Origin of the sequence: Mesorhizobium tianshanense, from assembly GCF_007830515.1 — a bacterium.
Lineage (GTDB): Bacteria > Pseudomonadota > Alphaproteobacteria > Rhizobiales > Rhizobiaceae > Mesorhizobium > Mesorhizobium tianshanense.
Genome location: NZ_VLKT01000013.1, coordinates 54,963 through 146,420, shown reverse-complemented (window position 1 = coordinate 146,420; position 91,458 = coordinate 54,963). Strand labels below are relative to the sequence as shown.

Below are 91,458 nucleotides of genomic sequence, written 5' to 3'. Positions count from 1 at the left end.
TGACCCTCGACCGTCTACTCGCGCGCATCCGGACCGACCGCCAAAGCTTCCTGAAGATCCTCCAACGCCCGGACATTCCGCTCCACACCAATGGCTCGGAGAACGATATCCGCAGCGTGGTGACCCGGCGCAAGATCAGCGGCGGAACCCACAGCAACCAGGGCCGTGCCGCCCGCGACACCATGCTCAGCATGATGAAGACCTGCAACAAGCTCGGTGTCAGCTTCTGGGATTATCTCGGCGACCGCCTCGGCATCCCTGGCAGCAAGATCCTACCGCTTCCCGTTCTCCTCGCCGCGCGCTGAACCCCAACAGCAGATCGACGCGCCCAAACGCCGCCGCTTTTGCCCCGGTTACCATGTTTTAGTGGGTGTGGCAGTCTGAAGCGAACGGGTCTCTCGCCGAGCTTCCCTGATAAGGCAAAAAAACAGGGAATTTTCGCGCAAACCGTCGATATTGGCGGTCCTCACGCCATTATTGTTACGCAATTTCAGTTGTTTAGGGCAGAAATTCCCTTATGCCTTTATCAGGGAATTCGTTTGGACGAGCAGGGAAACATTCCCGCATCGCAGTGATTGGATCAGGCGGGCAATGGCGAGTATCTGCCCTTGGTCGGTGACTTTATGAGCTTCAACGAAATCATCGAAACGTTGAATCGAGAGGGACATGAATTCTCATTCAAGCAAGTCCCCAAGGACGTCTTCGCTACGCTCTTTCCCGGGGCCGCCGAGGTGGCAGAGACGTTTAGCTACTTCGAAGCTCGCAAACAAAATAGCAGGAAAGCAGGTTCGCGACGTGGGCTCAAGAGAATTTCCTGGCCCAAAAGACGGACGCCGAGAGCGGCGTGGCGGCCTGATCGTGGCCCTTGCTGGGAGCCAGAGATGGCCCAGCGGTCAGTCCCGCGCCTCAGCCGTTTGGCGGCTCTCATGTGTGGTATCATTCGGCAGGGCGTCCAGCACCCTCGAGGAGACAAAAGTCATGGATTCCTAAGGGATGGCTCAGATGTCCTCCGTCGATTCTCTCGCAGCGAGTTTATTGTCGGCAACATTGATGTTCGATCGGGCGTCGTTGCTGGCGCTCGAGGCTTTAGCTGCCGAATCCGACCGTCGGGTCCTGAGACGCGGTGAGGTTCTGGTTCGCGAAGGCGATGCGTCGGACAGGTTTTTCATCGTGCTGTCTGGACGCTTTACGGTACACAAAGGAGATTCGACTGGCTCGGTCGCCGAGATCGCACAGGGTGAACTCATCGGTGAAACCGGTTTCTTCGCGGGACTACCCCGCACGGCCACTGTCCTTGCAGCGCGCGATTCGATCGTCCTTGAAATCGGTCGCAATCATTTCGAGAAGGCGGCCGAGACATTGCCGAGCCTGAGAGAGGCGGTCACGGTATTTCTGGCGCGTCGGTTTGCCACCCAATCTCCGAGTTCGTCGCGTATCAAGGAACCTGCCAAGATCCGAACGCTTGCGATCATTGCAGCCGGCGGAAGTCGCATCTCACCGGTGCTCATCCAGCACCTACGGCAAGCGTTCGACGCGGCCACGCGCGCTCGGTTCGTTTCCCGGCTTGACATCCAAGCGAAGTTCCCAGGTCTTCCGATCGACGACCAGCCGATCCTTAACTGGTTGAACGAACTGGAGGCGGAAGCCCAATTCATCGTCTATGTTGCCGATGAGGAACCTAATGAATGGACCCAAATCTGCATTCGCCAGGCCGATACCGTCCTGTTGCTGGCCAACGCGTCCTGCTCGCCTCGCCTGAACCCGTCTGAGGAACTGACGCTATCGGTCCATCCGCCATCGACCAGTCGGCTTGTCCTAATTCACGACAGTCGCTCGGCTGCGGTCTCCGGTACCTCTGCATGGCTCGATGAGCGACCCTATGTTGACCAGCATCATCACGTTGCGCTGGACGACGGGTCTGATTTCCAGCGCCTGGTCCGATTTATTTCGGGCAAGGCACTGGGCTTCGTGGCGGCAGGAGGTGGGTCCCTCGGCAGCGCTCATTTAGGCGTCTACAAGGCTTTCGTTGAGGCGGGCGCTTGCTTCGACTATCTCGGCGGGACAAGTTCCGGAGCGGCGATGATGGCCGGCTTCGCAAGAGGCTTGGATGCCGAGCAGATCGACCGAGGTACCCACAACATATTTATCAAGAGCCGGGCGTTTCGCCGTCCCACCTTGCCGCATTTCGCGCTTCTGGATCACAAAGCGTTTGATCGGGCCCTTCGGCTGGAATACGGCGACGTTCTGATCGAGGATCTTTGGCTTCCGTTCTTTGCGCTTTCGACCAATCTGAGCAGCCGTCAGCCCCATGTCCACCGTCGTGGAAAGCTCTGGCACGCCGTTCGGGCGTCCGGCTCCATCCCGGGTGTCCTGCCGCCGTTCTTTACAGATGACGGCGACATGCTGGTGGACGGCGCTATCATGAACAATTTGCCGCTGGAGCAGATGAAGGAGCTCAAGACCGGACCCAATGTCATCGTTACCTTCGGGTCGAGTGCACCGCAAAAATACGACATAGACTATGACCGCATCCCCGGAGCTTCCGAACTGGCATTGGCCTTGCTGAACCCTTTCGGTCGTGCCCGCTTGCCTCGGGTTCCCAGCATGCTTCAGGTCATTGCCTTGAGCATGCTGGCACACCGGCCGCAGGACATTGCCGTCGGCGAAGAGGATATCTTGGTCTGTCCGGAGGTTTCCAACACGATCAGCTTCATGGATTGGAGTCGGCATTCCGGGTTGTTTTCGGATGCCTACGACCGCACGACCCGATGGATCGAGGAACATCTCCGCCAGAACGACTCAGGGCTCCGAGCGGTGCTCGGCACCGCGCACGATTAGCATGGCTTATAGTCCAGACCCTTAGCGGCGGCGGCGACGAGCCGCTCCGCTGCCGAAGTAGACGCCGAAAAAGTATGGCCGAGGTTGGCTCTAGCAATGTCGTTGCGAGAGTCGAACAACTGAATTTCAAATCGACCGGTCAGTCCACGCGGCTGTTGCGGGGTGGCGCGATCGCCCTCAATCTGCTTTTGGCGTTTCGACGTTTAGCCTGACTAGCACAATTGTAACCTTCGTGCTACATATTGACGTAATCTGTAGTGCGAAGGCGTCAAAATGCCAACTCCCCACAATCCTCCAGCCGCCGTAAGACGCGCCCTACGCAAGCTGGGGGCGGATATTCACGACGCCCGGCGGCGGCGCCGACTCCCGATGGCAGTGGTGGCCCAGCGCGCCTTCACCTCGCGCTCGACCTTGCAACGGGTCGAGGCCGGCGACACGAGTGTCAGCATCGGCATATATGCCGGCGTTCTTCAGGCACTCGGCCTGCTCGATGGCCTGAGCCAGGTCGCCGACATCAGCAACGACAGGGTTGGCCAGGCGCTGGCCACCGCCGAACTGCCGAAGCACGCTCACCTCAAGCGACCGGCGGGGACGTTGCGCGATGGCTGACTTCGAGGTTCATATCGATCTTGACGGCCGCAAGCGCCCCGTCGGACTGGCGAGAAGCAATCGCGTCCGCGGCGCGGAGACGATCCTCTTCGAGTATGACGGCGCATGGGCTCGACGATCCGGATCGGTTCTCCCTGGAGCCCGCGCTTGCCCTGACCCGCGGCGCCTTTGCCCCACCTGCCGGACTGGCCACATTCGGCTCCATCGGCGACTCGGCTCCCGACACCTGGGGGCGACGCCTCATGCAGCGTTCCGAGCGGCGTCTCGCGGAACGCGAGAAACGTGCTGTTCGCACCCTGGCCGAGAGCGACTACCTTCTCGGCGTCGCGGATCAGACACGACTTGGCGCCCCTCCGCTTCCGCTTGGTCGGCGCAGAAGTCTACCAAGTGCCGATCCGTGACGGCGTCCTTGCCCTCATCGAGCTCGGCCGGCTTCTGCAAATCACCGAGCAAATTCTCCGCGACGAGGAGACGGACGAGGATCTCCAACTGATCTTCGCACGCGGTTCTTCTCTAGGCGGCGAGCGACCGAAGGCGTCGGTCATCGACCAGCATGGTCACCTCGCAATCGCCAAGTTTCCCAAGGAGACAGACGACTACAGCGTGGAGACCTGGGAGGAGATCGCGTTGCGTCTGGCCGGCCAGTCCAGCATCACCACGCCGCAGCGCGAACTGATCGGAGTCGCCGGCAAGCCGGTCATGCTGTCGAGACGCGCGACGGCGCGCGCCGTATCCTGTTCCTGTCCGCTATGGCGATGATGGGTGCCAGGAACGGCGAGCGCGGCAGCTATCCCGAGATTGTCGATGCGCTCGCGCAACATGGCGCCCAGGGAAAAACCGACGCCCATGCCCTCTATCGCCGTGTCGTCTTCAACGTGCTGGTTTCCAACGTCGATGACCACCTGCGCAACCACGGCTTCCTTTGGCTGGGAAAGGCTGGATGGTCACTCTCGCCTGCCTACGATCTCAATCCGGTTCCGACCGATCTCAAGCCGCGTGTTCTGACGACCAACATCGACCTCGACGAACGCACGTGTTCGCTCGATCTGCTGGAGTTCGCGGCGGGGTTCTTCGCGCTTACGCTCGCGCAGGCACGAACGATAATCAAGGAGGTGGCCACCGTGACTTCGACCTGGCGCGATGCAGCCAAGGCGGTGGGCGCCCGATCGGCCGAGATCAACCGCATGGCGAGCGCCTTCGAGCATGATGATCTCAAGAAGGCGCTGGCGCTCTAAGCGCGAAGACTTTTCTAGAAGATTTCGGCCAGCCACGAGCAGCACCGGCACCGGAGGGCGTGCACGACCGAAGTCAGAATCCGCCTAATTGCACGTCGTAGCCGCCGACTACTGCATGTATCGCTGAAAGGTCTTTCGCTAGGTGTGACGAGTGCCATCAACGAGAAGGAGAAAATAGACGAAGAGGCCCAAAACCATTTCTCTCAAGAATTATGAACTTACCAGATAGCGCTCAATTCAAACTCAAAGAATTAGGCGTAAGCCGCTGATATATAGTGATTGGTGGGCCCGGAGGATGTATCAGGAATGTTGATTTCATTGGATTTTTCGTGGGCCCAATCAAACATCCTTCCCGTATCGTTCCGTATGGTTCCGCGACGCTTTCATCGTTAAAACTTGGCTAGATATGCGCCACATTGATGCGCGCCTGCCTTAGCCGTGATTGCCCGCATCCTGGACTCTACCCGAGAGTTTGACTGGCGAGGGCATAAGTCATCGGTGTGATTGCACCGCCGACGGCAAAATCGGTTAGGCGTTTGCCCATCGACATGGTGAGCACCGTGTCGAAAACCGGCATTCCGCCGTGCGACAGAAAGGCGGCGAACTCGCCATTGTCCATGTGGGTGTCGATCCGCAGGAAAGACCCCGAATGGTCGGCCACGTGCGGTCGAACGATCGCCACTGCGTCCGCGTCGTTTTCCGCCACGACCGGCCCCACGACATGGCCCCGCCCGAACGGCCGACAGAGCGCGAACGCGTTCAGCGTGTCACCCTTGAAGAGACCATAGCCGGTCGAGTGCGCGAAAAGCCTCTCGATGAGCCCCGCCCGCCTAACGCCAAACCCTGCCGCATCAAGCGCGATCGCGGCGGGAATATCTTTTGCGTCCAAACTCCGGACATCGCCTTGATTATTCGCCGGCTTGCCCATCGTCTGCACGCGGGCGATGCCCTGGCATTGATAGACGGTCTTCTCCGGCTGGAAGTCGAGCGAGAGATAGAGCCGCCGTGCCGCGCGCGTTGCATTGAGGCGCAGATCACGTCCGGCGACCTTCTCGAAGACTCGCTTCATCAGCCATTGCCCCGCACCCAGCGTTTGAAGTCGCGGCGAGGTGATGACCATGCCCACGGTTGCGAAATCGGCGCCATGCGCGAACCACATGGCCGAACCGAGAACCCGGCCGATCTCATCGAGCGCCACGAACCCCTGTCCCGACTCGCGCAGGAATTGCCAGTCCTCGGCGCGATGCGGCCACCCCACGGAGAGAGAGAGCGCGTGCAACCTGTCCAGTTCGACGCCTTCGATGCTGTCGATGCGCATCGAGAAGGTATCGATTTTCAAGCTTTCGGAAGGCTTCAATTCCATGCCCCTGAAAGATTCCCGTATTAGAGGGCGACACACCGGGGCCGCTCCCTGCCGGCCAACGCTAAACAACCAGGCCCGTACGATTTGCTCGAAAGCCGCCTACCAACGCAAGATTCAACTGAAACACTTCCGCTTTCGGCACGCAATCTCGAAAGAACGCGCACATCCTCTCCGGAAATCTAGCAGCATACGGTCGACGGCACCGATCCCGGCGAACCTGAAATGCTTTGAGGGCTGGAATGGACGTCTTCGACATCCTCGACCGTCTCGTCGCCTTTCCATCGGTCGCTGGCAAGCCGAACGGTGACATAGCCGGCTGGATCGAGACCCAGCTCGCAGAGCACGGGACGAAGGTCACCGTTCTAGCAGGGCCGGAAGGCGACCGTTTCAATCTTTTCGCGACAATCGGCCCCGTCGATGTCCCGGGCTACATCCTGTCCGGCCACATGGACGTCGTTCCCGCCGGCGAGCCGCAATGGAGTTCGGCTCCTTTTACGCTGCGCCGGGAGGGTGAACGGCACTACGGACGCGGCACGACGGACATGAAGGGGTTTCTTGCCGCGGCACTAGCGGCCGTGCCTGTGCTTGCGGGACTTCGCCTTGCCAGGCCAATCCACCTCGCCTTCTCGTACGACGAGGAGGTGGGCTGCCGCGGCGTGCGGCACCTGATCGCCCGCCTTCCCAAACTTTGCGCGAAGCCGCTCGGCGTCATCGTCGGCGAGCCGAGCGGCATGCGCGCCGTGCGCGGCCACAAGGGCAAGGCGGCCGCCCGTGTGATCATCAATGGGCGCGCCGGCCATTCCTCGAGGCCCGATCTCGGCCTCAACGCCATCCACGCCATGGCTGGCGCGCTGAGCGCGGCCGTGAGCGAAGCCGAGCGGCTGACGCACGGTCCGTTCGACCCTTCCTTCGAGCCGCCCTACTCCTCGCTGCAGGCGGGCGTGGTAGCGGGCGGACAGTCGGTCAACATTATTCCCGACACCTGCACACTGGACCTGGAGGCGCGTGCCATACCCGGCATCGACCCGGCCAGCCTGCTCGCGCCCGTCAAGGCGCGGGCCGAGACCCTTGCGGTCGATGGCTTTCGGATCGAGTGGACGCCGATGAGTGCCTATCCGGCGCTGTCGTTGCCACAAGATGCGGCACTGGCGGGACTGCTGCGCGAACTGACAGGCGAGGTGCCGCTTGCCGCGGTCAGCTACGGCACGGAGGCCGGACTTTACCAGGCCGCCGGGTTCGATGCGATCATCTGCGGCCCCGGCGACATCGACCGCGCCCACAAGCCGGATGAGTACATTCTCACCAGCGAACTCGCCGCCTGCCAGCGATTGATCGAGGCGCTGGGCGCCCGCTGCGCTGCTTGAAGGGGAACCGGAATGACATTCCTGTTCAATTCGGATGCGCGGCGCGGGGCGATCTTCGCCGATGCCTTCGCGAGGGAACTACCGGATGTCCCCTTCACGATCGATGCCGCAACGGTCGATCCCGGCGCCGTGCGTTATCTGATCAGCTGGAGCGTTCCGGACAATCTCGCCCGCTACAGGAACCTGGAAATCCTGTTTTCCATCGGCGCCGGTGTCGACCAGCTTCGCCTCGATGCGGTGCCTCCGAACGTGAAGATCGTGCGCATGATCGAGGAAGGCATCGTGCACATGATGCAGGAATATGTGACGCTGGCCGTGCTCGCGCTGCACCGCAACCTGCCTGCCTATCTGGCGCAGCAGCGCGCTGGCGAATGGCGCGATATCCCGCAGGCACAGGTCGGGTCGCGCCGGCTCGGGGTGCTCGGCCTCGGGCAACTCGGCCAGGCCGTCCTTGACCGGCTGAAGCCCTTCGGTTTCACGCTCGCCGGCTGGAGCCGCTCGCCGCGGCGGATCGAGGGCGTGACCTGTCATCATGGTGAGCTTGGGCTGGAGGAAATGCTCGCGGCCAGCGACATACTGGCCTGCCTGCTGCCGCTGACCGAGGACACGCGCGGTTTCCTCGATGCGGACCTGTTCGCGAAACTGCCAAAGGGCGCGGCACTCGTCCACACGGGCCGGGGGCCGCAGCTAGATCATGAAGCGCTTGTCGCCGCGCTCGACCGCGGTCAACTTTCGGCGGCGATGATCGACGTGACCGATCCCGAACCGCTGCCCGCGGGACATCCGTTCTGGTCGCATCCGAAGATCATTCTGACGCCGCATATCGCCAGCGTCACCCAGCCAGCGACCGCCGCGCGGGCCGTCATCGACAACATCAAGCGTCACCGCGCCGGGCTCGATCCAATCGGGCTCATCGACCGGTCGCGCGGCTATTGACGTCCAAATGAAAGGTTATCCCTTGTCCCTGCTCAAAACCGTCGACACCAGCCCAGCCTTCCCGCCGCGCGAATCCAGGGCGCTGCCCGAACGACTGATTGCGGGCAACCCCGCCTTCAAGACCTGGGCGCAGGATGTCGCCAAGTCCGACCTCGTCCACACCGGCGTCTGGGAGACGACGCCGGGAGAGACGCGCTCGATCAAGGGCGACACTTTCGAGTTTTGCCACATCCTCTCCGGCGTGATCGAAATCACGCCCGGCGCCGGAGAAACGGTGGTCCACCGCCCCGGCGACAGCTTCGTGATGAAGCCCGGCTTCACCGGTGTCTGGAAGACCATCGAAACAGTGCGCAAGATCTACGTGACCGTCGGGTAACGGAACCAGCGCGAGGTGCCGGCCTGCGCGGAAGATTTTGCCGTCTCTCACGCCCGGCACGCAACATTCGTCGGTGGCGGATCACCGAACAGCGCATGCTGCGTGCCGGCACGCGCTAAGCTCCGGCCGATGCCGCAGAGTGGTTGTCGATGAGCCTGAGCTTCGATCCCAATACAATCCCCCTCCCTGTCGGCCACTTCATCGGCGGGGAATTGATCTCGACCGAGGGCGGGATCGAAATGCGCCGCCCCTCGGACGGTAGCTCATATGCTGCCTGCCCTGTAGCTGGCTTAGACATGGTCGACCGTGCGGTGGAAGCCGCCAAGGCGGCGCTGAAGGCCAGCAACTGGGGCGGCGTTCGGCCGCGCGAGCGCACCAGGGCGCTTCACGCCTGGGCCGACCTGATCGAGGCGAAAGCCGGAACGCTGGCCAGGATCGAGGCGCTGTGCTCCACCCGGCCCGTGGGTCAGCTCGTTGCCGGCGACATCGCCGTGACCGCCGAGCAGATTCGCTTCTTCGCCGAGTTCGCCGACAAGGAAGGCAGCGAGCTCGTGCCGACCGACGACACCACTCTGGGCATGATCATGAGCGAGCCCTATGGCGTGGTCGGCGCGATCACGCCCTGGAACTTCCCTGTCTCCATGGCCGGATGGAAGCTCGGCCCGGCGCTGGCCGCGGGCAACGCGGTCGTACTGAAGCCGTCGGAAATGACACCCTTCTCGGCCGTCTATATGGCAGAGCTCGCCGTCAGGGCTGGCCTGCCGGCCGGGCTTGTCAACGTGGTGCTCGGCGACGGTCCGACGACCGGCACGGCGCTGACCGGCCATTCCGAGATTGCCAAGGTCAGCTTCACCGGCTCGACCCGCGCCGGCTCGGCCATCATGGAGAACGTCGCCCGCACCGGCGTCAAGCCGATGACGCTGGAACTCGGCGGCAAGAGCCCGCAGATCGTCTTTGCCGATGCCGATCTGGACAAGACGGCGACAGCGATCGCCGGCAGCGTCACCTTCAATGCTGGCCAGGCCTGCGTGGCCGGCACGCGCCTGATCGTCGAGAACAGCGTGGCCGACAGGCTGACGGCCGCCATCCTGGAGAGGATGAAGGCGGTGCTGCCCGGCCCGACCTGGGACGAGGCGACGCAGTATTCGCCTGTTATCTCGGAACGGCAGCGGGCGCGTGTCGACAGCATCGTGCGGGCCGCGATCGAGGCCGGCGGCGAATGCCTGACCGGTGGCGGCGTCATGGTCAGCCCCGGCTATTTCTACCAGCCGACGCTGATCGCCAATATCGACCAGGCCAATCCGGCGATCGTCGAGGAAATCTTCGGCCCGGTCCTGACTGTCCAGACCTTCGAAACCGAGGAAGAGGCGCTGACGCTATCCAGCCATCCGACATACGGGCTGGCCTCCGGCCTGTTTACCACCGACCTGTCCCGCACGATCCGCTTCGCGCGAAAGCTCGAAGCCGGCACCGTATGGGTCAACCGTTACAGCCGCTCGCGCGACCATATCCTGCCGACCGGCGGCTACAAGCGCTCCGGCATCGGCAAGGATCTCGGCCGCGAGGCCTACCTCGCCAACCGCAGGACCAAGAGCGTCCTGATCAGTCTTTGAAGAGAGATGCAGATGAAGTCCTACTCGATCGCCCTGATCCCCGGTGACGGCATCGGCCGCGATGTGACCGCCGCCGCCTGGTCGGTGCTGGAAACGGCGGCCAGAAACTTCGGCTTTGCCCTGGCGGGAACCGAATTCCCTTGGTCCTGCCGCTTCTTCAAGGAAACCGGCCGCATGATGCCAGAGGATGGCATCGACAGCTTACGCGGTTTCGACGCCATTCTTCTCGGCGCCGTCGGCTGGCCGGCGGAGGTACCGGATTCGGTCTCGCTCCACGGCCTGCTGCTGCCGATCCGCAAGGCGTTCGTGCAATATGCCAACATCCGGCCGCACCGCCTGCTGCCGGGCGTGACGGGCCCACTGCGGGCCGAGAGCTTCGACATCCTGTGCATCCGCGAGAACACCGAGGGCGAATATTCGGGCGCCGGCGGGCGCGTGCATCAAGGCACGCTGGACGAAGTTGCGGTGGAGACCTCGATCTTCACTCGTGCCGGCGTCGAGCGCATCCTGCGCTTCGGCTTCGAGCAGGCGCGGTCGCGGCAGGGCAAGCTTGCCTCCGTGACGAAGTCCAACGCGCAGAAATACTCGATGGTGTTCTGGGACGAGATCACACGAAAGTTGGCTTCGAATTATCCGGAGGTCGAAGTGACCAGCTATCACGTCGACGCGCTCGCCGCGCGCATGATCATGGCGCCGGAGAGCCTTGACGTGGTCGTCGCCTCCAACCTGTTCGGCGACATCCTGACCGATATCGGCGCGGCGATCCAGGGTGGGCTCGGCTACGCCGCCTCCGCCAACATCAACCCGGACCGCTCGGCGCCTTCCATGTTCGAGCCGGTGCACGGCTCCGCGCCCGACATCGCCCATCTGGGCATCGCCAATCCGATCGCCGCCATCTGGTCAGGCGCCATGATGCTCGATCATCTCGGCGAAAAGGTTGCGGCTGGCCGCGTCATGAAGGCGGTCGAGGCCGTAACCGCCAGAGGCATAGGCACCATTCCCGGCAAGGACCGGACGGAGGCCATCACGGCCGCGGTCGTCGCGGCGCTCACCTGATTGCAAGGTCGTTTTCGATGAAAAACCTGAAAGACAAAAGTCTCTTCCGCGAAGCCGGCCTGATCGGCGGCAAATGGGTCGCTTCCGGCTCCGGCAGGGCGGTCGATGTCGTCGATCCGGCGACCCAGGCCGCGATCGGCACAGTGCCCGATATGGCCGGTCCGGAGACCCGCGCGGCCATAGAGGCCGCAGCTTCCGCCTATGGCGACTGGAAGAAGACCAATGCCGAACGCGCTAGCCTCCTGGAAGCCTGGCATGGCCTGATGCTCGCCCATCTTGACGATCTGGCGCTGATCCTGACGACGGAACAGGGCAAGCCGCTGGACGAGGCCAAAGGCGAGATCCGTTACGGCGCTTCCTTCGTCAAATGGTTTGCGGAGGAGGCGCGTCGCATCAATGGCCACACCATCCCCTCGCCGACGCCAGACCGGCGCATCATCGTGCTGAAGGAACCAGTCGGGGTGTGCGGCATCATCACGCCGTGGAACTTCCCCACCGCGATGATCACCCGCAAGGTCGCGCCGGCGTTGGCGGCCGGGTGCACAGTGGTGATCAAGCCATCCGAGTTCACGCCCTATTCGGCGCTGGCGCTCGGCGTGCTTGCCGAACGCGCGGGCATCCCCGCCGGCGTCATCAACATCGTCACCGGCATGCCCGCAGGGATCGGCAACGAGATCATGGCGAACGAGACCGTTCGCAAGATCTCCTTCACCGGCTCGACGCGGGTCGGTTCGTTGCTGATGCGCGGCGCGGCCGATACCGTGAAACGGCTCAGCCTCGAACTCGGCGGCAACGCGCCCCTCATCGTCTTCGACGACGCCGATCTCGATCTCGCCGTCGAGGGCGCGCTTGTCTCGAAGTTCCGCAACGGCGGCCAGACCTGCGTCTGCGCCAACCGCATCCTCGTCCAGGCCGGTGTCTACGAAACCTTCGCCGCGAAGCTTTCCGCTCGCGTCAACGCCATGAAGGTAGGACCGGGCACAGAACCCGGTGTCGCCATCGGGCCGATGATCAACATGGCGGCGGTCGAGAAGATCAACCGCCACGTCGAGGATGCGCTCGCCAAAGGCGCGGCGATCATCACAACGAGGCCGGCATTGCCCGACGGTCCTCAGTATGTCGCGCCGCTGGTGCTGACCGGCGCCACGAAAGAGATGCAGCTCGCCGGCGAGGAAACCTTCGGCCCGGTCGCGCCGCTTTTCCGTTTCGAGACGGAAGATGAGGCGATCGCGCTGGCCAACGGCACGCCCTACGGGCTTGCTTCCTACTTCTACACCGAAAACCTGAAACGCGCCTGGCGCGTCGGCGAGGCGCTGGAGTTCGGCATGGTGGGGCTCAACACCGGCTCGGTCTCGATGGAAGTGGCCCCCTTCGGCGGCGTCAAGCAGTCCGGCCTCGGCCGTGAGGGGGCGCAGGCCGGCATCGAAGAATATCTCGAGATGAAGAGCTTCCACATGGGCGGGCTGGGCTGAGGCCCGGCCACGCCCGATCGACGATCACTGAATCCGGTCGAGCGCCTTGTAGTAGAGGCCGACCATCGGCAGGAACCAGGGCTTGCCGGAATAGCCGGGAATGGACGGCCAATCGAGCCCCTTCATCGGATTGCGGTCCTCGCGGCCGAGCATGGCATCGGCCAGGATCATGCCGAGATGGGTGGAAAGCTGCGCGCCGTGGCCGGAATAGCCCATCGCGTACCAGACACCGTCATGGTAGCCGGCGCGCGGGAAGCGATCCTTGGTCATGTCGACCAGCCCGCCCCAGCAATAGTCGGTCTCGACCTTGGCGAGCTGCGGGAAGATCGCCGCGAGGCCTGCCTGCAAGATCTGTCCGCTCCTGGCGTCGGAGCGCTGGTCCGATGTCGCAGAGAAGCGCGCGCGGCCGCCGAAGATCAGGCGTCTGTCCGGCGAAAGCCGGAAGTAGTTGCCGATGTTCATTGAGGTCACGCACGTCCGGTTGCCGGGCATTGTCACGGCGATCTCGGCGTCGCTCAACGGCCGCGTGGCGATGATGAAGCTGCCGACGGAGATGATCCTCCGGCGGAAATAGCCGAAATTCGGCGTGGTGTAGGCTCCGGTCGCCACCAGCACATTGTCGGCGCTGATCCGTCCGCGCGAGGTGGTCAGCTCATGCCTGCCACCGGCCTGCTTCCGGTCGGTCACCGCCGCGTTCTCGTGGATCACCGCACCGTGGCGGGCGGCGGCCGTGGCCAAACCTGCGACATAGCGGCCCATATGCATCATGGCGCTCTTCTTCGATAGCATCGCGCCGTGGAAGGGCGAGCCGATCTCGGATCTGAGATCGGCCGCAGACAGCAATGCCGTATCCGGATCCACTTCCGCATGAAGGGCTTCGAAGTTGCGGGTGATCGCTTCGAAATGCTGCGGCTTGGAGGCGAGCTTCAGCTTGCCGGCGCGGCGGAAATTGCAGTCGATGCCTTCCTCGGCGACCAGCGCCTCGATGGTGTCGATGGAGTCGTCCAGCGCACGGTAGAGCGCGATTGCCCGTTCCTTGCCGAGCTCCGCCCTGGCCGAAAGGTAGCTATGGGCGAGGCCGTTGTTCAGGTGCCCGCCATTGCGCCCGGATGCGCCCCAGCCCACCCGCTCCGCCTCCAGCACCGCCACCTTGGCGCCGGCCTTCGCCAGTTGTCGCGCGGCGGCGAGACCGGTGAAGCCGCCGCCGATGATGGCGGCATCGTAGTGCCCCTCGACCGGGCCTTGCGCCCCGCCGGAAAAGACGGGAGCTGTGTCGTGCCAGTAGGAGACCAATTTCATCGGCAACCCGCCCTGTTTCAGAGACCGACCACGCCCGCAAGACCCGAAATGTCGGCGATCTCGACATAGCCGTAGTACGGGTTGGCCGGTTCGTGACCGCGATTGACCCAGACCTTGTTCTTGATGCCGAGATCGTGTGCCGACATCAGGTCGTAGCGGAACGAGGACGAGCAGTGAAGGATGTCCTCCGGGCCGCAGCCCAGCATGTCCAGCATATATTCGAAGGCTTGGAAACGGGGCTTGTAGGCCTGCGCCTGCTCTGCCGTGTAGACGGCATGGAATGGTGCGCCGAGCTTCTCGACATTGGACATGATCTGCGCGTTCATGGCGTTGGAGAGGATGACCAGCGGAATTTCCCTGGCCACCTTGGCAAGGCCGGCCGGAACGTCGGCGTGGGGTCCCCAGGTCGGGACTCGCTCATACACCATCCTGGCGTCGTCGACGCTGAAGGTGACGCCGTTGCGCTTGCAGGAGCGCTCGAGCGCGTTGTGGACGACCTCGGCATAGGGCTTCCAGTCGCCCATGATCTCGTCGAGCCGATAGGCCGCGAAGTTCTTGATGAACTCCTGTATGCGCGGCTCGTCGAGCCGGCTGCCGTAGAGATCGCGCGCCGCTTCCGCCATCTGGAAATGGGTCAACGTGCCATAGCAGTCGAAGGTGATGTATTTGGGCCTGAAAGAAGCCATGTCCGTCGATCTCCGGTGGAAGTACATCCGCGCTGGGATGTATTTCATCATAGGCCGGCACGTGGCGGCCCACGTGACCGAAATGGCCCTCCCGAAAGCAGAAAGTTCCGTATCCGCCATCCGGTTTGGCACGCTGTAGCATCTTGCCAGTCGATGGCGGCGTAGCGCGTCACGTGGAACGCATCCGTCGCGGACGGTGCCAGCACAAGATGCGGCGCACCCCTCGCGCTACGGCGAAAGATACTGTCGAAGCTAAAGCCTTCAGACGATCTGCGGCGCGCCGATGGTCGAGACTTGGGCAGCAGACGATAGGGATGCCTCATGCAGCAGGGCGAGATCGAAATCCAGGCCTTCGGGCCGGATCATATCGAGGGGGCTGTAGCGCTTTCTCTCCAGGAGAATTGGCCGCATCGCGCGCAGGACTGGCAGATGGCGCTGCAGCTCTCGCGCGGCGCGGTCGCGCTCGACGACCAGGGCCGTGTCACCGGAACCATCCTGGTAACGCCCTACGGCACGGATTGCGCCATGATCAACATGGTGATCGTCGACAGGAATGTGCGGGGCAAGGGGCTCGGGCGCCGGCTCATGGACAAGGCCCTCGCCCTTGCCGGCGACCGTCCGCTGCGGCTTGTCGCGACGGTGGATGGCATGCCTCTCTACCAGAAACTGGGTTTCGTGCCCTCTGGTGCGATCCTGCAGCATCAGGGCAAGGTTGCAGAGCTTGGCGCGCCCGACGCCGTGGAAGCAGCAGTTACCAGCGATCTGCCGGACATCAAGGCGCTGGACCGCGACGCCTATGGCGCCGACCGTGAAGCCCTGATCGATGCTCTGGCGGAGCGCGGCCAATTCGCGGTAATCCGCCGCAACGGCGCCATCGAGGCTTATGCTGCGATCCGCCCGTTCGGACGCGGCGAGGTGATCGGTCCGGTCATCGCGGGAAGTGCCGACGCCGCAAAGGCCCTGATCGGCTTCTTCGCTGCACCCCGCCCCGGCGCCTTCCTGCGCGTGGATACCGACAGCAGGACCGGCATCGCCGGCTGGCTCGGGGAAATCGGCCTCGCCCATGTCGGCGGCGGCGTGGCCATGGACCGCCCGCCCAAGAATGGCGCCGAACGGGCCAGACCAAAAGTTTACGCCCTCGCCAACCAGGCGCTCGGCTAGTCCGGAGGACAACAATGCTCGCCAATTCCCTGATCGAACTCGACCGCGCCCATCTCATCCATCCGGTTTCCTCATATCGCGGCCACGAGGCTCTTGGCGTGCGCGTCTTGAAATCGGCGAAGGGGGCGACCGTGACCGATGCATCCGGCCGGCAACTTATCGATGGTTTCGCAGGGCTGTGGTGCGTCAATGCCGGCTACGGCCACGACAGCATCGTCGAGGCGGCGGCCCGGCAGATGCGCGAGCTTCCCTATGCCACCGCCTATTTCGACCTCGGCTCGGAGCCGGCCATCCGGCTCGCCTCGGAACTGGCCGAGCGCGCGCCCGGGGATCTCAATCACGTCTATTTTACGCTCGGCGGATCGGACGCGGTCGACAGCACGATCCGTTTCGTCCGCTATTACTGGAATGCCAGGGGCGAGCCGAAACGCGACCAGTTCATTTCCATCGAGCAGGGTTATCACGGGTCGTCGGTGGTCGGCGCGGGCCTGACCGCTTTGCCCGCCTTTCACGCCGGCTTCGGCATTCCCTTCGAATGGCAGCACAAGATCCCCTCCCCCTATCCTTATCGCAACCCGGTAGGTGAGGACGGGAACGCGATCATCGCCGCATCGCTCGCTGCGTTGAAGGCCAAGATCGAGGAGATCGGACCGGAGCGCGTCGCTGCCTTCTATGCCGAGCCGATCCAGGGCTCAGGCGGCGTCATAGTCCCGCCGAAGGGCTGGATCAAGGCGATGCGCGAACTCTGCCGGGAGTACGACATCCTGTTCATCGCCGACGAGGTGATCACCGGCTTCGGCCGCACAGGACCCCTGTTCGCCTGCACGGACGAGGACATCGTTCCCGACTTCATGACGACTGCGAAGGGCCTGACATCGGGCTATGTTCCTATGGGTGCCGTGTTCATGGCCGATCATGTCTACAACGTCATCGCTGATGGCGCGGGCGCCTCGGCGGTCGGCCACGGCTACACCTATTCCGCCCATCCCGTCAGCGCCGCCGTCGCGCTCGAGGTGCTTAAGCTCTATGAAGACGGCCTTCTGGAGAATGGCATCAAGGCCGGCGCTCGCCTGATGGCAGGATTGGAAGGCCTGAGCGATCACCCGCTCGTCGGCGATGTGCGCGGTCGCGGCATGCTTGCCGCGATCGAACTGGTGGTCGACAAGGAGAAGAAGATACCACTTCCCGCATCGGCCGTGCCCGCGCGGCGCGTCTTCGACAGGGCGTGGGACAATGGCCTCATCATCCGTGCCTTTGCCAACGGGGTTCTCGGCTATGCTCCCCCGCTCTGCTGCACCGGCGACGACATCGACGCGATCATCGAGCGCACGCGCCGGACGCTCGACCAGACGCTGGACGATCCAGATGTGCGCCAGGCCCTGGCATGACGGGAGACGAATACCGCGTGTTTCGAAATAGCGCCGGGGCAGACGATTTCGCAATTTTGTGCCGCAGCCTTGCGGCTTTTCGGCGAATCCAGCGCGGGGGAAGTGCCAGACTGCTCTTAAGACAAGGCCAGAAGGCCCGAATTTTCGAGCCTTTGAAAAGGTCGACGGCCCGGACAGCACGGAATTTTGTTCTGTTCAGCACCATGCAATTCGACCGCGCGCAGAGGAGAGCCAGTCTTGGCCAGGGGCTTTAGCGAGTTCAAATACATGACCTTCGACGTCGTCGGCACGCTGATCGACTTCGAGGGTGGCATAACGGCCTGCCTGGCCGGGATTGCCGCCGACCTTGGCGTCTCCATCGATGGCGAAGCCGCGCTGGCCCTGTACCGGCAGGCGCGCTACATGCCCGATGCCGGCCTGTTTCCCGACGATCTGGTGCGTGTCTATATGGTCATTGCGCCGCAGCTCGGCCTGCCGGCCGAGGAGAAGTACGGCGTCCGCCTGCGGGACTCCGCCAGCGCCTGGCAAGGTTTTCCCGACAGCGCGGCGGCATTGGCCGAGCTTGCGAAATCGCACAAGCTCATTGCCATGACCAATGCCCGGCGCTGGGCGCTCGACCATTTCGAGAAGCAGCTTGGATCGCCCTTCTTCGCAACGTTCACGGCCGACGATACCGGCACGGAAAAACCGGACCCGGCCTATTTCCAAAAGGTCTTCGATTTCGTCGGCTCCCGGGGTGATAGCAAGGACGACATCCTGCACGTCGCGCAAAGCCAGTATCACGATATCGGCATATCCCGGGCGCTTGGGTTGACCAATTGCTGGATCGAGCGCCGGCATGCCCAGAAGGGCTATGGCGGCACGATCGAGCCGGAGCGCTTCACCGTGCCGGACTACCATTTCACCTCGATGGCCGCGTTGGCGGAGGCCGTGCGGGAAAGCTTGAAGGAACGAACTTGAGCCCAAGCCCGGAAAGCCGCGACAAGACGAGCATCCCGACGAAACAAACAGAAAGGGGAATAACATGACCGACAAGATCTCGAATTGGACCAGAGCAGACGATGCCATGGTCGAAAATGCCATTCGGCGGGGCGCGAGCCGCCGCGAACTTCTCAAGATGCTGCTGGCCGGCGGCGCCGCGGTTGTCGCGGGCAGCGTGGTGCTCGGCCGCGCCACCAATGCCGTCGCCGCCGAGCCGGTTTCCGGCGGAAATTTCAAGGCGGCCGGATGGTCGTCATCGACCGCCGATACGCTTGATCCTGCAAAGGCGTCGCTTTCCACCGACTATGTGCGCTGCTGCTCGCTCTATAATCGCCTGACGTTCCTCGACAAGGACGGCGTCACGCAGATGGAGCTGGCCGAGAGCTTCGACAGCAAGGACGCCAAGACCTGGACCGTAAAGCTGCGCAAGGGCGTCACGTTCCACGACGGCAAGGACCTCACCGCAGAAGACGTCGTCTTCTCGCTGAAGCGTCATCTTGATCCGGCGGTCGGCTCCAAGGTCGCCAAGATCGCCGCGCAGATGACCAGCTTCAAGGCGGTCGACAAGTCGACAGTCGAAATCACCTTGGCCGACCCGAATGCAGACCTTCCGACCATCCTGGCGTTGCACCACTTCATGATCGTGGCGGACGGCACCACCGACTTCTCCAAGGGCAATGGCACCGGCGCCTTCGTGCTGCAAACGTTCGATCCGGGTGTGCGTTCGGTGGTCACCAAGAACAAGAACTACTGGAAGTCGGGCAAACCCTATCTCGACTCTTTTGAATTCATCGCCATCAGCGACGACAGCGCCCGCGTCAATGCGCTGCTGTCCGGCGACATCAATTTCGCCGCTGCCATCAATCCGCGGGCGATGAAGCTGATCGGAGGCCAGCAGGGCTTCGAACTGTCGAAGACGACCTCTGGCAACTACACCGACCTCAACATTCGGCTCGACATGGATCCGGGCAGCAAGGCCGACTTCGTGGCCGGCATGAAATATCTCGTCAACCGCGAGCAGATCGTCAAATCGGCGTTGCGCGGCCTCGGCGAAATCGGCAACGACCAGCCCGTTTCGCCGGCGAATATCTTTCATAACGCCGACGTCAAGCCGAAGGCTTTCGACCCGGACAAGGCGAAGTTCCACTTCCAGAAGGCAGGCCTGCTCGGCCAGTCCATCCCGGTGATCGCTTCCGACGCGGCGACCTCGTCGATCGACATGGCGATGATCATCCAGGCTGCCGGCGCGGAAATCGGCATGAAGCTCGACGTCCAGCGCGTTCCGTCCGACGGCTATTGGGACAATTACTGGCTCAAGGCGCCGATCCATTTCGGCAACATCAATCCGCGCCCAACGCCGGACATCCTCTTCTCGCTCCTTTACGCGTCCAACGCGCCATGGAACGAAAGCCAGTACAAGTCCGAGAAGTTCGACAAGCTGCTCATCGAGGCGCGCGGTTCGCTCGACCAGGCCAAGCGCAAGGAGATCTACGGCCAGATGCAGGCTATGGTCTCCGAGGAGGCCGGCACCATCATCCCGGCCTACATTTCCAACGTGGATGCCCTCTCCAGCAAGGTGAAGGGTTTGGAGGCGAACCCGCTCGGTGGCATGATGGGCTACGCAATGGCGGAATATCTCTGGCTCGAAGCCTAGGAGAAGCCTGCCGGGGGCCGGTCAGCCAGCCCCCGGCACTGCATTGCGCAAGATTGCTTGGCCGAACAACCGGAGGGAGCGCTTCCATGAAGTCTGGGGTTCTGAACCTCGTGCTGAAGCGGCTGGGGATCGCGGTCATCACGCTTTTGATCGTCATGTTCGCCGTGTTTTTCGCCACCAGCATGCTGCCTGGCGACACCGCGTCGATCCTGCTCGGCCAGGCGGCGACTCCGGAAGCGGTCGCTGGCCTGCGCGAGGCCATGCATCTCAACGATCCAGCGATCCTGCGCTTCCTGCTCTGGCTTGTGGGATTGCTCCACGGCGACCTCGGCACCTCCTATGCCAACGAGATGCCGGTTGCGACACTGATCGGCGGGCGCCTGGTCAACACCATGAAGCTTGCCGGCATCACCACGCTGCTCTCGGTGCCATTGGCGCTAACGCTCGGCATCACCGCCGCCATGCTGCGTGGCTCTGTCTATGACCGCACCGTCACCATTCTTTCGATCGGCGTCATCTCGGTGCCGGAATTCATGGTCGCGACACTCGCGGTCCTGCTTTTCGCCGTTTATCTCAAATGGCTGCCGGCTCTGTCCTCGGTCAATGAGGCGCATTCGCTGACCGACCTCGTGCGCATCTATGCAATGCCGGTGATCACGCTCACCTTCGTCATCTCCGCACAGATGATCCGTATGACCCGCGCCGCGGTGATCGAGACGCTCTCCACGCCTTATGTGGAGATGGCGCTTCTGAAAGGTGCTTCGCGCAGCCGCATGGTCCTGAGGCACGCCCTTCCGAACGCTCTCGGACCGATCGTCAATGCGGTCGCGCTCTCGCTGTCCTATCTGGTCGGCGGCGTCATCATCGTCGAGACGATCTTCAACTATCCCGGCATTGCCAAGCTGATGGTCGATGCGGTCGCGACCCGCGACCTGCCGCTGATCCAGAGTTGCGCGATGATCTTCTGCCTCGGCTATCTCTTCCTCATCACCGCCGCCGACATCGTCGCCATCTTGTCCAACCCGAGGCTCAGATGACGATAGCGCGCGCGACAACTTCCCGACGGTCCTTCCTGGGCCACAGCTACAGCCTCGTGGGCGTCGTGGCCGCGCTGGTCATTCTGGCGTGGACGCTCGTCGCAATCTTGGCGCCCTACGTTATTCCTCATTCGATCGGCGACATCGTCGACGACGACTATTTCGGCCCGATGCGCCAGGGACTGTGGCTCGGCTCGGACTATCTGGGCCGCGATATGCTCTCGCGAGTTCTGATGGGCGCCCGCTACACCGTCGGCATTTCGCTCGCCGCCGTCTCCATCGCCTGCTTCTCGGGCGTCGTGCTGGGAATGATCGCGGCCGTCACCGGTGGCTGGCTAGACACCTGCCTCAGCCGTTTCCTGGACGCCATGAACTCCATCCCCAGCAAACTGTTTGGCCTCGTGGTCGTCGCCGCGGTCGGTTCGTCGATCCCGGTGCTGATCCTGACGCTCGCCGTCATCTACATCCCTGGCGCCTACCGCTTCGCGCGCGCGCTCGCCGTCAACATCAACACCATGGACTTCATCACCGTCGCGCGCGTCCGTGGCGAGAGCACAGTCTATCTCATCGGGTCCGAGATTCTGCCCAACATCATCCGCCCGGTGCTGGCCGACTTCGGCCTGCGCTTCGTCTTCATCGTGCTTTTGCTCTCCGGCCTGTCCTTCCTGGGGCTCGGCCTCCAGCCGCCGCTCGCCGACTGGGGCGCGCTGGTGCGCGAGAACATCGGCGGCCTGCCCTTCGCGGCCCCCGCCGTCATCGTGCCGTCGCTGGCAATCGCCAGCCTCACCATCAGCGTCAACCTGCTCATCGACAATTTGCCGCAGAAAATCAGGGACCGGGACGCATGAGCAATCTCGTCGAGGTCAGGAACCTGCGGATCGAGGCGAAGACCGACTCCGGACGGCTTGTCGAAATCATCAAGGGCGTCAGCCTCGACATCGCCGATGGCGAGATCGTCGCCCTGATCGGCGAAAGCGGCTCCGGCAAGACCACGGTGGCGCTCTCGCTGATGGGCTATGCGCGGCCCGGCTGCCGGATCACCGGCGGCGAGATCAATGTTAGCGGCAGGAACATGGCTGCCCTTTCCGAAAAGGAACGCGCCAGGCTGCGCGGCACCGACATTGCCTATGTTCCGCAAAGTGCCGCCGCCTCGTTCAACCCCTCCTCCACGGTCATGGAGCAGGTGATCGAGGTCACGCGGATTCACAAACTGATGCCGCCCGAGCGGGCCCGCCAGCGCGCGGTCGAGCTTTTCAGGGCCTTGTCGCTGCCGGATCCGGAAGGGATCGGCGCCCGTTATCCGCACCAGGTTTCCGGCGGGCAATTGCAGCGGCTGTCGGCGGCCATGGCGCTCATCGGCGATCCCAAGCTGGTGATCTTCGACGAGCCGACGACGGCACTCGACGTGACGACGCAGATCGACGTGCTGAAGGCATTCAAGTCAGTCATGCGGGCGGGCGGGGTCGCGGGTGTCTATGTCTCCCACGACCTCGCGGTCGTTGCCCAGATCGCCGACCGCATCGTGGTCCTGAAAGGCGGCGAGGTGCAGGAGACTGGCACCACGGCGGCAATCCTTTCGGCCGCCCAACATCCCTATACGCGCGAACTGCTGGCGGCCTTCGAACCGAAGCCGCGGCAGGCGCATGCAGACGCGGATGCCGGGACGAAGCAGCTGCTGCGTATCGACAATGTGACTGCAGGTTATGGCGCGGTGCGGGCTGACGGACTGCCACTTATCCGCGCGGTCGATTCCGTCAGCCTGGTCGTCGAGAAGGGGCGCAATCTCGGCGTCATCGGCGAATCCGGCTGCGGAAAATCGACACTGGCGCGCGTCATCGCCGGCATCCATCCGGCGGCGGCCGGCGACATCGTCTTCGACGGCAAGGAACTACAGCGCGCCGCCAGGAAACGCAGCCAGGACCAGCTGCGCGAGATGCAGATCGTGTTCCAGTATGCCGATACCGCGCTCAATCCGGCCAAGCCCGTGGAAGACATCATCTCCCGTCCGCTGGCCTTCTATCACCGGCTCGACAGGCAGGCGCGCTCGAAGCGCGTCGACGAATTGCTCGATATGGTGCGCCTGCCGAGAACGCTGCGCTACCGGCACCCATCGGAACTCTCGGGCGGCCAGAAGCAGCGCGTCAACTTCGCGCGCGCTCTGGCGGCCGCCCCCAAGCTCATCATCTGCGACGAAATCACCTCGGCGCTCGATACAGTGGTAGCGTCCGCAGTGATCGAGCTGCTCAAGGAGTTGCAGCGCGAACTGGGACTCTCCTACATCTTCATCAGCCACGACCTCTCCGTGGTCGAGGCCATCTGCGACGAGATCATGGTCATGTACAACGGGGAGCGAGTGGAGCAGATCACGCCCGACAAGGTGACGGCGCCAACCCACCCCTATTCCAAGCTTCTGTTCTCCTCAGTGCCGAAGCTCGACCCGACCTGGCTCGACGGCCTCGTCCGAGACCCCGAGCTCGTCAGCCAGTACGGTCACCGTTGACTACATCGGAAACAGGCTGGGCAGCGGCATGTGCGCCTTGACGATGGGCGACTTCAGCACCACGAAGCTGAAATACTTGTCGATGCCGATATCCATGTCGGTCAGCCGCTCCATGATCGTCTGATACTCGCCGATGCCTGCGGTGACGAATTTCATCAGGTAGTCGTAGCCGCCCGACACCAGGTGGCATTCGATGACCTGGTCGATCTTCTCCACGACTGCGAGAAAGCGGGCGAAGTCCAGCTGGCGGTGGTTCTTCAAGGTGATCTCGGTGAACACGGTCAGCGTCTGGCCAAGCTTGCCGATGTTGACCTGCGCGGAATAGCCCTCGATGTAGCCTTCCGACTGGAGCTTCTTGACCCGCATCAGGCACGGGCTTGGCGACAGATGCACCAGATCGGCCAGATCCACATTGGTGATGCGGCCGTTCTTCTGCAATTCGTGAAGAATCTTGATGTCGATCCGATCCAGTTTCACGGCCGTCTCCGAAGATCGCATGCCACAGCACAAAATGCTGCCGTACTAATTTCCATCGACACTACCACAGCCCGCTGGCCTGTCCATCCAAGCGGGTACCGCTTTTAACGCAGCGACTCCCGATTTCAGCCTGGTTGCCGGAATAAAATTCTGCTTCGGCCTCAACTGCAGCAGCGGCTGCCTGTGCAACGCGCTAGATTGGCGCTTCAAGGTAGAGAGACCATGCGCGCGCCGCTGCAGCAAATCGAGACATCTGGCCAACTGCCACAGTCCGCGGACGCGGTGGTGATCGGCGGCGGCATCGTCGGTGTGTTCGCGGCCTACTATCTGGCCAGGCGCGGCAGGAAGGTCGCGCTTGTCGAAAAGGGACGCATCGGCGCCGAGCAGTCCTCCAGGAACTGGGGATGGTGCCGCCAGCAGAACCGCGACGCGCGCGAGCTGCCGATGGCAACCCGCAGCCTCGATCTGTGGGACAGCTTCGCGACGGAAACCGGCGAGGACACCGGATTTCGCCGTTGCGGCCTGCTCTATCTCAGCAATGACGAGCCGGAACTGGCCGGCTGGGCGCGCTGGCGTGACTTCGCCAAAACGGCGGGCGTGACCACGCACATGCTCGACAGCGCTGGGGCCAGCGAGCGGGGCCGCGCCACGGGCCGGACCTGGAAGGGCGGCGTCTTCTCGCCGAGCGACGGCACCGCCGACCCGTCGCGCGCAGCGCCCTCGGTCGCCCGGGCCATCCTCAAGCTCGGGGGCACAGTGCACCAGAATTGCGCTGCGCGCGGTATCGAGACCGAGGCCGGCCGCCTGAGCGGCGTGGTCACGGAAAGCGGAACCATCCGGACCAAGGTGGCGATCCTGGCTGGCGGCGCCTGGGCCTCCTCCTTTTGCCGGCAGTTCGGCTTCCGCTTTCCGCAGGCTTCGATCCGCTCCTCCATCCTGTCCGTCTCGCCCAGCCCGGAGGGCCTGCCGGATGCGCTGCACACGGCAAGGATCTCGGCCACGCGTCGCGGCGACGGTGGCTATACGCTCGCCATAAGCGGACGCGGTCGCGTGGACGTCACGCCGCAACAGTTGCGCTTCTCCTCGCAGTTCCTGCCCATGTTCCTGAAGCGTTGGCGAAGCCTCGCGCCGGGCGGCCTGCAGGGCATGCGCTCGGGCCACGAGGCGCTCCGGCACTGGCGGCTCGACCAGCCGACGCCGATGGAGCGGATGCGCATCCTCGATCCGGCGCCGGACCGGGCGACCATCCGCCTGACCCACGCCCGGGCGCTCGAGCTGCTGCCGGCACTGCGCCAGACCAGGATCAGCGCGGCCTGGGCCGGCTACATCGACAGCACGCCGGACGGCGTGCCCGCCATTGGCGAGATCCGTAGCGTTCCGGGTTTCTTCCTGGCTGCCGGATTTTCGGGGCACGGCTTCGGCATCGGACCCGGCGCCGGGCACCTCGTCGCCGATCTTGTGACCGGGTCGGAACCAATCGTCGATCCGAGCTCCTATGATCCCCGACGCTTCGACGCTTCGGCCTGGGGGAAGGTCGCCGATTTCTAGGATGCGATCCTCATCCACGCGCGGCCTCGGGAACTGCATCAGCCGCTCCGCAGAAAAGCGCCGATAGGCGCTGGCCGGACAGGAGCCTGCCCGCGAAACCGGCCGACAGCGTCGGGCATGCAGCCGGCTTGCGCCGCAACAAGCTCAACGGCAGCCAACTGGCAGTAGCGCCCCTGGCAGCGCCCCATGCCGACGCGCGACAGCGACTTGATCCTGTTGGCCTCGCTGCCGCCGAAATCCACACTCTGGCGTACATTTCCAGCAGTCACGTTCTCGCAGCGGCAGACGATCGCTTCATTGGGGAGCGCCCGCACCATCGCGGCCGGCCAGGGAAAGGCCCGAGCCAGGCCGCGGGCAAAGCGCTCGAGCCGCGCGAGCTTGCGCAGATCGGCGCAGGCGGAAGGCGCCGGATGTCCGAGATCGGCAAGGCATGCCGCCGCAGCGAGACGCCCAGCGATCTCCGCACCATCCGCTCCCAGAAGACGAACCCCATCGCCCGCAAGATAGACTCCGTTGCCGGCACGACCCATCTGGTCGGTCTTTGGCAACCATTGCCGCCAATGTTCGTCATAGGTGAAGACGCATCCCGCCAGGTCGGCCAGATGCGTCTCCGCCCGCAGGTGCCAGCCCATGCCTATCATGTCGCATGGAGTGAGGCGTTCCCGTCCGCCGGCGTCGCGCCAGCGCATCGCTGTGACACCCTGCCCATCGGCCTCGATCCGTTCCAGCGTCACGCCCGCATGGTAGCGGCCGCCGAGCCTCGCCCGCAGGGCCAGACCGCGCAACGCGACGAACGGCCGGGCGGCAAGCCGCCAGAGCCCCCGCATCTGCCGGTGCCAGGGAGAAGTGTCCAGCACCGCCGCCACATCCGCTCCAGCCTTGACGAGCTGGGCGCCGACCAGCGTCAGCAAAGGCCCCGATCCCATCAGCACGACCCGCCGCCCGAGCGCCACGCCCTGCGCCTTGAGTGCGATCTGTGCAGCGCCAAGGCTGTAGACGCCGGCGCTCTGCCAGCCCAGCACCGGAGCGACACGGTCGGATGCGCCGGTGGCAAGGATCAGGCGATCGTAGCTGATCACCTGCACGCCACCCTCTCCCAGCACGTGCAGCCGACCCTCCTGCACTGCGATGACCGAACTCGCCGCGCAATGGGTGAGCTGCCCGTCTTTGGCCGGCCGATCGAAGAGCGCATGCAGTGCGCGCGCCTTCGCCGCCTCCGACCCGTAGAGCTGCTTCGCCGTGCGGATAAACCCGGCAGGTGGGCGGCGATAGACCTGCCCGCCCGCGCAATGCCCTTCGTCGATCACCACCGGGTGGACCCCGGCTTCGACCAGCGTAGCTGCCGCCCGTATGCCGGCTGGGCCGGCGCCCACAATCACGACCCGCGGCGATGAGGTCTCGCTCACGGCCAGCTCTCCGATGGCGTCGTGCGCAACCGCATGCCTTCGGTGACAAGTGCCGAGCACGCCCGCAGGCGCGGTCCCTCGTCCTGCCAAACCCAGCAATCCTGGCAGGCTCCCATCAGGCAGAACCCGGCACGCAACTCGGGTCCGAACTCGGATTTTCGCAACGCATGCCCTGAAGCCAGCATGGCGGTCAGTACGGTATCGCCCGCGAGTGCAGTTCGCACCTGCCCGTCGAGAAAGAAATGCAGCTGCGCCCGGTCGCGCTCGGCCAGCCGGACGATGCGGCCGGCGGTGATCATTCCGCTGCCTCTCGCACGGGACGAGGACGCGGCAGTTCGGGGAACCGTTCGCAGGCCGCATCGAAAGCCGCCTGGACGCCTTCCGGCCCCGAACGTTCCTCCATGCGGCGGAAGATCTCCGTCTTGGCGAAGAACCGCCAATGGATCGGCAAGTCCCTCAGTATGGCGGTGAGCCGGTCGTAGGCCAACGGCGTCCACTGCGCTTCGTAGCCTTCGCGCTCCGGACCGAAATGGAAATGGCCGGCGGCCGGCCCCTGCCGTGCGCGCAGCCTTTCCGTTGCCTGCTCGTCGACCTCGCCGCCGCAGATGACGACGCCATAGTCGCGCTCGGCCGCTATCGGTGAAAGATAGCCGCGCCGCACATCCTGGGCGACCAGCCAAGGCTCGCGCAGATGCGGATCGCCGCGCCCGCCGCCACCGGCGGAGCGGATATCGAGCACGTCGCCGGGCTGCAGCACCGCCGTGTCGATGTTGCCCAGCCGCCGCTCGTGCTCTGTCCCCGGATTGACGACCATGTCCGACAAGCCGGCCGCCTTGCCGCCCAGCACGCCCCAGGGACGAAAGAAGCTGCGGTCACGGTTGCGGGCCGTGATCCTGGAGTCGGGGGCGAAGACGCGGAAGGCCATCTCGGTCGCCAAGCCGCCGCGCCAGCGGCCTGCACCGCCACTGTCCTGGGCGAGCCCGTATTTCACGAATTCGACCGGGGTCTCGGTCTCGGTGATCTCGATCGGTGTGTTCTTGAGATAGGCTGCATCCGCGCCCGATCCGTTGGTTCCGTCGCGGTGCGGCATCGCGCCGCCGCCGCCCACCACCGGGTTCACCGCCGTGATGATGGTCCGGCTCGTACGCTCGTCTGTGGTCATGACGTTGACGATGCAGTTGTTGCCGGCCGGCGCCGCGGGCAGGCGCTCCGGCACCGCCTGCGAGAAGGCGCCGAAGATGACCGACCGCAGCCGGGCGCAGGTGAGCGAGCGCATGCCCACGGCGGCGGGATGGACGGGGTTCAGCACCGACCCCCTGGGTGCGATGCAGGTAAACGGCCGGGTGAGGCCTGTGTTGAGCAAGATCTTCGGGTTGAGCGTGTAGAGCACGTAATAGACGCCAACCAGCAGCATGGTGTGTCGCGGGTCGCCGCCTGAAGGCACGTTGAGCGAGGAGCCGAGCTGCGGATCGGAGCCGGCGAAGTCGAGCACCGCCTCGTCACCCCTGATCGTCAGCGTCAGCTTCAGCCGGCACGGATTGGCCTCGACTGAATCCTCGTCGGCATAGTCGGCGAATTCCCATGTGCCGTCAGGTATGGCGCGCAGCACATCGCGCGCCTGCGCCTCCGCATGGTCGAGAAGAGCGGAAACGCCCTCGATAAGGCCGGCCTTGCCGAACTTCCTCACCATCGCCTGGATCTTGCGCTCGCCGGTGTTGAGCGCGCCGACCAGCGCCTTGATGTCGCCGATATTGAGATCGGGCTTGCGCACATTGGTACTCATGATCCGCAGGATCGTCTCGTCGAAGACGCCCTCGTTCACCAGCTTCATGGGAGGAAAGCGAATCCCTTCCTGATGGATTTCGGTCAGCGCCCGGCTGAGCGAGGCCGGCACTGCCCCGCCCATGTCGGTGTTGTGGATGTGCCCTCCGGTCCAGGCGACGATCTCGCCGTCGACGAAGACCGGCTTCCACAGATGCGTGTCGGGTGCGTGCGTGGCAACGTAGCCGGAATAGGGATCGTTGGTGAACGCAACGTCTCCCGGCCGGTAGTCGTCGACCATCGCGATCGCGCGGTGATAGGACAGCCCCGGATACCAGGTGGCGCCGAGTTCCATTGGGACGGCGAAGGTCGCGCCTGAACGGTCCATCAGCATCACCGTGAAGTCCTGCGTCTCCTTGACGAAGGCGGAGTGCGCAGTGCGGTGCAGCGTGTGGGCCATGTTCTCGGCCGCCGCGCGGGCGTGGTTCGCCAGAACCTGAAGGTTTGTCCGGTCAAACAAGGCATCACTCCGGGAAGGTCAGCAGAAGGTTGAGATGGCGGTCGACCCGTGCCTGCGCTCCAGCGGGAATGGCGAAGGTGGTGTCTTCCTGAACGACCACGGCAGGCCCGTGGAATGTGCTGCCCGGCACGAGGACTTGCCGGTCGTGGAGGTCGATGGTCTCGACGCTCAGGCCCGTGTAGACCGGGAGCCGGCGCGCCGGAATGGCCGGGGCGTCGATCACGTCGACTTCCGGGAAAGAGAGTTTCGGCCCCGCGCCTACGGCGGATAGCCGGACATTCACAAGTTCGATCGCGCCGTCCGGGTCGTGGAAATCGTAGAGCCGCTCATGGGAGAGGTGGAAGGCCTGCTCGATAGCTGCCGCATTCCCGTCCGCCAGCCATTCCGGCGACAACACGACGTTGATCTCATAGCTCTGCCCGATGTAGCGCATGTCGCAGGAGAGACTGAGTTCCGCCGCCCCGTCGTGCCTCTGCGCCGCAAGCCAGTCGCGACCCTCTTGCGCCAGGGCCTCGAAGGCCTCGCGAATTGTGGGTAGCGACGTGCCCGACAGCGGGCTGAAGATGGTGCGAATGAAGTCTCCGCGCAGATCCGCCACCAACCCACCCAGCGCCGACACCACGCCGGGACGGCGCGGCGCCATGACACGCTTCATTCCGAGCTCGCGGGCAAGGAAGGCGCCTAGCATGGGGCCGCCGCCGCCGAAGGGCATCAGCGTGAAATCGCGCAAGTCCACGCCGGCGCGCGAGGCGAGTTTCTCGACTTCGACGAACATCTCCGACACCGCGATGTCGAGGATCGCCTGCGCGGTCTGCTCGACCGGGCGGCCGAGCCGGGCGGCAAGGTCGCCGATCGCGCGATGCGCCAGTCCGGTATCGATCCGCAGCTGGCCGTAGGCCATCTCGCTGTGACCGAGCCATCCGCACACCACCATGGCGTCCGTCACCGTCGCCCGCTCGCCGCCACGGCCATAGCATGCCGGTCCTGGCGTCGAACCGGCCGACTCCGGCCCGACCCGCAGCACCCCTAACGCGTCGACACTGGCGATCGAGCCGCCGCCGACGCCGATCGAGCTCACCGAGATAGACGGGATGTGCAGCGGAAACTCGCCGATCAGTTCACCGGTGCCGAACTGCGCCTCGCCACCGATGATGAGTGCAAAGTCGGCCGAGGTCCCGCCGATATCGAGGGTAAGAACCTTGTCTTCGCCTGCCTGACGCGCCAGCCACGAGGCGCCGATGACGCCGGAGGCCGTTCCCGACAGCAGCATGTTCACGCAAGCACGCTTGCCCTCGGCGGCGTTCATCAGCCCGCCGTTCGACTTCGTCAGCATGGGGCGGGCCGGCACGCCGCGGTCCTTCAGCCGCTCTTCCAGCGCCGTCAGGTAGCCCGAGACGCGCGGATGGACATAGCCATTGAGAATGGCGGTCGAGCTGCGCTCATATTCGCGGATGACCGGCCACACCTCGGCCGAGGAGAAGACGAAGAGGTCGGGCGCAAGACGCCCAATCGCCGCCTTGACGGCGGCCTCCTGCGCGGCATTGCGCCAGGCATGGAGGAAGGACACGATGATCCCTTGCGCCCCGTTTGCCTTCGCCACTGCCACCGCCCTCTCCACTGCCGCCATGTCCGGTGCCTGGGATTCGCATCCGTCGGCACGCATGCGAACCGGAATGCCGAACACCATGTCGCGCGAGATCAGCGGGTCCGGCCGCGAGCAGAACAGCGAATACATGTCCGGCATTCGCAACCGTGCGAGTTCGATCACGTCCTCGAAGCCGGCATTGGTGAACAGCGCCAGCGGCGCGCCCTTGCGCTGAATGATCGTGTTGATGCCGACGGTCGTGCCATGCACGAAGCGCGTCATGCGCGCAGGGTCAAAGCCTTCGCGTTCGGCAAGAAGGGTGAGGCCCGTCATCAGCTCGGCGCCCGGATCTTCCGGCGTCGTCAGCACTTTCAGCGAGGCGACGCGACCGGAGCGGGCTTCGAGCGCACAGAAATCGATGAATGTCCCGCCGATATCGACGCCGACCTTCCAGTCGGCTCCGTCGTGCGCTTCGTCCGCCGTGCAAGCGATGGCACCGTCCATGACGCGTTCCTTCCTGTCTGCCGCCCGAAAGCTGGCATGGCTGGGTGGTCCCGGTCCAAGACGTATGACGGGCAAGGATATAAGTCTTGCTTATGCTTTCGCGCGATATTCACCCAGGATGGTTGAACAGGCAGCGCGGATTTGGTCACGCATCATCTCATCGGCCCGCGAAAGAGCCCGTGTGCGCGAGGTCAGGAGCGCGATCGGAAATTCCGGCCCCGCCGCGAGCGGCCTGACGGCAAGCCCGGCAAACTGGTGCCACGGCAGCAGCGCGTCGACGAGCGCGATACCCAGACCGGCCTGGACGAAGCCGACCGCGGAGATGGACACGTCGATCTCGAGCGACGGCGAAAGCATGATGCCCTGCGCGCGGGCCGCATGAGCCAATTCGTCGGCGGGACGGGTGTTTCCGCGATAGGATATCAATTCTTCGCCGGCGAGATCGGCGAGCGTCAGCTCGGTTTTCCCGGCCAACGCATGCCCAGCGGGCAGCAGGCATGAGAAGCCGACGCTGCCGATCACTTCCGCCTCGATATCGGGAGGCAGGCGGTCGTCCATGGCCACGCCGAGGCTGACATCGCCGGCGCGCAGCATGTCGATGATCGCGGCGATCGGCGCCATATGGGAACGCAGCAAAATATTGGGATGCTGCGCCCGGAATCCGGTGAACGCGCGCGGCAATATCGCCATGGCCGGCGGCGGCGAAGCCGCGACCCGCACCAGCCCAGTTCGGCCCAGACGCAGGTCGGTGGTTTTGCGGCGCAGGCCCTCCAGCCCCGCCGACAGCCTCTCGGCATCGGCAAAGATCTCAAGCGCCTCCGGGGTCGGGCGCAGCCGGCCCTTCACCCGCTCGAACAGCGTGAAACCGAGTTCGTCCTCGGTGTGGAGCAGGATCTGGCTCAGGGCGGGCTGGGAGATGTTCAGCATCCGCGCCGCGGCGGTCACGGTGCCCGCGCGCATGACGGCGATGAACACTTCGAGCTGCCGGGCTCGCATTGCCACTCCATAGGTAAAGCTTATGGTTCTTGTCCAAACCCATCTTTGACGCAATGCCGCGGCGCCGACAAGATCGGGCAGGCAAAGGTTGCTGTTTGCAAGGGGCCACTATGGATGTGATCGTGCTGGGCGGCGGACTGATGGGGACGGCTTCGGCCTATTTCCTTGCCAGACGCGGCGCACGTGTGACGCTGATCGAGCGCAACCGGATCGGCACCGGGGCAACCGTCGCCTCCTTCGGCAACATCCGGCGCACGGGGCGCCATCTGTCCCAGCTTCCGCTGGCCCACCGCGCGCTCAGGCTGTGGGGCGAGGCCGAGAGAATGCTTGGCCGCGACGTAGAATTCCGCGCCACCGGTCATATCCGGCTGATCTTCGATGAAGATAGCCTTGCCGACATGCGGGCCTATGCCGAAGCGGCGCGGCCTTGGGGGCTTGACCTGGAGGAACTCGGCCCCCGCGAGATTCGTGCCCGCTTTTCCGGCCTCGGTCCCGAGGCGATCGCGGCGTCGTTCTCGCCGCACGATGGCAGCGGCAATCCGCGGCTGATCGCACCGGCATTTGCCGAGGCTGCCCGCAGGCTGGGCGCGGAAATCATCGAGGGAGCTGAGGTCGAGAAGATCACCCACACGGGCTCCGGTTTCCTTGCCGCTACTTCAAAAGGCACATTCGCCGCCGACTGCTTGCTCAACACCGCCGGAGCCTGGGGCGCGCGCATCGCCGCACAGTTCGGCGAAGCGGTCCCGCTCGACGCCCGCGGTCCGCAGATGGGTGTGACCGACCCGTTGCCGCATCGGATTCTGCCGGTGGTGGGCATCTGGACGCGCGACAAGGACCATGGCGCCTATCTGCGTCAGGTCGAGCGGGGCAACATCGTTTTCGGCGGCGCGGCCGAAAGGGTGCCGGCGGATCTGGATCCGGGCCACGCCGTCGCCGATCTCATGCGTCTTCCATTGCAATTGCGCGCCGTCGCGCGGCTGCTGCCGGCAATCGCGCGGGTCGCGGTCATCCGTACATGGTCCGGCTGCGAGGGCTATGTGCGGGACATGCTGCCGGTCATGGGACGCTCGGCGACGACGCCAGGCCTGTTCCACGCCTTTGGCTTCAGCGGACACGGCTTCCAGCTCGGTCCGGGCGTGGGCGACGCCATGGCCGAACTCATCACGACCGACCGTTGCGAAACGCCGCTTGACGATTTCAGGGTTGATCGCTTCAGTCGCGCCGCCTGAAGAACAACTGGCGACATCCGTGCAACGATGGTCCCTTTGGCCCGTAACACACCAATCGCGCGTTGGCATCCTTTGTGATTTTTGGATACTTTTTGGCATCTGAGTGATTTACACGCTCTGTATCTTGCCCCGCCAGCAAAGCCTCACGTGGGCTTGGGCGCGACGGATCCTGGTCGCTGAATTCGCACTCATTGGGAGGATATATCGGGCTTTCTTAATCGGACCTTCGGCGCACGAAGCGCGTGCGCTGGCACAACGTGAGGCGAGCGCGCTGGAAGGACGCTCCCGCAAGAAGTGGCCCGCGAAATGGCTCTTAGGTGGAACGCCAAGCCGGCGTCAGAGACCGAACTGTCATCTGATGTAAGAAGACGAAATGGAGGAAGTGACATGGCAATGACGAATGAGACGCCGAAGAGCCTCGAGAGCATCCTGGATGCAGCGGGAGGTCCGGTAAATCTGCTTCGCGGCTCCAACCTCGGGCCGTACCGCTTTCCCGTCATTCCGCCGGAGTTCACGAACTGGCGAGACGAAGTGCGTGCGTGGAAGGATGGCTGCGCACTGCTCGAGCAGTCCTATCACATGACCGAACTGCACCTGCGCGGACTCGCAGGTCATTCCCTTCCTGTCGGAGGTCGCGGTCAACAAGTTCGACCCGTTTCCGGTCCTGCGCGCCAAACAACTCGTGCTGGCGGGCCATGACGGATACTACATCGCCGACGCCATCATTTTCCGGGAAGCCGAGGACTTCTTCCGCATCGTCGGCGCTCCCTTCGCCAGCGACTGGGTGCTCTACAACGCGGAGAAGAGCAACTACGACGTGGAGGCGAAAAAGGACGACAATTTCTCGATCCGCTCCGGCACCCGCGAGGTATTCCGCGTCCAGATCCAAGGGCCGAACGCCCTCGCGCTGATGCGTGAGGTGACGGGCGGCAGCCTGCCGGAGATCAAGTTCTTCAACATCGGTGAGTTCAAGATCGCCGGGAAACCCGTCCGCGCCCTGCGGCACGGCATGGCCGGCGAACCTGGATTCGAGATCTACGGAGCCTGGGACGACCAACAGGCGGTGCGCGAGGCACTGGAGAAGGCCAGCGAGAAGCACGGCCTGCGCAAGATCGGCGCACTCGCCTACTCGACCACCGCGCAGGAGTCCGGCTGGGTGCCGATGCCGTTGCCGGCCATCTATCACGGCGACGACATGAAGCCCTACCGCGAGTGGCTGAACAGCTACTTCCTGGAGTCGGTCGCCTCACTTGGCGGCAGTTTCGTGTCGGACGACATCACGGACTACTATGTCGATCCGATCGAGCTCGGCTACAGGAACGTGATCGACTTTGGCCGCGACTTCATCGGCCGAGACACCTTGCTCGAGAAGGCTAACAACCAGCGCCGCACGAAGGTGACGCTTGTGTGGAACGACGAGGATGCGGCCGCCGTGATGCGGGACTCCATCTTCCCGGCCAACGGGACGCCCGCCAAGTTCCTCAATATGCCGATCCCCATGTATGCGACATTCCAGGTCGATGCCGTCATGAGGAAGGGCAAGGTTGCGGGCATCTCGACCTGGCCGTCTTTCACGGCAAACGCCAACCGCTTCATCTCGCTGGGGCTTGTCGACCTCGAGCACGCGCAACCGGAAACGGAGGTCACGCTTCTCTGGGGCGAGCCGGAGTCGCGCCGCAACACGGTGGAGAAGCATCAGGTCCGCCAGATCAGGGCAAAGGTCGCTCCGGCTCCTTACTTCGACAAGGTCATCAAGACCGGCAAGCACTGACAGGCTGACCGATGCCGGCACGGCTCGGATCGAGCTGCCGGCTGCCAAGCATGTCCAGATCACCTTGGAATGCGGCCTCGACATCGAGGCCGCAGACGAAATGGCTGTGTGCAAAGCGACCGCGGGAACCCAGACGGATGAAAGAGCATCTTCTGACGCTTCGCTGCACCAATCCATTCGCCCGAGAGCTTCGTTGGCCCCGTCGAGAACCACGTGCGGGCCCATCCCGGTTCAGCCATCGAGCAGCTGCACGTCTTTCCGTTCGGCGGCATCAGCAACACGGCGAAGTGGCTGGAGGAACGGGGCAATTGGCGGCCGGCTGCAATCGCCTACCGATCCTCCAACGCATAGGTTGCACAAGGGCCAAGGCAAAGCCAATGCTCGATCACGTATGACCGCCGGCGATCAGGCGGCGCCTTCCAGATAGCGCTTCTCGAACGCGCCTTCGGCCGTGCCGCGCTTCGACTCGTCGAGTAGGTTCGCCCTGACCATCAAGTCAATCGTCGTCTTGAGCGCCTTGCCTGGCACGGCAAGGCCCCACGGCCACATGCCCATGTCGCGCATATATTCCAATCCCCGTCGCGCCAGGGATTCGCTGTCGGGTGTGGTGATGCGCTGGAAGATCGGCAGGGTGATGCCTTGGCTGGCCGCGTCGTTGGTGACCGCATGCGCTTCGATCAGCGCCTTGAGGAAGCGGGTCACGAGATCGCGGTTCGCGCCGAGCCAGGAAGCCTTGCCGATGACGGCGGTGAAGACGATCTCGGGGATCGCGGCACTGACTTCCCCGAGCAGGTTGTAGCCCTTGTCCTGTGCGAGGAAGTTCCACGGCGCGGGCTGCGGAGCACAGTCGATTTCGCCGGCCTGCAGCGCCTCCCACCGCTTGGTGTGAATGCCGGCCAGGGCAAACTCGTAGTCGCCGGGATAGTGCAGCCCTGCCGCGGCCAGCATGATCTGCGTGTAGATCGCGGTGCCCTCCGTCAGCGAGGACGTGCCGACCTTCTTGCCCCTCAGTTCGGCAAGCGAGCCGATGCCCGGGCGCGCAACAATGGACATCGGCAAGCGCACGGCGTTGGCTGCCGCGATACGCAGCTCTCCTCCCCTGACGAAGTCGGCAACGGCGCCTTCCGGCGGCGTAATCGCCAGATCCGCTTCGCCGTCGAGAACGGCCGCGGTCGCCTTTTCGACGCTGCCCATGCGCTTGTAGTCGATCCGGATGCCGTGCTTTTCGAAAAGGCCCTGTTCGTCGGCGACGAAGACAGGAAGCCAGTTGAACCCCTGCGCGCCGCCCGCGAGCCGAAGATCGGCGAGGCCGGCAGGTTCCTGGTCAGTCATGGCGATATCCTCCCTTAAAACTTCCAGCGCAGGCACCGGCCTCTGTCTGGCGAGATGCGGTTCGGTTCTACGGCCGTGATGCCGTGCACATTGACAGGCGCATACAATTTGAGATACCATCTAGTATCTAAAAAACATACGGTATGTCAACACGCCGAACGAGGGAGCCCGGCTGATGCAGCATCGAGCCGAAGGGAGGAAGCATGCGCCCCACCAACAGTGTCGCCGGTATCCACGGCCGACAGTTCGAAGCGCCGCGGAACAGCTGACATGAGCGGCCTGGCGCGATCGCCGCAGGAAGCGATGATCCTGGGCATGCTTGCAGCGGGTTTGCTGGCGCTTGTCGTTGCTGGCCTGCTGCGCTGGCTTCGCGCCGGTCGGGTCTGGACAGACCTCCTGGTGCCCGCCTCCTTCCTCGTCACTTACTGGCTGGCCTACAACAAGGTGCCGTCTTTCCCGCCAGTAGGTGCGGTCAACAAGGTCTTCTTCGTCGCCGTGACTGGAACGGCGCTCGGTGTCCTGGCCGAGGTCGCCGGCCGTGGCAGGCTGGGTCGCGCACTTGTCCTTGCCCAGCCGATCGCGTCCGCCGCGTATATAGGAGCGGCTCGGCTGCCCGATGCGCTCCCGGAAGTGGCGGTGGCCGCGTTATGGGGCCTGCTGGTGATGCATGGCCTTTCCGGTGGAACAGACCGGGCCGAGGACGAATCCGGCGCAAGACAAGCCGCCCTGCTCGGCATCGCATGCGCCGGATTCGCGCCGATCGCGCTATTGGGTGCGTCGTCCTCGAGCTTGCAGCTCAGCCTGCTTTTCGCAGCCGCCCTAGCGGCCATTGTCGCCACCAATATCTCAAATCCGGATTTCGGATTCCGCTCCGCATCCCTCCTGGGAGGAGCAGGTGGCATGATAGCGGTCGCGCAGACCGTCACGCTCATCACGCGCAAGACCGACATGCTGGCACTGGCCGTGCTGTCATTGGCCTTTGTCGCGCCTTTTGTCGTTGATCCGGTTTTGCGCCGGATCCGCGCCACGAACAAAGCCACCCGCCTCGCCGCTTTTGTCGGGATGTGCCTGCTGCCAGTCGGCGCATCCCTGGCGATTGTGATCGCGCGGTACGGCTCAAGCTTCCCGGTATGACCCGGGAGAGAACTGTCGGAAACTATCAACAGGGAGGAATACTTATGTCGAAACTACTGCGCACCACCTTGCTTGCCACCATGATCGCTTGGTTGCCGCTGGCCGCCGAAAAGGCCGCGGCAGGGACTTTCGAAATCGATCCCGTGCATTCGGGTATCGCTTTCTTCATCGATCATCTCGGCTTCTCGAAGGTGATCGGAACTGCCAAGGAGTTCTCGGGCACGTTCGAGTTCGACGCCGCCCAGCCAGCAAACAGCAGTCTTGAGGTTGCGGTGAAAGTTGCCGGCATCTCGACCAACAATAGCCAGCGCGACAGCGACATTCAGGGCGCCGACTGGTTCAATGCAACCGAGTTCCCGCAGATCACCTTTGTCGGGCGGGAATTCAAGGCGGTCGACGCCAAATCCGGCACGATCACGGGCGATCTTACGATCGCAGGCGTCACGAAGCCCGTCACGCTGGACGTCACCTTCAACAAGGAAGGCGAGAACCCCTGGGACAAGAGCCACGTCGTCGGCTTCAGTGCGCGGACGTTGGTCAAACGCAGCGACTTCGGCATGAAGGCGGCGCTCGGAATGATCGGCGACGAGGTGAGCCTCGTCATCCAGGTTGAAGGGCGTGCCCGTTAGTAACTCACGGTGGACAGTCCAGCGGGCGACAAGCCTGCCGGACACATCTGAGTGCGCGCAATGGCAAGACGCGGATCCTATCGGATTGCGCCAAGTGAAACTTGCCGTGGCCTACTCTGCGGCCACGGGATCCGGACGCCTGAAAGCATCGCCGGCCCCACCTTGCGCGAAAAGATGGCTTGCATGAGCAATGACGTTCTCGGTCGTCTCGCGGATATGTCGGTCGACCAGATCCTGCGCCGTGGCGGTGTCGCGGGCGATCACCCGATCCATGATCATCTTGTGCTCGACGTCCTTTGCGCGCCATTGCGGGCGAAACTGCGAGGACATCCTGCGGTAGCGGTGGGCGCGCTCGAAGAGCTTCTGCCGGATCTCGAGCAGATTGGGCGAGCCGCATGCCGCGACCAGCGAAAGGTGGAAAGCACTGTGCAACGTGGCCCATTCGTCGGAGAGATAGTAGCTCGCCCCAAGCCGGCTTTGCAGCCGGTCCATCCGGTGGAAGGCGGCCATGATGTCCGCCTCCCAGCGATCGTCGCCACGATCGATCGCCAGCTTGATGCACTGCCGTTCGACGAGCACGCGGACATCCGTCAGATCGTTGAGATCGAAGAGCGAGACCGGCGCGACCAGGAAACCACGCTGCCCCTCCGCCACGACCAGACCTTCGGCCACCAGCCGCGAGAGGGCCTCGCGCAGGGTAGAAAAGCTTACTTCATACAACTCCCTGAGTGTCTCGAAGCGCAGCTTTGTCCCCGGCTTCAAGGCGCAACTAATGATATCGCTCCGCATGCGCGCCAACACATCCCCGGCGCGTGTCTCCCCGGCGGGCTTGAGGGTGTTGCCCATGCATACGACTCCGCATTGAATTATCGCGGAGATTACTGCGGATTTTCGAAATAATCAAACCTGCCGCTCTGAGCGTGCTGGATCTCTTATGGCCAGTGAAGAATTGGAACGTCCCGAGCCTTAGCCATGGGACGACAGCCTCTCAGCGTGCCAGCGCAGATGATCGTCCATGAAGGTCGAAATGAAGAAATACGAGTGATCGTACCCATCCTGCATGCGCAGTTTCAGCGGAATGCCGGCCTTGGTGCAGGCCGCCTCCAGGAGCCAGGGCCTTAGCCCGTCATTCAGGAACCCGTCCGATGTCCCCTGGTCGACGAGAACTTCCTGAAAGCGGTGCCCGTCCTCGATAAGCGAAGTAGCGTCATAGGATCGCCACGAGGCCTCATCCATGCCGAGGTATTTTTCGAAGGCTGGCTTCGACCAGCCGGCTGTGCTTGGCTGCACGATCGGCGCGAAGGCCGAGCAGCTCCTGAACCGCTGCGGATTTTTCAACGCAATCGTCAGTGCGCCGTGTCCGCCCATTGAATGGCCGGTTATGGCTTGGCGCGACATGTCCGCTGGAAAATTCGCCGCGATCAGGGCGGGCAGTTCCTCGACGACGTAGGAATACATGCGGTAGTTCTTCGCATAGGGGACTTGCGTCGCATCCAGATAGAAACCGGCGCCGCAGCCAAACTGCCAATTGTCCTTGTCGTCAGGAATGTCGGCGCCGCGCGGACTGGTGTCAGGACAGACGACGATCAGGCCAAGTTCGGCGGCCATGCGCCTGTATTCGCCTTTGTCCATGACATTTTGATGCGTGCAGGTCAGTCCCGACAAATACCACACCACCGGGCAAGGCGTTTCCCGGGCCTGTAGCGGCACGAAAACGGCAAACGTCATGTCGCAAGAGCAACTCGTCGACAGGTGCGAATAGACGCCCTGCACCCCGCCATGGGATTTTGCCTGGGAGATGGTCTTCATGGGTTTCGGCATGTAGTCCTTCTCCACCAATTTCAAGCGCCAATGATAGCCATCTACGGCATCGGCCGCAGCCGCGGCAACCCTGGTGGATCAGGTTGCCCGATGTCGGGGCGACACCAGCATTTTAAGAACACAGGGCCTTCAACGCGGGCGTATCGCGCAAGACGGTCAGTAAACCACCACGCTCCTGATGCTCTTGCCCTCATGCATCAGGTCAAAACCCTTGTTGATGTCCTCCAGCTTCAGCGTGTGGGTGATCATCGGGTCGATCTGGATCTTGCCGTCCATGTACCAGTCGACGATCTTCGGCACATCGGTGCGGCCGCGCGCGCCGCCGAAGGCGGTGCCCATCCAGGTCCGACCGGTGACCAGCTGGAACGGCCTGGTCGAAATCTCCTGGCCGGCGCCGGCGACGCCGATGACGACCGACTTGCCCCAGCCGCGATGCGAGGCTTCCAGCGCCTGGCACATCACCTTGGTGCTGCCGGTGCAGTCGAACGTGTAGTCGGCGCCGCCGATCTGGTCGGCGCCGCGCTTGGTCATGTTGACCAGATGAGGGACGACGTCGCCGTCGATCTCCTTCGGATTGACGAAATGCGTCATGCCGAATTTCTCACCCCAGGGCTTCTTGTCGTTGTTCTGGTCGACGCCGATGATCATGTCGGCGCCAGCGAGCTTCAGGCCCTGGATGACATTCAGGCCGATGCCGCCGAGACCGAAGACCACCGCATTAGCGCCCTGCTCGACCTTGGCCGTGTTGATGACCGCACGGATGCCGGTGGTGACGCCACAGCCGATGTAGCAAATCTTGTCGAAGGGGGCGTCGGGATTGACCTTGGCCAGCGCGATCTCGGGGTCCGGCATCAGCCCTTGCCCCTGCGTGGCGCGGATGGCGGTGCACAGATTGGTCTTTCTGGACAGGCAGGACGGGCACTGCCGGCATTCCGGCGTGTAGAGCGGGATGACATGGTCACCCTTCTTGACCGAGGTGACGCCCTTGCCGACGTCGACGACGACACCGGCGCCTTCATGGCCGAGAATCGCCGGAAACAGGCCTTCAGGGTCGGCGCCCGACAGCGTGAATTCGTCGGTGTGGCAAATGCCGGTCGCCTTGATCTCGACCAGCACCTCGCCCTCGCGCGGACCATCGAGGTCGACCTCCAGGATCTCCAGCGGCTTTCCGGCGGCAACAGCGACAGCGGCGCGGGTTTTCATACGTTTTCTCCAATTCTAATCGTCACCGGCCTACCGTCGACAGGGCGGTTCTTCACGGCTCGTGCCACGGATGGTCGCTAGCCGGCCGCTTTCGCGAGCTTCACCTTGTGCTAGGCGATGATGTCCATCAGTTCAGGTGAGAATGCGTCGTTGGCTGGAACCCCGGCCTCGCCCAGCGCATTGCGCACGGCGACCATCGCGGTCGCCGGCATCCCGGTCTCGACGAGCGAAGACACAAAGGCCGCGAACTCAATCTTTGGCTGGTGCTCATCCGTCGCCAGTTCGGGATGCACGAATTCAAGGCCGTAGAAATGGTGATCCGGGTCGGACACCTTGCCAACCATATGCGTCCCGCAGGACCTGCAGCGGTGGCGTTCGATCTTCTGCGTGGCGTCCACGGCCTCGAGCTTTTCGCCATGCGCCTTCACCTCGACGCAGCCCGCCGGCACGACCGCGATCTGCGCGAAGGCGGCACCGGCGGGCTTCCAGCATTTCGAACAGCCGCACAGATGACTGTGTGCCACGGCCTGATCCACCGCGATCTCCACCGGCTCGCTGGCACATTTGCAGCGCGCAGTGAACGCGCCGAGCGGCGAAGTGGATATATCCCGCACGACGGCCGGGTGTAGCTTGACCGTCTCGCTGCGTAACGCCTCCGTCCGCGCCTTCAGCGCGCGGTTCAAGTCGTGATAGGCGGTTCGCAGATTGGTATCGATGCTGGGCCAGCGCTCGTCCGCCATCGGACCGTCGAAGATCTCGTTGTGGCGCACCCGCGTGCCACCATTCCCGGTCGGCTCCAGGATGAAAATGTGTTCCGCGCTGAACACACCGCCAGGCGCCTGGCTCAGCCAGCGCAGTTCCCGCGCGCCCACGATGCGGGTGATGGTCGGCGTGACCTCGCGCTCGGGAACATTGGGGCTGGCGCAGCGTCCCGACGACCCGTTGACCGACGGTCGTGCGCCCGCGTAGCGCCGGCAAGGCCGGATTCCATTCGGGGTAGCGCTCGATGTCATCCAGCACGGCCCACACGATCTGCGGCGGCGCGTCGATGACGATCTCGGTTTCAAGCAAGCGCATGGAGCATCCTCATTTATGGGCCAGATGTGTTGGCGTGCGGCAGTGCGCTAATGCGCTGCCGCCGCGGCGTCGCCGAGGTAAGCGCTCATGACCTTTGGATCTTTGAGCAGGTTTGGCGCCGTGTCCTCTCCGACGATCCTTCCCGTTTCGATCAGGTAGCCGCGATCGGCGGTCCTCAGGCTCAGCCGCGCGTTCTGCTCGACCAGCAGGATGCCGAAACCTTCGGCGGCGATGATGGCCAGTGACTTGAACAGCTCCTTGGACAGCAGCGGCGACAGACCGAGGGAGGGCTCGTCCAGCATCAGGATGTCCGGCTTGGACATCAGCGCCCTGCCGATCGCCACCATCTGCTGTTCGCCACCGGACATGGTCTGCGCCAGCTGGCGAGGGCGTTCGGCAAGCCGGGGGAACAGGCCGTAGACGAAATCAAGCATCTTGCCCGCATCGGCTTTCGCGCGCCTAGCATGGCTTCCAAGCCGCAGATTCTCCGCCACGGTGAGTTCGCCAAAGATGCCTCGACCTTCCGGAACCAGCGCGATCCCCTCCTCCACCATCAGATGGGCGTCGAGTTTCGTGACATCCTTGCCGTTCATGACGATGCTAGTGCCGGGCTCCGTGCCGACAAGCCCTGCGACGGCGCCGAGGAAGCTGGACTTTCCAGCGCCGTTGGCGCCCAGGATAACGCAGATCTCGCCCTTGGAAACATGTGCGGAAACACCGTCGAGCGCGACGTGCCGACCGTAGCGGACGCCGAGATTGGACACCTCAAGCATGGTCGTCTCCCAGATAGGCGCGGACGACATCCGGATCGGCCAGGACATCGGCCGACCTGCCATCGGCGATCTTCGTGCCTGAATTCATGACCACGCAGCGTGAACAAAGCGAACGGATGGCATCCATCACGTGCTCGACCATGATGATCGTCCGACCCTGTTCGCTGATCTCGCGGATGAGTTCTATGCCGACCCTCAACTCACTGGGGTTGAGGCCGGCGAGCCATTCGTCGAGCAGCAGAACATGCGGGTTTCCCGCAAGGGCACGGGCGAGCTCGATCCTCTTCTGGTCGATATAGGTCATGGCCGCGACGGGAACCTCCTCGCGGCCTTTCAACCCGACCCGCTCCAGCAGAACGCGGGCTAGCGCCAGCGCTTCGGCACCCCAAAGCCTGTTGTGCCCGAAGACGGCGCCGGCGATGACGTTCTCCAGCGCGCTCATCGACGGCAGGACGCGCACCAGCTGGAAGGTTCGGGCGACCCCGATGCGGGCGAGCTTGTGGGCCGGGCGTCCAGCGATGTTCTGACCGGACAGCAGGATATTGCCCGATGTCGGGGATAGCGCGCCCGATATAAGATTGAGCATCGTGGTCTTGCCAGAGCCGTTCGGACCAATCAGTCCCAACAGTTCGCCCTTGGCGACTTCGAAGCTCACGTCGTTGACGGCGACAAGGCCGCCGAAGGCTTTGCGTACCCGATTGATGGTCAGGAGAGGAACGCTCATCTGCCCTCCTCGGCGGACGCTGCCAGCAGGCTTTTGTCGATGGAGCGGCGGCGACGGAACAGGGTTTCCAGCTGGCCCGTGACGCCGTCGGGAAGCACATAGACGATCGCCAGAAATGCGAGTCCCATGATCACCGCCGTCTGGTTCGGGAAGTGGCCAGAGATAAAGTCCATCACCACGGTGAAAGGAACGACGCCGACCAGGGGACCCCAAAGGCGGCGGGTGCCACCGAGCAGCGCCATGATGACCACGAGGAAGGACGTCATCGGGTTAAACGCTGCATCCGGCGTGATGTAGCCGTAGCGAGGCGCCATGATCGCGCCGGCTACGGCAATGAAGGCCCCCGAGACAGCGAACAGGATGACCCTGGTCCGAGCGGTGTCGACGCCGACATGGCGCGCCACGGCTTCGTCATTGCCGATGATGCGCAAGGCGAGACCCAGCCTCGACCTGTTGATGAGCCATCCGGTGACGAACACGACCACCGTCAGCGCGAGCAGCATCCAATAGAGATGCGTCTCGGTGAAATCGGTAAAGACGTAGAGCCCGATCGTGCCGCCGAAATTGGTCTGCACCCAGGTCACGATCTGGCCGAGGAGTTCGGCAAGGCCGAGGGTGAAGATCACGAAATAGACCCCCGAGAGCCTGAGGGTCGCCAATCCGACCAGTGTGGCCAGCAAGGCGCCGGCGACGACCGCGATGAGGATAAGCGCCGGGAAAGGCAGGACGTCGATGAAGATCGCGACCGAGTAGGTTCCGACTCCGAAGAAGGCGGCGCTCGCCAGCGAGACAAGATGCGTCGGCCCGGAAAAGAGCGCCCAGGCCGTACATATGGCGGCATAGAGCATGATGTTCACGCTGAGCGACAGCCAGAATCCCTCGGTCACCAAGGGCAGGAAGGCCAGCACGGCCACGCCGGCAAGGCCGGCACCAAGAGCCAGGAGTTCTTTGCGCGGGATGTTCATCATGCCGGCCGCTTTCCGAAGATGCCCTGCGGCCGGAACAGCAGAACGACGATGAAGAGGGCGTAGTTGGCCGCCAGCGTCAGTCCGGGGTCCAGCAGGCTGGCGACCAGCGTCTCGGTCACGCCCAGGACGAGAGCGGCGAGAACCGCACCGCGAACGTCACCGACGCCGCCCATGATGACGATGATCAGCGCCTTCATGGTGAAGATCACGCCCATCGAGGTGTTGAACGTGTAGAAGGTAGACAGCAGCGTGCCGGCGCAGGCCGTGATCGCTCCTCCGAGCGCAAAGGCGAATGCCGCGGTCTTGCGCACATCGATCGCCACGAGCATTGCGGCGCGCGGATCGACGGCGACGGCGCGAACGGCCGTGCCGCGGTCGGTGTGGTAGAGGAAGGTGTAGAGAGCCACCGCGATCACGGCGGCGGCGACAAAGGCCACGACACGGTTCAGACCGAACGAGTTTCCCATGATCGAGAAGGGCTGGGCGAGGAACTCGTAGTTGAAGTAGGACCCGCCGAATGCCTGCAGCATCAGCCCCTGGAACAGGAACAGCAGCCCGAAGGTCGCCAGGATGGAATCGACCTCGAGCATGCCGCGATTCCTGGCCCGCTTCACCAGTGGCTGCATCAGCCAGGTGTAGATCAGCCAGTTGACGACGAAGGCGACGGGGCCGATCACCAGCAGGCCCAGCAGCGGATTGATCCCGAAGCCCGTATACAGCCAGAAGGTGACGAAGCACGCGGCAACGAGCGTCTCGCCATTGGCGAGGTTCATTATCCGCGCCACGCCGTACTGGAGCGTCAGCCCGAGCGCGATGAGCGTATAGGTGCCCCCAAGGAGCAGGCCTGTCAGCAGGATGAGCATTGTACTCTCGCAGTCACTAGCCCGGTGTCACGAGGACGCCAAGCCGCCGGGAGGATCGGATCAGTTGCTGGGCCAGGCGGGCTTGAGCACCGGCTGTTGCGCGCCCTGGAGGTTGCCGGTCGCCCTGACGCCATGCACGACGCCGTCGTTCCACTGGGCCACCGTCCAGTTGTTGTTGTTGATGTTGTTCTCGAAGTGGACATCGCCGATGACGGTCTTGAAGGTGCCCGACTGGATTTCCTTGTTGAGCGCTTTCTTGTCCAGGCTGCCGACGTGCTCGACGGCCTGCTGCAGGATCTCCAGGCTGGCATAGGCTACCGGGCTCGCCCACCAATCGGCTTCCTGGCCCGTCACCTCGAGGTGCTCCTTGCGATAGGCCTGGAAGACGGGATCGCTGGCATTGACGCCGCCCATGATCAGGACCCCGTTGGCAGCGGCGCCAAAGCGCTTTCCGTAGGCGTTGAGATTGCCGCCAACACTGACGAAGAACGCCTTGACGTCGAACTTCTGCAACTGCGCCTGCTCGGTGAGAGCGAAGCTGTCCGGCGGGTAGGAGTAGGCGATGAAGGCGTCGGGATTCGCCGCCTTGGCGCTTGCTATCACCGGAGCGAGGTCCTGATTGCCGAGCGGATAGGAGCTTTCGTAGACGATATCGAAACCGGCCTGCTTGAGCGCGGGCTTGCCGGTCTTGATCATCTCGAGGCCGAAGGCATCGGAGACGTTGACCACCGCGACCCGGTTGCCGATCTTGCCAGCGTCGTGCAAATCCTTGAGCGTGCCGACGATGCCGTCGGCGATGCCCTGCGCCTTGCCGAGCAGCCAGAACGTGTTCGGCCAACGCTTGACGAACTGCTCGAGATCGTTGGCATTGCCGGTGGAGACGATCTGCGGGTAGCCATATTTCGCGATCAGCGGGGCGGTCGCGAGATTGAGACCCGTCGAATAGGGCGGAATGATCAGGTCGACCTTGTCCTGGGTGGCGAGACGCTGGATGTTCTTGACAGCCTCTTCCGGCGTTGACTTGTCATCATATTCGACGATCTCGATCGGCCGCATCTGATCGCCGACCTTGAGGCCGCCGGCCTTGTTCACTTTCTCGACCCACAGCTTGATGTTCGGCCAAAGCACACCTGACGCGCCGCCCGCGAGCGGCCCTGTCTTGGAAGCGCTGACGCCGATCCTGACCGGGTCCTGCGCCATGGCGGCGCCGAACGTGCCAACCGCCAATGCCGCCGAAAGCATGAGTACATTGAAACTGCGTCGCAACATCGATTCCTCCCAGTTCTGGTTGCAGTGGGCGCTCCCTTGCCTCGCGGCTCGCGAGAACGAGTTGATCGCCCCGGTCCTCCCTAGCGAAATTGCTTAGGCCATTTTCCTCTGATGATCCAGTTAATTTCGTAATATCTTGTATTTTCGTTATTTTGCACGAGTAACGACATTCCTTATCCACCCGAGGCAAAGGCACCGGATGACCGTTATGCCCGCCTAGCGGAGCGCTTCCGCTTCATGCCATTAAGATACCATATAGTATTCAGATACGATGCAGGATGTCAATGCAAAAAGAACCAGCTGGTACGCTCTGCTTGCCTGCTTTGTCCGTCTCAAGAAGAGACGAAACGCGAGCGCTCGATCGGGCGCAGCCCTCATTTCGAGCTCGCCAGAGCTTCGAGCGCCAGCACCGGATCCGCGACCTGAGCGGGGTCGGGGCTGGCCGACACGGCAAGGAGGCGCTTTCCAATCAGATAGTCGCGCGGCGCGTTCAGCCCATCGACGGCGACGAACTGCCCCTCGCGGTAGTACCAGTGCGACCGTCCCGATCCCGCTCCCTGCCGGACAACCACCGTATCGCCCGGCCTGGACAGGCCGGCGATCTGCAGCTTGAGATCGAACTGATCCGACCAGAACCACGGCTTCGGCTTGTAGGGCTGGCGCGCGCCCATGATGTTGCGAGCGACCAGGTCGGCGCTGTCGATCGCGTTGCCGACGCTCTCCATCCGCAGCCCTCCTCCCGGCAAGGAGAAGTTGGCGCAGTCACCAGCAGCCCAGATGAACGGATCGCCCGTGCGCCCGTACGCGTCGGCAGCGATACCGTTGTCGATAGCGAAACCCGCCTCTGCGGCCAACGTCGTCTGCGGCATGCCGCCGATTCCCGCCACGACGACGTCGGCGGCAATGATCGTGCCGTCGCCGAGCCTGGCGCCAGTAACGCGATCAGCGCCGAGCAACTCGCTCACTGCCTTGCCGAGATGGAACGTCACGCCCCTGGACCGGTGAAGGTCTTCCACAGCCCTCGCCGTTTCCGCCGAAGCCACCCGTGCGAGCGGGCGATCGGAGGCTTCCACGACATCTACTGTCATGCCGAGCCCACGCGCGACGGCGGCGATCTCGAGCCCGATGTACCCACCGCCGACGACAAGGAGCTTGCCGTTCGTTTCGAGCGCCGGCCGCAACGCATCGATATCGGCGAGTGTGCGGATCGTGAAGATGCCAGCCAGGCCGCGCGAGATCGCCTGCGGAAGCTTTCGGGCGGTCGCTCCGGTTGCGAGCACGAGACGGTCGTAGGCAAGCATGGTGCCATCGGCCAGACATACACACTGCCGGGCGCGATCGATGGATGCGACGCGCGTTCCCAGTCGCAACGCGATCCGGTTCTTCGCGTACCAGTCCTCCGCTTTCAGCTTCAACCGGTCCCGCTCGAGTTCGCCGAGAAGATAGGCCTTCGACAGCGGAGGACGCTGGTAGGGAGCATCGGGCTCGTCCCCGATCAAGGTGAGCGATCCCGCGAAGCCGTTCGCCCGCAGCTTTTCGGCCGTGAATAGGCCGGCCTGCCCGGCGCCGACGATCAGGATGCTGCTTTCGTTGCCGGGTATGGCCGCGGCGGGATGATCGGCATCAAGGGACATGATCAGCCCAAACGGCTAGGCGGCCGGAATGCGGACGGAAACGTTGTCCAGTGCGTCGCTGACCCTGATCTGGCAGCTCAGCCGGCTTCCGGGTTCGCGCGGCGCTTCGGCGAAGTCCAGCATATCGTTTTCATGCTCGCTGATGGGTCCGAGCGCCGACATGATGTCTTCGGGAAGCACGACATGGCATGTGGCGCAAGCCGCCGAGCCGTTGCATTCGGCGATGATGCCCGGAACGCTGTTTTCAAGCGCGGTTTCCATCAAGGTGCGGCCGCTCTCGGCCTCGACGGCGAGCTCCGCGCCGTCTGCGAGGAGGAACCTGATCGTCGGCATGAAACTCTCCCTCAAACGTCCCAGATGACGGGCATGTGCGTGGGGCCACGAAACACCCAGCCGCGGATGCGGACGCGGTCCGGATCCTTGAGTCGGAGATTGCGCAGCCGCTCGAACACGGTGGGCACGACGATCTGGCTCACCAGCGCGCGCGACACCCAGGTGCCGGCGCAGAAATGCGATCCGGCGCCGAACGCAAGGTGGGACTTCTTTTCCCGGAACACGTCGAACTTCTCCGGATCGCTGAAACGGCGATCGTCGTGGTTGGCGGCGCCGACGCACAAACCGACCTGCTCGCCCTTGCGGACCAGCATCCCCGAGATCTCGACGTCACGGGTCAGGCGGCGCGGATACATGCCGATCGGCGAGATCCAGCGCACCGCTTCCTCGAAGGCCTGCCCCCAGAGCAAAGGCTCGGCGCGAATGCGCGCGAGCTGGTCCGGGTTCTGCAGCAGGCCAAGGATCAGCGTAAGGATCGAGTCGCGGGTCTCGTTCAGCCCGCCCCCGATCGCGACCTTGATGTTGGCGTAGATCTGCTCGACCGTCTGAGGAGGATCGGCCTGGAGCATCGAAGACAGCATCGAAGGATTTGGAATGTCCCGATGATGGGGAAGCATCCTGTCGACGGCGCTCTCGACGCCGCTGGCTGCCTTCTTCGCCTTACGCGCGATCTCTGGGTTGTGCGAGTAGTTGCCGGAACCGTCGATCAGCGACTGCGACCACAATGCCATCGTGCGCCAGTCGACGCCGTCGAAACCCAGTATGTCGGCCAGCGCACGCGCCGCGATCGGCGCGGCGAGGTCCTCGAAAAGTTCCGCCTCGCCCTTGTGCTCGATCTGCGCGATGACGTCGTCGCAAATGACGCGCATGGGATCGGCCCAGCACCGCTTGACGACGCCGGGCCGCAGGCTCGGATCTATCGCCGCCCTTTCACGGGCATGGTCGTCGCCGTCCTTGCGCATCAAATTCGGCCCGATCACCGTGTTCAGCAGCGACTGCGGATTGACGGAGGAAAACGTCTCGGGGTCGCGTTCGATGGCCATGATGTCGTCGAAGCGCGTGACCATCATGATGTTGGCCGCCTCGACCTTCACGACCGGCCCGAGGTCGCGGACGCGCTTGAAGACCGGATACGGATTGGCAAGCAGGTCTTCGAACGCAACGTCGTCGACCACTTTCACGGCTTCGCTCATGATTTCCTCCCTGTCGGGAGACGAGGTACGAAATCGACGTGTATTCAGCAATGCGATGGGTTAAATAGAGGTCATCGAAAATTTGCATGGAGGAAAATGGCCGTGCTGTCCAACGACCTTGCCAGCATAGACCTCGCCGCGCTGCAGACGCTTGTTGCCGTCCAGGACCGCGCCTCGTTTTCCGACGCCTCGCAACTTCTCGGCGTCAACCAATCCACCATAAGCTACGCCATTAAGAGGCTGCGAAAGGCTTTCAACGATCCGCTGTTCGTGCGCCAGGGCAACGCGATCGTGGCAACCGACAAGGGCGAAGAACTCGCCCAGCATGCGCGCGGCATCCTCGAACAGATGGCGGCGCTGTCTTCGCCTTCGGGTTTTGACCCGGCCACGGCCGTGGGAAGCGTGACCGTCTCCTGCAACCACCATGAGCGCATGTTTGTCATCCCTGATTTCGTGCGCCGGGCGCAGACCGAGGCGCCGAAAGCGACGATCCACATCTTCGAATCCGCTGTCGACGGCAAGCAGCAGTTGAAGCAGAACACCTGTGACATCGTGCTTGGGCCGGTCGCCATCCTCGGCGACATCTACTACCGCAGGAAGCTGTTCACCGATCACTACGCCTGCGTCATGGACCCGGCGCACCCTCTGGCGCAGGGAGCGCCGACGCTCGACCGCTACTGTGCCGCGCGCCATGTCGCCGTCACGCATAATGGGCGCTGGGAGGCTCTCTACTTCGCCGCGTTGCGCGCAACGGGCATCGAGATCCAGCCTGAAGTCACCGTGTCGAGCCACGACATATTGGAGCGGCTGATTCCAGGCTCGGAACTGGTGGCGACGATTCCTTATCGGCTAGCGCGTCGGCTTTCGGACAGGCTCGCTTTGCGCCCGTTCCCGATGGATGTCTTCATCCAGGTCGACATCTACTGGACCGAGCGCACGCACCATTCCGGCCTGCACCGCTGGGCCCGTCAGATCCTGGCTGAGGTCGCCGAGAAAAATCTCGGCGACGGAGACTCGCACAGGGCAAGATAAGGCAACCGCCTGCCCGGCAGACAGCAAGTCTGGGGCGGCAGACCGCGCCGGACGGGCGGGGCGCGCCCGGGGGTGGCCCCGGCTAGGCGGGGGTCGCGCCGAGCATGACGACCGAGACCGTCACCGGCTCGGCGAAGGGATTGCGCCAGGCATGCCGCGCGCCCTGCTGCACGACCGTATCGCCCTGCTTCAGCTCGACAGTCTTGCCGTCGTCGAGCTCGAGGACAAGCCGGCCCTTGACGACGGTCACATAGTCCACCGTCGGGGTCTGGTGCATGCCGGGATTGTCCATCTCGAAGCGCTCGGCGATGCCGGGCGCGGCCTTCAGGTGCTCCGGACCCGCAAGCTCGGGCTTCCAGTCGGGCGACATCATCACGCTGTCCGGGGGAAAGGTGATCATCCAGAACACCGAGCCCCCGACCGAAGCGAGCATCGTGCTCTCGCTCGCCATCGGATCGGCGCTGTCCCGTCTGGCCAGATCCGGCGTCCCATCGATCTTCCACTGCGGGGACGAAACGAAACCGGGCGTGTGCTGCAGCGCCATCTCGCGCGGCGAGGAGCCGTCGCTGATGAATACGGATTTTCCTGCGGCGTTCTTTCCGGTGACGACGCGGCGAATGTTCATGTCTTGGTCCTCCCAGATAACATGGATACCATCCGGTATCAGCATACCCACACGTATGCAATTACGGATGGATCACAAAATTCGAGAACCCGCCATGGCGCTGGGCGATGCCCGAAATGGCCTCATTGACCTTGCTCATGGGCGTCGCCTGGGTTTCCAGGAGATCGAAGCTGACCTTGCCGATCCCGACGAGGTCGGCCATTTCCTGACCCTCGGCAGTCGTCAGCCATGCCGAACCGATGAGACGCTGGTTCCGGTCCATCATCATGTGCACGTCGATGGGAACCGCGCCCATCACGGCGCCGATGTCGACGGCGATACCGCCGCGGCGCAGCGCCCTCAGGCCCGCCAGGAAAGGCTCTTGCGGCGTGCCGGGACCGTTGCAGTCGATGAAGGCGTCGACCCCCTCGCCATGCTCCGTCCTGGAACGGGCCCATTCGTCGGGCGATCCGTCGTCCAGCGAATGTGTCTCGATGATGCCGGGCGCCAGCGCTTCGATCTCCTTCAGCAGCTTCCTGTCGCGACCGGTGCCGAGAATCTTCTTGACCCCGAACGACGGACCGAACACCGCGATCGATATGCCGAGCGTGCCGGAGATGCCATTGACAAGGATCGTGTCGCCGGGGCCGACCTGCGCCTTCTTCAGAGCGGAATAGCCGGTGCCCATGTAGCCGAGCCGTGCCGCCTGATCGAAGGTCATGTTGTCGGGCAGCGCCACGATCGCCGATGCCGGCGCGGCCATGTACTCGGAAATGCCGCCGACCGGGTAGTCCTCGAATGTCTGAAGCGCTTCATGGCTGAAGCCGAAATAGCCCTGGAAGGCGTAGTGGCGGCAAGAGATTGTGTCGCCGCGCCGGCAATGACGGCAAGAGCCGCAGGAGCGCCCCGGATTGACGTAGACCCGATCGCCGGGCTTCAGACTGTGGACCTGGCTGCCGACTGCCGCGATCTCGCCGGTCGGGTCGAGGCCGAAGATCGCTGGCAGCGGCGGCTGCGGCATGTGGGGAAACCAGGTCGGCCACATCGCCAGGATGTTGGCGAGGTTCGGCACGATGCCACACGATCTGACGCGAACGAGCACGTCCATCGACCCAAGCTTCGGGACCGGCACTTCCTCGATCCTCAGCTGGCCGCCGATCTCGTGCATGCGCGCGGCCTTCATCGTCTGCGGAATTGCTGTCACGTCGATACCTCCCGTTCGCTCAAACCAGTGCAGGCCGAGCTTTTCGGCGCGCACATGGGCCTCCTCCCGAGGCCAGATCGGTGGTCGCATAGTTTTTTCGAAATATCAATCATTTTTCGTAACTTTGTGGTGATGACCGAGGGTCAGCGCCGCGCCAAGCAGTGATCAGGCGCCATTTCGGCTTGAGATCGGTCGCTTTGCCCTTCTTACGATGGCTTGCCTATTTTCGAAAATCCGGTCTACTCCGAGGTCGTAAGTACCTGCTTTCAAGGTACGTCGTAAATGGGTGAGCCTTTGAAATTCGCTTCTTTCGTTGAACGCAACGGTGCCGGCTACGGAATGGTCGACGGTAGAATCATCCTGCGGCTGGATTCCGTTCCCGGCGCGCCGCCGGATCTCACAGCCTATCTCGAGAGCCGGTTTCCCGACCTCACGCCCGATGAACGCGATCTCGAAGCCTTGCCGCTGGCTGAAGTCAGCCTGCTGCCGCCAATTCCCAACCCAGGCAAGATCTTCTGCGTCGCCACTAACTTCCACGAGGATGACAAGCCGGCGCCGCAGTTCCCGCTGCTGTTCATGCGCCACGCGCAAGCACAGACCGGCCATGGAGGCGCGATCCTGAAGCCGGCGGTTTCCGACAAGCTGGATTTCGAGGGTGAGTTGGCGGTGATCATCGGCCGCCGCGCACACAAGATCGCGCGCGGCGAAGCGATGGCGTACGTCGCCGGCTATGCATGCTTCAACGAGGGGAGCGTGCGCGACTGGCAGAAGCACTCGAGCCAGTTCACGCCCGGAAAGAACTTCTACCATAGCGGAGCGTTCGGCCCTTGGATGGTCTGCACGCGCGAGATCCCGGATCCGGCGCGGCTCCTTCTGGAGAGCCGGGTCAACGGCATAACCAGGCAGTCGATTGCGATCGACCGGATGATCTTCGATATCCCCTGGCTCATCTCCTACATCTCGACCTTTGCTCCGCTCGACCCTGGCGACGTTATCGTTTCAGGCACGCCATCGGGCTTCGGCGCCAGCCGCAATCCGCCTGAATTCCTGTTCCCCGGCGACGAGGTCGAGATCGAGATCCAGGGCATTGGGACGCTGCGAAACACAGTGATCTCGGATCGGTCACTCTAATATTTCGTAATAATATCTTTTTTCGAAATTTGTTGCCGTTGAGCTGAGTTTGATCTAAGGAGATCGCCAGGGCCATGCTGCGGCCATAGGAAGGAGACTGGTGATGCACCTGGTGTTTGGGGTCGGTCACATAAAGCTGAATGTCCGTGATGTAGACGCCGTGATCCACGACTCGACGGAGATTCTCGGCCTGCGGGTCACCAAGCAGGCGGGGGGCGAGACATGGCTGAGCTCGAACGGCCGCAAGGCAGAACTCGTGCTTCTCCATTCCGACGAGAATTCCTGCCACACGATCGGGCTCGAAGCGCTGACCGCCGAGGCTGTCGCGGAAGCCGCCTCGCGCGTCGACGGCGCCGGCTGCCGGATCCTCTCGCGCGATCCCAGCCTGGCGTGCTGCGATGGCGGCGTGACCTTTGCGACGCCGGACGGACTGCGCTTCGAGGTACACACCCCGGCGCGCGACGACATGTACAATCCGCGCTACCCGACCAACGGCATCAAGCCGCGACGTCTCGACCACATCAATCTCATCACGCCCGACCCGGTCACCACAAGGCAGCAGCTCTCCGAAATCTGCGGCATGCGGCTCACCGAGCGCATGGTCAACGAGGCGCTGAGCTGGATGCATGGCGGCAACCGCCAGCATCACATTCTGGGTCTGGTGAAGGGCCCGGTCGGGCTTCACCACTACTCTTTCGAGTTCAGCCATTTCAGCGACTATTGCCGGCTTGGCGACATTCTCGACGGGTTCGACCGCCAGGTCCTTTGGGGGCCGGGCCGCCATCGTCCGGGCGACAACACCTACGCCTACTATCTGGATGCCAGCGGCGCGATGGTCGAGTGCTCCGGCGCCATGCACACGGTCGCCGACGACGCCCACTTCGTGCCCAACGTCATCACCAACCTGGAGCGCCCGGGAAACGTCCGCCAGATGAATGTCTGGGGGTCTCCCGCACCCCAGGAATGGCGCGAGCACCATTTTCCATTCGCCAGGATCGACTGATCCGAAAGACGCGGCGGCAGACCACACACGCAAGCAAGGCCAAGCAGCTCGACTCGGGCGGGGCGCTGCTTCGGATAGGAGATTGTTATGCAGGAAAAACTGACGTTCGAATCCGACGGCCTGAAACTGTCGGCGGTTCTGCACATTCCCGACAGCCACCGTCCCGGACAGAAGCTGCCGGCGTTCATCGTCTGCCACGGCTTCGTCGGTTCCAAGGACGAGTCGCACGCGCAGATCCAGGCAGAGATGATGGAGACGTTCGGCTACGCCGCGCTGCGCTTCGACTTCCGCTGCTGCGGCGAGAGCGAGGGCGAGCGCGCTCAGGTGCGCTGCTTCGATCAGGTCGCCGACGCAAAGAACGCGCTGACCTTCCTTGCGAAGCGCCCTGAGATCGATCCGAAGCGGATTGGCATTACCGGCCACAGCTTCGGCGCCGCGGTTTCGGTCTATACGGCAGGCGTGGATGAACGGCTCGCCTGCGTCATCTCGTCATGCGGCTGGGGTCACGGCGAGCGCAAGTTCCGCGGCCAACACCCCACGCCGGAAGCCTGGGAGCGTTTCATGGGCCTGCTCGAGAAGGGACGCGAGCACAAGCGCGCGACTGGCGAGAGCATGTGGATCTCGCGGTTCGACGCCGTGCCGATCCCGGAAAAATTGCGCAAGAACCTGTCGCCCAAGGCGATCATGGAAATCCCGACCGAGACGGCATGGAGCATGATGAATTTCAGGGCGGAGGACGTGGTTGCCAACATCGCGCCCCGGCCAGCCCTGTTCTTCCACACCGCCGACGACATCATCACGCCGACCGAACAGTCCATCCGCCTGTTCGAGAAAGCCGGGCAGCCGGCCGAACTGATGCTGATCTCGGGCACCGCCCACTTCCCGCTCGCACCGCAGGACGCGCCACGTACCAAGATGATGCTCAAAGGCTGGCTCGACAAATTCTTCCCGGCAACGCCGGCAGCTTGAGGTCGATGCGGCCAGACCAGGAGACACTCGGCATGCCCGTCGCCCAGGAAAGCGAACTGACGGATTTTGCGACCGCGCTGCTCAATGCTGCCGGCTATACGCCGGACGAGGCGGCACAAACCGCGCGGCTGCTGGTGTGGGCCAATATGCGTGGCGCGGATTCGCACGGTGTTCTCAGGATCCCGCGCTACGTCGAGATGATCGAGACCGCTGTCGTGCGCGCCGGTCAACAGCCGAAGCTGATCCGGGAGCTCGGGGCGACTTGCGTCTTCGACTACGGAAGGGCGCCGGGCGCCGTCGCCATGATGCATGCGGCAGGCAAAGCCGGTGACCTGGCGGAATCGTTCGGCATCGGCTGGTGCGGCGCCCGCGCCATATCCCATGCCGGCGCAATCGGCTACTTCACCACCCAATTGGCGGCCCGAGGCCTGATCTGCATCGCCATGACCGCGTCGAGACCGTTCATGAGCTATTTTGGCGCAAAGGGCGAGGCGCTGTCGACCAATCCGCTGTCGATCGCCGTTCCGCGGCCTGGTGGCGCCGATCCCATCGTGCTCGACATGTCCACTGCCGCCGTCGCGCTCGGCAAGATCATGGCGGCGAAGGATTCCGGTAACCCGATCCCCAAAGGCTGGGCCATCGACGCCAACGGCCTCGAAACGCAGGACCCGCATAAGGTGGCGGCCATCCTGCCGATGGCCGGCCCGAAGGGATCCGGCCTGTCGCTGATGATCGAGATCCTGTCGAGCGTGCTGGTGGGCAATGCGGTCATCGCGCCGTTCCTGCACGGCGAGAAGAACGGCGGCTTCAATGGCCTTATGCTTGCCATCGATCCGGCCGCCTTCGGCGACCCGTCGTCCTTTCTCGCCTCGGTGGAAAGCCTCGCCGGCGCGATCCATGCGCTCGACCCGGCAGCCGGCTCCGATGGCGTGAAACTACCCGGCGAACGCGGCTTCCAGACCGGGCGGGCGCGCGCCGCCAACGGCATCCCGCTGGCGAAGGGCACGGCCAGGAATCTCGCCGATGCAGCCGTTCGGCTGGGGCTCACGGTGCCGACTTTCCTGCAGTGATGGCCGCGCGGCAGCTCGCACCGAGCCGAGGACCGAAACCAACGGGGGTCTCATTGATGACGGAAGATGAGACGGACGTCGTGGTGGTTGGGCTCGGCCCGGTCGGCATCACCTTGTGCAATCTTCTTGCGGCAGTAGGAGTTCGGGTGGACGGCATAGACGCCGCAGACGACGTCTATGCACTGCCGCGCGCGATCGGCATGGACCATGAGGTGATGCGGGTCTTCCAGAACATCGGCGCGGCCGACGCCGTGGCCGCGGTGACGGGGCACTATCGCCCATCGGAATACAGGTCCGCCGACGGTGTCCTGTTGCGCCGGTTCGAGTCTCCTTCCGAGCCCTACCCGCTTGCCTGGCCGCCCTACCAAACCTTCCTGCAGCCGGAGCTTGAACGGGCTCTGCGCGCCAACGGCAAGAGGTTCGCCAATCTGTCGCTGCGCACCGGAACGGAACTCGTCGGCCTTGAAAATCCCGAAAGACCGGTCCTGACGCTTGCGCGACAAGACGAGCGGTGAGCGCACAAGGCGCGCTCCGCGCTATGTCGTCGGTTGCGACGGCGCGAACAGCTTCGTCCGGCGCAGGCTCGGTGTCGCGCTGGAGGACCTCGACTTCGACGAACCCTGGCTCGTGGTGGACATGATACTGGAGGATCCGGGCGCGCCATTGCCGGAAACCAACATCCAGTTCTGCGATCCCGCGCGCCCGCGCACACATATGTGTGCGGGCCTGACCGGCTACGACGCTGGGAGTTCATGATCCTGCCGGATGAAAATCCGCTGGAGATCAACCGCCCGGAACGCATCTGGCAATTGCTTTCGCGCTGGCTTCGGCCGGATCAAGCCAGGCTATGGCGCTCGGCGACCTACAACTTCCACGCTCTTGTTGCGGAGCAGTGGCGGGTGGGCAGTGTCTTTCTCGCCGGCGATGCCTGCCACATGACCCCGCCGTTTCTCGCGCAGGGGATGGTGCAGGGCATCAAGGATGCAGCCAATCTTGCATGGATCGACGGCGGAGCGGAGCACCTCCTCGACACCTACCAGGCCGAGCGCCGGCCGTTCATGCGCGAAGTCATCGACATCACCAAGCGGCTTGGACAGTTCATCTGCGAGCTGGATCCGGACAAGGCGCAGGCGCGCGATGCCGAGATGGCCGCAGCCATGCGCGCGGGCCAAGGTGTCCAGATCCGTCAGAACCTCTTTCCGCCCATCCGTCATGGGCTTGTCGCCAGCAACATCGACGGCTCGCCGAGCCCTGGCGCCGGTGAGCCATGTCCTCAACCCTGGATCATCGGGCCTTTCGGCCGGATGCGGCTCGACGATGCGTTGCCGCCAGGATTCCAGCTTCTCATCGCCGGCGACATGGACCCCTCGCCCACCCTCCTGGACAAGGCGCGGCAGGTGGGCATTGCCGTGCATCGCGTGGCGCAAGAGAGATCCTACCCCTCGCCGCTGGTGGAAGAAGATCGCGTTCTCGCGGACTGGCTGACCGCGAATGGCGCGCGCGCCGCCCTGGTGCGGCCCGACCATGTGGTTTCGGTACGGCCGCTGACGCAAGGGAGGCCGAGCAGCTCGTGTGTCGGCTGCAGATGATGCTGGTAGCGGCACCCGACAAATGACAGGGCGCGCGCCTGAACGGCCCGGGTGCGAACTAGGGCGGGCCCCGATACGCCCACCCTATCCGCGGGCAGCTGGCTGCTTCATGTGGCGGTAGAGATGGGCCTGATGCATTGAGGTGAGTGTGGCCCTCACCATCTCGCCCGGCGAATCGTCCTTCATGAAGCTGGAGAGGCCGCCATAGATGAGTTCCAGAACGACGCCGCCCACATAAAGCGGCTCGATATCGGCACCGCCATGGGGAAAAAGCTTTCCGGACAGCAACTTGCCCAGGCCCTCCCACTGGTCCTTGAACAGGCGCAGATGCCGCTCTTCCAGCGTGTTATCGCGGCGGGCGATCCGTAACAGGTCGATGGCAAGCGTTCCCCAGCGCTTGTCCTTCGCCCGCTGATTGGCCCAATCGCACATCGCATCGATGATCTCTTTCGGGTCATCGTAGCCGTCGAGCAGGCCGGTGAGCTCGACCACGTCGCCACCGGCATGGCGCTCGAGCAGTTGAAGGAAGATGTCTTCCTTGTTCTCGAAGTTCGAATAGAAGGCGCCCTTCGAGTAGCCGGCTTCTTCTGCGATACGTTCAATGGTCGCCCCGGAATAGCCGTCGCGAGCCACGACTTCGCTCGCCGACAGCAAGAGCTTCTCGCGGGTCAGAGCCTGGCTCTGTTCGCGCGTCAGTCGCGCCATTCTCTATCCTTCCAAGCCATTCATTGGGATACCTTTGGTATCCGAATCGGCCGAAGGTTAGAAGGCCGAAACAATACAGGCAAGCGCCCAGAAGATCGGGTATTCGGGACCCATCAACTGCCAGCGCCAGCGCGGGCCGTTGATCCGCACCACCGCATAGGCTGCGCCCAGCAAGACGGCCACTCCGCACGCCGCAGCCCATCGTGGATAGATGTCGAACACCATTCCAACGGCGGCAACAAATTCCAGCGCAACCGTCAGCACGATGAAGGGTTTTCCTGGCTTCAGTCCGGCGGCCTCGAACGTCTTTGTCGCCTTTTCGAAGTTCCTGATCTTTCCAATGAGATGCGGAATGAACCAAATCCCGCACAGAATGCGCAGGAGATCGATTGGCGTTAGCATGAACTCCGGCACTGATTCCTCCGTGTAGAACGTCGAAGGAACCGCCCGGCCCTTCCTCCCGTCCTTGTTGCCATATCGGGCGACGTTCTCTCATCCAGCGGAGCCGAAGCGTTTGTCGCCAGGCCGCAACCGATGCGGCGTTCGCCGACATTTCCCGCAAATGCTGTCGTCGGTGGAAATCGGCTCTTGCGTCACCCAATCCAGATACTGTACGGTATCCACAGTCTACAAGGAATGTCAACGAGACGTCTCCGCGAACTGGCATATTGGGAGGAACAGACGATGACGATAATGATGCGGGCGGCACGGCTTCATGCCGTGAACGAGCCGATGCGTGTTGAGGACGTGGCGAAGCCGATGGCATCCGGCACGGATGTGGTCGTCGAGGTCAAGGCTTGCGGGATGGTGCCCAACCTCGCGAACGTGCTCAACAACTGGGAGACCTGGTATCCGCATCAGCCGCTGCCGATGAAGCCGGCGATCTTCGGCCTCGACCCCGCGGGCATCGTGCATCAAGTCGGCGACCAGGTCGTGGCCATCAAGCCCGGCGACCGTGTCTATGTGAATCCGCTGCGCTCCTGCGGCGCATGCCATGCCTGCGCCAGCGGCCATCAGGCGAAGTGCGAGTACTTCACCTTCAATGGCTATTTCGGCTTCAACAGGAACAGCCTTGAGATCTACAAGCGGTATCCGGAAGGTGGCTTCGCCCAGTTCATGCGCGCGCCTCAGAATGCGATCGTCAAGATCCCCGACAACATGACCTTTCCGCAGGCCGCCCGCATGGGTTACCTCGGTACCTCCTATTCCGCGATCAAGAAGTTCGGCATACCGACCGGCAAGTCGCTGATCATCAATGGCGCGACGGGCACGCTGGGCGTCGGCGCGACTCTCTTCGCCCTCGCCATGGGCGTCTCAACGGTTTACGCGGTGGCCCGTGGCAAGCCCCTGCTCGACCGGCTGAAGCAGCTTGCCCCGAACCGTATCCAGACCTTCTCCAACCAGGACGGCAAGGTCGCCGACTGGGTCCGCTCGCAGACCAACGGTCTTGGCGCCGACTTCATGCTCGATTGCCTCGGTGCGGTCGCCGACGTCAATGCCATGAAGGACGCCATGATGGGGGTCAAGCGCGGCGGCCGCATCGTCAACATCGGCGGCACCGGCAGCGACATGCTGTTCAACACCAAGTGGTGGATGGACAATTCGATGGAGCTCATCGGCTCGGCCTGGCTGACCACGGCCGAGGGCATGGAGGTAGCCGACATGGTCCGCTCCGGCGCGATCGATCTTTCGGTGCTGGAGGCCAGGACGTATCCGCTTGAGCGGATCAACGAGGCCATCAACGGCGTCACCTCCGGTGACGGCGGCTTCACCAACTACGTGCTCGAACCGTAGGCGGACGATCGGCAGCGGCGGGCTTCACCGTCCGCCGCTTACCGGCAACCGCGGAACGGCGCAGCGATCCGCAATCTTGTACGCGAAGAGAACGAAATGATCATCGACTGCCACGGCCATTACACGAGCGAACCGCCGGAGCATCATGCCTTTCGCAAGACGCAGGTCGAGTTCGTCGAAGGCAGGCGGGACGCAATGCCCGCCTATCCCGGCATTTCAGACGACGTGCTGAGGGCAACGATCGAACAGAACCAGTTGCGCCTGCAGCGCGAGCGAGGCTCGGACGTGACCATCCTGTCGCCGCGGGCTTCGGGCATGGGCCATCATATCGGCGACGCCGACGCCAATGCCGAGTGGTCGCGCATCTCCAACGATCTGATCGCCCGCATCGTCGACATGTTCCCGGCCAACTTCGCCGGCGTATGCCAGCTGCCGCAATCGATGAGCGGCGACCTGAAGCCGGTCCTTGCCGAGCTCGAGCGCTGCGTCGTCGAGCTTGGCTTCGTCGGCTGCAACCTCAATCCCGATCCGTCAGGCGGCTTCTGGTCGGCGCCGCCGATCCACGACCGCTACTGGTACCCGCTCTTCGAAAAGCTGGTCGAGCTGCAGGTGCCGGCCATGATCCATGTCTCCGGCTCCTGCAGCTTATGCCTGCATACGACCGGCGCGCACTACATCAACGCGGATACCGCCGTATTCATGCAGCTGATCCAGGGCGACCTGTTCAGCGCGTTTCCCGATCTCAAGCTGATCATTCCGCACGGCGGCGGCGCAGCGCCCTATCACTGGGGACGCTATCGCGGCCTGGCGATGATGCTGGACAGGCCTGAACTGGGCGAGCACCTGCTGCGCAACGTCTACTTCGACAGCTGCGTCTATCACCAGGCAGGCATCGACATGCTGTTCCGCGTCGTTGGTCCGGCCAACATCCTGTTCGGGTCCGAGCTGCTCGGAGCGGTCAAGGCCATCGACCCGGAGACCGGCTTCGACTTCGACGACACGCGGCGCTACATCGACGCGCTTTCGCTCGGCGAGGCAGAGCGGAAGGCCGTGTTCGAAGGCAATGCCCGCAAGGTCTATCCGAGGCTTGACAGGCGGCTGAAGGCGCAAGGGCGCTAGGCCACCCAATGAGCGCCGTTCGGACGCGGGGCCAGACGCCGCACCTCATCTTTCCAGGAGAACACCCATGGCCAGAGTCGTCACGAAAACCGAGCGCACGCCGATCGAGACCTGCGAGGCTCTTGGCCAGCTTGGCGTGGCCACGGTCCACGAGGCGCAGGGCCGGACAGGCCTGCTCGCCACTCGGCTGCGACCGATCTACGACGGCGCGAGGATCGGTGGCAACGCGCTGACCTGTGAAGTTGCGCCGGGCGACAACTGGATGATCCACGTCGCGCTGGAACAGGCGCGGCCGGGCGACATCCTGGTCGTGACCCCGACCTCGCCCTGCGAGGACGGCTATTTCGGCGACCTGCTGGCCGAATCGGCCAAGGCGCAAGGCATTAGAGGCCTGATCATCGACGCAGGCGTGCGCGATGTGTCGACCCTGCGCTCCATGGCCTTCCCGGTCTGGTCGAAGGCGATCAGCGCACAAGGGACGGTCAAGGAGACGCTCGGCAACGTCCAGGTGTCGATCGTGTGCGCCGGCGCCCACATCCGGCCAGGCGACGTCATCGTGGCCGATGACGATGGCGTGTGCGTGGTGCCGCGCGAAACCGTGGGAAGGGTTCTTGAAACCGCCCGCAAGCGCGAGGCGATGGAAGAAGAAAAGCGCAGCCTTTACGCCGCCAGCAAGCTCAGTCTAGACGTCAACGACATGCGCGAGCGCCTGCGGCGCAAAGGCCTCGTCTACGAATAGGCAACCGCATTGCCGGTTTCGCGACTGATAAAATAGGCGATCCGGTGGCACCAGTTGTACGAGTCTGGGTCTGCCGGCTTACCAGCTAGGCAGCAACCCCACCAACTAGGCGCTGAAGACCGCTTCATTGCAACGGGAATCACGAAGCTTTTCACCTGCTTGCAATGGAAACTTCCGATACCGAAGGCTCAAGGGGTTCGAGTCCAAAACGCCGAGGTGAATATGGTCATAAAATATAACAAAATCAATAAGTTAAATTGTTGGTGGGCCCGGAGGGACTCGAACCCCCAACCAAGCGGTTATGAGCCGCCGGCTCTAACCATTGAGCTACAGGCCCCACACGCGGCTGGATTAATGTTTTTCCCCGAAACGCACAAGGCTTTCCGGACGGGTTGGCCGAGATCGCCCAAATCAGCCCATATTCAGACACTAGAGCGACGTTCGTCCACGCGGACGCACAACGAAGTACGCTCTACCGCTTTGAACCTACGCATCGTGCTTTCCGAAACGGATCGGCGCAGCAAAAATCGATTCCGATTTTCGGGCCGATGCGCTAGTCGACAAGCGCGACTGGATCGCAGACCGAGGAGATTTTCATGACCAGACACCTTTTGCCCTTGGCGCTCGCCGCCGCAATCGTTTTTCCGGCGATGGCCAGCGCTGCCGATTCGCCGCCCCCGCCGCGCATCGTCGTCACCGGGGAAGGCGAAGCGACCGCGGCCCCCGATCTGGCGCTGCTGACGCTCAGCGTCATGCGCGAGGCCAAGACCGCGCGCGCCGCGCTCGATGCCAACAACGATGCCATGGCCTCCGTGATCGCCGCTATGAAGTCGGCTGGCATCAAGGAGCGCGATCTGCAGACAGCCGGCATCCAGATCAGCCCGCGCTACAACTACACCAACAAGCCGGACGGCAGCCAGGAAGCCGAACTCGTCGCCTATCAGGTGAACAATACGCTTTCGGTGCGCATCCGCGATATCGATAAGACCGGCGAGATTCTCGACAAGGCGGTATCGCTTGGCGTCAACCAGGGCGGCGGAATCTCGTTTTCCAATGAGGATCCGGCTGCAACTGTCACCGAGGCCCGCAAGAAGGCGGTCGCCGACGCCATGGCCAAGGCCAAGACGCTGGCTGAAGCCGCCGGCGTCAGCATCGGACGGGTGCTGGAAATCACGGACCAGAACGTCGCGCCGCCGCCGATGCCGATGAACGCCAAGGCCTTCGACGCCGCCCGCGCATCGGTTCCGGTGCAGGCCGGCGAGAATTCCTACACGGTGCAGGTCACTGTCACGTTCGAGTTGAAATGACCGCCGCCTGAACGCTTCGGTTGGTTCGGCCCTGTTGAGGCGCGGGGCAGACCAACCGGCAACATCGATCCTGCCGCATGAAAAAACCCCGGAGGACTGATCCTCCGGGGTTTTTTCGAGCCGCACCCGTCCGCCCTGCTGGAAAGGGGCTCTACTACTCCGGACTGACCTTCGCAGAAGGTCATGTCCCAAGCTGATCTCGCGAAAGATCATGCCTAAACGAGAAGCCGTTGCCGGTCGGCAACCTGCCGAACGTTTACCGGTAGATGAACGTTTACCGGTAGATGACCGGGCAGCCGCGCTCATTGGCGAACACGATCACCATGCGGTCGCCATACCGGCGGCCCGCGACCTTGACCGTGCGGCGGCTGATATCGACGATGCGAGCGCGGCGCAGGCCCATGCGCTCCGCCTTGCCGAGGGCACGATCGGGCGAGCACGACCGGCGCCAGTCGCGTTCGCGGTGGCGTTCGCGATAACGGTAATCCTGGACATAAACGCCGGCACGGGAATCGTCGTTGTTGCCGAAACCGAGATAGATGCTGTCTGCATGAGCGGGGACAGCGGCAAGCGTGCCAAGAGCGACAAGGGCCGAAAGGGTCGCCGTTTTGATCGTGTTGAACATTGTCTTCTCTCCTTGTTCAGGGCTTCCGCCCGTTTCGTCGAACCGATGGGAGGAGAATGCGCCTGCGTATCTGAACTTTTTACGAACCAGCCGTTCATTTCCGGTTCAGGTGCAAGCCGAGGGATAATGGCAGTCTTGCGCCTCCCGCGACCGGTTCCGGATACCACCGATAGAAAACGTCTGGTTTTCCCGCCGGTTCCGGGCGGGATCCTCATGCACGGCGCTCAAAAGCATGCCCCTCGGTCTTGAACCGAGGGTGCGCAACGGTTTTGGGACAACCACATGCATAAAAAAATAGGAACTCAAGCGCGTCGCAGGATCCTTTCAGACGCGACGCGCTTTAAGGCTCGTCGTCCAGCATGTGCTCGAAATAGTCGTCCGGCTCGGCAAGATCGGTTTCGCTGGCGCTAACCCGGTCGCGCATCGAGATGCCGGCCTCGTGCACTGTCTCCGCGCTGCCCGACACCAGCCTGTGCCACCAGTAGAGATCGTGGCCCTCGGCGACAAGCCGGTAGGCGCAGGTCTTGGGCAGCCAACTGATGGTGCGCACATTCTGCGGCGTCAGCCCGACGCAGTCCGGGACGCGCGCCAGCCGGTTGGCATAGTCCGAGCAACGGCAAGTTTCGGCGTCGAACAGCCGGCAGCCGACGCTCGTCCAGTAGATCTCGCCGGTGTCTTCGTCCTCGAGTTTCGACAGGCAGCATTTGCCGCAGCCGTCGCAAAGCGACTCCCACTCGGCCGTGGTCATCGTTTCGAGCGTCTTGGTTTTCCAGAACGGCGTTTCCATTGCGGGGATGTGGCCCTCGCTGGCGTCAAGGTCAAGCACCGCAACAGCCGCAAACCCTGCCAGCACCATGGGAATGACACGAAGTCGCCTTCAAAACGCCGGCCAATCGCCCTTCCCGGCCGTTAATGCCCGCAAACCGGAACCAATCCGGTTGAAGACAGTTTGGGCCGGGATGGGACGCCACAAGGAGACTTTCTGATGAAACGCCAACCACGGATTCTGGCAGGCACGGCACTTGGCCTGTTGATGGCATCCGCGCCGTTGGGCGCGTTCCCGCTGCAGGGCAGCACCGCGTTCAATCCTTTGCAACGCGCGACAGCCCCACTGGTCCTGGTGCAATCGAATTGCGCCGAAGGCGAGTCAGCGGAAGCCTGCGCTCAGCAGGCAGAACCGGAGCGGAAGCCTAGGAAGAAACGCGAGCAGCAGCAGCAAACCGAATCCGCGCCAGCCGAGCAGCAGGCCGAGCCCGAGCAAAAGCCCAGGAAGAAACGCCAGCAACAGCAAACCGAATCCGCGCCAGCCGAGCAGCAGGCCGAGCCCGAGCAAAAGCCCAGGAAGAAACGCCAGCAGCAGCAAACCGAATCCGCGCCAGCCGAGCAGCAGGCCGAGCCCGAGCAAAAGCCCAGGAAGAAACGCCAGCAGCAGCAAACCGAATCCGCGCCAGCCGAACAGGTCGCACCAGCCGAGTCCGAGCCAAGACCGCGCAAGAAGAAGCGCGACCAGCAGAGGGAGCAGATCGAGGCCGCACCTTCTGAACAGGCGGCCCCTGCAAACGACGAGCAGCAGCTCAAGCCGCGCAGAAAGAAGCGCGACCAGCAACAGCAGATCGAAGCCGCGCCCGCCGAGCAGGCCGCCCCCGCGAGCGACGAAGAGCAGCCCACACCGCGCAGAAAGAAGCGCGACCGGCAACAGCAGGAGGCCGCACCTTCCGAACAGCCCGCTGAGCAGGCCGAGCCGCGTCCCACTCCAGCTGACCGGCAAGCCGCTCCTGCCGAGGGCGAACAGCCTTTGGACCAGGCGAGAAAGCGCAGGAAGCCTGCTGAAGAACAGCCAGCAACGGGTGAGCAGCCGTCTACCGGTGAGCAGCCCGCCGAGGGCGAACAAGCCGCACCCGCCGAAGGGGAAGGTCCGGTCCAGGGCGAGGCTTCGGCCGATCCAAACGCAGCCCCGGTGTTCGACAGCCAGAAGGATGCCGTGCGCAAGCGCAAGGGCGGCAGGGACAGAGCGCAAGAAACCGGCCGCCAGGACGCAGGCGACCAAGAGGGCAGTCAGCCTGGCCAGCAGGACGGCGAGCAAGCGGAGGCCCCGAGGCCGGCTCCGGTCGATCAGGGGCCGCCGCCCACCGACGACAGGGCGGCCCAGCAGGAAATCAGGCCTGGAACGATCGCCCCGGTGACGCAGGAAAAGGGCACGCGGGTCGAACGTGCCCCGGATTTCGAAGATGTCCGCCGCCGCCCACGCCCGGAAGGCGCTAATATCGTCAGGGAATTCGGCGACCGCGTCATCCTCCAGTTCAACAACCAGACAATCGTGGAGAGCAATGATGCCCCGCGCCTGCATCGTGGCGCCAGGGAGGTCTACTATGAGGAGCTGCCGGGCGATCGCACCCGGGAAATCGTCGAGCGTGAGAACGGTATCCAGATCGTCACCATCCGCAATCGCTACGGCAACGTCATCCAGCGCTCACGCATCGCGCCGGACGGCCGTGAATATGTGCTGAGCTATGTCGACGAGCGGTACTACGAGGATGTCGACGACTGGCGTGATCCGGGCGATGACCTGCCGCCAATACGGCTCGACATTCCGCGCGAGGAGTACATTCTGGACGCCGAAGACATCGAGGATCCGGATGACTACTACACCTTCCTCGAACAGCCTCCCGTGGAGAGGGTGCAGCGCCTGTATTCGATCGACGAGGTCAAGCGTTCGGCCCGCGTCCGCGACATTGCGCGCCGTGTCGACCTCGACACACTGAACTTCGAATTCGGTTCGGCATCGATCCCCGACAGTGAAGTGCAGAAACTGGAAGGCGTCGCCACCGCCATGGAGAGGCTGCTGGAGAAGAACCCGGCGGAAACCTTCCTGATCGAAGGCCATACCGATGCCGTCGGCAGGCCGGAGGCGAACCTCGCGCTGTCCGACCGCCGCGCCGAGGCGGTCGCCGAAGCCCTGACCAATGCCTTCAGCATCCCGCCGGAGAACCTGACGACACAGGGCTATGGCGAGGAGTATCTCAAGGTCAACACGTCGGAGCCTGAGCGCGAGAACCGTCGCGTCGCCATCCGCCGGATCACCTCGCTGGTGGCGCCGGTCGCCAGCGCGGAGTAGGCGATGGCCAACTTAAGAGCAATGATCCCAAAAGCCTGAACTGGTTTTGGAATCGACACATAAAGACGTAGCCCATCCCGGTTTTAGCGGGATGGGCTATCCTCAGAAGAGCATGCTGAACAAGGATTGTCTCCCGCGACTTTGACGGCACTCATTGAATCGCGTGGCCGCCCACCCCAGATTCTGTGCAGGGCGTTCCCTGCCCTGTCCCGACTCCAGCGGGACACATGAGCCCCGCCGGCCCCCCTCGCCGGCGGGGTTTTGTTTCCGGCTTCGAGGGAGGACCCTCGGCCTCAAACCCCTTCCCAAACGAATGCGACCGGCCGCGACGGTCTTTTGTAACTCGAGCGGCTCCGCGATCGACGAAGGCGACAAATCGGGTGAGCCGGAGCCATTCGATGTCGAGGCCTTTCTCGAGGCAAAGCGTCAGCAGCGCGATTTTAGACCCCTTTGATGTTCGTATCCGAATTCGCAAACACCTCGTCGGGCACGAAAAAATCGCCGGCGAGCGGTCCTGTCGCGCCTGGCGCATAGATCGAAAAATCGCTGACGCCCTCGGCTCGCAGCACTTCCTCGTCGATGTAGAAATTACCGGTTGCCTCGCGCGACGGCCTGAGCAGGATCGCATGCGCGGCATCGGCCATGATGTCGGGCGAACGGCTCATCGCCGCCACCGTCGCCCCGCCCAGAAGATTGCGCACCGCTGCCGTATCGATCGTCGAGATCGGCCACAGCGAATTGACAGCGATACCGTCCCTAGCGAACTCCGCGCTCATGCCCAGCGTGCACATCGACATGCCGAACTTGGCCATTGTGTAGGCGACATGGTTCTTGAACCATTTGGTCTTCATGTCGAGCGGCGGCGCCAGATTCAAAATGTGAGGATTGTCAGCCAACTTCAGGTGCGGAATGCACATTTTGGAAACCAGGAACGTGCCGCGCGTGTTGATCTGATGCATCAGATCGTAGCGCTTCATGTCGGTCTCCAGCGTGCCGGTGAGCTGGATGGCGCTGGCATTGTTGACGCAGATGTCGATGCCGCCAAACTTTTCGACGGTCCTGGCGACCGCTTCGGCGACCTGCCCTTCCTCGCGTATGTCGCACAGCACGGGCAAGGCCTTGCCGCCGGCCTGCTCGATCTCCTCAGCGGCGGTGTAGATCGTGCCCGGCAGCTTTGGATGCGGCTCGGCGGTCTTGGCCGCGATCGTCACATTGGCGCCGTCGCGCGCGGCGCGCAGCGCGATCGCCAGCCCGATGCCGCGCGACCCGCCGGAGATGAACAGCGTCTTTCCCTTGAGCGACATGTCTTTGCGCCTCCCTTGCAACATTACCGGCGTGATCCTTGCGCGACGGTTGCGTGCCGCGCAAGGCCCAACACGCCGAGTGAGGGTTACGCTGCGTAGGCTTGGAAGGACAAGTTAGACCAGCACCAGGCCCTGCCGCATGGCGGTGGCGATCGCGTCGGTGCGGTTGGCCGCACCCAGCTTGATCAGGATCGCCGCGACGTGGAACTTCGCCGTGTGCACGGAAATATTCAGCCGGCGCGCGATCACCTTGTTGGGCGCGCCTTCGGCCAGAAGCGCAAGCACTTCGCTCTCGCGCGGCGAAAGCGCCGGCCGGTCGGCCCTGTCGTCGGCCGGCCCCTCGTCGAACAGGTCGTCGTCATGGAAAGCGAAATCGTCATGCCGATCGGACAAAGGGCGGCCCGCGCCCGAGATCCGATAACCGGCTGCCGCCAGCCGCACGGCGGCAGCGACCAGCAGATCGTCCGCTGCGGCCGGCAGCACGGCAAACACGGTGTCGGCCAGCCGCTGCCGGCTCCCTCGTTGAGACAACAGCACCTGAGGTATCGCTGGATCGGTGGCCCCACCTTCCAGGTTTTTGTCGTCGACGATGGCGACGTCCACTTGGTCAACACCATCGCCGCTGCCGGCCACAATCGGCAGCAGATCGTCGCTCGCGGCAAGGGCAGTGGACAAATGTTCGGCGCGCGCGGCATCGGCCAACGCGATCAGCACCGTCAATCGCCTCCCGGTCATGACTTCGCCGCTTGCCATTATCCCCTCAGCTCAGCGGCTTTTCGCCGATGGTCACCGCAACATCGCGACGCTCACCGCCGCGTACCACGCCGAGCGTCACCGACGCGCCGGCGCTGTCCGGCCCAAGCTTGCGGATCAGCTCGCGCGGACCATGCACGGCCTCGCCGTTCCACGACACGATGATGTCGCCAAGATGCAGACCGGCCGCCTTCGCCGGGCCATTGTCGTCGAGGCTCATCACCATGGCGCCATGCGTGTCGCCATTGCGGACCGGATGCAAACCGGCGCCGAGATAACCGCGGGCGACATGGCCCTTCTCGCGCAGCGTCGCCACCGCCCGCTCGATCGTTTCGTAAGGCATGACCAGCGCCCGCCGGCGCGGCCCAAACAGGAGCATGCCGATCAGCGCGCCCTTGGCGTCGAGCACCGGGCCGCCCTCGAAACGGCTGCCGGCATTGACGGCCAGATTGATGCGCCGGTCGATCGTGCCGCCGCGCATCGAGCGCCAGGCCGGGCCGACCTCGCCGACTGTGCCGAACACGGCGAGCGCAGCACCTTCGCTATTGCCCACGGTGATGGCCAGACTGCCCGGCCGCACGGCATCCGCCTTGGCCAGCGACGGTGCGCTGGCGGCGCCTGCCGGCTTCAGCAGCGCGACACCGGTCGAAGGGTCGCGTCCGACCAGTTCGGCCTTCACAGTCTCGCCCGCAGCCAGCGTCAGTTCGATTTCCTCGCCGGTTTCCACGGCCTCCTCGGCGGTGACGAAATAGCCGTCATTCCAATGGAAGGCCGTTGCCGTGCGGTGATGATGGGTGGCGAAGCTTGCCGTCGCCGGCGCCGCTGCGGCGGCGCTATCGGCGATGGCATCGGAAAATGCGCTCAGATTGAAGTCGCTCATGTGGGGTCTCCTGGGTCTTTTCATACCCCAGATATCGCTCGGCAGCGCAGTGGCGGGTACTCGCCTGACGGCTAGTTGGGCGCTCGACTGGCCATCTGGTCAGGTCGCGGCCAGTCCGGCCGCTTCGCACATATAGGCATCCTTCATCTTGCTCTAAAGACACGGAGCCCCTGCCATGTCCCTTCCCGCCCAGCAATTGCAATTCGACGATGCGCTGCTCGATGATTATTCGGCAACGGTCGCCGATGCTGTGGACCGCATCGGTCCCGCCGTCTGCCGCATCGAGCGCGTCGGTGGTACTGGCGGCCACGGCTCCGGCTTCGTCATCACGCCGGACGGGCTGGTCGTCACCAACTTCCACGTCGTCGGCGATGCCCGCACCGTCCGCGTCTCGATGCCGGACGGAGCCTCCCGCGAGGGCCGCGTGCTCGGCCGTGATCCCGACACCGACATCGCGCTGGTGCGCGCTGACGGCAGCTTTGCCGATGTCGCGCCGCTCGGCGATTCCAAGCGCTTGCGGCGCGGCCAGATCGCCATTGCCATCGGCAACCCGCTCGGCTTCGAATGGACCGTCACATCAGGCGTCGTCTCGGCGCTCGGCCGCTCGATGCGCGCCTCCACCGGCCGGCTGATCGACGACGTCATCCAGACCGACGCAGCACTCAACCCCGGCAATTCCGGCGGACCGTTGGTGTCTTCGGCGGGCGAGGTCATCGGCGTCAACACCGCCATGATCCATGGCGCGCACGGCATCGCCTTTGCGGTTGCCTCCAACACCGCCAATTTCGTCATTTCGGAGATCATCCGCTTTGGCCGCGTGCGCCGCGCCTTCATCGGTGTCTCGGCAGATACGACAAACCTGCCGCGCCGCGCGGCCCTTCTGTCACAAGCGTCGAGCAGCACGGCGGTGCGCCTGCGCAGCGTCGAAAAGAACAGCCCGGCGGCCAGCGCCGGCCTGAAAGAAGGCGACATCATCGCCGCCATCGATGGCCGCCCGGTCACCGGCGTCGACGATCTGGTGCGCATGCTCGACGCCGAGCGCATCGGCCGCGAAACGCTGTGCACGGTGGTGCGCCGCTCCGGCATTACCCAGGTCACGCTGATGCCGGTGGCGCGAAGCTGACGTCTATCGCCGCGCACAGATCTGGCCAAGCAGCGAAACCAGCAGCCCTGCCAGTTCGCCGGTCGGATCGAGATCCGGATCGAAAATGGTCATGTCCATTCCGGTGCAGCGCGGATCCGCCACCAGCGCCGCGAGGATGGCGACGAGATCGTCGGGATCGATGCCTGGGCTGCCCGGTGAATCCACCGCCGGCATCACTGTCTGGTCGAGTGCATCGACGTCGAAATGCACCCAATAGGGCCAGCCGGTTCGCGCCAGCGTGGTCCAGGTCTTTTCCAGGACCTTTGCCGCGCCAAGCTCTCGCACGGCAAAGACATCGATCAGCGTCATCACGGTCGAATTGATGTCCGGCCAGGCGAAGTCGGTGTCGCGGCTCTCGCGCTCGCCGATCTGAATCACCTGTTCGTCCGCGACAAGCGGCCTTGCGACATCAGGCCAGTCGGTCAGCAACGGCTCGCCGCGTCCGGTGGCGAGCGCAAGGTCCATACCGGCGGCCGAGCCAAGTGAAGCGTTGATGTCGTAGTTGCCCGGATGGCGGAAATCGCTGTGGCCGTCGACATGGACCAGCGCCACCGGACCAGATCGCCGCGCCGCGGCCAGTGCGCCAAGCAGGACCGCGCAGTCGCCGCCGACGACCAGCGGAAACTCGCTTCGTCCCAGCGCGCCGGCAACGACGTCGGCGAGTTCGAGATTGAAGCTGCGTATCGTATGGCCGTTGCGCAGCCGGGTGCCCGGCTGCGGCTCGGTGCTGTAGGCTGGGCGATCGAGATCGACCACCATGGCGGGCGAGAGCGTCTCGATCAAGCCAGCTTCGGTCAATGCCTGCGGCGCACGCCACGTCCCCGGTATATGACCTGGCCTCAGCGGGCGGAGGCCAAGGTTTGAGGGCGCGCGGACAAGGCAGATTTCACGCATGGAGTGAGCCCAGGCTGATAAGCTTCAGCATAGACCGCAAAGTCGTGACCGGCCACGCGGCTGAAGCCTTCACGTCACAATTACAGACAGTTCCTGCCAGCCGCTATCTCGCTCAGCCCGCCGCCCCTTCGGCATACTGCTCCAGAAACTCCGCGCTCGGCGGAATCGGCTTGATCACATCGATCAGCACGCCATTGGGGTCTTTTGTGATGAAGTGGCGCTGGCCGAAGGATTCGTCGCGCAGCGTTCGCAGGACCGGCAGGCCGGCGGCGATGACCCGCTCATAGACGGCGTCGGGATCCCTGACCTCGAAATTGATCAGCAGGCCGGAGGTGCGGCCCCGCCCCTCTTCCGGAATCGTCTCATGGTCGCCCTGGACGATGCCGAGATTGACGCGCTTGTTGTCGCTCGACTGCAGATGCACGTACCAGTCGCTCTCGAACAGCGGCTTGAAGCCGAAATGCGCGATATAGAAGGCTGCCGTGCCGGCAACATCTCCCGTCATCAGCACCGGATAATAGCTAGTCGTCTTCATCTTTCCTTCTCCCGTCGAATAACATACAGTTTGCATGTAAATGCAATTAACATACAGGCTGCATGTATGCAACAGGAATCCACGCGCCGCACAAACCGCGACCGCACCGAAGCGACGCGTACCGACCTCATAGCCGCGGCCCGAAAACTGTTCACCGAAAAATCCTATGCCGAGACCGGCACGCCAGAGATTGCGGCCGCCGCAGGCGTCACGCGCGGCGCGCTCTATCATCATTTTGCCGACAAGCAGGCGCTGTTTGCCGCCGTGGTCGAGCAGGAAGCGGCCGCCGTGGCGGGAGAGATCGAGTGCGCCTCGCCGCCCTCGCTGTTTGCCCGTGATGCGCTGATCGCCGGTTCCGACGCCTATCTTGCCGCCATGCGCGCACCCGGCCGCACCCGGCTGCTGCTGCTCGACGGGCCGGCCGTGCTCGGCCGCGCCGCCATGGACGAAATCGACAACCGCCACGGCAATCGCTCGCTTCGCGAGGGCCTCGTTGCGGCGATGCGCGCGCAGACCACGGTGAGATTGCCGCTGGAAGCGCTGACGGCATTGCTTGCCGCCGCCTTCGACCGCGCGGCTCTGGCAATCGAAGCAGGCGCCGAAACCGCCCCTTATCGCGAGGTGCTCGTCGCCCTTATCGACGGACTGTCTCCGACTCATCTTCAGGCACCTGGCCCGGCTCGAACTCGTTGAAGCAGCCGAGCTGGCGCTTGAACTGGTCGATCAGCCAGGCCGCGGCCGGCTTCGGGCTGCGATCGGTGCGATGCATGGCATAGAGCTGCGCCCGCACCTCGCTGTAGGGCTCCAGATCGAGTTCGACCAGCCGGCCGCTTGCCAGGTCGTCGGCGGCCAGCCATCGCGGCAGCCCGCCCCAGCCCAGCCCCTTGCGCATCAGCGCATGCTTGGTGCGCACATCGGTCAGCCGCCAAGTGCGGTAGGCGAACACGCCATAGTCGCGCCCGCGCGTCCGCTCCGACTGATCACTGACGACCAACTGGGTATGTTCACGCACATCCTCCAACGGCACCGGTCCTGGCAGCAGCGCCAAAGGGTGATTGGGCGCCGCAACCGGTACCATCGTCGTGAAACCGATAGGCAGCAGGTGCACTTCGGCGTCGCCCGGAATGCCGCCGATGCCGAAATCGGCCTGCCCATTGACGACCTGCTCCACGATCAGCCCCAGCGAACCGGTATGCAGGCGCAGCGTCACGGTCGGGAATTGTACCTCGAACGCTTTCAACACCCGCACCAGCACCGGCAAAGCCATTGTCATCTCGACCGACAAGACGACCTCGGCCTCCAGCCCTTGCTTGTGGCCATCGACACGCGAGCGGATGCGCTGCAGCACGCCGACCATGCGACGCGCATCCTCCAGCGTCGCCCGGCCGACATCGGTCAGCTGCGGCTCGCGCGTGCCCTCGCGCTCGAACAGTTTCAGCCCGAGTTGCGCCTCCAGATTGGCGATAGCGTAGCTGATGACCGATTGCGCGCGGTTGAGCTTGCGGCCGGCGGCGGAGAAGCTGCCGGTATCGGCCACCGTCACCAGGATTTGCAGTTGGTCAAGCGTCGGATTGGGTTGCATTGTCTTATCTAAATTGTAGATGGATAATATAAAAAATATACCAGTTTTTCAAATAGGTTGATAGACCCATATCTGGCGGGACAGATCATTCCAACCCTGGAGAGCCCCGCCATGTCCATCCTTCTTGTCACGTCGAGCCCGCGCGGTACTGCCTCGCATTCCACCCGCATCGCCACCGAACTTGCAGAAAAGCTGCTCGCCGCCGATCCCTCGGCCAAGCTTGCCGTGCGCGACCTTGTCGCCAACCCGCTGCCGCACATCGATCCGGACTATTCGACCGGCATCTATACGCCGGTCGAGGCCCGTACCCAACGCCAGGCCGAGGTTGTCGGCGTCTCCGACGGCGTGCTGGACGAACTGTTTGCAGCCGACACCATTATCCTTGCCACCGGTTTCATCAATTTCGGCATCTCGTCGACCCTGAAATCCTGGGTCGATCACATCGCCCGCTCCGGCAAGACTTTTGCTTATGGCGAAAATGGCCCCAAGGGCCTCGTCACCGGTAAGAAGGTCTACATCGTCCTTGCCTCGGGCGGCATCTATTCGGAAGGTGCTGCCGTGCAGATGGATCACGCCATCCCTTACCTGCGCAGCGTGCTTGGCTTCATCGGCATGACCGACGTCGACGTCATCCGCATCGAAGGCGTCGGCATGGGGCCTGATGCCGTCACGGCAGCGCTCGACAAGGCATCAGCCAAGGTGGATGCCGTGGTGGCCGGAAGTCGGCGGGTCGCGACGGCGGCTTAAAGCGTTAGCCACTGACTACCAAAAATCAAAAAGGCAAGCGCCGCATCAGGCGCTTGCCTCAATTCTCCGTCCAGGAACAGCGTCGAAAGCGGGACTGGTCTAGCCGAAGATCTTCTCGCCCTGCTCATCGACCAGTTGGATGCCCTTCTTGATCGAGATGTCGACAGCGTCGTCGAGCCCGGCAAAGCGGTCGGCGCGGATGAATTTGTGTTCCTTCATCACGCCGTCGATTTCTTTCGAAACCACGCCGCAGGTCTGGTATTGGCCCTCCGCCTTGTAGGGCGTGGCGCTGATCAAAAATCCTTTGTGCTCGATCTGCTTTGCCGGTGCAGCACTCTTTGGCTCGCCCGCGTCACCGCCGCCACCGCCAAAAAGACGCTTCAGAAAAGACATGGGGTATCCTCCAACGGCAATCATCCTGCATCACATAGCGTGGTGCAGGATGATTTTCACTAGCGGTCCTTAGGCAAACGGGCAAGGGGCCGCATCCGGGCCCGGCCTACCAGAAGTCAGCCGCGCGACAGCGCTTCCAGGGCTTCGGCGGCCTCCTCCAGGATGTTGATCGCCTCGGCCTGTTTTCCAGCCGGCGCGTCGACGATGTCGCCGAGGGCTGCGCGCAGCCGGTGGCGCACGGCGCGGAATTCGTCGCGCTTTTCCGAACGGCCACGGCCGCGACGTCCGCCATCCTCGCCATCGTCGTTCCAGCCGAACCAGTCGCGCGCCTTTGCCATCTTGCGGCCGAAACGCTCGAGATGGTCGAGCACATGGTCGATCATCTCGCGATTGTCATTGAGATGCGCCTGCCCGGCCTCGGTGATCGAAAACACCTTCTTGTTGCCTTCCGGCGACGAGACGGCATAGCCGGCCTCTTCGAGGAAGGTCAGCGTCGGATAGACCACGCCCGGGCTCGGGCTGTAGACGCCGCTGGTGCGCTCCTCCAGCGCCTTGATGATGTCGTAGCCGTGGCGCGGCGCTTCGGCCAGCAACGACAGCGTGATCAGCTTGAGATCGCCGTCGGCCAGCATGCGTCCCGCGCGGAACATGTCGCCTGGCCCGCCGCGTCCGCCGCCCCTCATCCCGTGGCCGAACGGGCCGAAGCCGCCGCCACGGCCGCCGAACCTGCCGGCCATATGCATGAAAACGCGCTCGGCGCGCTCGCCGAAATGATGATGTCTGTGCATCGCCTGCTCCTTGAGTTATGTCTTACGATACATCTTAATTAAGCCAGCGTGACGACCGATTCAAGATATATCTTACGATGTAACTTAATCCCACGCCACATGATTGAAAACGCGCATGCGGCTAAGGCGCGTGTCCTGAACCTCTCCGCGGTCCTAAAATGACCCGGAGGCCGTTCCAGGCCTTCGATGGCCAGGAATGTCTGTGCCGGCTACCAACGGCCCTTGCGCCGGTTCCAGGCATAGAGAAGATCGGCGAAGCGATCATAGGCATAGCGCGTCAGCGGCAGCGCCGCGCGGTTGCCGAACAGCGCTGCCAGCCAGCCCTCGCCCGGCGTTCTCAGCCAGACGGCAATTGCGACATCGGCGCCGACCAGCAGTTCGCCGTCCGCATCGATTGCGTGCAGCCGGCGGCGGATGTCCTCGAGCGACACGCCGTATCCGGCCAGTGCCGACGGCTCGGCATTGATGTCGCGAAACGCGATCTGCCCGGCCTTGATCGCCTCGATCAGCCGCCGCTTCTGCCTGACGATACCGTCATCACAGACCGGACAGCGGGTATTGTACCAGATGGTCAGCACAGGCTTGGACATGTGTTTCGAGACGCGACCTGAAGGATGCGCCGACTATCCGGGAAATGCCTTCGCCCCGCAACATTTCGGGCCAGCCCTGCCGCGACGCGCGGCATCCGCCGACGAATTGCGGTGTCTGGAACAAAAATCAGAATTCGTAGCCGAAGCGCTCGAAATCCCTGAAAAAGAGCCGGCGCACGATGCTTTTCGCCTCGTCATCGTAGACGGCGCGATAGTCGTAGGGTGCATTGACGTTTGTTCGGGGAAGCTTCACCTCGCCCGGCAGACCGAGCCGTTCGACCAGGGCATTGAATTGCTCGGCCAGCGTTTCAAAACGCAAAACCTCGTCGATGATGAGGTTTCCGTGCCTGTCCGAAATCCAGCTCGTCTGGTCCACCCGCACAAAACGGTTCTTGCGTTCGAGATAGCGCAGGAAAGTCTTGAAATCCAGGACCCTGGCTCTGTTCCGGCGCCGGCCGGAGAGATGCTCCTTGCGGAAATAATAGCTCGAGACAGCAAGTTCGAAAGGGTTACGCACGACGGCGAACTTGTACGCGCTGTCATAAATCTCGGCCGGCAGCTTGCGCTTCGCCCAACTGGCTTTGTCATGCTGCCTGAGGAAAGCGTTTTGCGGCTTTTCGGGCACGGGAAGGTGAGACAGCAGGCGGCGCCACTGCGTTCGCTGCGGTTTCACGCACCATGGCCCTAGCGCACGCGTGACCGAGCTCCCGGCTGTCTTCGGGATATGGATGAAGAGGAAGTTCTTTTCGAGCGAGAGGAGCATGCTTCCTCATGATCGGATGATCGGGCGCCGTCAAGCGGCGCCCGATCATCCGCTGCTGCACGGCTCCCTATCCGAGCGAGGCAATGATCTCGCGATAAGCATCTTCCGGGAAAGCCTTGAGCGTCCGTGTCCTCACGTTACCGCCTGTCGCCAGCATCAGCGAGAAACGAGCGAGCACCGCATCGTCGGGCGCTTCAACGACCGCCACCATATCGCATTCGCCCATGGTGAGAAAAAACGCCTTGAACGAGCCGCCCATGTCTCCCAGCAGCTTCTTGGCGGCATCGAGCCGCTTCGGCGACTCGCGCACATTTTTGGCGCCCTGCTCCGTCCAGTTGATCAGCACGATATAGTTTGTCATGCACACCTCCCTCCGGGGCCTCGGAGCACGGCGTCACTGCCGGGGCGGGCATCCGGGTTTGTCGCCCAGAAAATGCATCCGACACGAAAGTATCCTCCCGCGGCAGGTGCACTGCAAGAACAACCGTACCTTCTGGCGAGACGACCCTGTGCTCCGAACGAAAAAGGGCGCCGCGGCGCCCTTTAAGTTGCTTGTCCGTTACCCGGCATCAGCTGTCGAGGAAGCTCCGCAGCTTGCGCGAGCGGCTCGGGTGCTTGAGCTTGCGCAGCGCCTTGGCTTCGATCTGGCGGATGCGCTCGCGGGTGACCGAGAACTGCTGGCCGACTTCCTCCAGCGTGTGGTCGGTGTTCATGCCGATGCCGAAACGCATTCTGAGAACGCGCTCTTCGCGCGGGGTGAGCGAAGCAAGCACCCGCGTCGTCGTTTCGCGCAGATTGGCCTGGATCGCCGCGTCGATCGGCAGGATGGCCATCTTGTCCTCGATGAAATCGCCGAGATGCGAATCCTCCTCGTCGCCAACCGGCGTTTCGAGCGAAATCGGCTCCTTGGCGATCTTCAGCACCTTGCGCACTTTTTCCAGCGGCATGGCGAGCTTTTCCGCCAGTTCCTCCGGCGTCGGCTCGCGGCCGATCTCATGCAGCATCTGGCGCGAGGTGCGCACAATCTTGTTGATCGTCTCGATCATGTGCACCGGAATGCGGATGGTGCGCGCCTGATCGGCGATCGAACGGGTGATCGCCTGCCTAATCCACCACGTCGCGTAGGTCGAGAACTTGTAGCCGCGGCGGTATTCGAACTTATCGACCGCCTTCATCAGGCCGATATTGCCTTCCTGGATCAGGTCGAGGAATTGCAGGCCGCGATTGGTGTATTTCTTGGCGATGGAAATGACGAGGCGCAGATTGGCCTCCACCATTTCCTTCTTGGCGATCGCGGCTTCGCGCTCGCCCTTCTGCACCTGGTTGACGATCTTGCGGAACTCGAGGATCGAGATCGCCGTTTCGGTGGCAAGGTTCTGGATCTCGGCGCGCAGGTCGCGGATAGCGTCCTTTTCGTTCTTGGTGAATTCCTTCCAGCCTCGCGAGGTCAGATTGCCGATCGAACGGGTCCAGTTCGGATCGAGTTCCGAGCCCTGATACTCCTTCAGGAATTCCTCGCGGCGCACGCCGTAGCTTTCGGCCAGCCGCAACAGCTTGCCTTCATTCTGCACCAGGCGCTTGTTGATGTCGTAGAGCTGCTCGACCAATGCCTCGATGCGCGCCGTGTTCAAGGACAACGACTTCACCGCCTTGATCAGCTGGTCCTTCAACTCCTTGAGCCGGCGGTCCTGGCTGGGCGACAGCGTGCCGGCGGCGGCCAGCCGGTTCTCGACCTGCTGGTCCTGCAGCTTCCTGAGTTTCTTGTAGGTGTCGGCGATGACGTCGAGCGTCTCCATCACCTGCGGACGCAGTTCCGCTTCCATCGCCGCCAGCGACAGGCTGGCCTCGTCCTCGTCTTCCTCGTCATCGTCCGTCAGACCGCGGGTGTCGCTGCCGACATTGGTGATGTCGTCCTCGTCCTCGCGCGAACGGCGCGGCTTTTCATCGGCTTTGACCTCCTCGATCCGCTCGACCACCGGCGCCTGCTTGGCCTCCGGCCCGGCATAGGTCGCTTCGAGGTCGATGATCTCGCGCAGCAGGATCTTCGATTCGTTGAGCTCGTCACGCCAGATGATGATGGCCTGGAAGGTCAGCGGGCTTTCGCACAGGCCCGCGATCATCGTCTCGCGGCCGGCCTCGATGCGCTTGGCGATCGCGATTTCGCCCTCGCGCGACAGTAGCTCGACCGAGCCCATCTCGCGCAGATACATGCGAACCGGGTCGTCGGTGCGATCGGTCGGCTCTTTCTTGGTGGTCGTCGCCGCAACGGCGGTGCCGGTCTGCTCGGCCAGCTCGTTGGCGTCTTCCTCGGCGTCTGCAGCCGCGTCGGCGGCTTCGGGCTCTTCGCCCTGCTCGTCGTCCTCGACCACGTTGATGCCCATGTCGGAGAGCATGGCCATCGTGTCCTCGATCTGTTCGGAGGTCACTTCCTCCGAGGGCAGCACCGAATTCAGTTCGTCCATGGTGACATAGCCGCGCTTCTTGGCGGCCTTGATCATCTTCTTGACAGCATCGTCGGAAAGGTCGAGCAAAGGGCCATCGGTGGCGCCTTCACGTTCGGTCTCGACCTCTTCCTTTTCTTTTGTCGCCATTCTTTATTTTCTCCAAGCGGCCAAGTATCAGAGCCGCGTAAGCCGCCGTACCGGTTAAATCAGATGCGTTCGCTCTAGAACGCGCTTCCCCGGGCCAGTAACTGCATCTCTCGTTAAGTCCAGATTAACCCTGGTATCTGTGGCAGGCTGACTGCCTGTCCAGTGACCGGTACCTCACATCGCTGCATTTCCCGTCGACGCCGGCGTCGGGTTAACGTTTCGAATCGTCCTGATTCCGTCATTCTGCCAGAAGGTCAAGCGCCTCTCGCATGATTCGCATGAAAAAAGCGAATCAATTACCCGACTTAAGGCGCCGCGCGGCCGATTCGACGCGCAAGCACGTTCTTACACTTTCACTCCAATGCAGGCTTCAACCTATACGCGCCCGGCCCTGCCCGAGGACACGCCGAACCCTTCAATCAGCGCTTCCGTTGCTTGCACATCACGAAATTGCGCCTGGATCTCGACGAGATGCCGGTAGTTTTCGTCCGTGGGATCACTGGCGAGCGCCGCTTCCGCCTGTTTCAGTTCCTTATGTAAGGTGCGCGCGCTGCGCTGCAAGTGGAGCGCCTGGCTGAAGGCATCGCGGGCATCGTCAAGTCCGGCTGTTTCCAGCGCCGGCCATTGCCGCGCCCGCTTGATCAGCGCCACCACGCACGCCCAGATCTCGCCGCAGCCGGCCCGTTCGATCGTCGCGATCACCGCGTCGCGATCGTTGGCCATGTCATGCGCCATCGCGTCGAGAATGGCTGCGTGCAATCGCTTCAGATCGGAGTTGGCGAGGTCGAGAAACTCGACATGCGCGAAATTCTCGTCGATCAGCGCCGGATGATTGACGAGGGCTGCGATGATCGTCGCCTCGCGCACCGACATCCCCTCGCTGCCGCGTTTGACCAGCGCTGAGCGGCCGAGGCTTTCGGTGATCGCGGTTCGCCCACCGGCACTGCCGCCACGCGCGAACTGCCCGCCGGGAGCCGAGTTCTTGCCCTGAAAGCGATCGCCGGGCCGCCCGTCCTGACGCCCCCCTTGATAACCATGGCGCGCGCCGCGCTGGGCGCCGAAAAAGCTTAGCACCCGCTCGCGCATTTCCTGGCTGTAGTGATAGCGCAGGCTCTCGTCGCGGATGCGGCTGGTCAGTTCGCGCAGCGTCTTTTCCAGTTCCGCCCGCCGCTCTGGCGTGTCGAAGACACCGCCAGCCGTTTCGCGCATCCACAAAAGGTCGGCGAGCGGCCGCCCTTCGGAAAGCACGGCGCGGAACGCATCCGGCCCATCGGCCTTGACCAGATCGTCGGGGTCCTTGCCTTCGGGCAGCAGGGCAAAGCGCACCGAGCGGCCCGCCTGAACCGCCGGCAGCGCCATGTCGGCGGCGCGCCATGCCGCCTTCAGCCCAGCCTGGTCGCCATCGAAGCACAGCACCGGCTCGCCGGCCATGCGCCACAAAAGCTCGAGCTGGTTTTCGGTCAGAGCGGTGCCGAGCGGCGCCACGACATTCTCGAAACCGGCCTGCGCCAGCGCGATCACGTCCATATAACCTTCGACGGCGATGACCGTGCCGCCCTTGGCCAGCGCCTTGCGCGCGCGGGCAAAATTGTAGAGCACGTTGCCCTTGTGGAAGAGCTCCGTATCGGGCGAATTCATGTATTTGGCGAGCGCATCGGGCGCCAGTGCCCGCCCGCCGAAGGCGATGATCTTGCCCCTGGAATCCGGGATCGGGAACATGACGCGGTCGCGGAACCAGTCGTAGGAAACCGGAACGTCGTCGCCATGGCGCACCAGCCCGCACGCCTCGATATCGGCCTTGCCGACGCCCTTGGCGGCAAGGTGCTCCTTCAGCGCGTTGCGGCTGTCCGGCGCATAACCGAGCCGGAACGACTGCTGCGTCGCCGGCGTCAGCCCCCGGTCGCGCAGATACGCGCGGGCTTTTGCGCCTTCCGGTCCCTGCAGCCGTTCCTGGAAGAAGGTGGTCGCCATTTCCATGATTTCGGTCAGGCTGGCGCGTTCCTTTTCGCGCCGTTCCTCCTGGGCATCGCGAACCGGCATCGGCACGCCGGCCATCTCGGCGATCTTCTCAACCGCTTCGGGAAAACTCATCCCGTCGAGTTCGGTCAGAAACTTGAAATGGTCGCCCGAAACCGAGCAGCCGAAACAATGGTAGCGGCCCTTCTTGTCCTCGCAATGGAAGGACGGGCTCTTCTCACCATGGAAGGGACAGCATGCCCAATAGTCGCCGCGCGGCGCGTTGGTCTTCTTCCTGTCCCACGCGACGCGCTGGCCGATCACCGATGAAATCGGCACGCGGTCGCGTATCTCGTCGAGAAAGGCAGGTGGAAAGCGCATCGGGAACGGCTCGTTTGCCCTCCATATAATCATGCAGGCGAAAGCCGACGACTCCTAATGCGGAACCATACCCGGTTTTCACAGGGCAAAAAGAAGGCGGCCGTCGCGGGCCGCCTTCCCTCATGTGTCCGGCGCAATGCCGGTCGACGGTGCGAGGCTCAGTGCGCGGCGATCGCGCCGAAGATGATGCCGGAGACGACGCTGACCAGGAGATAGTCGTTGCCGACGCGGATCCATTCCTGGCCACGGCCCGGACGATGCAGGCCATAGTGGCGGTAGTCGCGGATCGGCCGGTGGCGCTTCCAGCTGGAATATTTCTGGCCGTGCCGCCAGTGGCTCTTCCTGACGACCTTCTTTTTCACCACGACGCGCTTCTTCACATCGACATGCTTGCCGGGCTTTTGCCAATCAACCTGGCTGTAGGTCGACTGTGGCGCGCTCGGCGCATTCAGCGGCGCTGCCTGGCCCTGCAGGGACGTGGCAGCCAGCATCGAGAGGGCGACTGCGGAAAGAACGATGCGTTTCATGACGGGGAACTCCTTGGTTGTCGATGCCCAAGCAATAGAGCTCGAAGAATGAACTGAAACTGAACACGCGGATTACGTTTTTGTAATGATTTCCTATATTTAGATTACCTAATTCAACACTTTCCTCAAACCGGATCCGAAGGTGTCGCCTCCACGTGAACGCTCGACCATCCGCAAGCCGGCCGGCAATGCAACCATTTTGCGATCCATCCATTTCCGACACGCCCTGTCGCGCGCCAACAGCCGCCGGAATTGGGCAAGATTTATTACCCGGCTAAAAGTAATCGGAGTAATATCGACCTTTGCAATGTCCTTGATTCGAGCCCTCTTTTGCCCCTTTGCCGTAACGGTGCCTGCATCGCTGGCATCTATTTGTGTACGAGCCTGATATGAGTGGTTCGGTCGTTTTGCTGCATCTTGCCGGCGCGGTGGCGCTGATGCTGTTTGCCACCCGCCTGGTGAAGACAGGTGTCGAACGTGCCTATGGCGACGTGCTGCGCCACAAGCTGCGCGCCACCATGCGCAATCCTTTCATGGCGGTTCTCGCCGGCTGCGGCCTGGCGATCGCGCTGCAAAGCTCCACCGCTGTCACACTGCTGGTCGGCTCGTTCGCCGGCGCCGGCATCGTCAGCGGCATGTCGGGCCAGCTTGCCGTGCGCGGCGCCGAGATCGGTTCGGCGTTGGTGGTCAAGCTGCTGACCTTCGATCTGTCGCTGCTGGTGCCGATTTGTCTTGTCGCCGGCACCGTCATGTTCATGGCCACCGAGCGGCGCGACTGGCGCCAGTTCGGCCGCATCCTGGTCGGCATCGGCCTGCTGGTATTGTCGCTGGAAATGATCGGCCAGGCGTCGGAGCCGCTGCGCCAGAGCACGCTGATGCCGGTCATCGTCAATTACTTCTCCGGCGACCCGGTCACCGCCTATCTCCTGGCGGCGCTGGTCACCTGGCTGTTCCATTCCTCGATCGCCGCGGTGCTGCTGATGGTGACGCTGGCCGGCCGCGGTTTCATCCCGCCCGAACTCGGCATCGTGCTGGTGCTCGGCGTCAATCTCGGCTCGTCGATCATCGCGCCGCTGCTCACCCGCAACGCGGAGCCAGGCGTGCGTGTCGTGCCGATCGGCAATCTCCTGATGCGCGGCATGGGCTCGCTGGCCATGCTGATCCTGTTTCTTTGGCTCAAGCCGCCGGTTGCCTTTCTCGGCGCCGCCGTGCCCGACCAGATCGTCAACGCGCATATTCTCTTCAACATCCTGATCCTGCTTGCCGGCCTGCCGCTGGCCGGTCTCGTCTACCGCGCTTCGAAGAAGATCGTGGCGCTCGGCACCAAACCGGCGCCGGCCGAGGCGCTCGACGTCGTCGAGCTGTCCGCGCTCAACGACAGCGCCCTCGACGTGCCGAGCCAGGCGCTGGCCAATGCCACCCGCGAGGTGGTGCGGGTCTGCGAGACGGTCGAGATCATGCTGAAACGCATCATCGAGCTCTATGAGAGTGCCGACGCGGACAAGATCAAGGCGCTGGCCGCGCTCGACGACCGCGTCGACAAGAAGCACGCGGCGATAAAGCTCTACCTGGCCAAGGTCACCAGGAACCCGCTGAGCGAGGACGAGGCGCTGCGCTGCCAGGAGCTGATCGGCGCCTGCGTCAAGCTCGAGCAGGTTGGCGACATCATCGTGCGCAACATGCTTGTGCATGTCAGGAAGAAGCTCGAGCGCGGGCTGGAATTCACGCCCGAAGGCTGGCGCGAGCTTTGTGCCTTCCACGCCTCGGTACTCGCCAGCGCACGGCTTGCCTTCAACGTGCTGGTCTCGCGCGACCCGGAGACCGCCCGCCAGCTGGTACTGGAAAAGGACCGGCTGCGCGACCGCGAGAAGGAGACCAGCGCCAGCCATTTCGTGCGACTGCGCGACGGCACCGCCAAGAGCGTCGAGACCAGCTCCATCCATCTCGACACCATCCGCGACTTGAAGCAGATCAACTCGCTGCTCGCCTCGATGGCCTATCCCGTGCTCGAGGAACGCGGCCTACTCACCGGCTCGCGGCTGAAAGCCGGATAGGCCATTGGGCCGGCAAGCCGAAAAATTGCTGCTGGGAACATCGGCTTGGAACCAGCTTCTGCCCTTCGAGCCAAAACGGGAAAATTAATCTTTGCTCCGCCTCCCACCTGTCGGCTATGGATCGGGCTAGGTCCACCGGGAGGATAGTCGATGGATACCCATTCGCGCAGTTTCGCCAAGGCTCTTTCCTGGCGCATCACCGGCACCATCGACACGATAATCATTTCGCTTGTCGTGACAGGCAGCATCAAGCTCGCTGCGGCCATCGGCCTGACCGAGGTCATCACCAAGTCGCTGCTCTATTATCTTCACGAACGGGCGTGGTTGAAAATTCCCTACGGGAGGAGGAGGACGACCATCTAGCCTTGCCGGCATGCCGCCGGAGCCTGGCTGAACCGATCAAGAAAACCTAAAGCGGCGTCGACAATTTCTGGATTGCCCGCGGCTCTCGTTCGTGATTTGAGGCCATCTTATTCAAGGATCGCCTTCCCGCGTCATGCTTCCCCTCATCGCCCTGTTCATCGCCGCATTCGCGTTCGGCACCACCGAGTTCGTCATCGCGGGCGTGCTGCCGCAGGTGGCGGACGACCTTGGCATCTCCATCCCGACTGCCGGCTACCTCGTCTCCGGCTACGCCGGCGGCATCGCGATCGGCGGACCGCTGTTGACGCTCGCCACCAAGACGCTTTCCCGCAAGGCCTTGCTGCTTGGCCTTGGCCTTGCCTTCACTATCGGCCAGGCCGCTTGCGCGCTTGCACCCGACTTCGCCTCCATGTTGCTGTTGCGGATCGCGGTGGCCGTGGCGCACGGCGCCTATTTCGGCGTTGCGATGGTGGTGGCGGTCGGCCTGGTCCGTCAGGACCAGCGTGGAATGGCCGTTGCGCTCATCTTGTCGGGCCTCACGGTCTCCAATGTCATCGGCGTGCCGGCCGGCACGGCGATCGGCACAATATGGGGGTGGCGTGCGACATTCTGGGTGATGTGCGCGCTTGGTGTGGTTTCCATCACCGCCATGGCCGCCCTGCTGCCGCGCAGGACGGGATCGTCGCGCCGGCCCGTCAGCCTCGGCAGCGAGGTTCGCGTGCTCGCACGCCAGCAGGTCTGGACGTCGCTGATCCTCATGCTGATGCTGATGATCGGCCAGTTCGGCCTGTTCACCTACATCACGCCGACGCTGCTCGAAATCACCGACCTCGACGCGGACCTGGTGCCCTGGGTGCTCCTGCTCAACGGTGTCGGCGCGACGATCGGCGTCTTTCTCGGCGGGCGGCTCGCCGACTGGAAGCTGATGCCGTCGCTCATCACCATGCTTTTCATGCAGGCGGTGACGCTTGCGGTCATTTACGCGGTCAGCCCATACCCGGTGCCGATGGTCGTGGCGATCATCGTCTGGGGCGGCCTCAGCTTTGCTATCGGCACGCCGATCCAGACCCGTATCCTGACCTGGACGGCGGATGCATCCAACCTTGCCTCATCGCTCATCCCCTCTGGCTTCAATGTCGGCATCGCGCTGGCCGCCTCGCTCGGCGCTGCCATGCTCAACGCCGGTTATGGCTATCGCAGCCTGCCGGGTGGTTGGCGCCATGGCCATGCTGGTCGCCGTGGCGGTCGCGCTTGCCTCGCATATCCGGGAGTGGCACAGCAGGGCTGCACCGCCACTGCCGGCCGCAGCCGAATAGAGAGCAGACCTACTAGTCGATCCGGTAGCGCAGGCTCTCGGCCCCGCCATAGGCGGCGTCCTCGAAGAAATGCCCGACGAGCCGACCGCCATTGGCCACCACTACCTTCTGCGATGGCAAATTATCCGGTTTGGCGGTGATCTCGACAAAAGCCAGGCCGAGCGCCCTCGCCTCGCCGAGCATCAGCCGCAGCGCCTCGGTCGCATAGCCACGCCGCCGCTTCCATGGCATCACCGCATAGCCGAGATGGCCGAGCACATGCGGCGGCAGCTCGGCGGTGCCGCGCTGCCAGCGAAAGCCGATCGAGCCGGCGGCTTCACCGTCCCAGATCCAGCGCCGGAATCCCGGCAGGCGCGGCACTTTCGTCCCATCGGGCAAGGTGACCGGACCACCCTTGGCCTCGGGGTCGTCGAGACCGGCGAGGAAGGCCGCTGGGTCCCTTTCGATTGCCGCAAGCTGCTCGCGCGTCGCCTCGATCAGCCGCACATTGTCCGGCGACCAGCCGCGCTCAAGCGCGGCCTTGTAGGACGGTAGATGTTCAGGCCCGGGTCTGACGATTTCGACCATGACGTGCGACCGATCCGCTGCCCACCTTCAAAGACGGGGCTGCAGCTAGGAAAATCCCTACTGCAGCAGTCCCTTGACGATGCCGCTCGCCTTGGAGAAATCCATCTGGCCGGCGTATTTCTCCTTGAGCGCGGCCATCACCTTGCCCATGTCCTTGACGCCGCTGGCGCCTGTCTCGGCGATGGCGGCGCGGATCGCGGTTTCGGTCTCGGCCTGGCCCAGCTGCGTCGGCAGGAAATCGCGGATGATGGCCATCTCGTCGCGCTCCTGCGCGGCAAGCTCCGGCCGCTTGCCGTCGTCGAACGCCCTGGCCGACTCCTCGCGCTGCTTCACCATCTTGGCCAGGATCTGCAGGATCTCGTCGTCGCTGGCCGGCTCCTTGCCGGCGCCGCGATTGGCGATGTCGCGGTCGTGAATGGCCGCCTGGATCAGCCGCAATGTCGGCAGCCGGCGCTTGTCCTGCGCCTTCATCGCGCTCTTCAGGGAATCAGCGATTTCGCCGCGCATGATGCTTTCTCCTTCGATCCGGCGCGGACAATAGCCTTGCCCAAAGCCCAAGGCAAATCCGATACTGACCGGCAAATGCCTGATATCGTTCAATGAAATAAATCCATGCCGTACGACATGGCCTCATTGACCGCTCTGGCGCCTTATTCTATGTACTGGGCCTTGCATGAGCTGAATTTTTGTTGCGCGCGCTGGCTGCGAATCGCCGCTGCGCGCGGTTTGCTGCGCAGAGTGTTCGCCGGACCGGTTGAAGGTGCAGCCTATTAGGAGTGCCGCCATGGCAACGATGACCGCCCCCTGGGCTACCGAGAAGCCGACCGCCTTGCTGGTGCTGGCCGACGGCACCGTCATCGAGGGCCGCGGCCTTGGCGCCACCGGCTCCGCTGCCGCCGAGGTTTGCTTCAACACCGCGCTGACCGGCTATCAGGAAATCCTCACCGACCCCTCCTATGCCGGCCAGATCGTCACCTTCACCTTCCCGCATATCGGCAATATCGGCACCAATGACGAGGACATCGAGGATCTCAATCCGGTCGCCCGCGCCGGCGCTGTCGGCGCGGTATTCAAGGCCGACGTCACCAATCCGTCCAGCTATCGCGCCACAACTGGTCTCGACCAATGGCTGAAGAAACGCGGCATCGTAGCGCTTTCGGGCATCGACACGCGCGCGCTGACCGCGCGGATCCGTGAAAAGGGCATGCCCAACGCCGTCATTGCGCATGCGCCCGACGGCATCTTCGACATCGACGATCTGAAGCGTCGCGCCGCTGCCTGGTCCGGGCTGATCGGGCTTGATTTGGCCAAGGAGGTCACGTCCGGCCAGTCCTCGGTCTGGCGCGAGACACCCTGGGTCTGGGATGAGGGTTTTGGCGAACAGATCGATCCGTCCATGCACGTCGTCGCCATCGACTACGGCGTCAAGCGCAACATACTGCGCCTACTTGCCGGTCTTGGCGCCAAGGTCACCGTGGTGCCGGCCAGCACCGGCGCCGAGGAGATCCTCGCCATGCGGCCCGACGGCATCTTTCTCTCCAACGGCCCCGGCGATCCGGAAGCCACCGGCGACTATGCCGTTCCGGTTATCCAGGACCTGCTGAAGACCGACATCCCGGTCTTCGGCATCTGCCTAGGCCATCAGATGCTGGCGCTGGCGCTGGGCGGCAAGACCGCCAAAATGCATCAAGGCCATCACGGCGCCAACCATCCGGTCAAGGATCACACCACCGGCAAGGTCGAGATCGTCTCGATGAACCATGGTTTTGCCGTCGATGCCGACTCGTTGCCGAGCGGCGTCGAGGAAACCCATGTCTCGCTGTTCGACGGCTCGAATTGCGGCATTGCGCTGACCGGAAGGCCGGTGTTCTCGGTTCAGCATCATCCGGAAGCCTCGCCCGGCCCGCAGGATTCGCACTATCTGTTCCGCCGCTTCGTCAATCTCATCCGCGAAAAGCGCGGCGAACCGGCGCTGGCGGAGCGCGCCTGATTCAGGGTTCAAGCCGTCGCCGTCGTGACCTCCTTCACCGCGACCGGTCGTTCGACCCTGAGCACGAATGCGATCAGCGACAGAGCGAGAAAAATACCGCCGAGCACAAAGGGCGCGCCGCCGAACACCACAGGGGCGCCCGGACCGGTGAACCATGCAAAAATTCCGGTATAGAGCAGCGGCGTGATGATGCTGGTGATCGAAAACACGCTCGTCATCGCGCCTTGCAATTCGCCTTGCGCGGAGGGCGGCACTTTGGCCGCCGCCAGGCTCCGCAGCGGCGGGTCGGCCAGCGCCTCGAGGCAGGTCGCCACGATCACCGCATAGATCGTCCAGCCCTTCCATGCCGCGGCATAGCCGAAGGCGGCGAGCGCGGTAAAAGCCAAGCCGATGGCGGCGGTCCGCCATTCGCCGAGCCGTGGGATGACACGCGGCAGGACAAAACCCATCACCAGTGCTCCCCCAAGACCGAAGACGCCGAGCGAGAAGCCAATCTGCTGTTCACTCCAGCCGTAGCGGTAGCTGCCGACGAACGACCACACGGCAGGGTACATCATGTGGCCGAGCGTCATCAGGAAGAACACCAGCCCGATCCAGCCGATCCCCTTGTAGTTGCGCATCTGCTTCAAGGCGCCGAGAGGATTGGCGCGACGCCACTCGAATCGCCGCCGGTGGTGCCGCTCCAGCGTTTCCGGCAGGAAGAACCAGCCGACGGTGAAGTTGATGAGAGCAAGCACCGCCGCGCCCCAGAACGGCACGCGCGGCCCGAATTCGCCGAGCAGCCCGCCCAGCACCGGGCCGATGATGAACCCGACACCGAAGGCGATGCCGAGCAGGCCGAAATTCTTCGCCCGGTTCTCGTCGGTGCTGACGTCGGCGATGAAGGCGGACGCGGTCGAGTAGCTGGCGCCGCTGATGCCGGCCAGCACCCGGCCGATGAACAGGATCGAATAGGACCACGCCACCGCGCAGATCAGATTGTCGATGGCGAAGGTCAGCACCGAGGCCAGCAGGAT

Annotated in this window: 87 protein-coding genes, 1 tRNA gene and 2 pseudogenes (1 of these 90 cut by a window edge); 43 read left to right on the top strand and 47 right to left on the bottom strand. The window is 63.5% G+C overall.

Annotated elements, in window-relative coordinates; genetic code table 11:
* The 4 genes from IQ26_RS12840 to IQ26_RS40350 form a co-directional block, all read left to right on the top strand.
* A partial coding sequence (locus tag IQ26_RS12840; protein WP_145717453.1) for an IS66 family transposase occupies positions 1-305 on the top strand: 305 nt, incomplete at its 5' end.
* A 697-nt stretch (positions 306-1,002) separates the two neighbouring features.
* Positions 1,003-2,838, top strand: coding sequence for a patatin-like phospholipase family protein (locus tag IQ26_RS12835; protein WP_162457942.1), 1,836 nt, complete (start codon positions 1,003-1,005; stop codon positions 2,836-2,838).
* A gap of 273 nt (positions 2,839-3,111) precedes the next feature.
* Positions 3,112-3,447 (top strand): helix-turn-helix domain-containing protein, encoded by a 336-nt coding sequence (locus tag IQ26_RS12830; RefSeq protein ID WP_145717449.1) that lies wholly within the window; start codon positions 3,112-3,114, stop codon positions 3,445-3,447.
* A gap of 611 nt (positions 3,448-4,058) precedes the next feature.
* A complete protein-coding gene (locus IQ26_RS40350) occupies positions 4,059-4,682 on the top strand; it encodes a type II toxin-antitoxin system HipA family toxin (RefSeq protein ID WP_240547099.1) in 624 nt (207 codons plus the stop codon).
* A gap of 460 nt (positions 4,683-5,142) precedes the next feature.
* Here IQ26_RS40350 and IQ26_RS12820 read toward each other — a convergent pair whose 3' ends face one another.
* Positions 5,143-6,045 (bottom strand): GNAT family N-acetyltransferase, encoded by a 903-nt coding sequence (locus IQ26_RS12820; RefSeq protein ID WP_145717447.1) that lies wholly within the window; start codon positions 6,043-6,045, stop codon positions 5,143-5,145.
* Between the two features lie 239 nt (positions 6,046-6,284).
* Between IQ26_RS12820 and argE the strand changes: the two genes are divergently transcribed.
* The 6 genes from argE (at position 6,285) to IQ26_RS12790 (ending at position 12,862) form a co-directional block, all read left to right on the top strand.
* Positions 6,285-7,409 carry an acetylornithine deacetylase gene (argE, locus tag IQ26_RS12815; RefSeq protein ID WP_145717445.1) on the top strand — a complete coding sequence of 375 codons (1,125 nt, stop codon included), beginning with the start codon at positions 6,285-6,287 and terminating at the stop codon, positions 7,407-7,409.
* A 12-nt stretch (positions 7,410-7,421) separates the two neighbouring features.
* Positions 7,422-8,345, top strand: coding sequence for a 2-hydroxyacid dehydrogenase (locus tag IQ26_RS12810; RefSeq protein WP_145717442.1), 924 nt, complete (start codon positions 7,422-7,424; stop codon positions 8,343-8,345).
* Positions 8,346-8,367: 22 nt separating this feature from the next.
* On the top strand, positions 8,368-8,721 hold the full coding sequence (locus IQ26_RS12805; protein ID WP_145717483.1) for a cupin domain-containing protein: 354 nt from the start codon (positions 8,368-8,370) through the stop codon (positions 8,719-8,721).
* A 149-nt stretch (positions 8,722-8,870) separates the two neighbouring features.
* Positions 8,871-10,334 carry an aldehyde dehydrogenase family protein gene (locus IQ26_RS12800; protein WP_145717440.1) on the top strand — a complete coding sequence of 488 codons (1,464 nt, stop codon included), beginning with the start codon at positions 8,871-8,873 and terminating at the stop codon, positions 10,332-10,334.
* A gap of 12 nt (positions 10,335-10,346) precedes the next feature.
* The gene (locus tag IQ26_RS12795; protein WP_145717438.1) at positions 10,347-11,390 is read left to right on the top strand and encodes a tartrate dehydrogenase; all 1,044 of its coding nucleotides are present in this window, start codon (positions 10,347-10,349) and stop codon (positions 11,388-11,390) included.
* A 17-nt stretch (positions 11,391-11,407) separates the two neighbouring features.
* Positions 11,408-12,862, top strand: a complete 1,455-nt coding sequence (locus IQ26_RS12790) for an NAD-dependent succinate-semialdehyde dehydrogenase (protein ID WP_145717436.1) — start codon at positions 11,408-11,410, stop codon at positions 12,860-12,862.
* A 24-nt stretch (positions 12,863-12,886) separates the two neighbouring features.
* On the opposite strand, the gene IQ26_RS12785 is transcribed toward IQ26_RS12790, so the two are convergent.
* Both IQ26_RS12785 and IQ26_RS12780 read right to left on the bottom strand, forming a co-directional pair.
* Complete coding sequence (locus IQ26_RS12785) at positions 12,887-14,161, bottom strand: NAD(P)/FAD-dependent oxidoreductase (RefSeq protein ID WP_145717434.1); 1,275 nt, start codon at positions 14,159-14,161, stop codon at positions 12,887-12,889.
* 17 nt (positions 14,162-14,178) lie between these two features.
* A complete protein-coding gene (locus tag IQ26_RS12780) occupies positions 14,179-14,847 on the bottom strand; it encodes a haloacid dehalogenase type II (RefSeq protein WP_145717432.1) in 669 nt (222 codons plus the stop codon).
* Positions 14,848-15,168: 321 nt separating this feature from the next.
* Between IQ26_RS12780 and IQ26_RS12775 the strand changes: the two genes are divergently transcribed.
* From IQ26_RS12775 to IQ26_RS12745, 7 genes are all read left to right on the top strand, one after another.
* Positions 15,169-16,008, top strand: coding sequence for a GNAT family N-acetyltransferase (locus IQ26_RS12775; protein ID WP_145717430.1), 840 nt, complete (start codon positions 15,169-15,171; stop codon positions 16,006-16,008).
* Between the two features lie 14 nt (positions 16,009-16,022).
* The gene (locus IQ26_RS12770) at positions 16,023-17,396 is read left to right on the top strand and encodes an aspartate aminotransferase family protein (RefSeq protein WP_145717428.1); all 1,374 of its coding nucleotides are present in this window, start codon (positions 16,023-16,025) and stop codon (positions 17,394-17,396) included.
* 267 nt (positions 17,397-17,663) lie between these two features.
* Positions 17,664-18,356 carry an HAD-IA family hydrolase gene (locus IQ26_RS12765; protein ID WP_407660313.1) on the top strand — a complete coding sequence of 231 codons (693 nt, stop codon included), beginning with the start codon at positions 17,664-17,666 and terminating at the stop codon, positions 18,354-18,356.
* Between the two features lie 64 nt (positions 18,357-18,420).
* On the top strand, positions 18,421-20,031 hold the full coding sequence (locus tag IQ26_RS12760) for an ABC transporter substrate-binding protein (RefSeq protein ID WP_145717424.1): 1,611 nt from the start codon (positions 18,421-18,423) through the stop codon (positions 20,029-20,031).
* A gap of 86 nt (positions 20,032-20,117) precedes the next feature.
* The gene (locus IQ26_RS12755; RefSeq protein ID WP_145717422.1) at positions 20,118-21,068 is read left to right on the top strand and encodes an ABC transporter permease; all 951 of its coding nucleotides are present in this window, start codon (positions 20,118-20,120) and stop codon (positions 21,066-21,068) included.
* Positions 21,065-21,916 carry an ABC transporter permease gene (locus tag IQ26_RS12750; protein WP_145717420.1) on the top strand — a complete coding sequence of 284 codons (852 nt, stop codon included), beginning with the start codon at positions 21,065-21,067 and terminating at the stop codon, positions 21,914-21,916. The genes IQ26_RS12755 and IQ26_RS12750 overlap by 4 nt, the downstream gene beginning before the upstream one ends.
* Positions 21,913-23,568 carry an ABC transporter ATP-binding protein gene (locus IQ26_RS12745; RefSeq protein WP_145717418.1) on the top strand — a complete coding sequence of 552 codons (1,656 nt, stop codon included), beginning with the start codon at positions 21,913-21,915 and terminating at the stop codon, positions 23,566-23,568. Before IQ26_RS12750 ends, IQ26_RS12745 begins: the two co-directional genes overlap by 4 nt.
* Here the strand turns inward: IQ26_RS12745 and IQ26_RS12740 are convergent, their stop codons facing one another.
* Entirely contained in the window at positions 23,569-24,045 is a 477-nt protein-coding gene (locus IQ26_RS12740; RefSeq protein WP_145717416.1) for an Lrp/AsnC family transcriptional regulator, read from the bottom strand.
* Between the two features lie 222 nt (positions 24,046-24,267).
* Here IQ26_RS12740 and IQ26_RS12735 point away from each other — a divergent pair, with 222 nt between their 5' ends.
* Positions 24,268-25,593, top strand: coding sequence for an NAD(P)/FAD-dependent oxidoreductase (locus IQ26_RS12735; protein ID WP_145717415.1), 1,326 nt, complete (start codon positions 24,268-24,270; stop codon positions 25,591-25,593).
* 38 nt (positions 25,594-25,631) lie between these two features.
* Here IQ26_RS12735 and IQ26_RS12730 read toward each other — a convergent pair whose 3' ends face one another.
* The 5 genes from IQ26_RS12730 to IQ26_RS12710 all read right to left on the bottom strand — a co-directional run bounded on the left by IQ26_RS12730 (position 25,632) and on the right by IQ26_RS12710 (position 32,365).
* Entirely contained in the window at positions 25,632-26,999 is a 1,368-nt protein-coding gene (locus tag IQ26_RS12730; protein ID WP_145717413.1) for an FAD/NAD(P)-dependent oxidoreductase, read from the bottom strand.
* Positions 26,996-27,298, bottom strand: a complete 303-nt coding sequence (locus tag IQ26_RS12725; protein WP_145717411.1) for a (2Fe-2S)-binding protein — start codon at positions 27,296-27,298, stop codon at positions 26,996-26,998. Before IQ26_RS12725 ends, IQ26_RS12730 begins: the two co-directional genes overlap by 4 nt.
* The gene (locus IQ26_RS12720) at positions 27,295-29,280 is read right to left on the bottom strand and encodes a hydantoinase B/oxoprolinase family protein (protein ID WP_145717409.1); all 1,986 of its coding nucleotides are present in this window, start codon (positions 29,278-29,280) and stop codon (positions 27,295-27,297) included. Before IQ26_RS12720 ends, IQ26_RS12725 begins: the two co-directional genes overlap by 4 nt.
* A gap of 4 nt (positions 29,281-29,284) precedes the next feature.
* Positions 29,285-31,369 (bottom strand): hydantoinase/oxoprolinase family protein, encoded by a 2,085-nt coding sequence (locus IQ26_RS12715; RefSeq protein ID WP_145717407.1) that lies wholly within the window; start codon positions 31,367-31,369, stop codon positions 29,285-29,287.
* 90 nt (positions 31,370-31,459) lie between these two features.
* Positions 31,460-32,365 (bottom strand): LysR family transcriptional regulator, encoded by a 906-nt coding sequence (locus tag IQ26_RS12710; RefSeq protein ID WP_145717405.1) that lies wholly within the window; start codon positions 32,363-32,365, stop codon positions 31,460-31,462.
* A gap of 110 nt (positions 32,366-32,475) precedes the next feature.
* Between IQ26_RS12710 and IQ26_RS12705 the strand changes: the two genes are divergently transcribed.
* The 3 genes from IQ26_RS12705 to IQ26_RS12700 all read left to right on the top strand — a co-directional run bounded on the left by IQ26_RS12705 (position 32,476) and on the right by IQ26_RS12700 (position 35,365).
* The gene (locus IQ26_RS12705; RefSeq protein WP_145717403.1) at positions 32,476-33,594 is read left to right on the top strand and encodes an NAD(P)/FAD-dependent oxidoreductase; all 1,119 of its coding nucleotides are present in this window, start codon (positions 32,476-32,478) and stop codon (positions 33,592-33,594) included.
* A gap of 387 nt (positions 33,595-33,981) precedes the next feature.
* Positions 33,982-34,293 carry a hypothetical protein gene (locus IQ26_RS39945; RefSeq protein WP_208760152.1) on the top strand — a complete coding sequence of 104 codons (312 nt, stop codon included), beginning with the start codon at positions 33,982-33,984 and terminating at the stop codon, positions 34,291-34,293.
* Complete coding sequence (locus IQ26_RS12700) at positions 34,208-35,365, top strand: aminomethyltransferase family protein (RefSeq protein WP_208760154.1); 1,158 nt, start codon at positions 34,208-34,210, stop codon at positions 35,363-35,365. The genes IQ26_RS39945 and IQ26_RS12700 overlap by 86 nt, the downstream gene beginning before the upstream one ends.
* Before the next feature lie 405 nt (positions 35,366-35,770).
* On the opposite strand, the gene IQ26_RS12695 is transcribed toward IQ26_RS12700, so the two are convergent.
* The gene (locus tag IQ26_RS12695; RefSeq protein WP_145717401.1) at positions 35,771-36,697 is read right to left on the bottom strand and encodes an ABC transporter substrate-binding protein; all 927 of its coding nucleotides are present in this window, start codon (positions 36,695-36,697) and stop codon (positions 35,771-35,773) included.
* Positions 36,698-36,967: 270 nt separating this feature from the next.
* On the opposite strand from IQ26_RS12695, the gene IQ26_RS12690 reads away from it, so the two are divergent.
* Positions 36,968-37,831, top strand: a complete 864-nt coding sequence (locus IQ26_RS12690; RefSeq protein WP_145717399.1) for a hypothetical protein — start codon at positions 36,968-36,970, stop codon at positions 37,829-37,831.
* Positions 37,832-37,875: 44 nt separating this feature from the next.
* Entirely contained in the window at positions 37,876-38,460 is a 585-nt protein-coding gene (locus IQ26_RS12685) for a YceI family protein (RefSeq protein WP_208760151.1), read from the top strand.
* Between the two features lie 111 nt (positions 38,461-38,571).
* Here IQ26_RS12685 and IQ26_RS12680 read toward each other — a convergent pair whose 3' ends face one another.
* The 13 genes and pseudogenes from IQ26_RS12680 to IQ26_RS12625 form a co-directional block, all read right to left on the bottom strand.
* Positions 38,572-39,306, bottom strand: coding sequence for an FCD domain-containing protein (locus IQ26_RS12680; protein ID WP_145717397.1), 735 nt, complete (start codon positions 39,304-39,306; stop codon positions 38,572-38,574).
* A gap of 120 nt (positions 39,307-39,426) precedes the next feature.
* Positions 39,427-40,281: an S-formylglutathione hydrolase gene (gene fghA, locus IQ26_RS12675; protein ID WP_145717396.1), complete on the bottom strand. Its 855-nt coding sequence runs from the start codon at positions 40,279-40,281 to the stop codon at positions 39,427-39,429.
* Positions 40,282-40,437: 156 nt separating this feature from the next.
* On the bottom strand, positions 40,438-41,484 hold the full coding sequence (locus tag IQ26_RS12670; RefSeq protein ID WP_145717394.1) for a zinc-binding dehydrogenase: 1,047 nt from the start codon (positions 41,482-41,484) through the stop codon (positions 40,438-40,440).
* 110 nt (positions 41,485-41,594) lie between these two features.
* Entirely contained in the window at positions 41,595-42,356 is a 762-nt protein-coding gene (locus IQ26_RS12665; protein ID WP_240547097.1) for a GFA family protein, read from the bottom strand.
* A gap of 97 nt (positions 42,357-42,453) precedes the next feature.
* Positions 42,454-42,561, bottom strand: a pseudogene (locus IQ26_RS41445) (SRPBCC family protein); the annotation flags it as partial.
* A gap of 47 nt (positions 42,562-42,608) precedes the next feature.
* On the bottom strand, positions 42,609-43,334 hold the full coding sequence (locus tag IQ26_RS12660; RefSeq protein ID WP_145717392.1) for an ABC transporter ATP-binding protein: 726 nt from the start codon (positions 43,332-43,334) through the stop codon (positions 42,609-42,611).
* A complete protein-coding gene (locus IQ26_RS12655; RefSeq protein WP_145717390.1) occupies positions 43,327-44,058 on the bottom strand; it encodes an ABC transporter ATP-binding protein in 732 nt (243 codons plus the stop codon). Before IQ26_RS12655 ends, IQ26_RS12660 begins: the two co-directional genes overlap by 8 nt.
* Entirely contained in the window at positions 44,055-45,026 is a 972-nt protein-coding gene (locus IQ26_RS12650; RefSeq protein WP_240547096.1) for a branched-chain amino acid ABC transporter permease, read from the bottom strand. Before IQ26_RS12650 ends, IQ26_RS12655 begins: the two co-directional genes overlap by 4 nt.
* The gene (locus tag IQ26_RS12645) at positions 45,023-45,889 is read right to left on the bottom strand and encodes a branched-chain amino acid ABC transporter permease (protein WP_145717388.1); all 867 of its coding nucleotides are present in this window, start codon (positions 45,887-45,889) and stop codon (positions 45,023-45,025) included. The genes IQ26_RS12650 and IQ26_RS12645 overlap by 4 nt, the downstream gene beginning before the upstream one ends.
* 60 nt (positions 45,890-45,949) lie before the next feature.
* Positions 45,950-47,158: an amino acid ABC transporter substrate-binding protein gene (locus IQ26_RS12640; RefSeq protein ID WP_145717387.1), complete on the bottom strand. Its 1,209-nt coding sequence runs from the start codon at positions 47,156-47,158 to the stop codon at positions 45,950-45,952.
* A 374-nt stretch (positions 47,159-47,532) separates the two neighbouring features.
* Positions 47,533-48,792 (bottom strand): NAD(P)/FAD-dependent oxidoreductase, encoded by a 1,260-nt coding sequence (locus IQ26_RS12635; RefSeq protein WP_145717385.1) that lies wholly within the window; start codon positions 48,790-48,792, stop codon positions 47,533-47,535.
* Between the two features lie 15 nt (positions 48,793-48,807).
* Positions 48,808-49,125 (bottom strand): 2Fe-2S iron-sulfur cluster-binding protein, encoded by a 318-nt coding sequence (locus tag IQ26_RS12630; protein ID WP_145717382.1) that lies wholly within the window; start codon positions 49,123-49,125, stop codon positions 48,808-48,810.
* An 11-nt stretch (positions 49,126-49,136) separates the two neighbouring features.
* A complete protein-coding gene (locus IQ26_RS12625; RefSeq protein WP_145717381.1) occupies positions 49,137-50,318 on the bottom strand; it encodes a cytochrome P450 in 1,182 nt (393 codons plus the stop codon).
* Between the two features lie 96 nt (positions 50,319-50,414).
* Here IQ26_RS12625 and IQ26_RS12620 point away from each other — a divergent pair, with 96 nt between their 5' ends.
* Complete coding sequence (locus IQ26_RS12620; protein ID WP_145717379.1) at positions 50,415-51,350, top strand: LysR family transcriptional regulator; 936 nt, start codon at positions 50,415-50,417, stop codon at positions 51,348-51,350.
* An 82-nt stretch (positions 51,351-51,432) separates the two neighbouring features.
* On the opposite strand, the gene IQ26_RS12615 is transcribed toward IQ26_RS12620, so the two are convergent.
* Both IQ26_RS12615 and IQ26_RS12610 read right to left on the bottom strand, forming a co-directional pair.
* Positions 51,433-51,975, bottom strand: coding sequence for a cupin domain-containing protein (locus IQ26_RS12615; protein ID WP_145717377.1), 543 nt, complete (start codon positions 51,973-51,975; stop codon positions 51,433-51,435).
* Between the two features lie 61 nt (positions 51,976-52,036).
* The gene (locus tag IQ26_RS12610) at positions 52,037-53,137 is read right to left on the bottom strand and encodes an alcohol dehydrogenase catalytic domain-containing protein (RefSeq protein ID WP_145717478.1); all 1,101 of its coding nucleotides are present in this window, start codon (positions 53,135-53,137) and stop codon (positions 52,037-52,039) included.
* Positions 53,138-53,497: 360 nt separating this feature from the next.
* Between IQ26_RS12610 and IQ26_RS12605 the strand changes: the two genes are divergently transcribed.
* The 7 genes from IQ26_RS12605 to IQ26_RS40340 all read left to right on the top strand — a co-directional run bounded on the left by IQ26_RS12605 (position 53,498) and on the right by IQ26_RS40340 (position 58,920).
* Positions 53,498-54,289, top strand: coding sequence for a fumarylacetoacetate hydrolase family protein (locus tag IQ26_RS12605; RefSeq protein ID WP_240547094.1), 792 nt, complete (start codon positions 53,498-53,500; stop codon positions 54,287-54,289).
* Between the two features lie 103 nt (positions 54,290-54,392).
* Positions 54,393-55,292 (top strand): VOC family protein, encoded by a 900-nt coding sequence (locus IQ26_RS12600; protein WP_240547093.1) that lies wholly within the window; start codon positions 54,393-54,395, stop codon positions 55,290-55,292.
* Between the two features lie 87 nt (positions 55,293-55,379).
* Entirely contained in the window at positions 55,380-56,261 is an 882-nt protein-coding gene (locus tag IQ26_RS12595) for an alpha/beta hydrolase (protein WP_145717371.1), read from the top strand.
* Positions 56,262-56,293: 32 nt separating this feature from the next.
* On the top strand, positions 56,294-57,331 hold the full coding sequence (locus tag IQ26_RS12590) for an Ldh family oxidoreductase (protein WP_145717369.1): 1,038 nt from the start codon (positions 56,294-56,296) through the stop codon (positions 57,329-57,331).
* A 56-nt stretch (positions 57,332-57,387) separates the two neighbouring features.
* Positions 57,388-57,846 (top strand): FAD-dependent monooxygenase, encoded by a 459-nt coding sequence (locus IQ26_RS40345; RefSeq protein WP_276316420.1) that lies wholly within the window; start codon positions 57,388-57,390, stop codon positions 57,844-57,846.
* A complete protein-coding gene (locus IQ26_RS41065) occupies positions 57,824-58,087 on the top strand; it encodes an FAD-dependent monooxygenase (protein ID WP_276316419.1) in 264 nt (87 codons plus the stop codon). The genes IQ26_RS40345 and IQ26_RS41065 overlap by 23 nt, the downstream gene beginning before the upstream one ends.
* Positions 58,084-58,920 carry an FAD-dependent monooxygenase gene (locus tag IQ26_RS40340; protein WP_240547092.1) on the top strand — a complete coding sequence of 279 codons (837 nt, stop codon included), beginning with the start codon at positions 58,084-58,086 and terminating at the stop codon, positions 58,918-58,920. The genes IQ26_RS41065 and IQ26_RS40340 overlap by 4 nt, the downstream gene beginning before the upstream one ends.
* Before the next feature lie 84 nt (positions 58,921-59,004).
* On the opposite strand, the gene IQ26_RS12580 is transcribed toward IQ26_RS40340, so the two are convergent.
* Together IQ26_RS12580 and IQ26_RS12575 are read right to left on the bottom strand one after the other, a co-directional pair.
* Positions 59,005-59,625 (bottom strand): TetR/AcrR family transcriptional regulator, encoded by a 621-nt coding sequence (locus tag IQ26_RS12580; RefSeq protein ID WP_167522681.1) that lies wholly within the window; start codon positions 59,623-59,625, stop codon positions 59,005-59,007.
* Positions 59,626-59,682: 57 nt separating this feature from the next.
* Entirely contained in the window at positions 59,683-60,039 is a 357-nt protein-coding gene (locus IQ26_RS12575) for a DoxX family protein (protein ID WP_240547091.1), read from the bottom strand.
* Between the two features lie 270 nt (positions 60,040-60,309).
* On the opposite strand from IQ26_RS12575, the gene IQ26_RS12570 reads away from it, so the two are divergent.
* From IQ26_RS12570 to IQ26_RS12560, 3 genes are all read left to right on the top strand, one after another.
* Positions 60,310-61,419, top strand: coding sequence for an alcohol dehydrogenase catalytic domain-containing protein (locus IQ26_RS12570; protein WP_145717367.1), 1,110 nt, complete (start codon positions 60,310-60,312; stop codon positions 61,417-61,419).
* 96 nt (positions 61,420-61,515) lie between these two features.
* On the top strand, positions 61,516-62,538 hold the full coding sequence (locus IQ26_RS12565; protein WP_145717364.1) for an amidohydrolase family protein: 1,023 nt from the start codon (positions 61,516-61,518) through the stop codon (positions 62,536-62,538).
* 67 nt (positions 62,539-62,605) lie between these two features.
* Positions 62,606-63,277, top strand: coding sequence for a 4-carboxy-4-hydroxy-2-oxoadipate aldolase/oxaloacetate decarboxylase (locus IQ26_RS12560; RefSeq protein ID WP_145717361.1), 672 nt, complete (start codon positions 62,606-62,608; stop codon positions 63,275-63,277).
* 261 nt (positions 63,278-63,538) lie between these two features.
* On the opposite strand, the gene IQ26_RS12555 is transcribed toward IQ26_RS12560, so the two are convergent.
* Positions 63,539-63,614 (bottom strand) — tRNA-Ile (locus tag IQ26_RS12555).
* Between the two features lie 259 nt (positions 63,615-63,873).
* Between IQ26_RS12555 and IQ26_RS12550 the strand changes: the two genes are divergently transcribed.
* A complete protein-coding gene (locus IQ26_RS12550; protein ID WP_145717359.1) occupies positions 63,874-64,584 on the top strand; it encodes an SIMPL domain-containing protein in 711 nt (236 codons plus the stop codon).
* Between the two features lie 274 nt (positions 64,585-64,858).
* Here the strand turns inward: IQ26_RS12550 and IQ26_RS12545 are convergent, their stop codons facing one another.
* Positions 64,859-65,209 carry a hypothetical protein gene (locus IQ26_RS12545; protein ID WP_145717357.1) on the bottom strand — a complete coding sequence of 117 codons (351 nt, stop codon included), beginning with the start codon at positions 65,207-65,209 and terminating at the stop codon, positions 64,859-64,861.
* Positions 65,210-65,549: 340 nt separating this feature from the next.
* Positions 65,550-65,996 (bottom strand): YcgN family cysteine cluster protein, encoded by a 447-nt coding sequence (locus IQ26_RS12540; RefSeq protein ID WP_145717472.1) that lies wholly within the window; start codon positions 65,994-65,996, stop codon positions 65,550-65,552.
* 198 nt (positions 65,997-66,194) lie between these two features.
* Between IQ26_RS12540 and IQ26_RS12535 the strand changes: the two genes are divergently transcribed.
* A complete protein-coding gene (locus IQ26_RS12535) occupies positions 66,195-68,324 on the top strand; it encodes an OmpA family protein (protein ID WP_145717470.1) in 2,130 nt (709 codons plus the stop codon).
* Positions 68,325-68,764: 440 nt separating this feature from the next.
* Here IQ26_RS12535 and IQ26_RS12525 read toward each other — a convergent pair whose 3' ends face one another.
* From IQ26_RS12525 to IQ26_RS12515, 3 genes are all read right to left on the bottom strand, one after another.
* A complete protein-coding gene (locus tag IQ26_RS12525; protein WP_145717353.1) occupies positions 68,765-69,628 on the bottom strand; it encodes an SDR family oxidoreductase in 864 nt (287 codons plus the stop codon).
* Between the two features lie 114 nt (positions 69,629-69,742).
* Positions 69,743-70,381 carry a helix-turn-helix transcriptional regulator gene (locus tag IQ26_RS12520; protein WP_208760150.1) on the bottom strand — a complete coding sequence of 213 codons (639 nt, stop codon included), beginning with the start codon at positions 70,379-70,381 and terminating at the stop codon, positions 69,743-69,745.
* A 7-nt stretch (positions 70,382-70,388) separates the two neighbouring features.
* Positions 70,389-71,261, bottom strand: a complete 873-nt coding sequence (locus tag IQ26_RS12515; protein ID WP_145717351.1) for a S1C family serine protease — start codon at positions 71,259-71,261, stop codon at positions 70,389-70,391.
* 175 nt (positions 71,262-71,436) lie between these two features.
* On the opposite strand from IQ26_RS12515, the gene IQ26_RS12510 reads away from it, so the two are divergent.
* On the top strand, positions 71,437-72,384 hold the full coding sequence (locus tag IQ26_RS12510) for a S1C family serine protease (protein WP_145717349.1): 948 nt from the start codon (positions 71,437-71,439) through the stop codon (positions 72,382-72,384).
* Between the two features lie 3 nt (positions 72,385-72,387).
* Here IQ26_RS12510 and IQ26_RS12505 read toward each other — a convergent pair whose 3' ends face one another.
* Together IQ26_RS12505 and IQ26_RS12500 are read right to left on the bottom strand one after the other, a co-directional pair.
* Complete coding sequence (locus IQ26_RS12505; RefSeq protein WP_240547090.1) at positions 72,388-73,188, bottom strand: arginase family protein; 801 nt, start codon at positions 73,186-73,188, stop codon at positions 72,388-72,390.
* Between the two features lie 223 nt (positions 73,189-73,411).
* The gene (locus IQ26_RS12500) at positions 73,412-73,834 is read right to left on the bottom strand and encodes a VOC family protein (protein ID WP_145717347.1); all 423 of its coding nucleotides are present in this window, start codon (positions 73,832-73,834) and stop codon (positions 73,412-73,414) included.
* A 66-nt stretch (positions 73,835-73,900) separates the two neighbouring features.
* Between IQ26_RS12500 and IQ26_RS12495 the strand changes: the two genes are divergently transcribed.
* The gene (locus tag IQ26_RS12495) at positions 73,901-74,527 is read left to right on the top strand and encodes a TetR/AcrR family transcriptional regulator (protein WP_145717344.1); all 627 of its coding nucleotides are present in this window, start codon (positions 73,901-73,903) and stop codon (positions 74,525-74,527) included.
* On the opposite strand, the gene IQ26_RS12490 is transcribed toward IQ26_RS12495, so the two are convergent.
* Positions 74,469-75,416, bottom strand: a complete 948-nt coding sequence (locus tag IQ26_RS12490; RefSeq protein ID WP_145717342.1) for a LysR family transcriptional regulator — start codon at positions 75,414-75,416, stop codon at positions 74,469-74,471. The genes IQ26_RS12495 and IQ26_RS12490 overlap by 59 nt on opposite strands.
* Positions 75,417-75,527: 111 nt before the next feature.
* Here IQ26_RS12490 and IQ26_RS12485 point away from each other — a divergent pair, with 111 nt between their 5' ends.
* Entirely contained in the window at positions 75,528-76,163 is a 636-nt protein-coding gene (locus IQ26_RS12485; RefSeq protein WP_145717340.1) for an FMN-dependent NADH-azoreductase, read from the top strand.
* Between the two features lie 99 nt (positions 76,164-76,262).
* On the opposite strand, the gene IQ26_RS12480 is transcribed toward IQ26_RS12485, so the two are convergent.
* The 8 genes from IQ26_RS12480 to IQ26_RS12445 form a co-directional block, all read right to left on the bottom strand.
* Entirely contained in the window at positions 76,263-76,556 is a 294-nt protein-coding gene (locus tag IQ26_RS12480) for an HlyU family transcriptional regulator (protein ID WP_145717338.1), read from the bottom strand.
* A 116-nt stretch (positions 76,557-76,672) separates the two neighbouring features.
* Complete coding sequence (locus IQ26_RS12475) at positions 76,673-77,344, bottom strand: PadR family transcriptional regulator (protein ID WP_145717334.1); 672 nt, start codon at positions 77,342-77,344, stop codon at positions 76,673-76,675.
* Between the two features lie 209 nt (positions 77,345-77,553).
* Positions 77,554-77,934, bottom strand: a complete 381-nt coding sequence (locus IQ26_RS12470; protein WP_208760148.1) for a thiol-disulfide oxidoreductase DCC family protein — start codon at positions 77,932-77,934, stop codon at positions 77,554-77,556.
* A 127-nt stretch (positions 77,935-78,061) separates the two neighbouring features.
* Positions 78,062-78,697 (bottom strand): sulfotransferase family 2 domain-containing protein, encoded by a 636-nt coding sequence (locus IQ26_RS12465; RefSeq protein WP_145717332.1) that lies wholly within the window; start codon positions 78,695-78,697, stop codon positions 78,062-78,064.
* Between the two features lie 67 nt (positions 78,698-78,764).
* The gene (locus IQ26_RS12460) at positions 78,765-79,058 is read right to left on the bottom strand and encodes a GYD domain-containing protein (protein ID WP_145717330.1); all 294 of its coding nucleotides are present in this window, start codon (positions 79,056-79,058) and stop codon (positions 78,765-78,767) included.
* Positions 79,059-79,266: 208 nt separating this feature from the next.
* Positions 79,267-81,288: an RNA polymerase sigma factor RpoD gene (gene rpoD / locus IQ26_RS12455; protein WP_145717328.1), complete on the bottom strand. Its 2,022-nt coding sequence runs from the start codon at positions 81,286-81,288 to the stop codon at positions 79,267-79,269.
* Positions 81,289-81,663: 375 nt separating this feature from the next.
* Positions 81,664-83,625: a DNA primase gene (gene dnaG / locus IQ26_RS12450; protein ID WP_145717325.1), complete on the bottom strand. Its 1,962-nt coding sequence runs from the start codon at positions 83,623-83,625 to the stop codon at positions 81,664-81,666.
* 158 nt (positions 83,626-83,783) lie between these two features.
* A complete protein-coding gene (locus IQ26_RS12445; protein ID WP_145717323.1) occupies positions 83,784-84,152 on the bottom strand; it encodes an RcnB family protein in 369 nt (122 codons plus the stop codon).
* A 389-nt stretch (positions 84,153-84,541) separates the two neighbouring features.
* Here IQ26_RS12445 and IQ26_RS12440 point away from each other — a divergent pair, with 389 nt between their 5' ends.
* From IQ26_RS12440 to IQ26_RS12430, 3 genes and pseudogenes are all read left to right on the top strand, one after another.
* Entirely contained in the window at positions 84,542-86,206 is a 1,665-nt protein-coding gene (locus IQ26_RS12440; protein WP_145717321.1) for a Na/Pi cotransporter family protein, read from the top strand.
* A gap of 150 nt (positions 86,207-86,356) precedes the next feature.
* Entirely contained in the window at positions 86,357-86,569 is a 213-nt protein-coding gene (locus IQ26_RS12435) for a DUF2061 domain-containing protein (RefSeq protein ID WP_145717319.1), read from the top strand.
* A gap of 133 nt (positions 86,570-86,702) precedes the next feature.
* Positions 86,703-87,885, top strand: a pseudogene (locus IQ26_RS12430) (MFS transporter).
* A 12-nt stretch (positions 87,886-87,897) separates the two neighbouring features.
* Here the strand turns inward: IQ26_RS12430 and IQ26_RS12425 are convergent.
* Both IQ26_RS12425 and IQ26_RS12420 read right to left on the bottom strand, forming a co-directional pair.
* Positions 87,898-88,452 (bottom strand): GNAT family N-acetyltransferase, encoded by a 555-nt coding sequence (locus IQ26_RS12425; protein WP_145717317.1) that lies wholly within the window; start codon positions 88,450-88,452, stop codon positions 87,898-87,900.
* Between the two features lie 57 nt (positions 88,453-88,509).
* On the bottom strand, positions 88,510-88,959 hold the full coding sequence (locus IQ26_RS12420) for a GatB/YqeY domain-containing protein (RefSeq protein ID WP_145717315.1): 450 nt from the start codon (positions 88,957-88,959) through the stop codon (positions 88,510-88,512).
* Positions 88,960-89,236: 277 nt separating this feature from the next.
* Here IQ26_RS12420 and carA point away from each other — a divergent pair, with 277 nt between their 5' ends.
* Complete coding sequence (carA, locus tag IQ26_RS12415; RefSeq protein ID WP_145717313.1) at positions 89,237-90,442, top strand: glutamine-hydrolyzing carbamoyl-phosphate synthase small subunit; 1,206 nt, start codon at positions 89,237-89,239, stop codon at positions 90,440-90,442.
* Between the two features lie 8 nt (positions 90,443-90,450).
* On the opposite strand, the gene IQ26_RS12410 is transcribed toward carA, so the two are convergent.
* Positions 90,451-91,458, bottom strand: the 3' portion of a protein-coding gene (locus IQ26_RS12410) for a TCR/Tet family MFS transporter (RefSeq protein ID WP_145717311.1). Its footprint extends 240 nt past the window's final position; only the last 1,008 of its 1,248 coding nucleotides appear in the window; the start codon falls outside the window, past its right edge — the gene reads right to left on this strand; its stop codon occupies positions 90,451-90,453.

Excerpts from the sequence above, each read along its gene's own strand:
- IQ26_RS12835 (WP_162457942.1), top strand. The coding sequence starts at position 1,003 with ATGTCCTCCGTCGATTCTCTCGCAGCGAGTTTATTGTCGGCAACATTG.
- IQ26_RS12830 (WP_145717449.1), top strand. The coding sequence starts at position 3,112 with ATGCCAACTCCCCACAATCCTCCAGCCGCCGTAAGACGCGCCCTACGC.
- IQ26_RS12820 (WP_145717447.1), bottom strand. The coding sequence starts at position 6,045 with ATGGAATTGAAGCCTTCCGAAAGCTTGAAAATCGATACCTTCTCGATG.
- argE (WP_145717445.1), top strand. The coding sequence starts at position 6,285 with ATGGACGTCTTCGACATCCTCGACCGTCTCGTCGCCTTTCCATCGGTC.
- IQ26_RS12810 (WP_145717442.1), top strand. The coding sequence starts at position 7,422 with ATGACATTCCTGTTCAATTCGGATGCGCGGCGCGGGGCGATCTTCGCC.
- IQ26_RS12800 (WP_145717440.1), top strand. The coding sequence starts at position 8,871 with ATGAGCCTGAGCTTCGATCCCAATACAATCCCCCTCCCTGTCGGCCAC.
- IQ26_RS12795 (WP_145717438.1), top strand. The coding sequence starts at position 10,347 with ATGAAGTCCTACTCGATCGCCCTGATCCCCGGTGACGGCATCGGCCGC.
- IQ26_RS12790 (WP_145717436.1), top strand. The coding sequence starts at position 11,408 with ATGAAAAACCTGAAAGACAAAAGTCTCTTCCGCGAAGCCGGCCTGATC.
- IQ26_RS12785 (WP_145717434.1), bottom strand. The coding sequence starts at position 14,161 with ATGAAATTGGTCTCCTACTGGCACGACACAGCTCCCGTCTTTTCCGGC.
- IQ26_RS12780 (WP_145717432.1), bottom strand. The coding sequence starts at position 14,847 with ATGGCTTCTTTCAGGCCCAAATACATCACCTTCGACTGCTATGGCACG.
- IQ26_RS12775 (WP_145717430.1), top strand. The coding sequence starts at position 15,169 with ATGCAGCAGGGCGAGATCGAAATCCAGGCCTTCGGGCCGGATCATATC.
- IQ26_RS12770 (WP_145717428.1), top strand. The coding sequence starts at position 16,023 with ATGCTCGCCAATTCCCTGATCGAACTCGACCGCGCCCATCTCATCCAT.
- IQ26_RS12765 (WP_407660313.1), top strand. The coding sequence starts at position 17,664 with ATGACCTTCGACGTCGTCGGCACGCTGATCGACTTCGAGGGTGGCATA.
- IQ26_RS12760 (WP_145717424.1), top strand. The coding sequence starts at position 18,421 with ATGACCGACAAGATCTCGAATTGGACCAGAGCAGACGATGCCATGGTC.
- IQ26_RS12755 (WP_145717422.1), top strand. The coding sequence starts at position 20,118 with ATGAAGTCTGGGGTTCTGAACCTCGTGCTGAAGCGGCTGGGGATCGCG.
- IQ26_RS12750 (WP_145717420.1), top strand. The coding sequence starts at position 21,065 with ATGACGATAGCGCGCGCGACAACTTCCCGACGGTCCTTCCTGGGCCAC.
- IQ26_RS12745 (WP_145717418.1), top strand. The coding sequence starts at position 21,913 with ATGAGCAATCTCGTCGAGGTCAGGAACCTGCGGATCGAGGCGAAGACC.
- IQ26_RS12735 (WP_145717415.1), top strand. The coding sequence starts at position 24,268 with ATGCGCGCGCCGCTGCAGCAAATCGAGACATCTGGCCAACTGCCACAG.
- IQ26_RS12725 (WP_145717411.1), bottom strand. The coding sequence starts at position 27,298 with ATGATCACCGCCGGCCGCATCGTCCGGCTGGCCGAGCGCGACCGGGCG.
- IQ26_RS12715 (WP_145717407.1), bottom strand. The coding sequence starts at position 31,369 with ATGGACGGTGCCATCGCTTGCACGGCGGACGAAGCGCACGACGGAGCC.
- IQ26_RS12710 (WP_145717405.1), bottom strand. The coding sequence starts at position 32,365 with ATGCGAGCCCGGCAGCTCGAAGTGTTCATCGCCGTCATGCGCGCGGGC.
- IQ26_RS12705 (WP_145717403.1), top strand. The coding sequence starts at position 32,476 with ATGGATGTGATCGTGCTGGGCGGCGGACTGATGGGGACGGCTTCGGCC.
- IQ26_RS39945 (WP_208760152.1), top strand. The coding sequence starts at position 33,982 with ATGGCAATGACGAATGAGACGCCGAAGAGCCTCGAGAGCATCCTGGAT.
- IQ26_RS12695 (WP_145717401.1), bottom strand. The coding sequence starts at position 36,697 with ATGACTGACCAGGAACCTGCCGGCCTCGCCGATCTTCGGCTCGCGGGC.
- IQ26_RS12690 (WP_145717399.1), top strand. The coding sequence starts at position 36,968 with ATGAGCGGCCTGGCGCGATCGCCGCAGGAAGCGATGATCCTGGGCATG.
- IQ26_RS12685 (WP_208760151.1), top strand. The coding sequence starts at position 37,876 with ATGTCGAAACTACTGCGCACCACCTTGCTTGCCACCATGATCGCTTGG.
- IQ26_RS12680 (WP_145717397.1), bottom strand. The coding sequence starts at position 39,306 with ATGGGCAACACCCTCAAGCCCGCCGGGGAGACACGCGCCGGGGATGTG.
- fghA (WP_145717396.1), bottom strand. The coding sequence starts at position 40,281 with ATGCCGAAACCCATGAAGACCATCTCCCAGGCAAAATCCCATGGCGGG.
- IQ26_RS12670 (WP_145717394.1), bottom strand. The coding sequence starts at position 41,484 with ATGAAAACCCGCGCCGCTGTCGCTGTTGCCGCCGGAAAGCCGCTGGAG.
- IQ26_RS12660 (WP_145717392.1), bottom strand. The coding sequence starts at position 43,334 with ATGCTTGAGGTGTCCAATCTCGGCGTCCGCTACGGTCGGCACGTCGCG.
- IQ26_RS12655 (WP_145717390.1), bottom strand. The coding sequence starts at position 44,058 with ATGAGCGTTCCTCTCCTGACCATCAATCGGGTACGCAAAGCCTTCGGC.
- IQ26_RS12650 (WP_240547096.1), bottom strand. The coding sequence starts at position 45,026 with ATGATGAACATCCCGCGCAAAGAACTCCTGGCTCTTGGTGCCGGCCTT.
- IQ26_RS12645 (WP_145717388.1), bottom strand. The coding sequence starts at position 45,889 with ATGCTCATCCTGCTGACAGGCCTGCTCCTTGGGGGCACCTATACGCTC.
- IQ26_RS12640 (WP_145717387.1), bottom strand. The coding sequence starts at position 47,158 with ATGTTGCGACGCAGTTTCAATGTACTCATGCTTTCGGCGGCATTGGCG.
- IQ26_RS12635 (WP_145717385.1), bottom strand. The coding sequence starts at position 48,792 with ATGTCCCTTGATGCCGATCATCCCGCCGCGGCCATACCCGGCAACGAA.
- IQ26_RS12630 (WP_145717382.1), bottom strand. The coding sequence starts at position 49,125 with ATGCCGACGATCAGGTTCCTCCTCGCAGACGGCGCGGAGCTCGCCGTC.
- IQ26_RS12625 (WP_145717381.1), bottom strand. The coding sequence starts at position 50,318 with ATGAGCGAAGCCGTGAAAGTGGTCGACGACGTTGCGTTCGAAGACCTG.
- IQ26_RS12620 (WP_145717379.1), top strand. The coding sequence starts at position 50,415 with ATGGCCGTGCTGTCCAACGACCTTGCCAGCATAGACCTCGCCGCGCTG.
- IQ26_RS12615 (WP_145717377.1), bottom strand. The coding sequence starts at position 51,975 with ATGAACATTCGCCGCGTCGTCACCGGAAAGAACGCCGCAGGAAAATCC.
- IQ26_RS12610 (WP_145717478.1), bottom strand. The coding sequence starts at position 53,137 with ATGAAGGCCGCGCGCATGCACGAGATCGGCGGCCAGCTGAGGATCGAG.
- IQ26_RS12605 (WP_240547094.1), top strand. The coding sequence starts at position 53,498 with ATGGTCGACGGTAGAATCATCCTGCGGCTGGATTCCGTTCCCGGCGCG.
- IQ26_RS12600 (WP_240547093.1), top strand. The coding sequence starts at position 54,393 with ATGCACCTGGTGTTTGGGGTCGGTCACATAAAGCTGAATGTCCGTGAT.
- IQ26_RS12595 (WP_145717371.1), top strand. The coding sequence starts at position 55,380 with ATGCAGGAAAAACTGACGTTCGAATCCGACGGCCTGAAACTGTCGGCG.
- IQ26_RS12590 (WP_145717369.1), top strand. The coding sequence starts at position 56,294 with ATGCCCGTCGCCCAGGAAAGCGAACTGACGGATTTTGCGACCGCGCTG.
- IQ26_RS40345 (WP_276316420.1), top strand. The coding sequence starts at position 57,388 with ATGACGGAAGATGAGACGGACGTCGTGGTGGTTGGGCTCGGCCCGGTC.
- IQ26_RS40340 (WP_240547092.1), top strand. The coding sequence starts at position 58,084 with ATGATCCTGCCGGATGAAAATCCGCTGGAGATCAACCGCCCGGAACGC.
- IQ26_RS12580 (WP_167522681.1), bottom strand. The coding sequence starts at position 59,625 with ATGGCGCGACTGACGCGCGAACAGAGCCAGGCTCTGACCCGCGAGAAG.
- IQ26_RS12570 (WP_145717367.1), top strand. The coding sequence starts at position 60,310 with ATGACGATAATGATGCGGGCGGCACGGCTTCATGCCGTGAACGAGCCG.
- IQ26_RS12565 (WP_145717364.1), top strand. The coding sequence starts at position 61,516 with ATGATCATCGACTGCCACGGCCATTACACGAGCGAACCGCCGGAGCAT.
- IQ26_RS12560 (WP_145717361.1), top strand. The coding sequence starts at position 62,606 with ATGGCCAGAGTCGTCACGAAAACCGAGCGCACGCCGATCGAGACCTGC.
- IQ26_RS12550 (WP_145717359.1), top strand. The coding sequence starts at position 63,874 with ATGACCAGACACCTTTTGCCCTTGGCGCTCGCCGCCGCAATCGTTTTT.
- IQ26_RS12545 (WP_145717357.1), bottom strand. The coding sequence starts at position 65,209 with ATGTTCAACACGATCAAAACGGCGACCCTTTCGGCCCTTGTCGCTCTT.
- IQ26_RS12540 (WP_145717472.1), bottom strand. The coding sequence starts at position 65,996 with ATGGAAACGCCGTTCTGGAAAACCAAGACGCTCGAAACGATGACCACG.
- IQ26_RS12535 (WP_145717470.1), top strand. The coding sequence starts at position 66,195 with ATGAAACGCCAACCACGGATTCTGGCAGGCACGGCACTTGGCCTGTTG.
- IQ26_RS12525 (WP_145717353.1), bottom strand. The coding sequence starts at position 69,628 with ATGTCGCTCAAGGGAAAGACGCTGTTCATCTCCGGCGGGTCGCGCGGC.
- IQ26_RS12520 (WP_208760150.1), bottom strand. The coding sequence starts at position 70,381 with ATGGCAAGCGGCGAAGTCATGACCGGGAGGCGATTGACGGTGCTGATC.
- IQ26_RS12515 (WP_145717351.1), bottom strand. The coding sequence starts at position 71,261 with ATGAGCGACTTCAATCTGAGCGCATTTTCCGATGCCATCGCCGATAGC.
- IQ26_RS12510 (WP_145717349.1), top strand. The coding sequence starts at position 71,437 with ATGTCCCTTCCCGCCCAGCAATTGCAATTCGACGATGCGCTGCTCGAT.
- IQ26_RS12500 (WP_145717347.1), bottom strand. The coding sequence starts at position 73,834 with ATGAAGACGACTAGCTATTATCCGGTGCTGATGACGGGAGATGTTGCC.
- IQ26_RS12495 (WP_145717344.1), top strand. The coding sequence starts at position 73,901 with ATGCAACAGGAATCCACGCGCCGCACAAACCGCGACCGCACCGAAGCG.
- IQ26_RS12490 (WP_145717342.1), bottom strand. The coding sequence starts at position 75,416 with ATGCAACCCAATCCGACGCTTGACCAACTGCAAATCCTGGTGACGGTG.
- IQ26_RS12485 (WP_145717340.1), top strand. The coding sequence starts at position 75,528 with ATGTCCATCCTTCTTGTCACGTCGAGCCCGCGCGGTACTGCCTCGCAT.
- IQ26_RS12480 (WP_145717338.1), bottom strand. The coding sequence starts at position 76,556 with ATGTCTTTTCTGAAGCGTCTTTTTGGCGGTGGCGGCGGTGACGCGGGC.
- IQ26_RS12475 (WP_145717334.1), bottom strand. The coding sequence starts at position 77,344 with ATGCACAGACATCATCATTTCGGCGAGCGCGCCGAGCGCGTTTTCATG.
- IQ26_RS12470 (WP_208760148.1), bottom strand. The coding sequence starts at position 77,934 with ATGTCCAAGCCTGTGCTGACCATCTGGTACAATACCCGCTGTCCGGTC.
- IQ26_RS12465 (WP_145717332.1), bottom strand. The coding sequence starts at position 78,697 with ATGCTCCTCTCGCTCGAAAAGAACTTCCTCTTCATCCATATCCCGAAG.
- IQ26_RS12460 (WP_145717330.1), bottom strand. The coding sequence starts at position 79,058 with ATGACAAACTATATCGTGCTGATCAACTGGACGGAGCAGGGCGCCAAA.
- rpoD (WP_145717328.1), bottom strand. The coding sequence starts at position 81,288 with ATGGCGACAAAAGAAAAGGAAGAGGTCGAGACCGAACGTGAAGGCGCC.
- dnaG (WP_145717325.1), bottom strand. The coding sequence starts at position 83,625 with ATGCGCTTTCCACCTGCCTTTCTCGACGAGATACGCGACCGCGTGCCG.
- IQ26_RS12445 (WP_145717323.1), bottom strand. The coding sequence starts at position 84,152 with ATGAAACGCATCGTTCTTTCCGCAGTCGCCCTCTCGATGCTGGCTGCC.
- IQ26_RS12440 (WP_145717321.1), top strand. The coding sequence starts at position 84,542 with ATGAGTGGTTCGGTCGTTTTGCTGCATCTTGCCGGCGCGGTGGCGCTG.
- IQ26_RS12435 (WP_145717319.1), top strand. The coding sequence starts at position 86,357 with ATGGATACCCATTCGCGCAGTTTCGCCAAGGCTCTTTCCTGGCGCATC.
- IQ26_RS12425 (WP_145717317.1), bottom strand. The coding sequence starts at position 88,452 with ATGGTCGAAATCGTCAGACCCGGGCCTGAACATCTACCGTCCTACAAG.
- IQ26_RS12420 (WP_145717315.1), bottom strand. The coding sequence starts at position 88,959 with ATGCGCGGCGAAATCGCTGATTCCCTGAAGAGCGCGATGAAGGCGCAG.
- carA (WP_145717313.1), top strand. The coding sequence starts at position 89,237 with ATGGCAACGATGACCGCCCCCTGGGCTACCGAGAAGCCGACCGCCTTG.